The 111134-nt window shown below is 67.6% G+C and carries 111 protein-coding genes and 1 pseudogene (2 of these 112 running past the window's edge); 54 read left to right on the top strand and 58 right to left on the bottom strand.

The window, feature by feature from the left end; translation table 11 throughout:
• From ACFVVC_RS07455 to ACFVVC_RS07425, 7 genes and pseudogenes are all read right to left on the bottom strand, one after another.
• A pseudogene (locus ACFVVC_RS07455) lies at positions 1-257 on the bottom strand (Gfo/Idh/MocA family protein); it reaches 870 nt to the left of the window's first position.
• Positions 254-1066: a ThuA domain-containing protein gene (locus ACFVVC_RS07450; protein ID WP_387450714.1), complete on the bottom strand. Its 813-nt coding sequence runs from the start codon at positions 1064-1066 to the stop codon at positions 254-256. The pseudogene ACFVVC_RS07455 and the gene ACFVVC_RS07450 overlap by 4 nt, the downstream one beginning before the upstream one ends.
• The gene (locus ACFVVC_RS07445) at positions 1063-2163 is read right to left on the bottom strand and encodes a Gfo/Idh/MocA family protein (protein ID WP_387450712.1); all 1101 of its coding nucleotides are present in this window, start codon (positions 2161-2163) and stop codon (positions 1063-1065) included. Before ACFVVC_RS07445 ends, ACFVVC_RS07450 begins: the two co-directional genes overlap by 4 nt.
• Before the next feature lie 61 nt (positions 2164-2224).
• On the bottom strand, positions 2225-3121 hold the full coding sequence (locus tag ACFVVC_RS07440; protein WP_387450710.1) for a carbohydrate ABC transporter permease: 897 nt from the start codon (positions 3119-3121) through the stop codon (positions 2225-2227).
• A complete protein-coding gene (locus tag ACFVVC_RS07435) occupies positions 3118-4056 on the bottom strand; it encodes a carbohydrate ABC transporter permease (RefSeq protein WP_387450709.1) in 939 nt (312 codons plus the stop codon). The genes ACFVVC_RS07440 and ACFVVC_RS07435 overlap by 4 nt, the downstream gene beginning before the upstream one ends.
• Positions 4056-5396 carry an ABC transporter substrate-binding protein gene (locus ACFVVC_RS07430; protein ID WP_387450707.1) on the bottom strand — a complete coding sequence of 447 codons (1341 nt, stop codon included), beginning with the start codon at positions 5394-5396 and terminating at the stop codon, positions 4056-4058. The genes ACFVVC_RS07435 and ACFVVC_RS07430 overlap by 1 nt, the downstream gene beginning before the upstream one ends.
• 189 nt (positions 5397-5585) lie before the next feature.
• A complete protein-coding gene (locus ACFVVC_RS07425; RefSeq protein ID WP_387450705.1) occupies positions 5586-6605 on the bottom strand; it encodes a LacI family DNA-binding transcriptional regulator in 1020 nt (339 codons plus the stop codon).
• 240 nt (positions 6606-6845) lie between these two features.
• Here ACFVVC_RS07425 and ACFVVC_RS07420 point away from each other — a divergent pair, with 240 nt between their 5' ends.
• The gene (locus ACFVVC_RS07420) at positions 6846-8435 is read left to right on the top strand and encodes an ATP-binding protein (RefSeq protein WP_387450703.1); all 1590 of its coding nucleotides are present in this window, start codon (positions 6846-6848) and stop codon (positions 8433-8435) included.
• An 87-nt stretch (positions 8436-8522) separates the two neighbouring features.
• On the opposite strand, the gene ACFVVC_RS07415 is transcribed toward ACFVVC_RS07420, so the two are convergent.
• A complete protein-coding gene (locus ACFVVC_RS07415; protein ID WP_387450701.1) occupies positions 8523-9023 on the bottom strand; it encodes a DUF4188 domain-containing protein in 501 nt (166 codons plus the stop codon).
• A gap of 66 nt (positions 9024-9089) precedes the next feature.
• Between ACFVVC_RS07415 and ACFVVC_RS07410 the strand changes: the two genes are divergently transcribed.
• Together ACFVVC_RS07410 and ACFVVC_RS07405 are read left to right on the top strand one after the other, a co-directional pair.
• Positions 9090-9665 (top strand): TetR-like C-terminal domain-containing protein, encoded by a 576-nt coding sequence (locus ACFVVC_RS07410; RefSeq protein ID WP_387450699.1) that lies wholly within the window; start codon positions 9090-9092, stop codon positions 9663-9665.
• Between the two features lie 349 nt (positions 9666-10014).
• Positions 10015-11055, top strand: coding sequence for a serine hydrolase domain-containing protein (locus tag ACFVVC_RS07405; RefSeq protein WP_387450697.1), 1041 nt, complete (start codon positions 10015-10017; stop codon positions 11053-11055).
• Positions 11056-11429: 374 nt separating this feature from the next.
• Here ACFVVC_RS07405 and ACFVVC_RS07400 read toward each other — a convergent pair whose 3' ends face one another.
• Positions 11430-12311 (bottom strand): helix-turn-helix transcriptional regulator, encoded by an 882-nt coding sequence (locus ACFVVC_RS07400; protein WP_387450695.1) that lies wholly within the window; start codon positions 12309-12311, stop codon positions 11430-11432.
• Between the two features lie 86 nt (positions 12312-12397).
• On the opposite strand from ACFVVC_RS07400, the gene ACFVVC_RS07395 reads away from it, so the two are divergent.
• From ACFVVC_RS07395 to ACFVVC_RS07385, 3 genes are read left to right on the top strand one after another with little or no spacing between them, the layout of a single operon-like run.
• Positions 12398-13279: an aldo/keto reductase gene (locus ACFVVC_RS07395; RefSeq protein WP_387450693.1), complete on the top strand. Its 882-nt coding sequence runs from the start codon at positions 12398-12400 to the stop codon at positions 13277-13279.
• Positions 13280-13339: 60 nt separating this feature from the next.
• Positions 13340-14368: an aldo/keto reductase gene (locus tag ACFVVC_RS07390; RefSeq protein ID WP_387450691.1), complete on the top strand. Its 1029-nt coding sequence runs from the start codon at positions 13340-13342 to the stop codon at positions 14366-14368.
• A 48-nt stretch (positions 14369-14416) separates the two neighbouring features.
• The gene (locus ACFVVC_RS07385; RefSeq protein WP_387450689.1) at positions 14417-15247 is read left to right on the top strand and encodes an oxidoreductase; all 831 of its coding nucleotides are present in this window, start codon (positions 14417-14419) and stop codon (positions 15245-15247) included.
• Between the two features lie 124 nt (positions 15248-15371).
• Here the strand turns inward: ACFVVC_RS07385 and ACFVVC_RS07380 are convergent, their stop codons facing one another.
• The 4 genes from ACFVVC_RS07380 to ACFVVC_RS07365 are packed head-to-tail and all read right to left on the bottom strand — an operon-like array spanning position 15372 to position 18198.
• On the bottom strand, positions 15372-16727 hold the full coding sequence (locus tag ACFVVC_RS07380) for an FAD-dependent oxidoreductase (RefSeq protein WP_387451144.1): 1356 nt from the start codon (positions 16725-16727) through the stop codon (positions 15372-15374).
• A 12-nt stretch (positions 16728-16739) separates the two neighbouring features.
• Positions 16740-17150: an arsenate reductase ArsC gene (locus tag ACFVVC_RS07375; RefSeq protein ID WP_018761657.1), complete on the bottom strand. Its 411-nt coding sequence runs from the start codon at positions 17148-17150 to the stop codon at positions 16740-16742.
• Complete coding sequence (locus tag ACFVVC_RS07370; protein ID WP_387450687.1) at positions 17147-17851, bottom strand: aquaporin; 705 nt, start codon at positions 17849-17851, stop codon at positions 17147-17149. The genes ACFVVC_RS07375 and ACFVVC_RS07370 overlap by 4 nt, the downstream gene beginning before the upstream one ends.
• Positions 17848-18198: a metalloregulator ArsR/SmtB family transcription factor gene (locus ACFVVC_RS07365; RefSeq protein WP_387451142.1), complete on the bottom strand. Its 351-nt coding sequence runs from the start codon at positions 18196-18198 to the stop codon at positions 17848-17850. The genes ACFVVC_RS07370 and ACFVVC_RS07365 overlap by 4 nt, the downstream gene beginning before the upstream one ends.
• A gap of 147 nt (positions 18199-18345) precedes the next feature.
• Between ACFVVC_RS07365 and map the strand changes: the two genes are divergently transcribed.
• A complete protein-coding gene (map, locus tag ACFVVC_RS07360) occupies positions 18346-19119 on the top strand; it encodes a type I methionyl aminopeptidase (protein ID WP_387451139.1) in 774 nt (257 codons plus the stop codon).
• Positions 19120-19181: 62 nt separating this feature from the next.
• Here the strand turns inward: map and ACFVVC_RS07355 are convergent, their stop codons facing one another.
• Together ACFVVC_RS07355 and ACFVVC_RS07350 are read right to left on the bottom strand one after the other, a co-directional pair.
• On the bottom strand, positions 19182-20117 hold the full coding sequence (locus ACFVVC_RS07355; RefSeq protein ID WP_387450685.1) for an SGNH/GDSL hydrolase family protein: 936 nt from the start codon (positions 20115-20117) through the stop codon (positions 19182-19184).
• Positions 20118-20248: 131 nt separating this feature from the next.
• Entirely contained in the window at positions 20249-20767 is a 519-nt protein-coding gene (locus ACFVVC_RS07350; protein ID WP_387450683.1) for a GNAT family N-acetyltransferase, read from the bottom strand.
• A gap of 171 nt (positions 20768-20938) precedes the next feature.
• On the opposite strand from ACFVVC_RS07350, the gene ACFVVC_RS07345 reads away from it, so the two are divergent.
• A complete protein-coding gene (locus tag ACFVVC_RS07345; protein WP_387450681.1) occupies positions 20939-21421 on the top strand; it encodes a hypothetical protein in 483 nt (160 codons plus the stop codon).
• On the opposite strand, the gene ACFVVC_RS07340 is transcribed toward ACFVVC_RS07345, so the two are convergent.
• The 6 genes from ACFVVC_RS07340 to ACFVVC_RS07315 form a co-directional block, all read right to left on the bottom strand.
• Complete coding sequence (locus ACFVVC_RS07340; protein WP_387450679.1) at positions 21390-23366, bottom strand: amino acid transporter; 1977 nt, start codon at positions 23364-23366, stop codon at positions 21390-21392. The genes ACFVVC_RS07345 and ACFVVC_RS07340 overlap by 32 nt on opposite strands.
• A gap of 142 nt (positions 23367-23508) precedes the next feature.
• Positions 23509-24192: a response regulator gene (locus tag ACFVVC_RS07335; protein ID WP_387450677.1), complete on the bottom strand. Its 684-nt coding sequence runs from the start codon at positions 24190-24192 to the stop codon at positions 23509-23511.
• Positions 24189-26759, bottom strand: coding sequence for a DUF4118 domain-containing protein (locus ACFVVC_RS07330; protein WP_387450675.1), 2571 nt, complete (start codon positions 26757-26759; stop codon positions 24189-24191). The genes ACFVVC_RS07335 and ACFVVC_RS07330 overlap by 4 nt, the downstream gene beginning before the upstream one ends.
• Positions 26760-26828: 69 nt before the next feature.
• Positions 26829-27269, bottom strand: a complete 441-nt coding sequence (locus ACFVVC_RS07325) for a hypothetical protein (RefSeq protein ID WP_387450673.1) — start codon at positions 27267-27269, stop codon at positions 26829-26831.
• 74 nt (positions 27270-27343) lie between these two features.
• Positions 27344-28501, bottom strand: coding sequence for an ROK family protein (locus ACFVVC_RS07320; protein WP_387450671.1), 1158 nt, complete (start codon positions 28499-28501; stop codon positions 27344-27346).
• Entirely contained in the window at positions 28498-30408 is a 1911-nt protein-coding gene (locus ACFVVC_RS07315; protein WP_387450669.1) for a hypothetical protein, read from the bottom strand. The genes ACFVVC_RS07320 and ACFVVC_RS07315 overlap by 4 nt, the downstream gene beginning before the upstream one ends.
• A 146-nt stretch (positions 30409-30554) precedes the next feature.
• On the opposite strand from ACFVVC_RS07315, the gene ACFVVC_RS07310 reads away from it, so the two are divergent.
• From ACFVVC_RS07310 to ACFVVC_RS07295, 4 genes are all read left to right on the top strand, one after another.
• Positions 30555-31301, top strand: a complete 747-nt coding sequence (locus tag ACFVVC_RS07310; RefSeq protein WP_387450667.1) for an ABC transporter permease — start codon at positions 30555-30557, stop codon at positions 31299-31301.
• A gap of 112 nt (positions 31302-31413) precedes the next feature.
• Complete coding sequence (locus tag ACFVVC_RS07305; protein ID WP_387450665.1) at positions 31414-32001, top strand: hypothetical protein; 588 nt, start codon at positions 31414-31416, stop codon at positions 31999-32001.
• A gap of 140 nt (positions 32002-32141) precedes the next feature.
• Entirely contained in the window at positions 32142-32885 is a 744-nt protein-coding gene (locus tag ACFVVC_RS07300; protein ID WP_387450663.1) for a YcnI family protein, read from the top strand.
• A 14-nt stretch (positions 32886-32899) separates the two neighbouring features.
• A complete protein-coding gene (locus ACFVVC_RS07295; protein ID WP_387451136.1) occupies positions 32900-33445 on the top strand; it encodes a copper resistance protein CopC in 546 nt (181 codons plus the stop codon).
• A 114-nt stretch (positions 33446-33559) separates the two neighbouring features.
• Here the strand turns inward: ACFVVC_RS07295 and ACFVVC_RS07290 are convergent, their stop codons facing one another.
• On the bottom strand, positions 33560-34105 hold the full coding sequence (locus ACFVVC_RS07290; protein ID WP_387450661.1) for a YceI family protein: 546 nt from the start codon (positions 34103-34105) through the stop codon (positions 33560-33562).
• A 145-nt stretch (positions 34106-34250) separates the two neighbouring features.
• Between ACFVVC_RS07290 and ACFVVC_RS07285 the strand changes: the two genes are divergently transcribed.
• Together ACFVVC_RS07285 and ACFVVC_RS07280 are read left to right on the top strand one after the other, a co-directional pair.
• Positions 34251-34676, top strand: a complete 426-nt coding sequence (locus tag ACFVVC_RS07285) for a hypothetical protein (protein WP_387450659.1) — start codon at positions 34251-34253, stop codon at positions 34674-34676.
• Complete coding sequence (locus tag ACFVVC_RS07280) at positions 34673-35512, top strand: CDP-alcohol phosphatidyltransferase family protein (protein ID WP_387450657.1); 840 nt, start codon at positions 34673-34675, stop codon at positions 35510-35512. The genes ACFVVC_RS07285 and ACFVVC_RS07280 overlap by 4 nt, the downstream gene beginning before the upstream one ends.
• Positions 35513-35521: 9 nt before the next feature.
• On the opposite strand, the gene ACFVVC_RS07275 is transcribed toward ACFVVC_RS07280, so the two are convergent.
• On the bottom strand, positions 35522-35938 hold the full coding sequence (locus tag ACFVVC_RS07275; protein WP_387450655.1) for a DUF302 domain-containing protein: 417 nt from the start codon (positions 35936-35938) through the stop codon (positions 35522-35524).
• A 46-nt stretch (positions 35939-35984) separates the two neighbouring features.
• A complete protein-coding gene (locus tag ACFVVC_RS07270) occupies positions 35985-36242 on the bottom strand; it encodes a metal-sensitive transcriptional regulator (RefSeq protein WP_387450653.1) in 258 nt (85 codons plus the stop codon).
• A gap of 125 nt (positions 36243-36367) precedes the next feature.
• Here ACFVVC_RS07270 and ACFVVC_RS07265 point away from each other — a divergent pair, with 125 nt between their 5' ends.
• The 7 genes from ACFVVC_RS07265 (at position 36368) to ACFVVC_RS07235 (ending at position 41780) form a co-directional block, all read left to right on the top strand.
• Entirely contained in the window at positions 36368-36985 is a 618-nt protein-coding gene (locus tag ACFVVC_RS07265) for a rhodanese-like domain-containing protein (RefSeq protein ID WP_387450651.1), read from the top strand.
• Entirely contained in the window at positions 36982-37740 is a 759-nt protein-coding gene (locus ACFVVC_RS07260) for a sulfite exporter TauE/SafE family protein (RefSeq protein WP_387450649.1), read from the top strand. Before ACFVVC_RS07265 ends, ACFVVC_RS07260 begins: the two co-directional genes overlap by 4 nt.
• 26 nt (positions 37741-37766) lie before the next feature.
• Entirely contained in the window at positions 37767-38108 is a 342-nt protein-coding gene (locus tag ACFVVC_RS07255) for a rhodanese-like domain-containing protein (protein ID WP_387450647.1), read from the top strand.
• A 51-nt stretch (positions 38109-38159) separates the two neighbouring features.
• Positions 38160-38456, top strand: a complete 297-nt coding sequence (locus tag ACFVVC_RS07250) for a rhodanese-like domain-containing protein (RefSeq protein ID WP_387450645.1) — start codon at positions 38160-38162, stop codon at positions 38454-38456.
• A gap of 55 nt (positions 38457-38511) precedes the next feature.
• Positions 38512-38874, top strand: a complete 363-nt coding sequence (gene trxA / locus ACFVVC_RS07245) for a thioredoxin (RefSeq protein ID WP_387450643.1) — start codon at positions 38512-38514, stop codon at positions 38872-38874.
• Positions 38875-38985: 111 nt separating this feature from the next.
• A complete protein-coding gene (locus ACFVVC_RS07240) occupies positions 38986-40386 on the top strand; it encodes a rhodanese-like domain-containing protein (protein ID WP_387450641.1) in 1401 nt (466 codons plus the stop codon).
• Between the two features lie 119 nt (positions 40387-40505).
• Positions 40506-41780 (top strand): MFS transporter, encoded by a 1275-nt coding sequence (locus ACFVVC_RS07235; protein WP_387450639.1) that lies wholly within the window; start codon positions 40506-40508, stop codon positions 41778-41780.
• A gap of 6 nt (positions 41781-41786) precedes the next feature.
• On the opposite strand, the gene ACFVVC_RS07230 is transcribed toward ACFVVC_RS07235, so the two are convergent.
• The 7 genes from ACFVVC_RS07230 to ACFVVC_RS07200 form a co-directional block, all read right to left on the bottom strand.
• Positions 41787-42029 (bottom strand): acyl carrier protein, encoded by a 243-nt coding sequence (locus ACFVVC_RS07230; protein ID WP_387450637.1) that lies wholly within the window; start codon positions 42027-42029, stop codon positions 41787-41789.
• Between the two features lie 28 nt (positions 42030-42057).
• Positions 42058-43521, bottom strand: a complete 1464-nt coding sequence (locus ACFVVC_RS07225; protein ID WP_387450635.1) for a dihydrolipoamide acetyltransferase family protein — start codon at positions 43519-43521, stop codon at positions 42058-42060.
• Entirely contained in the window at positions 43514-44494 is a 981-nt protein-coding gene (locus ACFVVC_RS07220) for an alpha-ketoacid dehydrogenase subunit beta (protein ID WP_387450633.1), read from the bottom strand. The genes ACFVVC_RS07225 and ACFVVC_RS07220 overlap by 8 nt, the downstream gene beginning before the upstream one ends.
• Positions 44491-45540, bottom strand: a complete 1050-nt coding sequence (pdhA, locus tag ACFVVC_RS07215) for a pyruvate dehydrogenase (acetyl-transferring) E1 component subunit alpha (RefSeq protein WP_387450631.1) — start codon at positions 45538-45540, stop codon at positions 44491-44493. The genes ACFVVC_RS07220 and pdhA overlap by 4 nt, the downstream gene beginning before the upstream one ends.
• Entirely contained in the window at positions 45537-47372 is a 1836-nt protein-coding gene (acsA, locus tag ACFVVC_RS07210) for an acetate--CoA ligase (protein ID WP_387450629.1), read from the bottom strand. The genes pdhA and acsA overlap by 4 nt, the downstream gene beginning before the upstream one ends.
• Entirely contained in the window at positions 47369-48709 is a 1341-nt protein-coding gene (locus ACFVVC_RS07205; RefSeq protein ID WP_387450627.1) for a phosphoribosyltransferase family protein, read from the bottom strand. Before ACFVVC_RS07205 ends, acsA begins: the two co-directional genes overlap by 4 nt.
• Before the next feature lie 109 nt (positions 48710-48818).
• On the bottom strand, positions 48819-49175 hold the full coding sequence (locus ACFVVC_RS07200) for an SPW repeat protein (RefSeq protein ID WP_387450625.1): 357 nt from the start codon (positions 49173-49175) through the stop codon (positions 48819-48821).
• Between the two features lie 193 nt (positions 49176-49368).
• Between ACFVVC_RS07200 and ACFVVC_RS07195 the strand changes: the two genes are divergently transcribed.
• The 11 genes from ACFVVC_RS07195 to ACFVVC_RS07145 all read left to right on the top strand — a co-directional run bounded on the left by ACFVVC_RS07195 (position 49369) and on the right by ACFVVC_RS07145 (position 59748).
• Positions 49369-49716 (top strand): PadR family transcriptional regulator, encoded by a 348-nt coding sequence (locus tag ACFVVC_RS07195; RefSeq protein WP_387450623.1) that lies wholly within the window; start codon positions 49369-49371, stop codon positions 49714-49716.
• A 2-nt stretch (positions 49717-49718) separates the two neighbouring features.
• On the top strand, positions 49719-50084 hold the full coding sequence (locus tag ACFVVC_RS07190; protein WP_387450621.1) for a DUF1048 domain-containing protein: 366 nt from the start codon (positions 49719-49721) through the stop codon (positions 50082-50084).
• Between the two features lie 28 nt (positions 50085-50112).
• Complete coding sequence (locus tag ACFVVC_RS07185; RefSeq protein WP_387450619.1) at positions 50113-50925, top strand: ABC transporter ATP-binding protein; 813 nt, start codon at positions 50113-50115, stop codon at positions 50923-50925.
• The gene (locus tag ACFVVC_RS07180) at positions 50925-51689 is read left to right on the top strand and encodes an ABC transporter permease (RefSeq protein WP_387450617.1); all 765 of its coding nucleotides are present in this window, start codon (positions 50925-50927) and stop codon (positions 51687-51689) included. The genes ACFVVC_RS07185 and ACFVVC_RS07180 overlap by 1 nt, the downstream gene beginning before the upstream one ends.
• Before the next feature lie 189 nt (positions 51690-51878).
• Positions 51879-52952: an alkaline phosphatase family protein gene (locus ACFVVC_RS07175; RefSeq protein WP_387450615.1), complete on the top strand. Its 1074-nt coding sequence runs from the start codon at positions 51879-51881 to the stop codon at positions 52950-52952.
• Between the two features lies 1 nt (position 52953).
• Positions 52954-54591, top strand: a complete 1638-nt coding sequence (locus ACFVVC_RS07170; RefSeq protein WP_387450613.1) for an alkaline phosphatase family protein — start codon at positions 52954-52956, stop codon at positions 54589-54591.
• A 75-nt stretch (positions 54592-54666) separates the two neighbouring features.
• A complete protein-coding gene (locus tag ACFVVC_RS07165) occupies positions 54667-55389 on the top strand; it encodes a VIT family protein (RefSeq protein WP_387450611.1) in 723 nt (240 codons plus the stop codon).
• Between the two features lie 203 nt (positions 55390-55592).
• Positions 55593-56642, top strand: coding sequence for an iron ABC transporter substrate-binding protein (locus ACFVVC_RS07160; protein ID WP_387450609.1), 1050 nt, complete (start codon positions 55593-55595; stop codon positions 56640-56642).
• Positions 56643-56646: 4 nt separating this feature from the next.
• The gene (locus ACFVVC_RS07155; protein ID WP_387450607.1) at positions 56647-58236 is read left to right on the top strand and encodes an ABC transporter permease; all 1590 of its coding nucleotides are present in this window, start codon (positions 56647-56649) and stop codon (positions 58234-58236) included.
• Positions 58233-59390 carry an ABC transporter ATP-binding protein gene (locus ACFVVC_RS07150; protein ID WP_285247086.1) on the top strand — a complete coding sequence of 386 codons (1158 nt, stop codon included), beginning with the start codon at positions 58233-58235 and terminating at the stop codon, positions 59388-59390. The genes ACFVVC_RS07155 and ACFVVC_RS07150 overlap by 4 nt, the downstream gene beginning before the upstream one ends.
• A gap of 115 nt (positions 59391-59505) precedes the next feature.
• The gene (locus ACFVVC_RS07145; RefSeq protein WP_387450604.1) at positions 59506-59748 is read left to right on the top strand and encodes a hypothetical protein; all 243 of its coding nucleotides are present in this window, start codon (positions 59506-59508) and stop codon (positions 59746-59748) included.
• Positions 59749-59777: 29 nt separating this feature from the next.
• Here ACFVVC_RS07145 and nhaA read toward each other — a convergent pair whose 3' ends face one another.
• Together nhaA and ACFVVC_RS07135 are read right to left on the bottom strand one after the other, a co-directional pair.
• Positions 59778-61130 carry a Na+/H+ antiporter NhaA gene (gene nhaA / locus ACFVVC_RS07140; protein ID WP_387450602.1) on the bottom strand — a complete coding sequence of 451 codons (1353 nt, stop codon included), beginning with the start codon at positions 61128-61130 and terminating at the stop codon, positions 59778-59780.
• Between the two features lie 90 nt (positions 61131-61220).
• Complete coding sequence (locus ACFVVC_RS07135) at positions 61221-61895, bottom strand: PAS and ANTAR domain-containing protein (RefSeq protein WP_387450601.1); 675 nt, start codon at positions 61893-61895, stop codon at positions 61221-61223.
• 284 nt (positions 61896-62179) lie between these two features.
• Here ACFVVC_RS07135 and ACFVVC_RS07130 point away from each other — a divergent pair, with 284 nt between their 5' ends.
• The 6 genes from ACFVVC_RS07130 to ACFVVC_RS07105 all read left to right on the top strand — a co-directional run bounded on the left by ACFVVC_RS07130 (position 62180) and on the right by ACFVVC_RS07105 (position 70181).
• The gene (locus ACFVVC_RS07130) at positions 62180-62830 is read left to right on the top strand and encodes a low molecular weight phosphatase family protein (RefSeq protein ID WP_387450599.1); all 651 of its coding nucleotides are present in this window, start codon (positions 62180-62182) and stop codon (positions 62828-62830) included.
• Between the two features lie 122 nt (positions 62831-62952).
• The gene (locus ACFVVC_RS07125) at positions 62953-64071 is read left to right on the top strand and encodes an LCP family protein (protein WP_387450597.1); all 1119 of its coding nucleotides are present in this window, start codon (positions 62953-62955) and stop codon (positions 64069-64071) included.
• 117 nt (positions 64072-64188) lie between these two features.
• Complete coding sequence (locus ACFVVC_RS07120; RefSeq protein WP_387450595.1) at positions 64189-65883, top strand: alkaline phosphatase D family protein; 1695 nt, start codon at positions 64189-64191, stop codon at positions 65881-65883.
• A 575-nt stretch (positions 65884-66458) separates the two neighbouring features.
• Positions 66459-68675: a S9 family peptidase gene (locus ACFVVC_RS07115; RefSeq protein WP_387450593.1), complete on the top strand. Its 2217-nt coding sequence runs from the start codon at positions 66459-66461 to the stop codon at positions 68673-68675.
• Between the two features lie 98 nt (positions 68676-68773).
• Complete coding sequence (locus ACFVVC_RS07110) at positions 68774-68980, top strand: DUF2945 domain-containing protein (RefSeq protein WP_387450591.1); 207 nt, start codon at positions 68774-68776, stop codon at positions 68978-68980.
• Positions 68981-68984: 4 nt separating this feature from the next.
• Positions 68985-70181: an NAD(P)/FAD-dependent oxidoreductase gene (locus ACFVVC_RS07105; protein ID WP_387450589.1), complete on the top strand. Its 1197-nt coding sequence runs from the start codon at positions 68985-68987 to the stop codon at positions 70179-70181.
• Here ACFVVC_RS07105 and ACFVVC_RS07100 read toward each other — a convergent pair.
• Together ACFVVC_RS07100 and ACFVVC_RS07095 are read right to left on the bottom strand one after the other, a co-directional pair.
• Positions 70165-70737, bottom strand: a complete 573-nt coding sequence (locus ACFVVC_RS07100; protein WP_387450587.1) for a GNAT family N-acetyltransferase — start codon at positions 70735-70737, stop codon at positions 70165-70167. The two genes, ACFVVC_RS07105 and ACFVVC_RS07100, sit on opposite strands and share 17 nt — an antisense overlap.
• Positions 70738-70742: 5 nt before the next feature.
• Positions 70743-71903, bottom strand: coding sequence for an acetate kinase (locus ACFVVC_RS07095; protein ID WP_387450585.1), 1161 nt, complete (start codon positions 71901-71903; stop codon positions 70743-70745).
• A gap of 139 nt (positions 71904-72042) precedes the next feature.
• Between ACFVVC_RS07095 and ACFVVC_RS07090 the strand changes: the two genes are divergently transcribed.
• Complete coding sequence (locus ACFVVC_RS07090; RefSeq protein WP_387450583.1) at positions 72043-72336, top strand: hypothetical protein; 294 nt, start codon at positions 72043-72045, stop codon at positions 72334-72336.
• Between the two features lie 65 nt (positions 72337-72401).
• Here the strand turns inward: ACFVVC_RS07090 and ACFVVC_RS07085 are convergent, their stop codons facing one another.
• From ACFVVC_RS07085 to ACFVVC_RS07070, 4 genes are all read right to left on the bottom strand, one after another.
• Positions 72402-73598 (bottom strand): fumarylacetoacetate hydrolase family protein, encoded by a 1197-nt coding sequence (locus tag ACFVVC_RS07085; RefSeq protein ID WP_387450581.1) that lies wholly within the window; start codon positions 73596-73598, stop codon positions 72402-72404.
• Positions 73595-75139 carry an aldehyde dehydrogenase (NADP(+)) gene (locus tag ACFVVC_RS07080; RefSeq protein WP_387450579.1) on the bottom strand — a complete coding sequence of 515 codons (1545 nt, stop codon included), beginning with the start codon at positions 75137-75139 and terminating at the stop codon, positions 73595-73597. The genes ACFVVC_RS07085 and ACFVVC_RS07080 overlap by 4 nt, the downstream gene beginning before the upstream one ends.
• Entirely contained in the window at positions 75136-76482 is a 1347-nt protein-coding gene (locus ACFVVC_RS07075) for an enolase C-terminal domain-like protein (RefSeq protein ID WP_387450577.1), read from the bottom strand. The genes ACFVVC_RS07080 and ACFVVC_RS07075 overlap by 4 nt, the downstream gene beginning before the upstream one ends.
• Before the next feature lie 164 nt (positions 76483-76646).
• Entirely contained in the window at positions 76647-77372 is a 726-nt protein-coding gene (locus ACFVVC_RS07070; RefSeq protein WP_387450575.1) for a GntR family transcriptional regulator, read from the bottom strand.
• Positions 77373-77613: 241 nt separating this feature from the next.
• Here ACFVVC_RS07070 and ACFVVC_RS07065 point away from each other — a divergent pair, with 241 nt between their 5' ends.
• Positions 77614-78945 carry an MFS transporter gene (locus ACFVVC_RS07065; RefSeq protein ID WP_387450573.1) on the top strand — a complete coding sequence of 444 codons (1332 nt, stop codon included), beginning with the start codon at positions 77614-77616 and terminating at the stop codon, positions 78943-78945.
• 75 nt (positions 78946-79020) lie between these two features.
• Here ACFVVC_RS07065 and pta read toward each other — a convergent pair whose 3' ends face one another.
• Positions 79021-81141, bottom strand: a complete 2121-nt coding sequence (gene pta, locus ACFVVC_RS07060) for a phosphate acetyltransferase (protein WP_387450571.1) — start codon at positions 81139-81141, stop codon at positions 79021-79023.
• Positions 81142-81297: 156 nt separating this feature from the next.
• On the opposite strand from pta, the gene ACFVVC_RS07055 reads away from it, so the two are divergent.
• The 4 genes from ACFVVC_RS07055 (at position 81298) to ACFVVC_RS07040 (ending at position 84234) form a co-directional block, all read left to right on the top strand.
• Complete coding sequence (locus ACFVVC_RS07055) at positions 81298-81765, top strand: hotdog fold thioesterase (RefSeq protein WP_387450569.1); 468 nt, start codon at positions 81298-81300, stop codon at positions 81763-81765.
• 7 nt (positions 81766-81772) lie between these two features.
• Positions 81773-83125, top strand: coding sequence for a phenylacetate--CoA ligase PaaK (gene paaK / locus ACFVVC_RS07050; protein ID WP_387450567.1), 1353 nt, complete (start codon positions 81773-81775; stop codon positions 83123-83125).
• Positions 83126-83186: 61 nt separating this feature from the next.
• Positions 83187-83825 carry a TetR/AcrR family transcriptional regulator gene (locus ACFVVC_RS07045; RefSeq protein ID WP_387450565.1) on the top strand — a complete coding sequence of 213 codons (639 nt, stop codon included), beginning with the start codon at positions 83187-83189 and terminating at the stop codon, positions 83823-83825.
• A gap of 103 nt (positions 83826-83928) precedes the next feature.
• Positions 83929-84234: a hypothetical protein gene (locus ACFVVC_RS07040; RefSeq protein WP_387450563.1), complete on the top strand. Its 306-nt coding sequence runs from the start codon at positions 83929-83931 to the stop codon at positions 84232-84234.
• A gap of 98 nt (positions 84235-84332) precedes the next feature.
• Here ACFVVC_RS07040 and ACFVVC_RS07035 read toward each other — a convergent pair whose 3' ends face one another.
• The 3 genes from ACFVVC_RS07035 to paaZ all read right to left on the bottom strand — a co-directional run bounded on the left by ACFVVC_RS07035 (position 84333) and on the right by paaZ (position 87456).
• Positions 84333-84617: a hypothetical protein gene (locus ACFVVC_RS07035; RefSeq protein WP_387450561.1), complete on the bottom strand. Its 285-nt coding sequence runs from the start codon at positions 84615-84617 to the stop codon at positions 84333-84335.
• Between the two features lie 118 nt (positions 84618-84735).
• Positions 84736-85131 (bottom strand): VOC family protein, encoded by a 396-nt coding sequence (locus ACFVVC_RS07030; RefSeq protein ID WP_285247064.1) that lies wholly within the window; start codon positions 85129-85131, stop codon positions 84736-84738.
• A gap of 213 nt (positions 85132-85344) precedes the next feature.
• Complete coding sequence (gene paaZ / locus ACFVVC_RS07025) at positions 85345-87456, bottom strand: phenylacetic acid degradation bifunctional protein PaaZ (RefSeq protein ID WP_387450559.1); 2112 nt, start codon at positions 87454-87456, stop codon at positions 85345-85347.
• A gap of 140 nt (positions 87457-87596) precedes the next feature.
• Here paaZ and ACFVVC_RS07020 point away from each other — a divergent pair, with 140 nt between their 5' ends.
• The gene (locus ACFVVC_RS07020) at positions 87597-88037 is read left to right on the top strand and encodes a PaaI family thioesterase (protein ID WP_133830564.1); all 441 of its coding nucleotides are present in this window, start codon (positions 87597-87599) and stop codon (positions 88035-88037) included.
• Positions 88038-88121: 84 nt separating this feature from the next.
• Here the strand turns inward: ACFVVC_RS07020 and ACFVVC_RS07015 are convergent, their stop codons facing one another.
• The 7 genes from ACFVVC_RS07015 to ACFVVC_RS06985 form a co-directional block, all read right to left on the bottom strand.
• Entirely contained in the window at positions 88122-90350 is a 2229-nt protein-coding gene (locus ACFVVC_RS07015; protein ID WP_387450557.1) for a peptidase, read from the bottom strand.
• Between the two features lie 59 nt (positions 90351-90409).
• Entirely contained in the window at positions 90410-91120 is a 711-nt protein-coding gene (locus tag ACFVVC_RS07010) for a tyrosine-protein phosphatase (RefSeq protein ID WP_387450555.1), read from the bottom strand.
• 82 nt (positions 91121-91202) lie between these two features.
• Positions 91203-91820: a GNAT family N-acetyltransferase gene (locus ACFVVC_RS07005; protein ID WP_387450553.1), complete on the bottom strand. Its 618-nt coding sequence runs from the start codon at positions 91818-91820 to the stop codon at positions 91203-91205.
• 67 nt (positions 91821-91887) lie between these two features.
• A complete protein-coding gene (locus tag ACFVVC_RS07000) occupies positions 91888-92760 on the bottom strand; it encodes a 3-hydroxyacyl-CoA dehydrogenase family protein (protein WP_387450551.1) in 873 nt (290 codons plus the stop codon).
• Between the two features lie 3 nt (positions 92761-92763).
• Positions 92764-93567: an enoyl-CoA hydratase/isomerase family protein gene (locus tag ACFVVC_RS06995; protein ID WP_387450549.1), complete on the bottom strand. Its 804-nt coding sequence runs from the start codon at positions 93565-93567 to the stop codon at positions 92764-92766.
• On the bottom strand, positions 93567-94793 hold the full coding sequence (locus ACFVVC_RS06990) for a thiolase family protein (protein WP_387450547.1): 1227 nt from the start codon (positions 94791-94793) through the stop codon (positions 93567-93569). The genes ACFVVC_RS06995 and ACFVVC_RS06990 overlap by 1 nt, the downstream gene beginning before the upstream one ends.
• Before the next feature lie 118 nt (positions 94794-94911).
• Positions 94912-95586 carry a pentapeptide repeat-containing protein gene (locus ACFVVC_RS06985; protein ID WP_387450545.1) on the bottom strand — a complete coding sequence of 225 codons (675 nt, stop codon included), beginning with the start codon at positions 95584-95586 and terminating at the stop codon, positions 94912-94914.
• Positions 95587-95687: 101 nt separating this feature from the next.
• Between ACFVVC_RS06985 and ACFVVC_RS06980 the strand changes: the two genes are divergently transcribed.
• A complete protein-coding gene (locus tag ACFVVC_RS06980) occupies positions 95688-95864 on the top strand; it encodes a CsbD family protein (RefSeq protein ID WP_109045219.1) in 177 nt (58 codons plus the stop codon).
• Positions 95865-95985: 121 nt separating this feature from the next.
• Here the strand turns inward: ACFVVC_RS06980 and ACFVVC_RS06975 are convergent, their stop codons facing one another.
• On the bottom strand, positions 95986-97041 hold the full coding sequence (locus ACFVVC_RS06975) for a DNA polymerase IV (protein ID WP_387451133.1): 1056 nt from the start codon (positions 97039-97041) through the stop codon (positions 95986-95988).
• A gap of 115 nt (positions 97042-97156) precedes the next feature.
• Between ACFVVC_RS06975 and ACFVVC_RS06970 the strand changes: the two genes are divergently transcribed.
• Positions 97157-97891, top strand: coding sequence for a dienelactone hydrolase family protein (locus tag ACFVVC_RS06970; protein ID WP_387450543.1), 735 nt, complete (start codon positions 97157-97159; stop codon positions 97889-97891).
• A gap of 101 nt (positions 97892-97992) precedes the next feature.
• Here ACFVVC_RS06970 and ACFVVC_RS06965 read toward each other — a convergent pair whose 3' ends face one another.
• Entirely contained in the window at positions 97993-99456 is a 1464-nt protein-coding gene (locus ACFVVC_RS06965) for an amino acid permease (RefSeq protein WP_387450541.1), read from the bottom strand.
• 205 nt (positions 99457-99661) lie between these two features.
• On the opposite strand from ACFVVC_RS06965, the gene ACFVVC_RS06960 reads away from it, so the two are divergent.
• Positions 99662-100423 carry a CPBP family intramembrane glutamic endopeptidase gene (locus tag ACFVVC_RS06960; RefSeq protein ID WP_387450539.1) on the top strand — a complete coding sequence of 254 codons (762 nt, stop codon included), beginning with the start codon at positions 99662-99664 and terminating at the stop codon, positions 100421-100423.
• Between the two features lie 8 nt (positions 100424-100431).
• Here ACFVVC_RS06960 and ACFVVC_RS06955 read toward each other — a convergent pair whose 3' ends face one another.
• From ACFVVC_RS06955 to ACFVVC_RS06940, 4 genes are read right to left on the bottom strand one after another with little or no spacing between them, the layout of a single operon-like run.
• Positions 100432-102156: a hypothetical protein gene (locus ACFVVC_RS06955; protein ID WP_387450537.1), complete on the bottom strand. Its 1725-nt coding sequence runs from the start codon at positions 102154-102156 to the stop codon at positions 100432-100434.
• Positions 102157-102196: 40 nt separating this feature from the next.
• Positions 102197-103129 carry a carbohydrate ABC transporter permease gene (locus ACFVVC_RS06950; RefSeq protein ID WP_387450535.1) on the bottom strand — a complete coding sequence of 311 codons (933 nt, stop codon included), beginning with the start codon at positions 103127-103129 and terminating at the stop codon, positions 102197-102199.
• Positions 103130-103132: 3 nt separating this feature from the next.
• Positions 103133-104074 carry a carbohydrate ABC transporter permease gene (locus tag ACFVVC_RS06945; protein WP_387450533.1) on the bottom strand — a complete coding sequence of 314 codons (942 nt, stop codon included), beginning with the start codon at positions 104072-104074 and terminating at the stop codon, positions 103133-103135.
• Between the two features lie 4 nt (positions 104075-104078).
• Positions 104079-105356, bottom strand: coding sequence for an ABC transporter substrate-binding protein (locus ACFVVC_RS06940; RefSeq protein ID WP_387450531.1), 1278 nt, complete (start codon positions 105354-105356; stop codon positions 104079-104081).
• A 163-nt stretch (positions 105357-105519) separates the two neighbouring features.
• Between ACFVVC_RS06940 and ACFVVC_RS06935 the strand changes: the two genes are divergently transcribed.
• The 4 genes from ACFVVC_RS06935 to ACFVVC_RS06920 all read left to right on the top strand — a co-directional run bounded on the left by ACFVVC_RS06935 (position 105520) and on the right by ACFVVC_RS06920 (position 109129).
• Positions 105520-105960 (top strand): VOC family protein, encoded by a 441-nt coding sequence (locus ACFVVC_RS06935; RefSeq protein ID WP_387450529.1) that lies wholly within the window; start codon positions 105520-105522, stop codon positions 105958-105960.
• 22 nt (positions 105961-105982) lie between these two features.
• The gene (locus ACFVVC_RS06930) at positions 105983-106936 is read left to right on the top strand and encodes a 1,4-dihydroxy-2-naphthoyl-CoA synthase (RefSeq protein WP_387450527.1); all 954 of its coding nucleotides are present in this window, start codon (positions 105983-105985) and stop codon (positions 106934-106936) included.
• 12 nt (positions 106937-106948) lie between these two features.
• Complete coding sequence (locus ACFVVC_RS06925; RefSeq protein WP_387450525.1) at positions 106949-108172, top strand: AMP-binding protein; 1224 nt, start codon at positions 106949-106951, stop codon at positions 108170-108172.
• A gap of 75 nt (positions 108173-108247) precedes the next feature.
• The gene (locus ACFVVC_RS06920; RefSeq protein WP_387450523.1) at positions 108248-109129 is read left to right on the top strand and encodes a 1,4-dihydroxy-2-naphthoate polyprenyltransferase; all 882 of its coding nucleotides are present in this window, start codon (positions 108248-108250) and stop codon (positions 109127-109129) included.
• On the opposite strand, the gene ACFVVC_RS06915 is transcribed toward ACFVVC_RS06920, so the two are convergent.
• Positions 109126-109434, bottom strand: coding sequence for a DUF4229 domain-containing protein (locus ACFVVC_RS06915; protein ID WP_387450521.1), 309 nt, complete (start codon positions 109432-109434; stop codon positions 109126-109128). The genes ACFVVC_RS06920 and ACFVVC_RS06915 overlap by 4 nt on opposite strands.
• 61 nt (positions 109435-109495) lie before the next feature.
• Between ACFVVC_RS06915 and ACFVVC_RS06910 the strand changes: the two genes are divergently transcribed.
• A complete protein-coding gene (locus tag ACFVVC_RS06910) occupies positions 109496-109885 on the top strand; it encodes a PLD nuclease N-terminal domain-containing protein (protein WP_387450519.1) in 390 nt (129 codons plus the stop codon).
• Between the two features lie 5 nt (positions 109886-109890).
• Positions 109891-110460, top strand: coding sequence for a hypothetical protein (locus tag ACFVVC_RS06905; RefSeq protein ID WP_387450517.1), 570 nt, complete (start codon positions 109891-109893; stop codon positions 110458-110460).
• On the opposite strand, the gene ACFVVC_RS06900 is transcribed toward ACFVVC_RS06905, so the two are convergent.
• Positions 110452-111134, bottom strand: the end of a protein-coding gene (locus ACFVVC_RS06900) for a dynamin family protein (protein ID WP_387450515.1). Its footprint extends 811 nt past the window's final position; only the last 683 of its 1494 coding nucleotides appear in the window; the start codon falls outside the window, past its right edge — the gene reads right to left on this strand; the stop codon is at positions 110452-110454. The genes ACFVVC_RS06905 and ACFVVC_RS06900 overlap by 9 nt on opposite strands.

Raw genomic sequence — 111134 nt, 5'->3', positions numbered from 1 at the left:
GCGTGCAGCCACCCAGGCGCGCAGATGTCCACGATGTCCACATCGTCACGTTCGATGACCTGGCGCCATTCCGTCGCCGATTCGGCCCAACCGTAGCGTGCCGCCGACTCCGAGACCTGGGCGGTGTCCCTGCCGACCAGAACGCGTTGCTCGATGGCAGGGACGTCGAAGTAGGCTCCAACGTTGCGCCAGGCGTGTGAGTGCGCCTTACCCATGAAGGCATACCCGATGGCAGCGACACCCAGTGGACGGCTCATCGGAGCGCCACCTCGTGCGTCACCGGCGTCGAGGCCCGGAGCTGCTCCGATCCGCTGCGGTCTTCGTACCGTGTCCTGGGCTGGTTACGCACTTCCGGGGCAGCCCGGGTCACGTCCGGCTGGGCGGCCCAGCCGACTGCGTTGGCGATGACGCGCCGGATTTGCGGGTGGTGATAGACGGGGTATTCCTGGTCGCCGGGACTGAAGTAGAAGATTCTGCCCTTGCCCCGGGTGAAAGTCACTCCCGAGCGGAAGACCTCGCCCCCTGCGAACGAGCTGATGAAGATCAGGTCGTCCGGGTCCGGAATATCGAAGAGCTCCCCGTACATTTCCTGCTCCGGGATGACTATGGGGCTCTCCACGCCGTCAGCGATGGGGTGCGATGGTTTCACCGTCCATATGAGTTCCTGCTCGCCCTCATTACGCCATGCGAGAGAGCAGGTGGTGCCCAGGAGGCGGGTGAAGATCTTGGCGAAGTGCCCCGAGTGCAGCACGATCAGTCCCATGCCACCGAGGACGTGCCGCTGGACACGATCCACCACGTGGTCACTGACTTCGGCGTGTGCCTTGTGCCCCCACCACAGCAGCACATCGGTCCCCGCCAGGGCCTCCTCCGAGAGGCCGTAGTCATTATTTGTCTGCAGCGTGGCCGTTGAGATGTCCGCGTCGGGCAGCGCTTCACGGAGACCGGCTGCGATTGCTCCGTGGATGCCATCGGGATAGATGCGTCCGATGTGTGCGGGATCGTTGAGCGCCTCGTGGACTCCCTCGTTCCAGACAAGGACGTTGAGTTTGCCGGCACTGTTCACAGCTGGACCTCCTTGCCTTCGCGGGCTGACCGGTAGCAGGCATCGATGATTTCAGCCCGGTTCAGGGCCAGCGAGCCGTCGTGGTGGCCCCAGACGGTTTCGCCGGCACGGACTGTCGCTATGAATTCCTCGACGACGGTCTGGTGGCCCAGCCCGGGCCGGGCTTCGGGCATGTAGTCGGCGTTCTGCCCGTCTTTGTCGGTAAAGATCCGGAGCTCGCCGACAGGGGCCGATGGCGATCCTTTGGCTTTCAGTTCCGCTCCCCCGTCCGTGCCGTAGACCATGAAGTCGAGCAGGTCATCTTTCTCTCGGTAACTGGCCCACCCTGCCTCAATGAGGAGGGTGGCACCTCCCTCAAGCCTGAGGAACGCCGAGGCGAAGTCTTCGACTTCGAAAGCGTGCTCGTCGTTCATCGGCGAGAAGCGGGCGCTTCCTCCGCGGCCCCGGGGGCCGAGCTCGGCATGGACCGTGGCCGAGACACTGAGGACTTTCGGCTCGCCCAGCAGGTGGAGCGAGTAGTCGAGGACGTGGACGCCGATGTCGGCCATCGGCCCGCCGCCGGAGAGATCGGGGTTGGTGAACCAGCTCCCGAGCCGTGGGATGCCCGTGCGCCGCAACCACGACGCCTTGGCGTAGTAGGGGCGGCCAAGGCCGCCGTGGTCGATGATCGACTTGAGTGTCTGGATGTCGCCGCGTCGACGGTGATTGAACGCGACATCAAGAACCCTGCCCGACTTTCGGGCAGCGGCGACCATGGTGCGTCCCTCTTCTGCGGTCCGGGCGAGCGGCTTCTCGCTCAGGACATGGATCCCGCGTTCAAGGGCCGCCACGGCAATTGGGGCATGCAGGAAGGTCGGAACGGCCACACTGATGGCGTCCAGGTCTTGACGCTCCAGCATGTCTTCCCAGCGGGAGAAGGCTTGAGGGATGGCGTATTCGGCCTGAAGGGAGCGAAGGAGCTCTTCTTCCATCCCGGCGACGGCGACGAGTTCGACGCCGGGAATGCTGCCGTACGCCTTCAGATGCTGATGGCCGGCCCAGCCGATGCCGACGACGCCGACCTTAAGGGTTGGTTCTTGGGACTGCTCGGGGTTCACGAAGTTGTTCCTATCTGGAGGTGATGGAGATTGGGGGTGTGAGGGTTGCGCCTGTAACGGTTCAGCCTTTGACGGCACCGGCGGTCATCCCGGCGACAATCCGCTTTTGGCAGATCAGGACAAGGACGACGAGGGGAATGGTGACGATGACGGAAGCTGCGCTGATTCGGCCAAGCGGTACGTCGAATTCGCTCATGCCGTTGAAGAAGGCGATCGCCACCGGTACGGGCCGGGCAGCCGGCGAACTCGTCAGGGTAACGGCCAGAAGAAACTCGTTCCAGACCGAGATGAAGACAAGGATCGCCGTGGTGGCCAAGCCGGGGACGGCCAGCGGAAGGATGACCCTTCGGAACGCCTGAAACGGTGTCGCCCCGTCAACATAGGCCGATTCTTCAAGTTCCCGGGGAATGTCCCGGAAGAAAGAAGTCAGCGTGTAGATGGCCAGCGGCAGGGCAAAGGTGAGTTTGGGAATGATGAGCCCGATCAGGGTGTCGTAAAGGCCGATCTCGCGCCAGATGGCGAATAACGGCGCAGCGATCGCGATGGCAGGGAACGTTGTGACCGAGAGGATCAAGGTCAGGATGAGGGCCTTCCGGCGCATCCTGAGGCGCGCCAGGGCATAAGCGGCGAATGAGGCGAAAACGAGCGCGATCACGGTCGTAACGACGGCGATAATCACCGAGTTTCGCATCGCCAGCAGGAAGTCACCGTTGCCGAATACAGCCAGGTAGTTATCGAAGGTCGGCTGGCTCGGGAACAGCTCCCCTTTACCCAGGCTTGTGCCCTTCTTCAACGACGTGCTGACCAGCCAGTAGAAGGGCACGAGCGAGAAGCCCATGACGACAACAACGAAAACCCAAACCAGCGGGTGAAGGCGCGTCTTGCTGCGGCGCGGCCTGGCGGTACCGGTAGCCTCGGCACTCCCAGCGGAGGGAGGGGCGGCCGTCAGGGTGCTCATCCGTGGTCCTCCCGTGCGATGTCGCGGATGTTCCCGCCCCCGAAGCGGATGTAAACGGCGGAAACGACCATGACCGTCAGGAACGTAAGGATCGAAAGCGCCGAGCCCTGCCCAACGAGCCGGTTTTCATTCAGCTGGCTGTACGCCAGCATGGACATGGATTGGGTACCGTTCGCCCCGTGCGTGAGTACGAACGGCAGGTCGAAGATCCTCAAGGCATCAAGCGTCCGGAAGATCGCGGCCAGGACAACGGCGGGACGCAGCAGGGGCAGGGTCACGTATGCGAACGTTTTCCAGCGGCCGGCACCATCAAGCTCGGCAGCCTCATACGTTTCCTGGCTTATGGCCTGCAGGCCGGCCAGGATAATCAGTGCCGCGAAGGGCGCGGTCTTCCACACATCTGCCATGACGATCACGGCCATCGCGTAGCCCTGTTCCCCGAGCCAGACCACGCCCGCGCCGGGCAGATGGAGGGCAGCGAGGATCTGGGGCACGAAGCCGGTCGTCGGATCAAACATGGTCTGCCACGTAATGGCGCTCACGACCGTGATGATCGCATAGGGCACCAGGACGACCGTGCGGAGCACCGCGCGGCCGCGGAACGCTAGATTGAGCAGCACCGCCATGCCTGTGCCGACAACGATCTCCAGCGAAACAGAGCAGGCCGCGAACAGGAAGGTCTGGCCGAATGCCTTCCACCAATCCTGGCCGGTGAGCGCCTCCACGTAGTTGCCCAGGCCGACAAACCGGGACAAGCCTGCCTGCAGGAGGCTGTATTGGTTGAGCGAGAGCCAAATTGCGTAGCAGATGGGGACGGCCGCCACGAGGGCCATCAGAATGAGCGCGGGGGCGGTCATCATGGCGGCAAGCCCGCGCTCTGCACGGTCCCGCATTTTGCGGGGCGGGTCGGGGATGAGGGTGCGAATGACAGACATCAGAAGCTGGCCTGGGCGGTCTTGATCTGGTCAGCCATGCTCTTCACGGCGTCCTCGGTGCTCGAAGTGCCCGAGAGGACGGCGTAGACGTTCTTGTTGATGGCCGCCGAGATCTGCGCGTAGACCGGGGAGACGGGCCTGGGCTTGGCTCCCTTGACAGAGACCAGGAGTTCCTTGGCGAACGGCATCTTCGCGAGGACCTCCGGGGCAGAGTAGGCCGCCTCCCCTGCCGGGGCCTGCGAGTAGTCCATGGCGACGTGTTTTTGCCACTCGGGCGAGGACTCGAAGTTCACGAACGCGACGCCGGCTCCCGGGTTTGATGCATAGGCCGACAGCGCCAAGTTCCACCCGCCGAGCACCCCGCTGCCATTGGACTTGCCGTCGAAGGACGGCAGCGGCGCCACCCCGAAAGTGTCCTTCAGCGGCGTGGCGTTCAGCTGACCGTAAACGTTCGGCCAGTTGCGTTCGTATCCGAATTTGCCCGACTCATACGCCAGGCGCGTGGCATTTTCGTCGTATGTCAGCACAGCACGGTCGGCAGAACCGTTCTTGATGCCCTGGGCCATGAAGTCCAGGACCTTGCGGGTCTCCGGCGAATCGACCTTGACGTTTCCCTGGTCATCAATGACATCGCCCCCGGCGCTGTAAAGGAGCTCAAGGAAGTTTACTGTCAGGCCCTCGTATTGCTTGGCCTGATAGACCACGCCATTGCCCGGGGACTTCGCCGCTTCGGTGTAGAGCTGCTGCCAGGTCTCGGGCTTGGACACCTTGTCTTTCGCATAGTAAATCAGGCCTGCATTCGTGTAGAACGGGGTGGCCCACGACTTGCCCTTGTACTGCGTGGTTGCCACCGTCGACGAAATCAGGGTGTCTTTGACGGCGTCGGTGACCTTCGTCATGTCCTGAAGCCAGCCCTGCGACGCGAACTCCGGAGTCCAGGTGACATCTGTCAGGTAAAGGTCGCACTCGCTCGACTTGGCTTGAAGCCGCTGCACAGCCTGGGTGCGGCTCTCATCCGTGGTGGCACCGAGGACCGTGTACTTCGCGGTGATTCCAGGGTTCGCCTTCATGAACGCGTCAATCGTGCCCTTATACAGGCCGACCGAGTCCCGCCCCCCGCAGATAGACAGACTCCCGGCGGCTCCCTTTGCCGATGCCGGATCCACCACGGGGGCGCTGGGGCCGGCCGCTGGTGCCGCCGTGCCGCCGCATCCGCTCAGGCCGAGGGCGAGCGCTCCTGCGGCCGCAATGACGCCGGCGATCTGCTTTCGGCGCAGCCGCCGCCGGCCAACGCGATGCGAACCGTCGGGTGATGAAGGTGAAGAAAGGTCAGTGTCCACAGATTGCTCCTTGGAAAATCAAGTGCCTCGCGGCACGTGGGAATTGCATGCTGAATCGATTCGGCAACATCGCCGAATCGACCCTTTGCAGATAAGAAGGGAATTGGTGCCGGAGCCGGACTTAGGTGTTGCCGGATCGATTCAGCACCGGGTTGATCGTGTCAGGTGACATGGATCACTGTCAAGCATTTACGGCAACGGCGCTTCGTGGCACCCGCACGATTCTCTGACCACGAGTTCCGGCGCAAACACACGCTCCGAGACTCCTGCAGACGGCTCCGCGATCTCTTCGAGGAGGAGTTCGGCCGCTGCGCGCCCCAGCATTTCCGGGTGGGTCGCCACAGATGTGAGGGGAGGCTCCCAGAGCGCGGCGGTCCGGACGTCGTCGTAGCCGATAATCCGCACCTCGGAGGCCCGCCCGGCCATGCGCAGCGCTCGATAGACACCGAACGCAACTCCATCGCTCTGGCAGATGATTGCTTCCGGGAGTTGGCCTCGGCCAAGAAGGTGTTGCCCTGCCTCAAGACCGCCTTCACCGTTGGAAGGGCTCTCCACCTCAATGAGTAGTCCCGGATCCATGCCCGCATCCGCGAGTGCCGTCCGAACGCCGTCGATCCGGTCCCGACGTGAGAGATGGCGGGAAAACCCTCCCACGAACGCGAAAGTCCGGCACCCATGCCCCAAAAGGTGTTCCGCCGCCAGGCGGCCGCCCAGCCTGTCATCAGGTCCGACATAGGGGGCGGAAACGCCTTCCAAGTACTTGGTTACGAAGACGTGCGGTATGCGTGAGGCTTCGAGGCCTTCAAGGAAAGTCGTACCCGACCGGGATGCCGGCATGACGGCAAGCCCCGCCACCTGGTACTCGCGAAGCTCAGCGATGAGTTCGTCCTGCCGCACAGGATCGTCCGAGGATGCGACCACGAGCGAACGGAAACCCGCCTCAGCCAAGGCAGCCTCCAGGCCCACGAGGAGTTCACCAAAAAAGGGGTTCGCGATGTCCGTGACGACGACTCCGACCGTTGTTGTCCGCCGGGTCCGGAGTGACGCCGCACCACGGTTGTAGACGTAGCCGAGTTCGCGCATCGCCTGGTGGACCCGATCCCGGGTCTCAGAAGACACTCGCCCTGTCCCGGTGACTACGTTCGAGGCCGTAGTCCTTGACACACCCGCGTGGGCAGCAACGTTCTTCAGGGTGACAGCTAGGTCCATTCGCACAAGATAGCAGGATCGATACACCAAGGGCACAGAAGGGACCCGCAGCTGGCGTAAATCCCGGTGGACCCTGTGATCGCCAGATTCTTCAGCCGCGTCTTCCGAACCAGCGTTCCTGTTGATTGCGCGTTTTCCGGGGTAGGTTTCTTCCACAGGCGTTCAAGGCAGGTAGGGGAGACCATGCTTTTTGAGCCGTTATATGCGTTTTACCGGACGTTGGGGCCCAAGGGCCGGGCTGTGCTGTTCCAGCTTCCGCTGTCAACGACGATGCTGTTGGTGACGGTCCTGACGATGCTCCTGCACCCGCAACTGGATGTGTCGGGACCATTTCTCTTCAGCCTGGGGGCGCATATTCTGCTCCTGGCCGCTTGCGCCCTCGTGCCGTGGGGCCGGCTGCCCGAACGGGCCGTGCACATCATCCCGGTCCTGGACTGCATAGTCGTTGGGGTCTCGCGCGAAGCCGGCGGCCAGTACCTCACCGTCCTGGGCTTCCTCCTGGTCTTTCCCGTCGTGTGGCTGGCCGCGGACCGGCGTCGCAGCGGTGTGGTGGTCGCCGTCCTTGCCACCATCCTCAGCGCCGTGCTGCCACCGGTCCTCCTCGGTACGGGCCTGGACGGCCCGGACTTCATCCGGATCGTGCTGCTGCCCGTCATCCTCGGAGCAATCGCGCTCACAGCGCACGCCATTGCCAACGCCCTCTCGCTGCAGCGGCAACAGCTGGAGACACAGGGCTGCGAGGTCCGGGACCTCCTGGCTGCCAGCGAGGACCGCGAGCGGTTGCTCAGCAGCGTCATGGATACCGTGAGCGTCGGGGTCTGCGCCGTCGACGCCAACGGTCAGGCAGTTCTTGCCAATCACCAATTCAGCAGCCATTTCGGCGGGACCGTCACCGGGAGGCAGCTGTCCGATGAACCACCGGGCTTTCTTGTCTACGGTCCAGACCGGAAGCACCCACTTCCTCCGGAACGGCGCCCCGGTTTCCGGGCGGCACGGGGAGAGTCCTTCACGGACGAGCTGATCTGGGCCGACAATGGAACCACCCAGAGGGCCTACTCCGCGACGTGCCGGCTGATCCGGGACTCCCGGGGCGAACACCGGGGAGCCGTCCTTGCATTCACCGATGTCACCGCACTGGTCGAAGCGCTCTCAGCAAAGGACCAGTTTGTCTCCAGCGTCTCGCACGAACTGAGAACACCGCTGACCTCGATCATGGGCTACATGGACCTGGCCCTGGACGAAGAAGACCTTGCCCCCGACATCGAGATGTACCTGACCGTCGCAAAACGGAACGCCCAGCGGCTCCTGCATCTGGTCGGTGACCTGCTGACGATCGCCGCGGACGCCGTGACCATCAACCCGCGGCACGCTGACCTCTGCGAGGTTGTCCGTCAGAGTGTTGAGGCCGCCCAACCACGGGCCAACGCCGGCGGCATCACCCTGGACCTGATCCACAACGGAGCCGCCACCGGTCACTTCGACCCTGACCGCCTCGGCCAGGCCGTCGACAACCTCGTCTCCAACGCCATCAAATACACGCCCCGCGGCGGCACGGTTACCGTCAAGGTCGGTGCCACGGGTCACGAGCTCCGCTGCGAGGTCACCGACACCGGAGTCGGCATGACCGGGGAGGAGCTGGACCAGGCTTTCACCCGCTTCTTCCGGGCCGCCAAGGTGCATTCTTCGACTATTCCGGGTGCCGGCCTGGGGCTGGCAATCACCAAGTCCATCATTGAAAACCACCGCGGCGACGTCGTCCTGTACAGCATCCCGGGAGAGGGAACAACGGCGGTGCTGACCCTCCCCTCCGCCGACATGGAGACCCCCTGACCACGGCGGTTTTCTCGTGACCGAACCTGGCCACGAGGCGAACGGCAGGCAGTCCACGGCCCGGCGCCGGGAAGCGCCCCGCCGTGATCAGGAACCGCCGGTTGCGTGGGCGGCGCGGCCCATCCTCTGCTTGGCGGTGTTGGTGCCTGCTCCCACCGGGACATGGTTGGTTGCCTTGGCGAGCCCGAAGAGCGGCATCCCGCTGTAAATGACCTCGATGCCGGCAGCGGGCACCTGGTAGGTCTCATGCCAGACACCGACGTCTCCGGTTCCGGCGATTTCCTTCATTAAACGGCGCCAGGGTTCAAGATGGGGCGCGTTCCTGTCAGCCGCAAACTTCCGCAGGTGCTCCGGACTCTCCCAGTAGCTGAGCATCATGGTGGTACGCCCCGCCCATTGCTGGTAACCGAGCATCCCCGCCGCCGGGTCGTTACCTAAGTGCTGAAGCATCCGCCCCATGGCGGCACCGACCCTCCCCACGGTCCCGATCTTCCACCACCGGTTGGCCCGCATCCCGATCAGGAACACCGTGACGGACTCCCGGCCCGGATCGGCCGTATAGCGGCCCGGAAATACCTTTTGTGACATGGAAACCCCTTTGGCCAGGTGTTGTGTAACGCTGTTACAAAACAAGGTTATGAAACAATGGGATCCATGGCAAGACCTGTTGTGCATAACGACTCTCTGAGGCAGGACCTCCTGGCCGTCACGGCTGACCTGGTGGACCGCACCGGTCCGGCGCGGGTGACGGTGCGGGACGTGGCCGCGGCCGCCCGGACCTCCACCACGGCCGTTTACTCGCTGTTTGGCGGGAAATCAGAGCTGCTCACCGCAGTCGTGGAGGATGGCTTCCGCTCGTTCGGCGAGTCGCAAGCGTCCGCAGCCGCCGGAGGCCTCCAGGGGCTGGGCATGGCGTACCGGGCCTGGGCCCTGGAGCACCAGGCCCTCTACCGGCTGATGTTTGGCGGCGTGCTGGCCGCCTACGTCGATTGCCGGCCAGACCCGGACGTTGCCCTCAATGCCATGCAGCCACTGATGGACGCAGTCGCTTCCGCACAGTCCGCCGGGACCCTCCGGGCGGCGCCGGCGGAACTGGTCGCTGCCGCCATCTGGGGCCAGGTGCACGGCCTGGTGAGCCTCGAACTGGCCCCAGTCGGACCACCGGACGCCAACTGGGCCGCGGTATACGCCGCCGCCCTGGACGCCGTTGCCCGCGGCTGGGCCGCCTGAAGCACGACCAAGGCCCACGCCGCGGGCCCGGCGGCCCACCACCCGGGCCAGGCTTGGTCCTGTATCCGACTAGTCGCCGAACCCTGCTTGATATGGGGTAGCTGCAACCCTTATGAGGCGTTGGGCAGGGGTGTAAATTAGGCCCAGCCGCAGGGACCAGGGAAATGAATCGCAGGCTTACATGTTGGCCCACCACCGCGCCAACGGCTTGAATCGGCGGACGAAGGATCGTTTGTGGAGACGAGCGGGACTCGCCGTTGCCCTCACGCTGACTGGCTGTACTTATTCCCCCGATGAGCCCGCACCGTCATCAAGCCCACCGAGTCTTTTCGCTTCCCTGGAAAGCCAGGTGCAGCTGTTCATGGACCAAGGTGCGGTGGCCGCCGTCGTACAAATCCGCTGGCCCGAGGGGCAATGGTCAAAGGCCTACGGCGTGCGAGACCTTGAGACCAGGGACCCGGCCCAGCCCACGGACCGGGCTGCGGTGGCAAGCGTCACCAAGACAATGACGGCCATCGCGGTGTTGAAGCTCGTCGACGACCACCTGATCGGCCTCGACGATCCCGTCAATGACGTCATCCCCGGGTTCACATCCACGCTCAAGCCTCCCGGTCCCATTACCGTGAGGCAACTGCTCAGCCACACGTCCGGGATGCCCGAGGTCAACGATGCCCTGCCGCGCGATGTCGACTTCCGCGCCGCGCTCTCAAAGACGCTCACCATGGAGGAAGCCCTTCAATTAGCGGGGACGCTCCCCTGGACCGAAGCCAGTGTGGGGTCCTTCAAGTACTCGAACACCAACTACTTCGCGCTCGGCGTCCTTCTCCAGACGTTGCGGCACAAGCCCTACGTGCAGATCATGCAGGAGGAGGTCTTCGACCCCCTCGGTTTGAAGAACACCAGCCTGGCTCGCGTCGATCCGCATGAGCCCGGACTTCTGCACGGCTATGTCACCCTCCGCGGAGAACGGATTGACACCACAGACACCACCCCCGCCGACCCCAACCCAGCCGGCGGCGCGATCTCGACCATGGACGACCTGAACCTCCTGATGGCCGGGCTCTTCCAAGGACGCGCTGTCTCGGCGGCGTCCCTGCGCGAGATGAAGACCAGCCCCGGCTTTAGCCCGTACGGGCTGGGCCTGTGGGAGCACGCTGACGGATGCTCGAGGGAGTCGAGACATGAAGGACGGGGCGGGTTCTGGGAATACCAGACGGTAGCGGTGAGCAGCAGCGATGGCCGCTACCAGGCAGCCATGTCAGTCACGACGCCACCAATGCCCACAGAGCTTGAGGACCCGTCCACGGATAACAAGCGTGTACTGCTGAACGGCCAGATCGAGTCGACCCTCAACGAGACCCTGGACCGGATCTGCAAGCCAGCCAGCTGAGAAAGCGAGGGTGTGCACCCGTCCTATCCGACAGGATGCCCGTGCGAACAGTGATCCTGCCCCGGCAGGATCTCATGGCCTTGGATGCAAGTTCTCTCCGGCGCGAGTGGCCTGTCATGGTAGCTGAGGAAGATGCTGCTGTAGGCACCCTCGACACCCTCGTCCTCCCGCCTCAGCCACTCTCCCAGATGGAGCCTGTGATGATCCCCGGGTTGCTCCGGCTTCGTCGATTCATCTGTCTGATGCTTGAAAGGATTCTTCGTCACGGCAATCGCGACCTTAGTAACGTCTCTGTTCGGTGCAGAGAGGAAACGGTGAAATCATCATAGGAGCCCCAAGTTCCTGCGGCAATTGGCTGCGGAACCAGCGGAGCGTCAGTTGGTTTCCTTGACGGGTGCCGGGGCCGGTTCCTGCTGCGTGGCGGCCCAGCTGGCCAAAACTTTGAGGGCATCCTCCGACGGCGAGCCCGGTTCGGCCGTGTAGATGTTGATCCGGAGCCCGGGATCGGCGGGGAGCTCCAGGGCCTCGTAGGTCAAGTCCAGGTCACCCACCACGGAGTGATGGAGCCGTTTGCGGCCGGTGCGGTGGTACTTCACGTCGTGCCGGGCCCAGCGGACGCGGAACTCCTCGCTGCGCGTCGAGAGCTCCCCGATCAGGTCCGAAAGGTCTTTGTCGTAGGGGTTCTTTCCGGCCGTGGACCGCAGGACAGCAACAATGTCGTCCGCCGCGCGCTCCCAATCGGCGAAAAACTCCCGCGCCTTTGGGCTCAGGAACGTGAACCGCGCACTGTTGGGCGGGGTGCCGCCGTCGGTCATCATTTCCAGGTACAGCGCCCGGCCCAGCTCGTTGGCGGCCAGGACGTCGCCGCGGTCGTTGCGGACCCAGGCGGGCGCAGCGGTAATCGCATCGATGACCCGCTGCACGCTGGGCCGCACCGCCAGGGGGCTCCGCTTGCGGCGCACGCGGGGAGCTGCCGTGGACGCGCGGGCCAGATCGAACAGGTGGGCCGTCTCGGCGTCGTCCAGCTGCAAGGCACGCGCCAGTGCTTCCAAGACGCTGTCCGAGGCACCGGACAGGTTCCCCCGCTCCAGCCGGATGTAGTAGTCGATGCTCATCCCGGCGAGCATGGCCACCTCCTCCCGGCGCAGGCCCTTCACGCGCCGGTTGCCGCCGTACGCCGGCAGCCCGGCCTCCTCCGGCGTGAGCCTGGCGCGGCGGGAAGTCAGGAACTTCCGCACGTCGTCGCTGTTCGTCATGGCACCCACGCTACGCCCCTGCCCTGAGAGGAAGGAGGGACTGTCAAGCCCTCCCACAAACCCACGCGCCCACATACCGTGAAGGCATGGAACTCACACTGAACAACGGGATCACAATGCCCGCGCTGGGCCTCGGCGTCTTCCAAAGTCCCCCGGAAGAGACGACGGCGGCCGTCCAGACAGCGCTCGAGGTGGGCTACCGGCACATCGACACCGCCGCCGCCTACGGCAACGAGCGGGAAGTGGGCGAAGGCATCCGCCGCTCCGGCCTGGACCGTGGCGACGTCTTCATCGAAACGAAAGTCTGGGTCAGCGACTACGGCTACGACCAAGCACTGCACGCGTGGGACAAGGCCGTTGGCAAGCTCGGCGTCGACCAGCTGGACCTGCTCATCCTGCACCAGCCGGCCCCGGACCGGTTCGAGCAAACCATTGCCGCCTATAAGGCCCTGGAAACCCTGCTGGCGGACGGGCGGGTGCGGGCCATCGGCGTCAGCAACTTTATGCCGCACCACCTTGACCGGCTGCTGGCCGAAACGGAGGTGGTCCCCGCCGTGAACCAGGTGGAGTTGCATCCCTACTTCTCCCAGCGGAACGTCCAGGAGGCGGACGCGGAGCATGGCATCCTCACCCAGGCGTGGTCTCCGATCGGCGGTATCACGTTCTACCCCGGCTGGGGCGAGAACCGGAAGAACGTCATGCGCGACCCGGCAATTGCCGCGATCGCGCAGGCCCACGGCAAGACTCCCGCCCAGGTGATGCTGCGCTGGCACCTGCAGCAGGGCCGCTCCGCCATCCCCAAGTCCACCAACCCGGCCCGCATCGCCGAGAACTTCGATGTGTTCGGCTTCGAGCTGTCCGCGGCGGACCTGGCTGCCATTGACGCCCTGGACACCGGCGTCCGCAGCGGCCCGGACCCGGACGTGGCCCGGCCCGAGCGGTTCGCCATGGTCATCCCCGAGGCCTGAGTCCGCCGAAAGCCTGAGTCCCCGGAAAACCTGAGTCCCAGGACAGAGAGAAGGAACCCAATGGAATACCGCCCGCTTGGCCGCACCGGTGTGCAGGTCAGCCCCCTGTGCCTCGGCGCGATGATGTTCGGCCCCTGGGGCAACAACGACACCGACGATGCCACCCGCATCATCCACCGCGCCCTGGACGCCGGCATCAACTTCGTCGACACCGCCGACGTCTACTCCGGCGGCGTGTCCGAAGAAATCGTGGGCAAGGCCCTGGCAGGCCGCCGCGACGACGTCTTCCTGGCCACCAAGTTCTTCATGCCCATGGACGAAAAAGACCCCAACCGGCGCGGCGGCTCCCGCCGCTGGATCATGCGCGCCGTGGAGGACTCCCTCCGCCGCCTGGGAACCGACCACATCGACCTCTACCAGGTGCACCGGCCCAGCCCGGACACCGACGTCGAGGAAACCCTGGGCGCCCTCACCGACCTGGTCCGGCAGGGCAAGGTGCGCTACCTCGGTTCGTCGTCCTACTCCGGTTCGCAGATCGTGGAGGCGCAGTGGGCCTCCCGGGACCGGAACCTGGAACGGTTCGTCACCGAGCAGCCGCCCTACTCCATCCTGACCCGCGGCATCGAGGAGGACGTCCTTCCCACCGTGCAGCGGCATGGGATGGGGACCCTGACCTACAGCCCGCTCGCCGGAGGCTGGCTCTCCGGGCGGTGGCGGAAGGATTCGGCGTCAAGGCCCACTTCCAGTGCCCGCCCCAGCGCCCGGTTCGACATGTCCCAGCCCGCCAACCAGCGGAAGCTGGACATCGTCGAAGAGCTGGCCCAGGTGGCCGAATGGGCGGGCGTCACGCTGATCGAGCTGGCCATCGCGTTCGTCATCAACCACCCCGGCGTCACCTCTGCGATCGTGGGCCCGCGCACCATGGAGCAGCTCGAGTCCTACCTCCCGGCCGCCGACGCGAAGCTGGCGCCGGAAGTACTGGACCGCATCGACCAGCTCGTGACCCCCGGCGTGACCGTCAACCCCGACGACAACAGCTACGGCGCCCACGAACTGACAGCACAGGCACGACGCCGGCACCCGGCTTAACTGCCGCCCCACCCATCGAAAATTTCACACCCTATGAAAGGACAACCCATGGCTATGTGGCTCATCACAGGCTGCTCCACCGGACTTGGCCGGGCACTGGCGGAAGCCGTGCTCGCGTCCGGGCACAACGCCGTCGTCACCGCCCGGAACGTCGAATCCGTGCAGGACATCACCGCCGGCTTCCCGGACACCGCCCTCCCCCTCCCCCTCGACGTCACCGACAAGGCGCAGATCAGCGCCGCGGTCAACCAGGCGGAGGCGACGTTCGGCAGCATCGACGTGCTGGTCAACAACGCCGGCTACGGGTACCGCGCCGCCGTGGAGGAGGCCGACGACGCCGACATCCGCCAACTGTTCGACACCAACTTCTTCGGCGCCGTGGACATGATCAAGGCGGTGCTGCCGGGTATGCGCGCCAACAAGGGCGGGTCCATCCTGAACGTCTCCTCCATCGGTGCCCGCATCACGCCGGCCGGCTCCGGCTATTACGCGGCCACCAAGGCGGCACTGGAGGGCATGTCCGGCTCGCTCCGCAACGAACTGAAGCCGCTGGGCATCAACGTCACCGCTATCGAACCCGGCGGCTTCCGCACCGATTTCGCGGGCCGCTCGCTCACCCAGTCGGCGACCCCGATCGGGGACTACGCGGACACCGCCGGCAAGCGCCGCAAGGAAAGCGATACGAGCCACGGCAACCAGCCCGGGGATCCGGACAAGGCCGCCCGGGCGATCATCGCCGTCGTCGAATCCCCCACCCCGCCGGGCCTGCTGGTCCTGGGCACGGACGCCTTCGGCGCGTTCGGCATGGTGGCGGACGCCCAGAGGGCCGAACTGGATCAATGGCAGGAGCTGAGCACCAGCACCGACGTCACCGCCTGAGCCAACCAGCTCGCAGTTGTTGTCGTTCTGGAGCGTCAAAACGACAACAACTGCGAGCCAGTTGGGGGTTGAGGGTGCGGTCACCAGCGAACGGCCGTGTCGCCACGTGGCAATCCGGGCCCGTTTACACGCGCGCGGAGTCGCCGCTGCGGCCGTGCTCGACGCCGGTGGCGAAGCCGATCGTCACCGGCACCGGGCTGCCACAGCACGCGTCCCCGGCGGCAGCGTCGGCCGGGAGGCTGGTGGAGCAAACCCCGGTTTCCGGGAGCTCGAGTTCCACGGCGTCCGCAGCCGCGGTATCCCCTGCCAGCTCCGCCGCAAGGGACCGGACCTGCTCATAGCCGGTGGCCATGAGGAACGTGGGCGCCCGGCCGTACGATTTCATCCCGGCAAGGTAGAAGTCCTTTTCCGGCTGGGCGAGGATCCTGGCGCCGTGGGCGGGGACGGTACCGCAGCTGTGGAAGTCCGGATCGATCAGCGGGCCCAAAGCCTTGGGTGCCTCCACCGCCGGGTCCAGGTCCAGCCGGAGTTCCGACAGGATGGACAGGTCAGGGCGGAACCCGGTGGCGGGAATCACCCGGTCCACGGTCACGCTCCGGCCGTCCGCGGCGTGCACGGTAACCGTATCGCCGCGGGTTTCGAGGGATGCCGTGTGGAAGTCCGTAAGGAGCTGGACGGCTCCGGTGTCGACGGCGGTGCGTAGCCGGGTGCCCAGCTGGCCGCGGGCAGGCAGTTCGTCGGCGTTTCCGCCGCCGTAGGCGCGGGCCGGAGAGGCTCCGCGGATGGCCCACAGGACCTCGGTTCCGGGGTTGGCGCGGGCCACGCGGGCGAGGTCAAGCACCATGTTCGTGGCGGAATGTCCGGAGCCGACCACCAGGGTGCGGCGCCCGGCGAACCCGCCGGCGGTGACGTCGGGCAGCGGCCCGGTGACCAGCCCGGCGGCACGGGCCTCCGGCTCTCCCAGGGCCGGCAACCCGGAGGATCCCAGCGGCGCGGGCGTGGTCCAGGTCCCGGACGCGTCGATGACGGCGCGCGCCAGGAGTTCGGTGACCTCTCCGCCGTCGTGCCCTATCCGCAGCAGGAACGGCGCCTCGTCCCGGCCCAGGCTGCGGCCCTTGTCCATGCCCTGCCGGGTCACGGCCAGAACGCGGGCGCCGGTCCTGATCCGTCCCTTCAGTTCCGGTGTGGCGGCCAGGGGTTCCAGGTAGTCGGAGACGATCTGGGAGCCGTAGGGCAGCGCGGTGGGCCGGGGCGCGTCCCATCCGCTGCGTTCGAGCAGCCGCACCGAGGCCGGGTCCAGGTTGTATTTCCAGGTGGAGAACAACCGGATGTGGCCCCACTTCCGGATGGCCGAGCCCACTGTGGGGCCGGCTCCCAGGACAAGGGGTTCCAGCCCGCGTTCGAGCAGGTGGGCGGCCGCGGCGAGGCCCACGGGCCCGGCGCCGATCACGGCCACGGGCAGCGATTCAACGGATGCCAGGCTGCCCACCGGTCAGCCCTGCGCCGGGGTCAGGGAAGCGATCAGGGCTTCCACGCGGGTCTTGATCTCGTCGCGGATGGGCCGGACCGAGTCCACGCCCTTGCCCGCCGGATCCTCCAGGACCCAGTCCTCGTAGCGCTTGCCCGGGAAGTAGGGGCATTCGTCGCCGCAGCCCATGGTGATCACCACGTCCGAGTCCTGCACCGCTTCCGTGGTGAGGACCTTGGGGATCTCGGCGGACATGTCGATGCCAACCTCGGCCATGGCCTGGACGGCGGCCGGATTGACCTTCTCCGCAGGCTGCGACCCGGCGGAGCGGACCTCGATGGCGCCCTGGGAGAGGGTGGTCAGGTACGCGGCGGCCATCTGGGAGCGGCCGGCGTTGTGGACGCAGACGAACAGGACGGAGGGTTTGTGGCTCATGAGAGCACCTTTCGGTCGGCCGCCGGAGCGGTGGAAGCGGCGGTGAGGGAGGGGTAGAGGAAGCGGACCAGGACGAATCCGGCGGCGCCGCCGAGGATCTGCGCCAGGATGAAGGCAGGGGCCGACGACGGTGCGATGCCGGCAAAGGTGTCCGTGACCGTGCGGGCGATGGTCACCGCTGGGTTGGCGAAACTGGTGGAGCTGGTGAACCAGTACGCGGCGGTGATGTACCCGCCCACGGCGAACGCCACCCGGTCTGCCCGGCCGGACCGGACCGTTCCGAAGATGACCAGCAGCAGGCCCACCGTGGCGATGACCTCGCCCAGCCAGAGCGGGGCGCCGGTGCGCTGGTGCGTGGACCAGGTGACGGCGTCCAGCCCGAACATGAGGTTTGCGGCCACCGTGCCGGCCAGGCCGCCGAGCACCTGCCCCGCAACCAGGCCTGCCGCGGTGGGGGTGTCCACCATCCCCAGCGCCCGTTCCACCAGGGTCACCACGGGATTGAACGACGCCGACACGGGCTGCAGTGCCACGATCAGCGCCACCAGCGCGGCACCCGTGGCGAGGCTGTTCTGCAAAAGCTGCAGGCCGACGTCGTCCGGGGACAGCCTGGAGGCCATCACGCCCGAGCCCACCACCGCCATGACCAGGAACGCCGTACCGATGAACTCCGCCGCCGCCCGGCGGACCAGGACAGTCACGCGGCCTTCCCGCCGATCAGGGCTGCCAGGTTCCGCAGGGCCTCGGTGCGGGCCCGGTAGTAGACCCAGACTCCGCGCTTTTCGCGGTCCAGCAGGCCTGCCTCGTGCAGGATCTTCAGGTGGTGGCTGATGGTGGGTTGGGAGAGGTCGAAGGCATCGTTGAGGTCGCAGACGCAGGCCTCGCCGCCCTGATGCGAGGCCACCATGGACATCAGCCGGAGCCGGACGGGATCCGCCAATGCCTTCAGCAGCGGCGCGATCCCTTCGGCGTCCGACTCGGACAGCGGCTGGCGCGCCAGCGGGGCGCAGCAGGCTGCGGCCTGGACCGGGGTCAGCTCCAAGGACATAGACATACATGAATATTTACACTCATCAATGTCTTTCGCAATCGCCGCAATAATCCCGCAGGTCCGGGCCGCCCCCTTGCAGCCCGCAGCGGCAGGACAAATAGGATGGCCCCTACAGCTACCCGGCCGCAGATGAAGGGCGCCCCCATGATCGAGATCCTCAACCCCGCCGAAGTGGCCCGCGCACGCGTCACCGGCGCCCTGGTGGCTGACATCCTGCAGGCCATGAAGAGCCGCGCCACGGTGGGCACCAACCTGCTGGACATCGACCAGTGGACCAAGGAAATGATCACCGCGGCCGGGGCCGAGTCCTGCTACGTGGACTACGCGCCGTCCTTCGGGCGCGGCCCGTTCGGGCACTACATCTGCACCGGGGTCAACGATGCCGTGCTGCACGGACTCCCCCACGACTACGCCTTGGCCGACGGCGACCTGCTGACCCTTGACCTCGCCGTCGTCAAGGACGGGGTGGCAGCGGACGCCGCCATCAGCTTCGTGGTGGGCGAATCGCGGCCGGCGGAGAGCGTGGCGATGATCGAGGCCACCGAGCGGGCTCTCGCCGCCGGGATTGCCGCGGCCGGGCCGAGCGCCAAGATCGGCGACATCGCCTACGCAATCGGCCGCGTCCTCACCGATGCCGGGTACCCGATCAACACCCAGTTCGGCGGCCACGGCATCGGCTCCACCATGCACCAGGACCCGCACGTGCCCAACATGGGCCGTCCCGGCCGCGGCTTCAAGCTGCGGCCCGGACTGCTGCTGGCGCTGGAGCCGTGGATCATGGCGGACACGGCGGAACTGGTCACGGACGACGACGGCTGGACCCTCCGCAGCGCCACCGGCTGCCGGACGGCCCACACCGAGCACACCATCGCCATCACGGACGACGGCGCCGAGATCCTGACCCTGCCCTCGCGGTAGGAGCTATTGGTTCCCGGACGCGGTGCTGCTCCGTTCCAGGTCGTCCCCGCCCATGGGGCCGGTCAGCTCTTCACGAGCTGGGAAGGTTTGATCGAGCTGACCATGGCGGGGTAGTAGCCCTGTGAATATCCGGCGGCGGTGGGGTGGAAGTTGAACTGCGTGTACGGGCCGAGGTTGAACCAGGAGGCGGATGAACCGATTTCGTGGCCGTTGAATTTGGGGGCGACGTCCACGAACTGCGCGCCGGCGCTCCGTGCTTTACCGGCAAGGACCGCGTTAAGCTGATCCGTGCCTTGGTCGAACACCGCTGCGGCCGCTGCGGTCATGACACCGCCGCCTGCGATGACGGTGGTGGATTCCCCGGCCGTCGCAAAGAGCCGGGGGTAGCCGAGCCAGGCGATCTTGGCATTTGCCGCGAAGCCACGGATTGTTCCGACCGTTCCGGCGACATCGACATTGTTCGCGAGGGCAACTCCATAGGCTGTGGCCGCCTGGCACCCGGTGGCCTCGGCCGACGTGTCTGCCGCACACGCTCCGATGATCTGGCCGAAGTTGACGTCGTTGCCGCCGGCGGTGAGGGTCACCAGTCCCGTGGTGCTGTTGAGCGCACCATCAAGGGACGCCTTGGCCGCCTGCTGGGCGATGGTGGGAATACCCCCGGGTGGAACTCCGGCGGTGGATTTTGGATCTCCCACAAGTGCGCCCGCACACGCATAGTCGCCGGTGAGGGCCACCGATTGCAGCTGGTCGAACAGCGCCACGTCGTCAGGGCCGCCTTGCCAGCAGGCGGGGCCGCCGTACTCTGGGCTGAGGTACCCCGGATTGAGGACTGCAGTTGGCGCCAACGCCCCCCAGCCGCTTGAGAAGGAGTCCCCCAGATTGACGTAGTTGACGGGGACCTGGGCGGCGAATGCCGGCGTGGATGCCCCCGCGAGGATAAGCCCTGTAACGGCGGCGAAAGCGGCCGCACTGCGGCGGAAGGCTGCGGGGAACTGCATAATGTGCTCCGTACTGTCCTCGGGTAGGCGTGTCCAATGACGCTAGGCCTGGGCCGCACGCGCAAACAGGGTCCTTGGACCCTGTCAAAACGTGGACCGGGCGGGATCCGGATCCTGCCCCGCGGCAGGTCCTATTCGGTCCCGGCCACGGTGCTGCGGCGTTCCAGGAGCAGCGTGTCCTGCCAGTGCCCTGCCTTGGGTCCGTTGCTGATCCGGGCTATCCGCTCCCGGGTCCCCACCACCCGGAACCCAAGCCGCTGGTGCAACACCAGGCTGGCCGTGTTTTCAGGGAAGATGCTGGACTGGATGGTCCAGATGCCCGCGGCCTCGGTGGAATCGATCAGCGCCCCGAGCAGGCGCCGGCCCACGCCCCGGCCGTGCGTCTGCGGTGCCACGTAAATGGAGTGCTCCACGAGGCCCCGGTACACCTCCCGGGACGAGACACGGGACACGGCGGCCCAGCCCAGGACCCGGCCCGCGTCTTCGGCGATGAGCCGGTGCTCAGGCAACCGGCCGGCGTCGAACGCTTCCCAGGTGGGCGGTTCGCTCTCGAAGGTCGCTTCCCCCGTGGCGATGCCCGCGGCATAAATCGCGTGCACCGCGCCCCAGTCAGCGGGGCGCATGGGGCGGATGGTTACGGGATTGTGCATGGGTTCCATTATGGTGCCGCTGCCGGGCCCATCCCGGCCCCGGGCGGGTGCCGGGACGGGCCCGGGCGGGGCGTAAATAATCCGTCAATAAATGGCTCCCGCCACCCCGCCCGCGCCCGTGCAGCCCTTTGATGGAGGCATAGGCAGTACGTGGGGAGGCAGGGAGCGCAGATGCGGTGGGATGAGGCGCCGGAGGACCGCGGCAGGGTCAAGTTCGCCGCGGCGGCCGAGGCCGTGGAGGGCTACGGCGGCCGGCCCCTGAACGGCCGTGCCCTGCAGCCTGCCAGCGGCTACCTCTTCCCCGACCAGGACGGCGAGGAATGGTGGGTCATCTTCCAGCCCTGGCCGCCGTCGGGCATGCACGCCCACAAAGTCCCCGGCGACATCCTGGCCTGCAACGATTCCTACGGCGACATGGTGCACGTGATGGTGCTGGCAGCGGGCGTGTGGGAGGACGACGCCGAGGCCGCCTTCCGCGCGCACGTCCCGCTGACGCTGGCGGACGCCGCCCGGGTTGCGGCCACGGTGGCGCACGTGGCGGCACCGGGGCATCCCGGTCCCGCACCGGAGCATCCCGGTCCCGCGCCGAAGCGCAAGGACGGGACGCCGGCGGACCCTCCGGTCAGCCCACGTGGACCCACGGGCGCTGGGTGACATCCGGAACGGCCTCGCGCAGGACCTCACGGGTCACCGGCGCGATCTCGCCCTCGCCCAGGAACAGGAACCGCACCAGGTTGGTGATGGGGTTCCCCTCGGTCCAGCGGAAGTAGATGTGCGGCATCAGCCCGGTCACGTCCCTGATGTGCAGGAGCACGGAGGCGATGGTGTTGGGAACCACCGGCCCGTGGACTTCCAGGATGTGGAAGCCATGGCGGTTCACGCCGCGGACGTGGAGTTCCGTTTCGAAGTCCGAGGAGTCGTCCACGATGACTTCGAGGAACAGGGCGTCCCCCGCCAGCGGCAGGTGGCTGACCTCGATGGCCGACTCCAGCTTGTCCCGGTAGGCCTCCGCGGACAGCCGGAGCGGCTCGTGGGCGATGATCGCGATGGGCCCGTCCAGGGTGCTGGACATGAACTCCAGGGCCTGCTGGTCCAGGTGCACCCGGGTTGCGTGGAGTTCGAAGGAACGCCGGACCCTGGACAGCAGGGAGATCACGATGATGCCCAGGATGAAGATCGCCGCGATCCGGATGCCTTCGGGACGTTCGAAGATGTTGGCCACCGTGGTGTACGCGAACACCACGGAGATGGCACCGAAGCCGACGGTAAGGTTCCGCTGCCCGCGGCGGCGCACCGACAACGTCACGGCCACGGCGGCGGAGGTCATCAGCACCAGGACGCCGGTGGCGTACGCACCGCCCTGGGCATCGACGTCGGCGTTGAAGATGAAGGTGATCACAAAGCCGATCAGGGTGAAGACGAGCACCAGGGGGCGGACCGCCTTGGCCCATCCGGGAGCCATGCCGTAGCGCGGCAGGTACCGGGGAACCAGGTTCAGCAGGCCGGCCATGGCCGAGGCGCCGGCGAACCACAGGATGCCGATGGTGCTGATGTCATAGACGCTGCCGAACCCCACGCCCAGGTATTCGTGCGCCAGGAAGGCCAGGGCGCGCCCGTTCGCCTGGCCGCCGGGCTGGAATTCCTGTTCCGGGATCAGGACCACGGTGATGAAGCTGGTGGTCAGCAGGAACACGCTCATGATCACGGCGGCGGTGGTGAGCATGCGCCGGGCACCGCGGATACGGCCGGCCGGGTTTTCTTCGGTATCGTCCGCCGCGCCCCGGACCTGCGGCATCACGGCAACGCCGGTTTCGAAGCCGGACAGGCCCAGCGCCAGCTTGGGGAACACCAGGAGCGCGATGGCCACCGCCATCAGGGGATTGCCGTGGGACACCCACAGGTTGGTCCACCAGTCCCCCATGGCCGCAGGATGGGCGATCACCTGCATCAGGGTGACAACCACCACCACGGCGTTCAGGCCCAGGTAGAGGACCACCAGGACCACCGCGACGCCGATCGCCTCCTTGAATCCCCGCAGGAACACGGCCGCCAGCAGCGCGAGCAGGAAGAGCGTGACGGGGACGTTCTGGTTTTGGAGCCAGCCGGGGGCCACAGGGTTGCCGACCAGGTGCGCGGTGGCGTCGGCTGCCGAGAGGGTCATGGTGATCATGAAGTCGGTGGCGGCGAACCCGAGCAGGACCAGCACCAGGAGCTTGCCGCCCCAGCGTGGCAGCAGCCGCTCAAGCATGGCGATGGAGCCTTCACCGCGCGGGCTCTCACCGGCAACCCTGCGGTAGACCGGCAGCGCCCCCAGCAGGGTCACCGCCACCAGTACCAGGGTGGCCAGCGGGGAGATGACCCCGGCAGCCAGGGCGGCGATGGCCGGCTGGTACCCCAGGGTGGAGAAGTAGTCCACGCCCGTCAGGCACATGACCTGCCACCAGGTGTGCTTCCGCTCATGCTGCGTCGGAACGCCGCCGGGGCCCTGGTGGGTGCCCTTGCTGTCCTGCAGGCCAAACAGCAGCCAGTCCTTGAGCGCCTTCCTGCCGTGCGGGTGGAGCGCGGAAGGATCCGCCGGGGGCCTGCTTAACGTGGTCATGACTGCCTTTCCGCGCTGCCCTGTGCACCGCGATTACTGCGAAGCTAGCACCGGCAAAATTGGCTGGCGTGGGAATAGGGGTTTTCTTAATGATTCCTTTACGCGTGATGTACGACGCCGGCGGGGGCCTTTGCGGGGCGCGTCACGGTTCGAAGCGGTAGCCCATGCCGGCCTCGGTGAGCAGGTGCCGGGGACGGGCGGGGTCGGCCTCCAGTTTGCGGCGCAGCTGGCCCATGTAGACGCGGAGGTAGTGGGTTTCGTTCTCGTAGCCGGGGCCCCAGACTTTCCGGAGCATCTGCTGCTGCGTGATCAACCGTCCGGGGTTCCGGGCCAGGAGTTCCAGGATGGCCCACTCGCGGGGGGTGAGCCGGACCGGGTCTCCCGCACGGGTGACCCTCCGGTTGGCCAGGTCCACCTCGAAATCCCCCACGTCGATGGCCGGCCCGCTCTCCACCGCTTCCGGGGTTCCGCTCCGGCGGCTGGCAACCCGCAGCCGCGCCAGGAGTTCGTCCAGGCCGAACGGCTTGGTCACATAATCGTCCGCGCCGGCGTCCAGGGCCCGGACCTTGTCCACGGACCCGTGCCGGGCGGACAGCACGATGATGGGCATGCTGCTGGTCCGGCGCACCCTGGTGATGACGTCCACGCCGTTGATGTCCGGCAGCCCGAGATCCAGCACCATCACATCCGGATGGCCGCCCTCCGCGTGGTGCAGGGCGGACGTACCGTCCAGGGCCGTCAGCACCCGGTAGCCTTCCGCTTCCAGGTTGACCTGGAGGGCGCGCAGGAGCTGGGGTTCGTCATCGACGATCAGGATGGTCCTCATGGCGTGCTCCCGGCCGGGCGGCGGCGGTCCGGGGTGGCGGCCCCGGCGGAGAGCGGAAGCCTGATGATCATGGTCAGTCCGCCGCCGGGGGTCGGTTCGGCCACCAGCCGGCCGCCCATGGCTTCGGTGAAGCCCTTGGCTACGGCCAGGCCGAGCCCGATGCCGAGCCCTTCCGGGGCGTCGTCAAGCCGCTGGAACGGCTGGAACATCGCGGCGGCCGCGGCAGCGGGCACACCCTGCCCGTGATCGACGATGCGCAGCTCGCCGAAGCCGCCGCCGTCGTCGCCCGCCCTCAGGGTCCCGGCCGAAACGCCCACGATCACCACGTCCGAATCCGGCGCGTACTTGAGCGCGTTCTCCACGATGTTGGCGATCACCCGTTCCAGCATGCCCAGGTCGGCGTCCACAGCTTGCATGGAGGGGGCGAGGTCAACCCGGATCCGGCCTGCCGGGAGTCCGCGGAGTGCGTCCTCGATCGCATCGCGCCAGGAGACCGGCGCTGTCAGCGGGGCCGCCGAGCCGCTGGAAATGCGGGACATGTCCAGGAGGTTCGAGATCAGGGCGTCCAGTCGCTCGGTATAGGACTCGATCGTGGCGAGCATCTCGGCCTGCACCTCCTCCGGCAGCCTGCGGCTTTGGCGGCGCAGGGCGGTGACGGCGAGCTTGATCCCGGCCAGCGGGGTGCGCAGGTCGTGGCTGACGGCCCGCAGGATGGACGTGCGCACGCTGTTGCCCTCCGCCAGTTTGGTGGTGCTTTGCAGCCTGCGCTGCAGGGCCTGGCGCTGGCGCAGCAGCAGGAGGTGGGCGCCGTGGGCGGCGAGGAGGAGCCGGTCGCCGGCGGTCAAGGTCCGCCCGGAGAGGACCAGCGCCGTCCGGTCGTCAGCCAGTTCCACGCTGTCCGTCAAGGCCGCGGCGTCCGGAGCGGGCGGCGGCGCGGCACCCGAGAAGGCCTGGAGTTCCCACCCCCCGCTGCCGTCACCGGCAGCGGTGAACAGCCCGGCCTGCCGGACCTGGAAGGTTTCCCGGACCTTGTCCATGAACGCGGCCACGGTGTCATCGGCAAGCAAGGCGTCGCGGGCCAGGTCCGCCAGGGTGGCTGCCTCGGCGCGGGCCCGGGCGGCCTCCCGGGCCCGCCGGGCAGAGAGGCCAACCACCAGGGAGACCGCCACGGCCGCCGCCAGGAACACCACCAGTGCGAACACGTTTTGCGGGTCCCTGATGGTGAACGTTCCCACCGGGTCTGTTTCGAAGAAGTTCAGCAGCAGCGAATCCAGGACCGCCGCGAGCACCGCCGGCCACAGCCCGCCAATGAAGGCCACCGCCATCACCCCGGTCAGGTGCACCAGTGCGTGGGTGGCGAGGTTCAGGTCCGGGCTGGCGGCCAGGGCAGCGGTCAGCACGACCGGAAGGATGACGGCGAGGACAAACCCCACGGTGGTCCGCGTCCGGCCCAGTGCTGCGGTCGCGGGCCTGGGCAGGCCGGCGCCGCCCTGCGGCCGGGACACGATGTGTACGTCGATATCGCCGGAGCCCCGCACCACTTTGGCGCCGGCTCCGGCGCCAAGCAGCCGGCTCCACAGCCCGCCGGTCGAGGCGCCGATGACGATCTGCGTGGCATTGACGCTGCGGGCGAACTCCAGGAGCGATTCGGCCGCGTCCTCCCCCGAGACCGTGTGCCAGGTTCCGCCGAGGTCCGTGACCAGGCGCTGCTGGGCGTCCAGTGCGTGGCCGGACTCGGCGGTGCTGCCGTCCCCCCGCCGCACGTGCACGGCCAGCAGGTCGCCGCCGTGGACCCTGGACAGGATCCGGGACGCACGCCGGATGAGCAGTTCCCCGTCCGGGCCGCCGTCCAGGCCCACCACCACCCGTTCGCGTGCGGGCCAGGTAGCCGTGATGCCCTGGCTCTTCCGGTAGGTCGCCAACCCTTCGTCCACGCGGTCGGCCAGCCAGATCAGGGCGATTTCGCGCAATGCGATCAGGTTGCCCAGGCGGAATTCGTTGGCCAGGGCCGCATCGATGGCGTCCTTGGGGAACACCTTTCCGTCGGCGACTCGCTGGCGCAGCAGCTCCGGCGGAATGTCCACCAGCTCGATGTGCTCTGCCCGCCGCACCACGGCGTCCGGCACCGTTTCACCGCCGGGCTGGTCCATGATGGCGGCGACGGCGTCCCGCAGCGACGCCACGTGCTGGACGGTCAGGGTGGTCAGCACGTCCGTCCCGGCCGCCAGGAGTTCCTCGATGTCCTGCCAGCGGCGCCCGTTCCGGCTTCCCGGGGCGTTGACGTGCGCATAGTCGTCGACGACGGCCACCTCCGGGTGCCGGGCCAGCACTGCCGCCACGTCCAACTCTGCTGCCACTGTTCCGTCGGGGCCGGGCACCGGGCGCGGGGCAACGGCGTCGAGCCCGTCAAGGAGCAGCGCGGTATCGGTCCTGCCGTGGTCCGCGGCGATGCCGACGGCCACCTCCCGGCCGCACGCCGCCAGGCGGTGCGCCTCGCGCAGCATGGAGTATGTTGTGCCGGCTCCCGCTGCCGCGCCCAGGAAGATGCGAAGCGTTCCCCGTGCCATATCCACAGTCTTATCCCCTCCGGCCACCCGGACCAACTCCCCGGGCAGCCGGCCGCCCTCAGGTACAGGCTATTCCACCCAGCGGAGCAGCCACACGGTCGTGGCGGGCGGCAGGTATCCATCCTGGAGGGTGCCGCTGCTGATCACGATGATCCCCTCGGGCACCGGCACGGGCCACCGCCCGAAGTTGGCAACGCAGTGCCACCCGTACGGCCGGCTGAAATGCAGCAGCGCGTCGTCCCGGGAGTCCTCCCAGTAGACGTAGTCGAAGGACTCCAGTTCGGTCCGCCACGCAGAGGCCGCGCGCAGGAAGTCCCTCCGGCCGCCGTCGGCACCGGGACCTGCAAGGCACGTGTCTACGGGATCCGCGTGGTCCTGGTCCGCGGCGTCCGCGTCCTCAGGGCAGGGCAGCGCCAGGTTGAGGAGCAGGACGGCCCGGATCCATTGTTCCGCCTGGCTGCGGTCCCGGGGAGGCTGCCGGAGGGCGGCCCGCACGTTCAGTGACGGCAATCTTTGCTCGATTCTGTAGGAAAACCGCGCGCCACAGTATTGCCGGAGCACGCCAGGGGGAGTCTTGCGGTGGTTCAGCGCAGCGACCGCTGGATGGCCAGGCAGGCTGCGCCCTTGCCCCAGAGGTCGGCGTCGGCGGCCGCCACCTTGAGCCGGGGCAGGAAGTCGCCCCCCTCGAGCGCATACTCCCGCAAGGACGCCGCCAACCGTTCAGCCAGCAGGTCGTAGGCGGCGGAACCTTCCCCGGTGATGACCACCAGTTCGGGGGCGGCAAGGTTGCACACCACCGCCAGGCCCCGCCCGATCCAGCCGCCCGCGGCGTCGAAGGCCGCCCGGGCGGCGGCCGCCCGCCCGCCCTTGCCGTCCCGGGCCAGCTGCATCGCTGTGCCTACATCGGCGGTGCCGGCGGCGCTGGCAATCGCTGCGTCCCCGGCGAGCGCTTCCAGGCAGCCCCGCCGGCCGCAGCTGCACAGCGGGCCGTCCGGAACCAGCGGGATGTGGCCCAGTTCCCCGGCGGCTCCCTGGGCTCCGCCATACACCTTTCCGTCGAACACGAGCCCCAGGCCGATGCCGGGCCCCAGGGTGACCACCGCGAAGTTGCGGGCGTTCCTGCCGTCGCCGAACAGGTGCTCGGCGACAGCCAGGGCGTTGACGTCGTTGTGGACGGTGACGGGCAGCGCGATCTGTTCCGCCAGGGGTGTTGCAACGTCCACCCCGCGCCAGGCAAGGAGCGGGGAAAAGCGGCACATCCCGGCGTCGGGATCCACGTGTCCGCTGACCGCCACCCCCACGCCCAGGGCTTTTTCCCTGGCACCGGGCACGGAGTCGAGCAGCCGGTCCACCAGTGCGGCCACTGCCCGGAAGGTGTCCGCCGGCGCCAAGGGAACGTCCGCTTCCTCGCCCCGGGCCAGCACGTTCGCGCCGAGGTCCGTGACAACGCCGGAGATGACCTTGGGACCGATCTTGATGCCCACGGCGGTGTGCTTGGTGGCCACGACCTCGATCAGGCGCTCGGGCCGGCCGCGGCCGTTGGGAGTGGTGGGGGCCTCCACGACGTACCCCTGGTCCACCAGCGGCCGGAGTGTCCGGGCGATGGTGGACGGGTCCAGGGATGTCTGCCTGGCAAGCTCAACCCGGGAGATCGGCGCGTGCCGCAGCACCAGGGAAAACAGTCCTGCCCGGTGCGGATCCCTGAGGGCGGGAACCCCGAAGGCCTGCGTCGGTGTGCTCACATGTCCAACTCTATCCAGTTCAGGTTGATGGCTCCCTTGTCTGTGGCGCCCCTGCCGATGGTGACCAGGTTCAGGCCGGCGTCGAGCGTGACGGTGCCCTCGGCCACGCCCCAGGTGTCCCAGGTGGCCAGGCCCGGGAAGCTGACGTGGACGGGACCGTCCACGGTGGAACGGTCCGCCTTTTCGGCGGTGACGGTCATGGTGCTGGCATCGCCGGTGGCGTTGGCATACCGGTAGCGGATGGCATAGCTGCCGCGGTGCGGCACCTGGACCGCGAACGTGACCAGCGGGTCCGCGCTCCCGGAGCCGGCCTGGAGTCCGTCCACGAAGCCGTTGCCGTCGTACCCCGGGTGGTTGTTGTTGAAGCCGGCACCGCCTCCCCAGGTTGCGAAGGCTGCGGGGTACCGGGTGGTGCCGTGCATCTTCGGCGGGGTGACGCGGAAGATGGCTGAGGCATGCGGGGCCAGCGCGGCCGTGGCCCGGGAGTCCATGCCCAGGTTCCTGTGCTGCCAGAGGTCCCGGACGTTGGCCCCGGTTGCCAGGCCGAGGTCCTTGGCGAAGTCGATGGTCTTGGTGACGGTTTCGGTGTCGCTGCGGTTGAACAGGGCAACGCCCCACGAACCGTCCGGGAGCTGCCCGGCCCAGCGTTCGGTGTCGCGGGAGCCCGGGTCCTTGGAGAACGGGGTGGCGGACCGGTAGAGGGGCTTGCCTACCAGGCCGTCGGCATTGAGCTGGAGCACTTCCTTGTTGGTGTACACCCAGGCGTTGTTGCCGATCTGCTGGTACGTGTCAGCGATGGCCAGGGGCGATCCGGCCGCGACCATCAGGTTCATCATGGTCTTGCGTTCCTCGTCGCTGGCAAAGGTACTGGCCCGCATGAAGTCGCCGTCCAGGATCAGCTGGCCCCTGCCGCTGCGGTGGGACCAGCCGGTGAACCCGCAGAACGGGTTGGCCCAGTTGGGCCACGCGTCCTGCCAGTTCTGGCGCATCCCGCTCAACCGGTCCCAGCCGCCCTTGTCGGCGTCGGCATTGATCCGCACCAGGTCGCCGTTGGCCAGTTCCGCGGAACCGTCCTGGAACATGTGCGGCATGACGAGCGAAACTTCCATGTCGTCGCCGGCGGCCTCGTTGATCCAGGACAGGGCGAGTTCGTAGTTGGCCCGTCCGTGCGGGGCGTTGACCTGCCCGATGTTCGCGTCCCTTCCGTCCTCGTACCAGGAGAGGAAATCGATCCGCAGGTAGGGAACGCCGAGGTCCTTGAAGTACCGCACGTAGCCCTGGACGTATTCCTTGGCGCCGGTTTTGGTGGCGTCCAGCCAGTACAGCTGGTTCCCGCCGATGTCCCGGGCGAAGAAGTCCCCGGGTGCCACCAGGTCCGCGATCCTGACGTCGGGCCGGCCCAGGACGGTCTTGGAGGTGTCTTCGACGGCGGCCCGGTGCACCCAGAGCGGGTTGTAGTAGACACCCAGCTTCATCTTCCGCGCGGCCAGGTACTTGGCCCAGTACGCCCAGTCGTGCTGCCAGGAGTCGTTGTAGCTGGTGATGTAGCCGTTGCCGGTGGTGCGGCTGGAGCCTTCGATCCAGCCGTCGGTGCAGGCGATGTCGTAACCGAACTCGGCGAAGTTCCCGGCCAGCCAGTCGATGTTGGCCTTCCACTCGTTTTCCGGGATGGGGGCGTTGTGCGGGAACGAGTAGCCGTAGATGTTCCAGTACCGGGGGCCGGCACCGCTCCGGGTGAAGACGCTGTTCCGGCTTGCCAGGCGCAGGGGCGGCGCAGCCGTGACGGGGACGCCCGGGCGGGCGGTGACGGCGGTGGAGGCCTGGGCGGAGCTTGCCATGCCCAGGGCGTAGGCGAGGGTGGCGGCGCTGCCGGTGGTGAGCAGTGTGCGGCGGGACAGGTTCATCATCGATCAGTCCTTTGGGAGGGAGGTCGGGGCACACAAAAGTATTCACGGGCTATATTCGTGCGTCAAGCATTTAATTAATGGCGACGCCGGGACGGCACTTCGGGCGGGCATGCAACAGGAGCCCAAGAGGTCAGTAAGCTGGGCAGATGCCCGACCTTGCCGCACTGGCCCCCACCCTCGCGGCCATCGCCATCCTGGCGGCGCTCACGGTGGGCATCCTCTGGGGCTCGCGGACGCCGTCGTACCTCTCCCCCGCCCTGGCCATCCTCCGCGGCGTGCTGCAACTGGCGGCCATCAGCCTTGTCCTGGGCAGCGTTATCACCAGCCCGGTGTGGGTGGGCCTGGCCCTGCTGGTCATGTTCTCCGTGGCGTCCGTGACGGCTACGCGGCGGCTCACCTGGTCCTGGCCGCGGTTTGCGGTGGTGGCCGCAACCATGGCGGCCGGCATCCTGGTGACGGTGGCAATCGTCTTCGGCACGGGTGCCATCGAATTTTCGCCGCGCTATGCGCTGGCCGTGGGCGGGATCGTGATCGGCAACTCCATGACCATCGCCACGCTGGCCGGCCGCCGCTTCGTCGAGGCCGTCCTGGAGCAGTGGGACCAGGTTGAGGGCTGGCTGGCGCTGGGCGCGACGCCCCGCCAAGCCACCCTCATTCAGGCCCGGCAGGCAGTGCATTCGGCACTGATCCCCTCCACCGACCAAACCAAGACCACCGGCCTGGTCACGCTTCCCGGGGCTTTCGTGGGCGCCATCTTTGGCGGCGCCTCGCCCCTGGAAGCCGGGCGGTTCCAGGTAGTGGTGCTGGCGTCCATCATGGCGGCCGGGTCCATTACCGCCGTCGCGTTGATCCGTTCGCTGGGCAACGTCACAGAGCGGCCCCACCCTCTGTAGGGCCGGAGCGCAGTCACGGGCTCCGGCGGCGTGGGGCGCGGATTACGCGCCAGGGTGCGGCTTTCCCTAAAGTGGTACCGGGTCAACAGCGGAAGAAGGGATGGCGATTGGCATGAGCGCGCCGTTCCGCTTTCCCCGCGCCTTCGCATTCACGGTGGCACTGTTCGCCCTCGCTGCCGGAGCCCACGTGCTGGCCCGTGGCGTGATGCCCCAGCCGGGCATCGTCGCCGGCCTCTTTGCCCTGGTCCTGCTGCCGGTCATGGTGCTCGCCAGGATCCGGGTCAACCCGCCCGTGATGGCCGGTTTGCTCATCGGCGGCCAACTGCTCCTCCACGAGGCCTTCAGCACCTTGTCGGCGTCATCCGGCTTCACCCCGGCTCCGGGACCCCACGTCCACCCGGGTGAACCGCTTGCCGCCGCGGCATTGGCAGCGGCCCCGGAACACCTCCACGCCGCGGACCCGCTGATGCTGGTCCTGCACGCCGTGGCCACGGTGGCCACGGCCCTGGTGCTGGCCCGCGGCGAAGCGGCCGCCTGGGCCCTCGCGGCATGGCTGCGGCCGCTGATCCGCATCCTGACGGCGGTACTCCTCCCCGACTGGCCGCAGCTTCCGGCACCGCGCCGCCCTGTTGTGGTGCTGCGCGCCGCTTTCCTCCGGCTTCCCGCACTCCGCGGTCCGCCGCGCGCTGCCGCCTCCTGAGCGGCGCCTGACCACACCCAGCTGACCCGGGCCCAGGGCGTAGCCCTTGGACCGCCGCCTTTGCGCGCGCCCCCGTCAGCAATGCCCCCGCGCCCGGCCGCAGCCGCCCCGGCGCACCCGTACTTTGTGAAAGCGACATCATGAACACCTCAATCCGCCATACCGCCAAAGCCTTCGCCGCCATCACCGCAGCAGCCGGAATGCTCGCCTCAGGCGCCGCCGCCGCGTCCGCCCATGTGTCCGTGGACCCGGACGACACCGGCGCCAACGGCTACTCGCACCTGACCTTCAACGTCCCCAATGAGTCCCCCACCGCCAAGACGAACAAGCTCGAGGTCAAGCTGCCCACCGATACGCCCTTCACCTCCGTCTCGGTCAAACCGGTGGAGGGCTGGACCGCGCAGGTCATCACCGGAGAGCTGCCCCAGCCGGTTACGGTGGCCGGGGCCACGATCACCAAGGCGCCCACCTCGGTGGTCTGGACGGCGGACGAGGCCCACCAGCTGGGGCAGAACCAATACCAGGTGTTTTCGCTCTCTGTAGGCCGCCTCCCGGCCGCGGGGACCACGGTGGTGCTGGAGGCCGCCCAGGGTTACAGCGACGGGACGGTGGTGAACTGGAGCGAGCGCAGTGCTGACGGGCAGCCCGAGCCCAAGCACCCGGCCCCCTCCTTCACCACCACGGCCGGGGACGGCACCGCGGCGCACACCAGCACGGCCTCGGCTGCCGCCTCTCCCGCTCCAGCCGCCTCCGAGGGCATCGAACGCACCTCCGATACGACGTCAATCTGGGGCGTGGTCCTCGGCGCGGCAGGGTTTGTCCTGGGCGCCGCCGCCCTGGCGGTGGTGCTGGCCGGCCGCCGGTCCCGCTCCGCAGCCAAGTAGCAGGCGTCCCAGTGATGTTTGCGAGCCTGCGCAGCCGGTTCCGCCGCTGCCTGCTGGTCCTGGCCGTGGCGGCGTGTTCGGTTGTCCTGGCCGCGCCCGCGCAGGCGCACGATGTGCTCGAGTCCAGTGATCCTGCGAATGGATCAACCATGCCGGCGGTTCCCAGCCAGATTGGGCTGACCTTCGACCGCACGCCCATGGGCATCGGCTCGGTGGTCCACGTGCAGGACGGGAACGGCACGGACCAGGCCGACGGCCCCGTCACCATTGTGGACAATAACGTCACCCAGGCCGTGAAAGCCGGTGCACCCGGCGGGACGTACACCGTGGTTTGGCGGGTCGTTTCCTCCGACGGTCACCCGATCGAGGGGACCTTCACGTTCACGGCCGGGGGAAGCGCCACTGCAGCGCCGCCCGCACCTGTTGCTGCCGCGGGCTCCGGAGGCCCCCAGGCAGGCGTGATGATTGCCGGCGGGGCTGCCGCCGTCCTGGTGACCGGCCTGGCCGTTGGTGCTGCCTTGGTGCGGCGGCGGCTCCGGAGCACGGAGTCCGACGCCTGAGGATGCCGCCGGCCCTGCCAATCCGCCGGCCTGGGCAGGCACCACGACCGGCCGGGGCGGGCGCTGCGCCACACGCGCAGAGCCGCCCCGGCCGCCGTCGGGTGGATCCCCGGGTCAGGCCTGCTTCACGAGCGCGGCTTCGAGGTTGATCTTGACCTTGTCGCTGACCAGCAGGCCGCCGGCTTCCAGGGCGGCGTTCCAGGTCAGTCCGAATTGTTTGCGGCTGATCTCGGTTTCGGCCGAGAAACCCGCACGCGTGGCGCCGAACGGATCCACGGCAACACCGGTGAACTCAACCTCGAGCTCCACGGGCCTGGTGACGCCCTTGATGGTCAGGTCACCGGTCAGGGTGTAGTCCTCCCCGTCGCCTTGAATGGCAGTGCCGCGGAATGTCATTTCAGGAAACTTCTCGACGTCGAAGAAGTCCTCACCACGCACGTGCGCATCACGGTTGGCATCTCCGGAGTCGAAGCTGGCCGTGGCCACGGTGGCGTGCAGCGTGGAGTCCGCCAGGGATTCGCCCACCCGGGCCTCAGCCTGGGCATTGGTGAAACGGCCACGGACTTTGCTGATTCCGGCATGCCGGACGCTGAAGCCAATCTCGCTGTGCGACATGTCCAGGGTCCAGGTTCCAGGGGTGAGTTGCTGGGGAAGGGTCATGGTCATTCTCCTTGCTCGTAGGGCCGCAGGCTTCGGCGCCCGCTATGGGCGCAAGCTTGCGGATGTTCCTAAATATTCCGCATTGAACCCGCATTTATAAGGGGGCCGGGTGAACCGGGAGGGAACTTCGGGCGTATACATAAGCGTGGCACTAAGACTATTGACCGCCCTCGCGTTGTTCATTGATGCCGGCGTACACCTGTTCCTGGCCCCGGGCTACCAAAATGCCCAGCCGGGCACCATCAGCCAGGGCACCCTCTTCCTGCTGGAGGCCGCCGTGGCGCTTGTGGCCGGGATCTTTGTCCTGCTCCGGGGCAGCCGGGCAGCCTATGCCGTGGCCCTCCTGGTGGCCCTGAGTGCCTTCGCTGCCGTGATGCTGTACCGGTACGTTGACATCCCGGCCATCGGACCGATCCCCGCCATGTACGATCCCGTCTGGTTCTTCTCGAAGACCCTCAGCGCCGTCGCCGAGGGAGCCGGGGCCCTCCTGGCCGCCGCGGGACTGGCGCGGGCGTCCGGGAAGCGGCGGTCCGCCGTCGTGAAGCGCCCGACGACGCGTCCCGGCACGTGATTCCCCGTCCGGATTCCGCGGTACCCCGGTGGCCCGGGTCCGCCGCCGCCGTCAGCGTGCGGGCGGAGGCTGCCATGGCCCGCGGCGCGGCCGGGCGTGCCGTCCCTGACGCACTGGCCGCCGTGGCCGCCTACGGTTTGTCGGCGCTGTGGCTGTCATCTTTGTCCGCCCCGGGGGTTCCCCTGCAACTGGCAGGACTGGGCGCCGGCGCACTGGTCGCGGGCGCCGCGGCCGCTTCCGTGCTGCGGCGGGTGCCCAGGTTCTCCACTCCGGCCGACCGCGTGACGCTGCTGCGCGCCGTCCTCGCCGCCCTCTGCGCCGCACTGGCGGTCCCCCAGCTGTTCACTGGGCAACGGGCGGACCTTCTGGTTCCAGCCCTGGGCGGGCTGGCCTTCCTCCTCGACGGGGTGGACGGAGCCGTGGCGCGGCGGACCGGACTGTCCTCCGCTGCCGGGGCGCGCTTCGATGCGGCCACCGACGCCGGGCTGGTCCTGGCGTTGTCCGTCGCGGCCGCTGCCCGGGTGGGGACGTGGGTGTTGGCGATCGGGGGCATGTACTACGTTTTCGTGGCCGCCGGGCGTTTCCGGCCACAGCTCCGGGCGGCGCTGCCGCCACGCCAGTCCCGGAAGGCAATTGGGGCGTTGCAGCCGTTCGCGCTGCTCATGGCGCTGATTCCAGGCCTCCCGGCGGCCGCCGCGGTGTCCGTTCCGGCGGCAGCCCTGGCGCTACTGGCGTATTCCTTCGGGCGCGACGTGGTCCAGCTGGAGACCGGCCACCGTGCAGTGCTCCTGGAATCCGGCGCAGCCACGGCCGGCGCCGGACCGATCACACCCTGAGCTGCGCGGCTATCCTGCTGCCCCGCCAAGGGTGGCGAGGGCTTTCCGGAGGCGCGTCCCGGCGTCGTCCGCCACGTCCTTCACGGCAGGGGCGTCGCTGAGCTGGACCATGGCCTGCGGGTCGATCGCCTCAACGGTGGTCTCCTGGGCATCGGCTGCGCGGCGCACCACAACGTTGCACGGCAGGAGGGCGCCCATTTGCGGTTCGGCGGCAAGGGCCCGGCTGGCAAGGGACGGATTGCAGGCACCCAGGATGACGTAATCCCCGACGGCGTCCGCAGCGCCGGCGCCGAGCTTGGCTTCGAAGGTGGAGCGGATGTTGATTTCCGTCAGGATCCCGAAGCCCTGCGCGGCAAGGGCCTCACGGGTGCGTTCCAGCGCCTCGGCCCAGGGAAGGGCGACGGTGGTGGCCAGCGTGTACGTCATGGTGCTCCTCGAAGTTTGCGGACGGTCAGTGGCCAGGCGGCCAGGTTCAGGCGAGGGACAGGAAGAGCTTTTCCAGGTCCTTTTTATCCATGGTTTCGTCCTTCTGGACGATGCACTGCTCCAGGCCGGTGGCGATGATGGCGAAGCCGGCGCGGTCGAGGGCCTTGGACACGGCCGCCAGCTGGGTAACCACGTCCTTGCAGTCGCGGCCTTCCTCGAGCATCCGGGTGACGGCGGCGAGCTGGCCCTGGGCGCGCTTGAGGCGGTTGATCACAGGCGTGAGTTCGGTTGGGTTCAGTTCCATAAGGGGGTTCTCCATCGGTGGGGTGCTGACCTCAAGCATATACCCCCATGGGTGTTTTGACTACCCCTGGGGGTATCTGTAATACTCGGTGGGGTATCCACCAGCCCCCTTCCGAGAGGCCACTCATGACTTCCCTTTCCAAGGCAACCGCCGTCACCGCGCTCGCCCCCACCACCCTCCAGTCCTGGATCAAGGAACACCAGGACCTCGTCGTAATCGACGTGCGCTCCGCCGCTGAATTCGAGTCCATGCACATCCGCGGCTCCTACAACGTGCCGCTTCCGCTGCTCTCCGAGCACACCGACGAGCTCGCCGGCCGGCTGGGCTCCCGGGTGGTCCTGGTCTGCCAGTCCGGCGTCCGCGCCGAGCAGGCCCGCCAGCGCATGGCCACCGTCGGCCTTGACACCGCCTTCGTGCTCACCGGCGGCGTTCCCGGTTTCGCCGCCGCCGGCGGCGACGTGGTCAAGGGCAAGGACCGCTGGGACCTCGAACGCCAAGTCCGCCTCGCCGCGGGTTCACTGGTGATGCTGGGCCTGGTGGGCGGCAAGTTCGTCTCCCCCAAGGTCCGCATGCTCGCCGGAGCCATCGGCACCGGCCTGACCTTCTCGGCCGCCACCAACACCTGCGCCATGGGCAAGGCCCTCTCGGCCATGCCGTGGAACAAGGCAGCCGTGGAGCCCACCCGCGAAAGCGCCATCCTGCAGCTGCCCGTCAAGGCGGCTGAAGAGGACGCCGCGGCATGATCCCGGCCCTGGGTTTGGGGCTCGTCGTCGGCGTCGTATTGGGCGTTGTAGGCGGCGGCGGGTCCATCATCGCCGTTCCGGCCCTGGTATACGGCGTGGGCATGAGCCCCGCCCAGGCCATCCCGACGTCGCTGCTGGTGGTGGGCATCTCCTCACTGGCAGCCTTGCTCCCCCGGATCCGGGAGGGCTTGAACTGGCCCGTCATCGCACTGGTCGGGGGCGCCGGCATCCCGGCGGCCTGGGCCGGCGCCGCCGTCGGGAAACTCCTGGACCCGAACATCCTGATGCTGGCGTTTGCCGTCATCATGGTGGCGGCGGGCATCCGGATGCTCAGCAAGCCCCGCGAAACTGAAGGCTCCTGCAGCACCGGACCCAACCGGGCCTTCCGGTCCTGTGCCCCGAAGGCCGTGGGCGTTGGACTGCTCGTCGGGTTCCTCACCGGGCTGCTTGGCGTGGGGGGCGGCTTCCTCATCACCCCTGCACTGACCATCTTCCTGGGCCTGCGCATGAAGCAGGCCGTCGGAACCTCGCTGGCGATCATCGTGGTCAACTCCGCCGCCGGATTCAGCGCCCACGCTGCCGGTTACACGATCGACTGGGCCACCACCCTGGCGTTCGCGGGCCCGGCCATCGCCGGATCCATCGTCGCGGCACGGCTTGCCCGCCACCTCCACGACAAGCACATCCGCATCTCGTTCGCGGTCCTCATCTTCGCCGTCGCGGCGTGGGTCACCGCCAGTACCGTCACCGCCTGACCCCCTATGCCCAGAAGGAGCACACCATGGGACTGATCGATTCCCTCAAGAAGGCCTTCAGCAAGCCCTACAAGACAATCTCCGTGGCGGAGGCCAAGGAACTCCTGGGTTCCGGAGCCACGCTCATCGACGTCAGGTCAGCCCAGGAATGGCGGACCGGCCGTGCCCCGCAGGCCAAGCACGTCCCGCTGGACAGGCTGCAGGGCAGTACGGCGGGAATCCAGAAGTCCCGTCCGGTGATCGCCGTCTGCGCCTCCGGCGTGCGGTCCGCCTCCGCCGCCCGCCTCCTGGCCGCGAAGGGCTACGCCGCCTACTCGGTGCGAGGCGGCATGGCCGCCTGGCGCCAAGCCGGCGAACCCATCCGCTAAGCATTCAAAACCTCACCCACCAGCCGAAACCCATTTCGAAGGAGAACCACCATGGCTGAAATCACCATTACCGAAGCCGAGCAGCGCCGCTCCACCGCCCGGATCCTGGACGTCCGTGAGGACTTCGAAGTCGCCGAGGGCATGATCCCGGGTGCCCTGCACATCCCCATGGGCCAGCTTCAGGCCCGCCTGGGCGAGCTGGACCCGGCAGTGCCCGTCATCGCCGTCTGCCGCAGCGGCAACCGCAGCGCCGCCGTCGCCGATGCCCTTAACGGCGCCGGCTACAAGGCGGACACCATGGCCGGAGGCATGACCGCCTGGACCCGGGCCGGACTCCCCACCGCCTAGGCCCCCAAACACACGCCGCACCAACCAGAACCCGCCCGAAAGGACACGACAGATCATGGCAACCCTCGACATCACCGATCAATCCTTCGCCCAGACCCTGGAGGACAACAACATCGTCTTCGTTGACTTCTGGGCAGCCTGGTGCGGCCCCTGCCGCATGTTCGCGCCCACGTACGGGGCCGCCGCCGAACGCCACCCGGACATCACCTTCGCCAAGGTGGACACCGAGGCCGAACAGGCCCTCGCCGCCGCAGCGAACATCACCTCCATCCCCACCCTGATGGCCTTCAAGGACAAGACCCTGGTCTTCTCCCAGCCCGGAGCCCTGAACGCCACCGGCCTGGAGGAAGTCATCCAGGCCGTCAAGAACCTGGACATGGACAAGCTCCGCGCCGAGGGAGGCCACCAGCACGCCTGACCGGCTACGGTCCGTATCCACCGCATATTTCTCATTGCAAGATACCCCCAGGGGTATCTATAATTATTGCAGAACAACCTTCCCATCCCCTTTCGACCGAAGGAGCACCCGATGCTACTCGAGCGCATTTACGACGAAGACCTGGCCCAGGCGAGCTACCTCATCGGCTGCCAGGCCAAGGGCGAGGCAATCGTGGTGGACGGCCGCCGCGACATCGCCGTCTACCAGGACCTTGCCGCAAAGAACGGCATGAAGATCGTGGCCGTCACCGAGACCCACATCCACGCCGACTACCTCTCCGGCACCCGCGAACTGGCTGCCGCCACGGGCGCGAAGATCTACGTCTCCGGCGAGGGCGGACCTGACTGGCAGTACCAGTTCGAGGGGGAGCGGCTCTACGACGGCGACACCATCACCCTGGGCAACATCACCATCAAGGCGGTCCACACGCCCGGGCACACCCCCGAGCACCTGTCCTTCCTGGTCACCGACGGCGCGTTCAGCGACAAACCCGGCTACCTGCTCTCCGGAGACTTCGTCTTCTCCGGCGACCTGGGCCGGCCGGACCTGCTGGACGAGGCAGCCGGAGGCGTGGACACCCGTTTCGAAGGCGCCAAGCAGCTCTTCGCCAGCCTCCGCGACAAGTTCCTCACCCTGCCGGACTACGTCCAGGTCCACCCGGGCCACGGCGCCGGCAGCGCCTGCGGCAAGGCCCTGGGCGCCATCCCTTCCTCCACCGTGGGCTACGAACGCCTGTACGCCTGGTGGGGCCCCTACCTCGCCGCCAACGACGAACAGGGCTTCATCAACGAACTGCTCGATGGCCAGCCCGACGCCCACGCCTACTTCGACCGCATGAAGCGCGAAAACCGGGAAGGCCCCGCCGTCATGGGCGAACGCGCCCCGCTGCAGGAACTGGACCCGGACGCCGTCGCCAAAGGCCTGGCCGAGGATACCCTGACCTTCATCGACACCCGCTCCAACGGCGAAGTCCACCAGGGCACGGTGGTCCGGTCCCTGAACGTCCCGGCCGGCAAGTCCGTGGCCAGCTACAGCGCCTGGGTGGTCAACCCGGAGACCGATATGAACCCGCTGGTGCTCCTGGCCGAAGACCAGGAACACGCCCAGGACCTGTGGGACCACCTGGTCCGGGTGGGCATCGACAACGTTGCCGGCTACCTCACAGGCATCGACGGGCTGCCCTCCTTCACGCCAAAGCTGATCCAGCCCGAAGAACTCGAAGGTTTCGAGGCCGCCATGGTCCTGGACGTCCGCAACAAGACCGAGCACCGGGCCGGGCACGTCCCCGGCTCCCACCAGCTCAGCGGCGGCCGCGTCATGTGGCACCTGGACGAGCTCCCGGCGGAGGGCGCCATCGTGTCCTACTGCCAGTCCGGCGTGCGCAACTCCGTAGCCGCCAGCGCCCTGCGCCGGGCCGGGTACGACGTCGTCGAACTCGACGGCAGCTACGCCGCCTGGAACGCCTGGCGGAACACCGTCCCCGCAGCCTGAGCAGGCAATTCCCCCCAGACCGCCCGGGCAGGACCCCCCTCCTGCCCGGGCCCGGCCCGGACGCGTCCCCCGCGTGTCCGGGCCACTCTTTTGTCCCCACCACGAACGGAGCGCCGCGAATGCCCGGCAGCACATCCCCCCGCCACAGCGGATCCAACCCGGCGGTGCTGGGCTTGCGGCAGAACCTGGCCCAGTTCATGCTGCTGGTGGCCGTGAACGCCCTGGTGGGCGGCACCCTGGGCCAGGAGCGCACGGTCCTTCCGCTGCTCGCCTCCCAGGAATTCCACCTCGACCTGTACACGGGCGCACTGACCTACATCCTCGCCTTCGGCCTGTCCAAAGCCGCCATGAACTACTTCGCCGGCACGCTCTCGGACCGGTACGGCCGGAAACCGGTCCTTATCGCCGGCTGGCTGGCCGCGGTGCCCGTCCCCCTGATGCTCATCTATGGCCCGTCCTGGGGCTGGATCGTGGCGGCCAATGTGCTGCTCGGCGTCAGCCAGGGCCTCACCTGGTCCACCGCCGTGATCATGAAAATGGACCTCGTGGGACCCAAACAGCGCGGCCTGGCCATGGGCTTCAACGAGGCCGCGGGCTACCTCGGGGTGGCCGTGACGGCCCTGGCCACCGGCTACCTCGCCACCGCCCACGGCCTCCGCCCGGCCCCGTTCCTCCTGGGTGCCGCCTACATCGCGCTGGGACTCGGACTGACCGTCCTGGCCGTCCGCGAAACCCACCACCATGCCAGGACCGAGGCTGCACAGCATGCCACGGGACGGGACACCGCCCACGCCGGCCTCACCACCGGCCAGGTGTTCACCCTCACCAGCTTCACGGACCGCTCCCTTTCCGCGGCAAGCCAGGCCGGCCTGGTGAACAACCTCAACGACGGCCTGGCGTGGGGCCTCTTCCCCGTCCTGTTCGCCGGTGCCGGCCTGGGCCTTGGCCAGATCGGCATCCTGGCCGCCGCCTACCCGGCGGCCTGGGGAGCGGCCCAGCTGGTGACCGGCGCCGCCTCCGACCGCTGGGGTCGCAAGTGGTTCATCGCGGCCGGCATGCTGGTGCAGGCCGCCGCCCTGGCGATCATTGCCGCAGCGCACGGCTTCGCACCCTGGCTCGCCGGCGCCGTCGTGCTGGGCCTCGGTACCGCCATGGTCTACCCCACCCTGCTGGCAGCCATCGGCGACGTCGCCCATCCAGCCTGGCGCGCCCGCTCGGTGGGCGTGTACCGGCTGTGGCGCGACGGCGGATTCGCAGTGGGTGCCCTGCTGTCCGGAGTGCTCGCGGACCTCTACGGCATCCCCGCGGCCATCGCCGCCGTCGCAGTGCTCACCGCGGTTTCGGGCCTGGTGGTGGCCGTGCGGATGCGCGGGAATGACCACGCGGCGGGATAGGCCCTTCTATCCGCGCCCCGCAATGTAGGTGACCAGCCCGCCCACGGTAGCCACCGCCGGGTAGTCTGCCTCCGGGATATCCACGCCCGTGGACTCGGCGATGACCTCCACCAGGTGGAGGAAATCCAGCGAGTCCAGTTCCAGGTCCTGGCGCAGCCTGGCGGCGCCGTCCAGGTCCCCGGGCTCGACGTCGGGCGCTACTTTGCCGATCGCCGCCTCCACGGCCCGGCGCGCGTCCTGTTGGTTCACGGCTCCTCCTCGTTCACACGGGTCCAGCTCACAGGTCCTCCGGCGTTTGCAGGAGTTCGTCGATCCGGGCCAGGAAGCGTCCGCCGCGCAGCCCGTCGCTGACCCGGTGGTCCGCGGACAGGGTGGCGATGGCCGCATGCCGGATCCCGAGCATCCCGTTGTGCGCCCACGGCTGTTCGAGGACCTTGCCGAAGCCCACCATGGCCACCTGCGGCGGATAGATCACTCCGTAGACACTTTCGACGCCCAGGTCGCCCAGGTTGGTGACGGTGAGGGTGGGGTCGGCCATCTCGGCGCGCTGGAGCCTGCCCGCCCTGGCCCGGCTGACCAGGCCGCGCAGCTGCTCCATCAGCTCGTCCAGGCTGAGGGTGTCTGCGTCGTGCAGCGCCGGTGCCACCAGCCCGCCGTGGCGCAAGGCCACCGCGACGCCCAGGTGCACTGCGCCGGCGGGCTGGAACGCGCCCCTGGTGAAGAAGCCGTTCATGTCCGGCACCTCCTTTGCCGCGAGCGCGGTTGCCTTGAGCAGCAGGGCGGACGGGACCAGGCGGGCGGTGACGGGCCGCTGCTGGTTCGCCGCCTGCATCCACGCCATCGCTGCTGCCAGGTCCAGGGTGGTGGCGAGGTAGTAGTGCGGGATCTCCTTCTTGGACCGCGACATCAACGCACCGATGGCCTGCCGCAGGCTCTCCGTCCTGCTGCCGGCCGCAGCCGGTTCCTGCCGGGGTGCGGCGGGCAGCACGGGTTCCGTTGCCTGCGCCGGTGCCGCGGGGCGGGCTTCCGACGGCGGTGCTTGCGCTGGCTTGTCCGCGCCGGGTTCCCTGGCCGGCCGCCCCCGGGGCGGGACGGCGGCGAGCACGTCCTCCTCCGTCACGGCACCGCCCGGGCCCGTGCCCGGGACGGCTGGCAGGTCCACCCCGAGTTCTGCCGCCAGCCGGCGGGCAAGCGGCGAGGACCGCACGCGGTGCGCTTCGGGTGCTGTTGCCGGCTCCGGCGCCCGGGTGCCGGACGCCGCAGCGGCGCGTTCGACGTCGGCCCGGGTCACCTCGCCGCCGGCACCGCTGCCGGCGAGGCGTCCGACGTCGACCCCCAGCGTGTGCGCCAGGTGCCTGACCGGCGGCGGGACTTTTGCGCCCGGCTCCGGATGCCCGCCCGCGGCACCAGGATGAGCTGGCGTTGCCTCATTTGCTGTCAAAGGTGAGCGGGCGTCGGGGGAAATGCTGCCGGAAGTGAGCGGGGGTGGCGGCGGGAGTTCGGCGGGGGTGGCCGTGATCCGGGCGATGGGCGTCCCCACCTGCACGGTGTCGCCGATGTCCACCAGGAACTCGGCGACGACGCCCTCCTCGAAGGATTCGATGTCCATCACGGTCTTGTCGGTGTCCACGGCCGCCACGAGGTCGCCCTTATGGACATAATCTCCCGGCTTGACCAGCCACTCCACCACCTTGCCGTGCTCCATGTCCGCGCCCAGGGACGGCATCCGGAACTCAGCCATTGGTCCCCACGGCCCTCCGCGCGGCGGCCATGACCCGCTCCACCGACGGCAGGGCCGCCTGTTCCAGGTGCTTGGCGTACGGGACCGGCACCTCCAAGCTGCACACCCGCTCCACCGGGGCGTCCAGGTCGAAGAAGGCCTGCTCGCAGATCCTGGCGGCAATCTCCGCCGAGATGCTGCCACTGCGCCAGCCTTCGTCCACCACGACGGCCCGGTGGGTCCTGGCCACGCTGTCCAGGATGGTGGGCGCATCCAGCGGGCGGAGGGTCCGGAGGTCGATCACGTCGGCCTCGATGCCTTCGGCGGCCAGCAGGTCCGCGGCCTCCAGCACCATGGGCAGCGTGCCGCCGTAAGTGACGAGCGTCAGGCCGTCCCCGTGGCGCACCACCGCTGCCTTGTCGATGTCCACGGCGCCGGCGTCGTCGTCGAGCTCCCCGGCCACGTTGTACAGCGAGCCGTGCTCGAAGATCAGCACCGGGTCCGGGTCCTGCAGCGCGGTCCAGAGCATGCCCCGGGCGTCGGCCAGGGTGGCGGGGGCGAGGATGCGGAGCCCCGGGATGTGCGCGTACCAGCCTTCCAGGCTGTGCGAGTGCTGGGCGCCGAGCTGGCGGCCGGCACCGGTGGTCATCCGGATGACGATGGGCACGTTGAACTGGCCGCCGGACATGTGCAGCAAGGTGGCGGCGTTGTTGATGATCTGGTCCAGCGCCAGCAGGCTGAAGTTGACGGTCATGATCTCCACCACCGGCCGCATTCCGCCCAGCGCCGCGCCGATCCCCGCACCGACGAACCCGGACTCGGACAGCGGCGTATCGCGGATCCGTTCCGGCCCGAACTCCTCCAGCAGCCCCAGGCTCACGGCGAAGCTGCCGCCGTACCTGCCCACGTCCTCGCCCATGAGGAACACCCGCTCGTCGCGCTGCATCGCGTCGCGGAGGGCCGCCCGCATCGCTTCCCGGTATGTGGTTTTCATCCTGCCGTCCCCTCTTTCCCGGCCCCGTCGCCGGCGGTCGCAACGCTGCTGCCGCCCTCCGGCCGGTCGCTGTAGACAAACCGCATGAGTTCGGACACCGGTTCCGGCGTGCCGTTCTCGGCGAACCCGACCGCGGTGCTGATCTCCGCATCCACGTCCGCCGTCAGCGCCGCCCAGGTGTCCTCCGGCAGCTGTCCCGCGGCCTGCATGGTTCCCTGCAGCAGGCTGATGGGGTCACGTTCCATCCAGCGGGCCACCTCCGTTTTCTCCCGGTACAGCTCGGGATCGAACATGGAGTGGGCGCGGAAACGGTAGGTGCGCAGCTCCAGGAAGTGCGGCCCGCCGCCGGACCGGACGGCGTCCACCGCCCGCCGGGCAGCTTCCTCGACGGCGAGCACGTCCATCCCGTCTACGGCCCACGCGGAGATTTCGTACCCGGCGGCCTTGAGCGCGATGTCCGTCTGGGATTCGGAACGGCCCAGCGCGGTTCCCATCGCGTAAAGGTTGTTCTCGCAGCAGAAGAGCACCGGAAGCTGCCACAGGGCGGCCAGGTTCATGCTTTCGTGGAACTCGCCCTCCGCCACGGCGCCCTCGCCGAAGAAGCAGACAGTGACGCGCTCGCGCCCGGCCATCCGGTCCGCGAGCGCCAGGCCGACGGCGATGGGCAGCCCGCCGGCCACGATCGCGTTTCCGCCGTAGAAGCGGGCTTCCGCGTCGAAGAGGTGCATGGAGCCGCCGCGGCCCCGGCAGCAGCCCTCGGCGTGGCCGTACATTTCGGCGAGGATGGCACCGGCGGAGACGCCGCGGAGCAGCGCGTGGCCATGCTCGCGGTAGGTGGCCACCACCGCGTCCTCCGGTGCCAGGGTTTCCATCACCCCGGCGGCCACGGCTTCCTCGCCGATGTACACGTGCAGGAACCCGCGGATCTTCGCGGCGCTGTACAGCTCAATGCATTTTTCTTCGAGCCGGCGCACCCGCAGCATCTGCCGCAACAGGTGCAGGGCGTGTTCCTGGTCGCGGATGGCCTGGTTCCGCAGGGTAATCATGGCTGGTCCTTGCCGAGTCCCAGCGCCGGTCCGGCCGGGGCCTCCAGGGTTGAGGTGTCGCCTTCGGGCAGCCCCAGCTCACGGGATTTCAGGAGCCGGCGCAGGATCTTTCCACTGCGGGTCTTGGGCAGCGTGCTGGTGAAGTCCAGCAGCCGGGGCGCGACGGCGGCGCCCAGCCTTTTCCTTGCGAAGCCGATGATCTCCAGTTGCAGCTCCTCGCTGGGCTGGTTGCCCGGCTTGAGTTCCACGAAGGCCTTGACCACCTCGCCGGCCACCGGGTCGGGCACTCCGATCACTCCTGCTTCGGCCACCGCCGGATGCTCCATCAGGCAGCTTTCCACCTCGAACGGGCCGATCAGGTGGCCCGAGGACTTGATGACGTCGTCGCCGCGGCCGACGAACCAGAAGTAGCCGTCGGCGTCGCGCTTTGCCAGGTCGCCGGTAAGGTACCAGCCGCCGGCGAAGCACCGCCGGTAGCGCTCCTCTTCGTTGAGGTAGCCGCGGAACATGGACGGCCACCCGGGGCGCAGCGCCAGCTCCCCCATGGTGTCCGGTTCCGTGACCAGGACCGCCTGGCCATCCCGGAGGACGGGCTTGCCGTCGGCGTCCCGGGCCACCAGTGCCGCCTCGATCCCGGGAAGCGGCCGCCCCATGGACCCGGGGCGGATGTCCATGGCAGGGAAATTGGCGATCATGATCCCGCCCGTCTCGGTCTGCCACCAGTTGTCATGCACCGGCAGGCCCAGGACCTCCTGGCCCCACACCACCGCCTCCGGGTTCAGCGGCTCCCCCACGCTGGCGATGAAGCGCAGCGCGGAGAGGTCATGCCCGGCTGCCCGTTCGGTGCCGGCCTTCATCAGCATCCGCAGTGCCGTGGGGGCGGTGTACCAGACGGTGACGTGCTGGTCCGCAAGGATCCGGTACCAGCGGTCGGCGTCCAGTTCTTCCTCGTCCACGATGGCGGTCACACCGTGCACCAGCGGCGCAATGATGCCGTAGGACGTGCCCGTCACCCAGCCGGGATCGGCGGTGCACCAGTAGACGTCCTCCGGGTGCAGGTCCAGGGCGAAGCGGCCGGTGGCGTAGTGGGCGGCCACCGCGTCGTGGACATGGATGGCTCCCTTGGGCGTGCCGGTGGTTCCACTGGTGAAGTGCAGCAGCGCCATGTCCTCCGGCGCGGTGTCGGCGATGTCCCCGCCGGGGACACCCGGCACCGGCTGGGGGGACTGCGCCAGGAGGCCGGCCAAGTCCAGGGTTCCCGGTTCGGGGTTGCCGTCCGCGTCCACCAGCAGGATGCAGCGGAGCTCGGGAAGGCTGTCCCGGACCGGCGCCACCTTCTTGCGGTACAGGGCCCTGGTGGTGACCAGGGCGCGGCCCGCGCCGAGGTGCAGCCGCTGCCGGACCGGTTCGGGACCAAAGGCGGAAAAGAGCGGACAGAAGACGCTGCCGTTCTTGAAGGTGCCGAGCACGGCGACATACAGCTCCGGGCTGCGGCCCAGGAGGGAGAAGACCCGCTCACCGCGCCCCACCCCCAGTGTCCGGAGCACTGCCGCGAACCTGCCGGACTGCTCGGCAAGGTCACCGTAGTCCAGGGACCGGGTGCCGCCGTCGGCCCTGATAAAGCGCAGGGCTTCCTTGCCGCCGCGGCCTTCTGCCACGTGCCGGTCCACGGCCTCGTACGCGATGTTCAGCCCGCGGCCGCCGGGCAACCCGGCCAGTGCCTGCCGGGCCTGGTCCCAGCTGAAGTCGCGCCTGGCGGCCTCATAGTCCGGCATGTTGGGCCGGACCGGGAAGGCGGGCACGTCCTTGATGATGGCGGCCCAGCGTTTCACTCCCTCGCCTCCGGCATGGACCGCCCCACCGGTGACGGCAGGAGGTAGTGACGGAACCAGTCGGCGGCCAGGTTCGCGGCCAGTGCCAGGGTTCCGGGCTCCTCGAAGAGGTGGGTGGCCCCAGGGACGATCTCGAGCCGGGTGGGCGCCTGCATGCGTGCCATCGCCTGGCGGTTGAGTGCCAGGACCTGGGTGTCGGCACTGCCGACGATCAGGAGGGTGGGGGCCCTGACGGCGCCGAGCCGCGGACCGGCAAGGTCCGCCCGCCCGCCCCGGGACACCACGGCGGCAACCTCGGCGCCGGGCTCGGCGGCGGCCCAGAGCGCCGCGGCCGCGCCGGTGCTCGCTCCGAAGTAGCCGATCCGGCCGGCGGAGCCGTCACGGCGCGCCTCCAGCCAATGGGTTGCGGCGGAAAGGCGCCGGGCAAGCAGGGCGATGTCGAAGACGTTGGCGCGGTTGACTTCCTCTTCGGGCGTGAGCAGGTCAAGGAGCAAGGTGCCCAGCCCTGCCCCGTGCAGGACCGAGGCCACGTAACGGTTGCGGGGGCTGTGGCGGCTGCTGCCGCTGCCGTGGGCGAAGAGGACCGTGCCGTCGCACCTTCCCGGCAGGTGGAGGCTGCCGCGCAAGACGGCCCGGCCGTCCGGGATTTCGACGTCGTCGTCCAGGGTGCCGTCTTCCCTTTCGTCGCCGCGGTGGCGGGGCGGGGATGCCGCCGCGTCGAGCAGCTGCACCACCTCGCCATCCTCGGTGGGCGAGAAGTCATGGTAGTAGTACCCCACCGCCTGGAAGTCCTGGGGCGAGAGGAGGCAGACGACGTCGTCCGGTTCCTTCAGCTCCACGATGGCGCGGGCGGGGGCAACGGGAACGGCAAGGATGATTGTTGCTGCGCCGAGTTGCCGGGCCACCTGGCAGGCCGCTTTGGCGGTGGAGCCGGTGGCGATGCCGTCGTCCACGATGACCGCAGTTCGTCCGGTGAGGTCGAGCCGCGGGCGGCCTTGGCGGAACCGCGCCACCCTGCTGTCCAGCAGCACCCGCTCCCGCCGTTCCACCTGCTGCAGGTCTTCCTGGGAGACATGGGCCATGGACAGGGTGCGCCGGTCCAGGACCCGGACGTTGCCTTCCCCGATGGCTCCCATGGCCACCTCAGGCTGGAAGGGAACCCCCAATTTCCGCACCACGATCACATCCAGCGGCGCCTCGAGGGCCTTGGCCACCTCGAACGCCACGGGCACGCCGCCGCGGGGCAGGCCCAGTACCACCACGTCCCGTCCGCGCAGGCCGGCGAGCCGTTTGCCCAGCCGCCGCCCGGCGTCGGCCCTGTTCAGGAATGCAACCATCACCCTCACCCGCCGTATGGATACAGCTCCGCCATGGCCTCCGGTGCGGCATGGGCAGGAGGGGATCCCGCCTCATACCGCATCACGTCAGTCATGGCGGATGCTGCCGCTAATGCGAAATGCGCAGATTGTGATGGGCGTCAGTGCTGGGCTTTATGGCCACCGCGGTGACCACCAGCGCCACTGCCCCTGCAATCCACGACGTCCATGCTGCGCCGGTCGCGCCCGTGTAGGACCCCAGCCACGGCGAGAGGATCAATACTGCGGCAACGACAGCCTGGGCGTATTCCATGACCGGAGTTCCGGGCATTGCCAGGTTGACGATTCCGCTGACCACCAGGAGCCCGCCGAAGACGAGCATGAGGGTGGTGGACATGTTTTGCTGCCGCGTGAACAGGACCGCCACTGCGGTAAAGAGTCCGGCGGCAGCTGCTGCGTAGTCCTGCCACCGATACCACTTTTTCACTGTTTTTCCTTTCTGGTGTGGGCGGAACGCCAGTACGTTTCCGCCCGATGGGCCTCTGCTGCCCATGGTTCAAGTCAACGCCTGCCGGGGTCCGCCCAGTAGGGCAGAAAGACCTGCCCGGGGGCTTGCACCGCGGCTACTCAGTGTTACTATCTACTAGTAGTCAGTAACACTAAGTACCTAAAGGAATTCCATGGGCAAGCAGATGACCGAGATGCTCAAGGGCACGCTGGAGGGCATTGTCCTGGCAACCCTCGCCGCCCGGCCGGCGTACGGCTACGAAATCACCGCAAGGCTTCGCGACCAGGGGTTTTCGGACATCGTCGAGGGCACGGTGTACGCACTGCTGGTCCGCATCGAACAACGCGGCCTGGTGGATGTGGCCAAAGTCCCGTCCGAAAAGGGACCGCCCCGCAAGGTGTATTCGCTGAACGCTTCCGGCAGCGGATACCTGGACGAGTTCTGGACCTCCTGGAGCTTCCTCGCCGAACGGATCGAGCAGCTCCACCACACCAACAACCCGCAGGAAAAAGGAGAATGACCATGACACAGGGATGGCTCGAGAAAGTCACCGGCTCCTTCGACGACAAGAAGCGCTGGCGCCAATACAAGGCCCGCAAAGAACAGCTGCCCGGCAGCTACCGGACCACCATCGACGCCTTGGAACGCTACTTCACCTACGCCGGCGCCATCGTCAAGGGCGATGTCCTCGTGCAGATGCTGGAGGACCTGGCGGATCTGGTGGAGGGGGCCGCGGCGGACGAAACCCCGATCCGCGACATCGTTGGCGAGGACCCGGTGGAGTTCGCCGAAACCTTCATCAGCAATTACTCGGACGGCCAGTGGATCAACAAGGAGCGCAAGCGCCTGACCGACTCCATCAACCAGGCCGCTGCCGGCGACGCCTGAGAAGCCCCGCACCGGAAAAGGACCGGCCATGGCCACAGACCAGGCCCTGCAACCCGCCATCCGGGTCCAGGGCATCGAAAAGTCGTTCAAGGAACTGCACGTGCTGCGGGGCGTCGACTTTGACGTGATGCCGGGAAGCATCTTCGCGCTCCTCGGCTCCAACGGCGCCGGCAAGACCACGCTGATAAAGATCCTCTCCACCCTGCTGAAACCGGACACCGGCACGGCCTCGGTGAACGGTTTCGACGTCCGCACCCGGGCCGGGGACGTGCGGGCCGCCATCAGCCTGACCGGCCAGTTCACCGCCGTCGACGACGTCCTCACCGGGAGGGAGAACCTGGTGCTGGTGGCCCGGCTGCGGCACCTGCCCAACCCGGGAGTGGTCGCCGGCGCCCTGCTGGACCGCTTCGACCTGGCCGAAGCCGCCAACCGCAGGGCAGGCACCTACTCCGGCGGCATGCGGCGGCGCCTGGACATTGCCATGAGCCTGGTCGGAAACCCCAGCGTCCTCTTCCTCGACGAACCCACCACCGGCCTCGATCCGCAGGCACGCAACGAAGTGTGGCGGACCATCCGGCAGCTCGCAGGCCACGGCACCACCGTACTGCTCACCACCCAGTACCTCGACGAGGCAGAACAACTCGCAGACCGCATCGCCATCCTGCACCAAGGCACCATCATCCAAAACGGGACGCTGGCCGAACTCAAGCAACTCCTCCCCGCCGCCACCGTGGAATACGTGGAGAAACAGCCTTCGCTCGAGGACGTTTTCCTGGCCCTGGTGGGTTCAGCCCCGGAAAACCGTCCCAGCGGCGCCTCCGCGCCAGGAAAGGACCACTGATGAGCACCCACGCCTTGCGGGATACCGCCGTCCTGACCGGCCGCTCGCTGCGGCACATCCTCCGCAGCCCGGACACCATCATCACCACCGCAGTGACACCCGTGGCCATGATGCTGCTGTTCGTCTACGTGTTCGGTGGCGCCATCACCACCGGTTCAGGCGGCTCCTACGTCAACTACCTCCTGCCCGGCATCCTCCTGATCACCGTCGCCTCCGGCGTGGCCTACACCGCCTACCGGTTGTTCCTTGACGTCAAGGGCGGGATCGTCGAACGGCTCGGATCCATGCCGATCGCCAGGCCCAGCATCCTGTGGGCCCACGTGCTCACTTCACTGGCCGCCAACCTCGCGGCGATCGCCATCGTGACCGGCGTCGCCGTGCTCATGGGGTTCCGCAGCGGCGCCTCCGTGGCAGCATGGCTCGCCGTCGCCGGAATCCTGGTCCTGTTCACCCTGGCCCTGACCTGGCTGGCGGTAGTTGCCGGCCTGACCGCCAAGACCGTGGATGGCGCCAGCGGCATGAGCTACCCGCTGATCTTCCTGCCGTTCATCAGTTCGGCGTTCGTTCCCACGGCCACCATGCCCGGGCCGGTTGCCTGGTTTGCCGAGAACCAGCCGGTGACCCCGATCGTGGACACACTTCGGGCGCTGCTCGCGCAGGAACCCGTGGGCACCGGAATCTGGACAGCGCTCGCCTGGCTGGCCGGTCTCCTCGCCGTGGCCTACGCGGCTGCGGCCACCATCTACCGCCGGAAAGTGGGCTGAGCCCGGAACCTGATCGGATTCACTGCGAACTCACAGGGTTTGCCCGTGCAAATCCGGGCCGCGGTATGCGAGAGTGGCCGGAACGCTGGGGCGTAGAGAGAGTCCAGACCGCGGAGGCCGACCGTGAACCGTTTATCAATCCGATCCCGCAGTGTTGTGCGAGCTCATTCGCCAGCAATAGTGCCGGTTTTGGCACTGCTCCTGTTCGCCCTCGTGGCTTGCCAGGCTCCCGCACCGACCTCCGAGCCTGACACTGCAGCACCGCTGCAGGACATTCCTTCGAAGGCAGGCACGCCCCAGCATGTATTTGTCATCAACCTGGAAAACAAAAGCTACGACTCCGTGTGGGGCAGCAACTCCTCCGCACCCTACCTGTCCGGAACGCTCCGCAGCCGCGGCGTCCTGCTGAAGAATTACTACGGCATCGCCCACAACTCACTGCCCAACTACCTGGCCCAGATTTCCGGCCAGCAGCCCAATATCGATACGGAACAGGACTGCCGCACCTATACGGCGTTCAACGCCACCGGCACCGGCCCGGAAGGCACGTTGCAGGGCAACGGCTGCTTATACCCGCAGGAAACCCAGACCCTGGCCGGGCAACTGACAGCCCAGGGCAAAACGTGGAAGGGCTACATGGAGGACATGCAACAGCCCTGCGAGCACCCGGTCCTAGGCGAACCCGACAACCACGGGCACGCCACACCGAACGACATGTACTCCACGCACCACGATCCCTTCGTCTACTTCCGCTCGATTACTTCCTCCCCGGATTGCGCTAAGAACGTGGTCAACTTCTCCACGCTCGCAGACGACCTGAAATCTGTGGACACCACCCCGAACCTTGCCTACATCACGCCCAACCTCTGCCACGACGGGCACGATGCGACCTGCGCTGACGGCAGTCGGGGCGGACTGGGGGCAGTGGACTCGTGGCTCAAGGCCCAGGTACCAGCCATTTTGTCGTCGCCGGCATTCCTGCAGGACGGCATGCTGGTCATCACCTTCGACGAGACCGACGGCGGCACGGTGGGTCCCTCCAAGGGAGACCAGGGAAGCCCCGCAGGCGGTGCGGCCGGGGGGCGGGTGGGGGCGCTGGTAATCTCGCCGTTCAGCACCGCGGCCGCCTCGTCAGACCAGCCTTACAACCACTACAGCACGCTGGCCACCATCGAGGACCTGTTCCACCTCCCGCGGCTTGGGTTGGCGGCCGACCCCGGGGTGAAGACCTTCGGCAGCGACGTCTACCGGTCAGGGACCTGACATGCGGCTGCTCCGGAACGGACGACGACTTACTGCCCTCGTCCTGGCCGCCGCAACAGTGGTAGCCCTGGCAGTCCTCGCCGTCATGGTGCCAGCCGGGCTGCGCGCCGGCGTATTTCCCGCCGGGGATACCGGGATCTCCAAGATCAAACACGTGGTGATCATCACCCAGGAAAACAGATCCTTCGACAGTTACTTCGGCACCTACCCCGGCGCGGACGGAATTCCCATGCAGGACGGCCAGCCCGCTGTCTGCATCCAGGACCCCGCCCATGGTGGTTGCGCACGGCCGTTCCATGACACCAAAGACAGCAACGCCGGCGGCCCGCACAGCCCGGCAGATGCGACGGCTGACATCAGCCATGGCGCCATGGATGGGTTCGTGGCACAGGCCGAAAAGGGCCTGGCCCACTGCGCGGCGACGGCTGTTGACTGCAAGTACGGCCAGAAGGCAACGGACGTTTTGGGATACCACGACCGGACCGAACTGCCCACGTACTGGACTTACGCCGACAACTTCGTGCTGCAGGACCATATGTTCACTTCCTCGGCCGCCGGCAGCCTTGCCGCCCACCTGTACCTGGTGTCCGAATGGGCCGCCAAGTGCACCAAGTCCGGGGACCCGTCGTCGTGCACCAATGAACTGCTGAACGTGGACCCGGAACCCGAAAAGCAAGCCCTTGAGCAAAGCCTGATCGGCAAATGCCAGGCCGGGGTTGACCTGGGGCCCTGCCGGGACGCCCTCCAGGCAGTGGGAATCACCCCCGATCTGGCCACCCAGATCGGGCAGCTTGTCAGCGCCAACTGCAAGCCCACGGATTCCTACTCCGCCTGCCGCACCGCTGTGGACTCCGCGGACGTCCCGGCAGACCTGAAAGTGAAACTGACCCAGGCGGCCAAAAACCTCAAACTGCCCAACTATTCGTGGACAGACCTGACGTACCTGCTGCACAAAAACTCAGTGCCCTGGGCGTACTACGTGTTCCAGGGGACGGAACCGGACTGCCGCAACGATGCCGCCACGTGCACCCCGGTAGAGCAGGACGCCCAAACGCCGGGCCGGTGGAACCCCCTTCCGTACTTCGACACCGTCAAGCAGGACGGCGAGCTGGGTAACATCAAGCCGCTGAACGGCTTTTACGACGACGCCCGCAACGGCAGGCTCCCGGCGGTCACCTGGATCGCACCCACGGATGTGGTCAGTGAACATCCGCCGGCAAAAATCAGCACCGGGCAGGCATATGTGGCCGGGCTGATCAACGCGATCATGAGCGGCCCGGACTGGGACAGCACGGCCATCTTCCTGACCTGGGATGACTGGGGCGGCTTCTACGACCATGTTGCCCCGCCCGTAGCGGACGGCAACGGCTACGGGGTGCGCGTCCCGGGACTGGTGATCAGCCCGTACGCGAAGAAGGGGTACATCGACCACCAGGTCCTCAGCCATGACGCGTACTTCAAATTCATCGAAGATGACTTCCTGGGCGGGGAGCGCATTGACCCGGCCACCGACGGCCGGCCGGACAACCGTCCCGGCGTCCGCGAGGACAACCCGATACTGGGAAACCTGGCCGCGGCGTTCGATTTCAACCAGGTACCAAGGCCGCCGCTGATCCTGCCCAACGCCACCACGTACTGAAGCCCCGGATTCCGCGGGTGTTAGGGGATGCAAACCTTTGTGGTATTAGGTGCCGGGCGGTGGTTAACTGCCAGCATGTCTGAAACCCTCAAGCTGAGCCACAACGAACCCCACGACAGCAGCATGGCGGCCCGCCTGAACTGGTTGCGCGCCGGAGTTCTCGGTGCGAATGACGGCATCGTCTCAGTAGCGGCAACCGTGGTGGGCGTCGCGGGCGTGACCAACGACATCGCCCCGATCCTGGTGGCCGGAACGGCGGCCGTGGTGGGTGGAGCCGTGTCCATGGCTCTGGGCGAGTACGTTTCCGTCAGCAGCCAAAGCGACAGCCAGCGGGCGTTGATCGAAAAGGAACGCCAGGAGCTCCGGGACGATCCCGACGGCGAACTGGCCGAGCTCGCGGAAATCTACCAGGCCAAGGGGCTCAGCGAAGCGACAGCAAGGACCGTCGCCGAAGAATTGACGGCAAAGGATGCGCTGAAAGCACACCTGTCCGCCGAACTGAACATCGATGAAGAAGAGGTTGCCAGCCCATGGCACGCGGCTATCGCTTCCGCCATCGCCTTCACTATCGGCGCTGTGCTGCCGATGCTGGCCATCATTTTTCCGCCTGAAGCCGCCCGCATCCCGGTTACGTTCGTTGCAGTCATCCTGGCGCTCGCACTGACTGGCACGGTCAGCGCCAAGATCGGGGGGAGCTCCAAGCGCAAGGCAACCATCCGGCTCGTGGTGGGCGGGGTGCTGGCCATGGCCTTCACCTTCGGGGTAGGCAGCCTGCTGGGCACCACCGGCATCGCTTAGGACCGCCGGTGGCACCTTCTGGCCGCTCGGGGCTAATTACGTCACGCCATGTTTGCGTAATTGATGTGAACCTCGTCACTTAAAGCGCTTTCCGGCTTGGAGCTTAGGTTTGCCTACCCTACAGTTTTTGAACATAGGCACCGCCTCCCGGTGCCTGTAAAGACTTAGGTTCCCGCAGACTTTTCCCCACGAAAGCAGCCTCAATGAAGATCCGCAACAGCGCGCTGGCAGGCATCGCACTCGCCGCCACCGCAGCTCTCGGCCTGACCGCCTGCGGCGGCGGCACCCCTGCCGGTGACAGCTCCGCTTCCAACGGCGCCCCATCGGGCGAAATCACTGTTTACAACGCCCAGCACGAGAGCCTCACCCAGGAATGGGTGGATGCCTTCACAGCGGAAACCGGCATCAAGGTGACCCTCCGCCAGGGTGACGACACCGAGATGTCCAACCAGATCATCCAGGAAGGCCAGGCGTCCCCCGCGGACGTGTTCCTTACCGAGAACTCCCCCGCCATGACGCAGGTGGAGAACGCCGGCCTGTTCGCCGACGTCAACAAGGACACCTTGGCCCAGGTTCCCGCCGAGTTCGCGCCTTCCACCGGCAAGTGGACGGGCATCGCCGCCCGTTCCACCGTCCTGGTGTACAACAAGACCAAGCTCACCGAGGACCAGCTGCCCAAGTCCATGCTGGACCTGGCCAAGCCGGAGTGGAAGGGCCGCTGGGCCGCCTCGCCCACCGGCGCCGACTTCCAGGCCATCGTCTCGGCCCTGCTGGAGCTCAAGGGTGAGGCCGCCACCGAAGACTGGCTCAAGGCCATGAAGGACAACTCCAAGGCGTACAAGGGCAACAGCACGGCCATGAAGGCGGTCAACGCCGGTGAAGTGGATGCCGCGCTGATCTACCACTACTACTACTATGGCGACCAGGCCAAGACCGGCGAGAACTCCAACAACGTCACGCCGTACTACTTCAAGAACCAGGATCCGGGTGCGTTCCTGTCCGTCTCAGGCGGCGGCGTGCTCAAGTCCTCCAAGAATGCTGCGGCTGCGCAGGCGTTCCTGAAGTTCATCACCGGCAAGAAGGGGCAGGAAGTCCTGAAGAACGGAACGTCCTTCGAGTACGCCATTGGCTCCGATGTGCCCGCGAACGACAAACTGGTTCCCATCAAGGACCTGCAGGCACCCAAGGTTGACGCTGCGAAGCTCAACTCCCAGAAGGTCAGCGATCTGATGACCCAGGCCGGACTCCTCTAATTCCGTGACCACCGATCTATCGGCTCCCGCCAGGCGGGGCACGACGACGGCGGGCCGGGGCAACAGCCCCCGCCCGCCTTTCGGCGTTTCCGCGGTGTCCGTCCTGGCGGTGCTGATCGCCCTCTTCTCCCTCGTCCCGCTGGGGTACGTGGTGTACATGACCGTGGCAACCGGGTGGGACACCGCCGTCGGCCTCATCCTGCGCCCCCGGGTGGGCGAACTGCTGGTCAACACCCTGCTCCTGATGGCCGCCACCGTCCCGCTGTGCCTGCTGCTTGGCGTGGCCGGGGCATGGCTGGTGGAACGGACCAACCTCCGCGGCCGGCGGATCTGGGCTGTCCTGCTGGCCGCGCCGCTGGCCATCCCGGCGTTCGTGAACAGCTACGCCTGGGTTTCGGCCATCCCGTCGCTCGGCGGCCTGGGCTCGGGAATCCTGATCTCCACCCTGTCCTACTTCCCGCTGGTGTACATTCCAGCGGCCGCCACCCTGAGCCGGCTGGACCCTGCCATCGAGCAGTCCGCCGCCGCCCTGGGACTGGGCGCCTGGCGGGCCTTCTTCCGGGTGGTGCTCCCCCAGCTGCGGATTGCCCTCACGGGCGGCGGACTCCTCGTCGGGCTGCACCTGCTCGCCGAATACGGCGCATTCGCCATGATCCGGTTCGATACATTCACCACCGCCATCATGACCCAGTACCGTTCCACCTTCAACGGGGCCGCCGGCAACATGCTGGCCAGCGTGCTGGTGTTCTTCTGCCTGCTGCTGCTGATGGCCGAGGTCCGCAGCCGCGGCACCGCCCGGTACGCGAGGATCGGCTCGGGGGCGCAGGCACGGGCACTCCGCCTCCCGCTGCACGCCTACCAGATCCCGGGCCAGGTCTTCCTGCTGGCGCTGACGGCCCTGGCGTTCGGCCTCCCGCTCTACTACGTGCTGAAGTGGATCGCCGCCGGCGGCGCCGACGTGTGGACCGCCGCCGAATTCCTCCCGGCCCTCCTGGCCACGTTCGGGTACGGCCTGGCCGGGGCTGCGGCCACGATCGTGGTCGCGTTCCCCATGGCGTACCTCGCGGTCCGGAAGCCCGGCTGGTTCAGCAAGTCGCTGGAACTGTCCAACTATGTCACCAGCTCGATGCCCGGCATCGTGGTGGCCCTGGCCTTCGTCACCGTCAGCATCCGCGTGGTGCCGGGCGTCTACCAGACGGCAGGCGTGCTGGTGGCGGCGTACGTCCTGCTGTTCCTGCCCCGGGCCCTGGTGAACATCCGGGCCGGGCTGGCACAGGCTCCCAAGGAGCTTGACGAGGCCGCGCAGGCGCTGGGCAAGCCGCCGCTGCTGGCCTTCATCCGCGTCACGCTGCGGCTCACCGCCCCGGCCGCTGCCGGCGGTGCGGCCCTGGTGTTCCTGGCCATCGCCAACGAACTCACCGCCACGTTGCTGCTGTCCCCCAACGGCACCAAGACCCTTGCCACCGAGTTCTGGAGCAAGAGCAGCGAAATCGACTACGCCGGAGCGGCGCCCTATGCCCTGCTGATGATCCTGCTTTCCGCCCCCATGACCTATCTCCTCTTCCAACAGTCCAAGAAAGTAGCCGGACAGTGACAGCACCATCCACCCGTCGGCTGCCTGAACCACGGGTCTCCCCCTCCGTGGCGGCAACCACCAACAGCCACCTCCAGATCACGGACGTCACCAAGAACTTCGGATCCCAGGCGGTCCTGAGGGGCGTCAACCTGTCCGTGGCCAAGGGCGGGACCACCGCCATCGTGGGCCCGTCCGGCTCCGGCAAGACCACGCTGCTGCGCCTCATCGCCGGGTTTGAGCATCCGGACACCGGCACCATCTCGCTCAATGGCACCACCGTGGCCGGCGACGGCGCATGGCTCCCCGCGCACAAGCGCCAGATCGGCTACGTGGCCCAAGACGGCGCGCTGTTCCCGCACCTGACGGTGGGCCAGAACGTTGCCTTTGGCCTGGATCCGGCCAAGCTGGAGGGCGGCCGGCGGGCTGTGGCGGCCCGGGTGGCGGAGCTCCTGGAAATGGTGTCCCTGGATCCGGCCATGGCCAAGCGCCGGCCGCACCAGCTCTCCGGCGGCCAGCAGCAGCGCGTCGCCTTGGCCCGTGCCCTGGCCCGGGAGCCGGAACTGATGCTCCTGGACGAGCCCTTCTCCGCCCTGGACGCCGGCCTCCGCGTGGCCACCCGCCGCGCCGTGGCCAAGGTCCTGGCCGAGGCCGGGGTCACCACCATCCTGGTCACCCACGACCAGGCCGAGGCGTTGTCCTTCGCCGACCAGGTGGCGGTGATGCGAGGCGGCAAACTGGCCCAGATCGGCAACCCCTTCGTCGTCTACACCCGTCCCGCGGACCGGGCCACCGCCGAGTTCCTGGGCGACGCCGTTATCCTGGACGCCTGGCTGGAAGGCTCGCTGGCCACCTGCTCGCTGGGCGGCATCCCGGTGCGCCGGCCGCCGGCACAGGGGAAGGTCCAGCTCATGCTGCGGCCCGAGCAGATCCGGATCGCCGAGGACGGCCCCATCCGCGGCGTGGTGGTGGACACCGATTACTTCGGCCCCGAAACCACGGTCCGGCTCAAGCTCAACGTGCCCCAGGAAGTGGCCGAGCACGCAGACCACCGCTACCCCGGCGGCGGCGAAGTGATCACCATCCGGCACTGGAACGCCTCGATCGCCCGTCCCGGCATGGAACTGTGCCTCCGGGTGGTGGGCGAAGCCGTCGCGTTCCCGATGGAGGACTAGGCTCCGGCGCCCAGCCGCCCCTCCCGACACAGAAAAAACACCGGGCCGAAACACTCCGGCAACCTCTTCACGGCAAGCTGTGCTTACGGGGACACAACAGCAGGAGGCAGCCCTCATGGAGGCACAAGGAATACGCACCGCCCAGCTCCGCATCGGGGACCAGATCGAAGCCTGGCACCGGGGCAAGCTGTTCCACAGCGGCCGGGTGACCGACGTCGTCCCGGCCCTTGAACTCTTCTGGATCCTGGATTCCCGGACCGGTACGCGGAAGCTGCTGGACCCGGAGGCCCTGGAGATCCGGCACCTGGAGGCCCCGGCCGTGCCGCAGGCCGAGGCGAAGCCACTCGCGACGGCCTGAGCCTGCCGGAAGCCGGCCGGGCCAGCGGCTTAGGTGCGTTCCTGGTAGACGTCAGGGACGCCGTCGTGGTCCGAATCCACCTTCTCGAGCACTTCGGCGCGCCGGTACTGGCGGTTCCGGGTACGCAGCACCAGCGTAGCCAGCAGCGCGGCGATCAATGAGGCGGCCAGGACGCCCACCTTGGCATGGTCGTCATGCAGGCTGCCGTTGCCGAAGCTGAGCTCCGCCACGAGCAGGGACACGGTGAAACCGATCCCCGCCAGCAGGGCCACACCGAACACGTCGATCCAGGTGAAGGAACTGTCCAGGCTGGCCCGGGTGGCTTTGGTCAGCACCCAGGTGGTGGCCAGGATTCCCACCGGCTTGCCAAGGACCAGGCCCAGGATGATGCCCAGGGCCACGGGATCCGACAGGGCCGAACCCAGGCCTTCCCATCCGCCCACCATCACGCCAGCGGAGAAGAACGCGAAGATGGGCACCGCCACGCCGGCGGAAATGGGCCGGAACCGGTGTTCGAAGATCTCCGCCAGCCCCGGGCCCGCGTCCGGACCGCCGGAGGCCTGCGACCTGATCACCGGCACGGCAAAGCCCAACAGCACGCCGGCCACGGTGGCATGGATGCCGGAGGCATGCACCAGCGCCCAGGTGACCACACCCAGCGGCAGCAGGATCAGCCACGCCGCGGGGGCATGGCGGCCAAAGAACCTGCGGTACTTTTGCGCCAGGAACGCGTAGGCCGCCAGCGGAACGAGCGCCAGGAGCAGCGGCAGGACCTGGATGTCGCTGGAGTAGAAGAACGCGATGATGGTGATGGCAATCAGGTCATCCATCACGGCCAGCGTCAGCAGGAAGATCCGCAGCGCGCTGGGCAGGTGGGATCCGATGATGGCCAGGACGGCCACGGCGAACGCGATGTCGGTTGCCGTGGGGATGGCCCAGCCGCGCAGGGTTTCCGGGCTGGAGAGGTTGACGACGGCGTAGATCACCGCCGGGACGGCCACACCGCCCACGGCGGCGGCCACCGGAACCACCGACTTGCTGATCTGCCGCAGGTCGCCGGCTACGAATTCCCGCTTGAGTTCCAGCCCCACGAGGAAGAAGAAAATGGCCAGCAGGCCGTCAGCCGCCCAGGCACCCAGGCTTAGTTCCAGGTGCCACGGCGCGTAGCCCACCTTGAGGTCCCGGAGGGCAAAGTAGCTGTCCGACGCCGGCGAGTTGGCCCAGAGGAGGGCGATGACCGCCGCGATGACCAGGAGGGCTCCGCCCACGGTTTCCTTGCGGAGAATTTCGCCGATCCGGAGGGCCTCGGCGTAGCTGCCGCGGGAGAAGACGGTGGAGCCCTGCGGTGTGGACCGGTTGGGCACAGGCGGGGTGGAGGTCATGGAGGCATCCTTGTTTCCGGGTTCGACAAAGCCATGCCGACCAGACTTCCCGGCGCACCTGGGTCCATTCTACCGGGGCAGGACGGACGGTCAGCCGGCGCGGCGTCCGCCGGTTTCCCTGGTCCGTCCGTGCAACTGGATGGCCCGCACGGCGCGGTCCAGGTAGGTCCGCCCGTCCACGGAATTGGCCAGCTGCACCAGTTCCGCGGCCACCACCACGAGTTTGACGTTCCGGTGGCTGCTGGTGGCCACCAGCAACTGGAAGGCCTCGTCCGAGCCGAGCTTCAGCAGGCCCATGATGATGCCGCGTGCCTGGTCGATCACCGTGCGGGTGGAGGTGGCTCCGGCAACGGCGTCGCGCGCCGTCTGTTCGGTTTCGCGCTGCAGGGTCCGGGTGAGGTCCACCATCACGCCTTCGAGGGCCACCACTGATCCGTCGTCGCCGAGGATCGCCTCACCGGAGGTCATGACCCGGCGCGTGTGGCCCCTGGCGTCGTAAATGCGGTGGTACATGCAGAAGAAGCCGCCGGTTTCGGCCACCCTGGCGGTGATTTCCTCGCATTGTTCGCGGTCGTCAGGGTGTTTGTGCGCAAAAACGAGTTCAAGGGTGGGCACTACCTCCCCGCGCTGGTAGCCGTGCAGCCGGTACATCCCATCGGACCAGTGGAAGGTCGGCCCGGCCAGGTCCACGCGGAAGACCCCGGCATCGCACTGGTTGTCGCCGAGGGCACTGGAGTACGTGTACAAGTCGCTCAGCTCGGTCACGAGGCCCACTTCCCTGGTATTTGGCCGGCCCCCAGCGGGCCGGCACCGTACTCGCTCCTCCAGTATGGGCGAACGGAGCAGTGGAAAGTAGTGCCGGAGGTCCTTTGGAACTCTCGGGGTAATGGCCTAGGGACGTGGAAATTGATACCCCCATGGGGTATAAATGGCGTGGTGACAGTGACGGGGTATGTCCCGGCACTGGGGCCGTCGCCGCGCCGTTGCGTGTTAAGTTGAAAGGCACGGGCCCACCGGTCCTGCCACCAGCTGGGAAAGAGAACATCTCCTTGGACACTTCCGCGCCAGTCAAGATCCTGACCGTCTGCACCGGGAACATCTGCCGCTCGCCGGTGGCCGAACGGCTGCTGCAGGCAGGGCTGGACCAAGCCGTGCCGGGAGGGTTCCAGGTGGCGAGCGCCGGTACCCGGGCCATGGTGGGCGAACCCATGCAACCCATCTCGGCGGACATCGTGCGCACCTTCGGCGGGGATCCGGAAGGCTTTGCGGCACGGCAGCTCACCCCCACCCTCCTGCGCGGCGTGGACTTGGTGCTCACCATGACGTCCGGACACCGCGGCGAGGTCTTGCAGCTCGATGCCTCCCTCCTCAAGCGCACCTTCACCATCCGCGAGTTCGCCCGCATGCTCGATGTCCTGGACCAGCGGGACACGTCCGAGTCCGGGGACAACACGGCCGACGACGACGGCTGGCTGGCTGCCCACACAGCCCGTTGGCGGGGGTTGCCGGCGCGGGCCGCCGGCGTGCGGCACCTCTCGCTCCCCGCCGATCCCGCCGAGAACGACATCGTGGACCCTTACCGCCGCCCGCCAGAGGTGTACCGGCAGATGGAGGACCAGCTGGCCCCGGCCATCGTGTCCATCCTGCGGCACGCCCGGCTCAACTCCCCGGTGCGCGGGGACGCAACCGGCACGCCCTAGCGAAACCGGGCCGGCGGCCCGGCGACACGCCGCAGGTGACAGTTTGGACAAGCTTGTAGCCAACAGGGGCACCACTGGCGGACACTGATCCCACCCGCAACACAATGAGGTGGAGGCACCGCATGAGCACGCCTGATCCAACAGGACCCACCGGTCCCCCCACCAGCCCGTCCGCGTCCCGCCAGCCCGCCTGGATTGCAATGCTGGGCCGCCGCCGCTGGATCGCCGCCCTGCTGGCACTGGTGCTGGTGGCCGCCGCGGGGATCGCGGTGTTCAGCCTCAACCGCGCGGACAAGGAATCCGCACCGGCAGCCACCCAAACCCAGTCGCCAAATGAGACACCCACGCCAACACCCACGCCGTCCGGGACACCCCCGCCGGCTCCCGCTCCGCCTCCTCCGCCGCAGCCGATTCCGGACCTCCCGGCGACCGAGATGAATGTGCTGGTCATCGGCAGCGACAGCCGCGGGATCGCCCGCAACGAGGCAGCCCATACCGCGGAGACCGGCGAGCCCTCGGACCAGCGCTCGGACTCGTTGATGCTGGTCCATGTGCCCGCGGACCGCCACACGCTATATGTCATCTCGATCATGCGGGATCTGTGGGTGGACGTCCCGGGCCTGGGCGGCTCCAAGATCAATGCGGCCCTGCAATACGGCGGCATCGACCTGACGACCCAGACCGTGCAGCAATTGCTGGGCGTCACCATCGACCACACACTGATGCTCGATTTCAACGGCTTCCGGGCACTCACGGACGGTCTGGGGGGCATTGACGTCAACGTCCCCTTTGCCTTCCAGTCCACTATCGAAACCCAGCATGTGTTCAGCCAGGGCATTAACCACCTTGACGGGCAGGCGGCCCTGGAGTTCAGCCGCGAGCGCTACGCCTTCACGGATGGAGACTTCCAGCGGGTGCAGAACCAGCGGACCATGCTGCGCGCCATCCTGGCCCGGCTCACCGGCGGCGCTGCCCTGAACGACGTGAACGCGGTCCGGTCGCTCGTGGACTTCGCGGGCTGCTGCCTTACCGTGGACAAGGGATTCGACCCCGTCCAGGCCGCCATCCTCGCCTACAGCCTGCGGAACCTGGACGTGAACGCCATCGGCACCATGACCCTGCCCACGGCCGGGACAGGCATGGCGGCCGGCCAATCGGTGGTGTTCCCCGATTATGGCGGCATCGACGCCGTCGGTGCCGCGCTGCGGGAGGGCAGGATCGCCGACTTCGCGGTCCCGTAGCCTGCCGTGCCAACGTGGCGACCCCCATCCGGGCGCCACCGCCTGTTCAGGACCGCCTCACCGCGGGTTTACCGGCAGGACAAAGTCCGTGCGTCCGCCCGCGGCAACCTTCAAGGTATGACTGAGAACTCCCGCGCCACCGTTTCCCGCCGCACCATCGTCAAAGGCTCGGTCCTGGCCGCCGCGCTCGCATCCGTCCCCGCCGCCGCCCAGGCAGCCGTACCCGGCCAGTCTCCCACCGGCGTCGCGCTGGTCCGGAACCGCCTCACCCTCCCCAGCGGCATCGCCACCGGTGATGTCACCTCGGATTCCGCCGTGCTGTGGTCCCGCGCCTCCGGCGCCGGCCGGATGACGGCCGTCCTGCGGGCAGTGGACGACGCCGGCCAGGTCCTGAGCGGGCGCGGCGCCTTCGAGCGGGTACTCCGCGGCCCCCGCGCCACCCAGGCCTCAGATTTCACGGCCAAGATCCATGCCGGCAACCTGCCGTCCAACACCCGCTTCGCCCTGGAGATCAGCTTCGAGGACGACGGCGGCGCGGCCGGCGAGACGGTGGGCGGCAGTTTCCGCACGGCCCCCGACACCGGAACGGTCAACGGCAAGGGCCGCACCGGTGGGACGGGCAACGGCGGCGACGCCCCGGCGTCGTCCGCGCAGAGCTTCGTGTGGACCGGCGACACTGCCGGCCAGGGGTGGGGCATCAACGAGGAGATCGGCGGCATGCGCGGCTACCGGGCCATGCACCAGACCCGGCCGGATTTCTTCATCCACTCCGGCGACACCATCTATGCCGACGGCCCCATTGCGGAGACCGTTACCGAAAAGGACGGCCAGGTGTGGAAGAACCTGGTGACCGAGGAGGTGTCCAAGGTGGCCGAGACGCTGACGGAGTTCCGCGGCAGGCACCGTTACAACTCCATGGACGCCAACATGCGCGCCTTGTTCGCTGACGTCCCGGTCATCGCCCAGTGGGACGACCACGAGACCCACAACAACTGGTACCCGGGCCAGATCCTGGATGATTCCCGCTACACGGTGCGGGACGTCAACACCCTCGCCGCCCGCGGCCGTCAGGCCTGGCAGGAAAACATGCCCATCGCGGACAGCTCTGCCCTGTGGCGGCCCGGCACGTTCGACGACGCCGGCACGTACCAGCCTGCCCGCATCTACCGGAAGATCTCCCGCGGGCCGCAGCTGGACATTTTCTGCCTGGACATGCGCACGTACAAGTCCCCCAATACGGACGGCAAGGAGCCTTACGCCACGTCCATCCTGGGCCAGGAGCAGGTGGACTGGCTCATCAGCGAGGTGTCCAAGTCCAAGGCAACGTGGAAGGTGATCGCCAACGACCTGCCCTTGGGCGTCGTGGTCCCGGACGGTCCCGTGAACGAGGAAAGCGTCTCCAACCGCGATCCCGGCGCGCCCTTGGGCCGCGAGCTTGAGCTGGCCGGGGTGCTCAGCGCCTTCAAGCGCAACGGTGTGAAGAACACAGTGTGGCTGACCGCCGACGTGCACTACTGCGCCGCCCACCACTACTCCCCCGAGCGGGCGGCCTTCACCGACTTCGAGCCCTTCTGGGAGTTCGTGGCCGGCCCTATCGCGGCAGGCTCGTTCGGTCCGAACGCCATGGACGGCACGTTCGGGCCGGAGGTGGTCTTTTCCAAGTCCGGCCGCTTCGCCGGGGAGTCCCCGCGGGACGGCGAAAACCAGTTCTTCGGGCACGTGCAGCTGGGCGAGGATAACAGCTTCACCGTGAGCCTCCGGAACGCCAACGGCGCCACCGTGTTCTCCAAGGTGCTCACGCCCCAGCGGTAGGTTCGCCCCCCGGACACGCGGATGGCCCCCGGCCGAAGCCGGGGGCCATCGTGTCGGGAAGTACAGGCCTCAGCTGCCGATGCGCTGTCTGGCGCTGTGGCGTGCACAGAATGGCGATCCGCCCCATAAGGCAGTCAACAGGTTTGCCCGCCTCCCGAGCCTTTGTTGTCTGATACTGATTTTCTAGCACTCGGGGCGCGGGCCTTCAAGAGCCCGTGCGGTCAATCCCTGGTGGGATCCGGCCGGAGCGGTGCCGGGCCGGGATCCGGGACGGGCAGCGGTCCCGGCGCCGGCGGCATGGGGAACGGATTCGGAGACGGCGGCCCCGGCGGGCGGGGCTGGGTGGGATCCGGGGAGCTGGGCTCCGGGCCAGGTTCCGGCGGAAACGGCTCAGGTTCGTGCACTGGCGGGATGGTCATGGAACTTCCCCTCTCAGGCTGGGCGGATGTGCCTTGAACTGATCAGGATACGCCGGACATGCCCCGGCGCAACTACCCCGGGGACGCTCCCTCCCCCGGCTCCCCCGGTAGCGAACGGCCTGCGGACTTGCGGTGACTGGTCTATATATTGAATCCATGACCTCCACCCCGCTGCAGGATTCCACCGGCACCTCCGTCCCGGCGCCCCCGGTTGCCAAGAAGATCCCCACAGAACGCACCCACCACGGGGAGACCTTCGTGGACAACTACGAGTGGCTCAGGGACAAGGAATCGCCGGAGGTGGTAGCGCACCTGCGGGCCGAAAACGAGTACCAGGAAGCGGTCACCGCCGGCCAGGAGCCGCTCCGCGAGGCCATCTTCCAGGAGATCAAGGGCCGCACGCAGGAGACCGACCTTTCCGTCCCGCACCGGAAGGACGGCTGGTGGTATTTCAGCCGCTCGGCCGAGGGCAAGGAATACGGCATCCACTGCCGGGTGAAGGCGCAAGACACCGGAAACAAGGTGGCCGACTGGACTCCGCCGGCCGTAGAGGCCGGTGTGGGCATCCCGGGCGAAGAAGTCCTGCTGGACGGCAACGTGGAGGCGGAGGGCAAGCCGTTCTTCTCGGTGGGCGGCACCGCAGTCACCATCGATGGCCACCTCTACGCCTATGCGGTGGACAACTCCGGCGATGAGCGCTTCACCCTCCGGATCAAGGACCTTCGCACCGGCGCGCTGCTGCCGGACGTCATCGAGAACATCTTCTACGGCGTCTCTTTCTCCCCCGACGGCACCCGCCTCTTCTACACGGTGGTGGATGAGTCCTGGCGCCCCTACCAGGTGAAGTCCCACGTCCTGGGCACGCCCGTGGCCGACGACACCGTGGTGTACCAGGAGGACGACTCCGCCATGTGGCTGGGCTTCGAGCTCTCCGCAGACCGGCGCCACCTGGTGCTCGGCATTGGCTGCTCGGAGTACAGCGAGACCCGGCTGCTCCGTTTCGACGACCCCTCCGCAAAGGTCAGCACCGTCATTTCGCGGGACGAACGCATCCTCTACGAGGCAGAACCCTTCCTGCTGGACGGCGAAGAAAGGATCCTGCTCACCCACAACCGCGGCGCCATCAACTCCATGGTCTCCCTGGCGGACCCGGCCGGGCTGCACAAGCCGCTGGACGCACAGACCTGGCAGACCGTCGTCGAGCATTCCGACGACGTCCGCGTCAACGGCGCGGGCGTCACCTCCACGCACCTCATCGTCTCCATCCGGAAAGACACCATCGAGCGGGTCCAGGTGATGGGGCTGGCCGGGCTGGGCACGTCCGCGCAACAGGCCCCGGTGGAGCCGGCCTTCGATGAGGAGCTGTACACGGCCGGGGTAGGCGGCTCGGACTACGACGCCCCCGTGATCCGGCTGGGCTACACGTCCTACTTCACGCCGTCGCGCATTTACGACTTCGTCCTCCCCACCCCCGATCTGCCCGCCGGGAATTTGCTGCTGCGCAAGGAAAGCCCGGTCCTGGGCGGCTACGACGGCAGCGACTACGTCGCCACCCGGGAATGGGCCACCGCCGGCGACGGCACGCGCATCCCGCTTTCCGTCCTGCGGCACAAGGGCGTCAAGCAGGATGCGACGGCGGCTGGCCTGGTCTACGGGTACGGCTCCTACGAGATGAGCATGGACCCCGGATTCGGCATCGCCCGGCTGTCCCTGCTGGACCGCGGCGTGGTGTTCGTGATCGCCCACATCCGTGGCGGCGGCGAGCTGGGCCGGCACTGGTACGAGGACGGCAAGAAGCTGACCAAGAAGAACACCTTCACCGATTTCGTCGACGCCACTGACTGGCTGGCCGCCTCCGGCTGGGTGGACCCGGCGCGGATCGCGGCCCTGGGCGGTTCCGCCGGCGGCCTCCTGATGGGCGCCGTAGCCAACATGGCACCGGAGAAGTACACGGCGATCGTGGCGCAGGTGCCGTTCGTGGATCCGCTCACCAGCATCCTGGACCCGGACCTGCCGTTGTCCGCCCTGGAGTGGGAGGAATGGGGCAACCCCATCACGGACCCCCAGGCCTACGCGTACATGAAGTCCTACTCGCCGTACGAGAATGTGCGGGCGGTGGCCTACCCCAAGATCGCGGCGGTGACGTCCTTCAACGACACCCGGGTCCTGTACGTCGAGCCCGCCAAGTGGGTCCAGGAACTGCGGAACAAGACCACCGGTTCCGAGCCCATCGTCATGAAGATCGAGATGGATGGCGGCCACGGCGGGGCCTCCGGACGCTATGTGCAATGGCGTGAGCGTGCGTGGGACTACGCCTTCATCGCCGACGCCCTCGGCGCCACCGGGCTGCTTCCAGGCGCCGGGCTGAAGTAGTCATCGGCGGTTCCTACCGGCCCATATCCGAAAATGCTCACCATGCTTACCATTGTGGGGCACGTGTTTTCCGATCCGGGCTACCAAAAGGGGCAGGCATGTCATTGAGCAAGGGAACGCACGTGGAGTGGAACACTTCACAGGGCAAGACCCACGGCAAGATCGTGGAAAAGAAGACCAGCGATTTCGAACTCGACGGAAACACGCACCGCGCCAGCGAGGATGAGCCGCAGTACGTGGTGGAATCGGCCAAGACCGGCGCCCGCGCGGCGCACAAGGCTTCCGCCCTGACCGAAAAGAGGTAGCCCCGTGGCCGCCCGCCACGAGGTGGTGATTATTGGTGGCGGCAACGCCGGCATCTCGCTGGCGGCCAGGTTGCAGCGCTACGGCGTCCAGGACGTGGCAGTGGTCGAGCCCAAGGACCACCACCTCTACCAGCCGCTGTTCTCGCACATCGCAGGCGGCCGGGCGCAGGCCCGGGAAGCCGTCCGGACCCAGGAGTCGGTAACTCCGGCGGGCGTCACCTGGATCCGGGATGCCGCGGTGGACGTGGACGCCACCGCCAACACGGTCACCCTGGCGTCCGGGGCCTCCGTTGGCTACGGGCAGCTGGTGGTGTGCCCGGGGCTGCAGTACGACTGGGACGCCATTCCGGGCCTTGCCGACGCCGTGCACTCGCCAAGTGGCGCCTCCCATTACGAGTTCGACCTCGCCCCCAAGGCCTGGACCCTGCTCAGCGGCCTGGCCTCCGGCACCGCCGTGTTCACCATGCCCGCCGGGCCCGTCAAGTGCGCCGGAGCCAGCCAGAAGCCCATGTACCTCGCCTGCGACTACTGGCGGGAGCAGGGCGTCCTGGACAAGATCCGCGTGGTGATGGTGCAGCCGTACCCCACCGTCTTCGGGGTACCGGAGGTGGACCGGGAACTGGACCGGAAGATCGCCGAGTACGGGATCGAGCTGCGGACCAACAGCGAACTGGTTGCGGTCAACCCCGGCGAGCGCAGGGCAACCATCCGCGACCACGCCGCACACACTACGGAGGAGCTCACCTATGACGTCCTCAATGCCGTCCCGCCCCAGTCCGCTCCGGACTGGCTGAAGGGCACCGACCTGCCTCCGGCCGGCAGCTCGGGCGGCTTCGTGGAGGTGGACCGCCAGACGCTGCGGCACCTGCGGTATGAGAATGTGTGGTCCCTGGGCGACGCCGCCGGTACCACCAACTCCAAATCAGGCGGCGCCTTGCGAAAGCAGGCCAAGGTCGTGGCGAAGAACCTGGTGGCCGCCCGCAAGGGCAAGCCGCTGCGCGCAAAGTATGACGGCTACTCGGTGTGCCCGTTCACGGTATCGCGGGACACCGTGGTGTTCGCCGAATTCGACGACCGGTACCGGGTCCAGCCCACCATCCCGCACGTCCCCACCTGGAATGAAAGCAGGCTGTCCTGGGTGGTGGACAGGGACCTGTTCCCAAAGATCTACTGGAACCTGATCCTCAAGGGCCGGGCGTAGAGTTCCTTTCCCGGCTCCATTCGTCGGCCAGGACGGCGTAGACCAGTTCGGTGGCCCACTGGTCTTTGTAGAACCACTTGTCCACATGCCGCGCCTCCAGCCGCATCCCCAGCCGCTGGCAGAGCGCCGCGGAGGCGGTATTGAGCTCGTCCAGCCTGGCCTCGATCCGGCGCAGGCCGAGCTCCCCGAAGCCGAGGTCCAGGACCGCCGCTGCCGCCTCGGTGGCGTACCCCCTGCCGCGCGCCTGCGGTGCCATGGACCAGCCCACCTCCGCCTGCCCGCGGCCCGGGAGCCACTTGAGCACCACCTCGCCCAGGAGGCCCGGCCCGTCCTTGGCCTCGATGGCCAGGGACAGCCAGTCGCCCTCCTTTTCGTACACGAAGTTGGCGTACTTGCCCACGTACTCCATGGACTTGGTGTAGCTTTTGGCCGGCCCCGGCAGGAACCGGGCGGTCTCCGCGAGTGAATGGTAGGCGTGGAAGGCGTCCAGGTCGCGGCCTTCGAAGCGCCGCAGGACCAGCCGGCCGGTGCGGATTGGCAGCAGGATGTCCGGCATGCCGGTTACCTGCCTGAACCGACGACGGCGGCCGTCGCCTCGGCGATCGCACGTTCCTCGTCGGTGGGAACCACCAGGACGGGAATCGCGGAGGACGGCGCGGAAATCACGCGCGGCTCCTTTGACCGTTGGGCGTTCAGGCCGGCGTCGAGCTCTATGCCGAGGGCACCCAGCCGGTCCGCCACGAGCGCCCGGAACTGGGAGGAATTCTCGCCAATCCCCGCGGTGAATACCAGTGCCTTGGCCCCGCCGACTGCCACATGGTAGCCACCGATGTACTTGGCCAGCCGGTAGGACGCCACCGCGAGCGCCATGGAGGCTTTGGCGTCGCCGGATTCGGCGGCCTCCACCACGGTGCGCATGTCATTGTTGCCGGCCAGGCCCTTCAGCCCGGATTCCCGGTTCAGCATGGAGTCGATGTCCTCCGGCGTCCACCCTGCGCGGCCCAGGAACACCAGGATGGAGGGGTCAAGGTCGCCCGAGCGGGTGCCCATCACCAGGCCTTCGAGGGGGGTGAAACCCATCGAGGTGTCCACGGAGTGTCCGCCGCGGATGGCGGTGACGGAGGCGCCGTTGCCCAGGTGGGCGATGACGCCGTCGAACTCCTCCGTGGGAAGGTCCAGCAGCGCGGCCGACCGGCGGGCAACGTACTCGTGCGAGGTGCCGTGGAAGCCGTACCGGCGGATCCCGTGGTTGGTGTACAGCTCATCGGGGACGGCATAGCGCCAGGCGTGCTCGGGCAGGGTGCGGTGGAAGGCGGTGTCGAACACGGCCACCTGCGGCATGTCCGGCCATTTCCTGGTGATGGCGCGGATGCCCAGGACGTTGGCGGGGTTGTGCAGCGGCGCCAGCGGGTTGAGGCGTTCGATGGCGCGGGTGATCTCGTTATCGATCAGCACGGGTTCGGCGAACCGCTCGCCGCCGTGGACCACCCGGTGCCCCACCGCCCCCAGCTCCAGGCCACCCAGTTCCTGGTGGATGGCGGCATCGACCTGCTCCAGGGCCTCCGCATGGTCCCGCGGGCCCTCGATCTCGCCGTCCCCTCCGCCGCCGTTGCCCATCCCGATCTTCTCGATCAGCCCCTCGGTGAGGACCGTCCCGGCGGCCACGTCGCGGACCTGGTACTTCAGCGACGATGAGCCGGAGTTGATGACGAGCACGAGCATGCGGGGCCTCCTCAGCCTGGCGTCAGCAGTTCAAACCCCACTATAGGTGGCGCCGGGCCGGGCGGCTTTCCTTGCGCAGGCACCCCGGCTGCGCCTATGGTCGGCGGACAAGGCTGGACCACGGCGAGAGGACATTTCCATGACGAACGAGCCCACTTCGATCGACGAGAACGACCCCACCAACACGGGATCCAGCAGCACCGCCCCGCTCCCTGCAGGCTCCGGCTCCGGCTCCGGGAAGAAGGACCCCACCGTTGTGGAGGGGGCCAACCCGGCCCTGGACGATACGGGCAACCTCAAGGCCGCCGAAACCGGCGAGGCCCCGGAGGCACCGGAGCACCCGGAAGACCTCGACCTGACCCCGCAGGGCCTCTCCGACGAGCCTGCCAAGGAGGAGGACCAGGAAAGCCTGGCCAAGCCGGACAACAGCTAGGCTCCCCGATAAAGGGCGACGCCGGCACTACCAAAGTGCCGGCGTCGCCCTTTATCTGTAAGGGACTAGGCCCAGACGCCCTGTCCCTGCCTCGCCAGGTACTCGAACAGCCGGCGGAGGCCGAAGGTCCATTCCGGCAGTTCCTCGCACGGACCCACTGTGTTGACCAGGGCGCCCAGGTGGCGGCTGCGGATGGTGACGACATCGCCGTGCTTGTGCGTGAAGCCCTGTCCCGGCTCGTCCCGGTCCTGCGTGGGCGCAAAGAGGGTCCCCGTGAACAGCGCGAAACCGTCCGGGTACTGGTGGTGCTTCCCGTGGGTGGCGGCCACGAGTTCCTCAAAGGGCCTGCTGATCCGGGCAACGCTGTTCCGGCCCTCCATCCGGTACCCGTCCGGGCCGTCCACGCAGAGCAGGATCTCCTCGTCGCGCAGCGTCTCCAGCGTGAAGGTCCCGTCGAACAACCTGATGAGCGGCCCCAGCGCGCTGGAGGCGTTGTTGTCCTTGGCCTTGCCCAGCAGCAGGGCGCTCCTGCCCTCCACGTCCCGCAGATTGACGTCGTTGCCCAGCGTCGCCCCCACCACGCGCCCGCTGGAAGTGGCAATCAGCACCAGTTCCGGTTCCGGGTTGTTCCAGGACGAGAAGGCCGGGATGCCGATTCGATCGCCGAGCCCGACCGATGACAGGACGGGCGCCTTGGTGAAGACCTCGGGGTCCGGGCCGATCCCCACTTCCAGGTACTGCGACCAGAGCCCTTCGGCGATCAGGACCCGTTTGGCCTCGGCGGCTTCCGCCGAGCCGGGCCGGAGCTCGGCCAGGCTTCCGCCCAGCGCGCGGCCCACTAACTCCCGCACCTCGGCAGCCCGGGCGGCGTCGCCCGCGCAGCGTTCCTCGATGACCCGCTCGACCATGCTGTCCACGAACGTTACGCCGCAGGCTTTGATGACCTGGAGGTCGATGGGTGCCAGCAGCCTGGCGTTGGCGGGGTCCCCGGACAGGGAGGCGTTGACGACGTCGGCGGTCGCCCAGCGCGGCTCGGCGACGGAGGGGTCCAGCAGGGCAGAGCGGACGGCAGCGGCAGGGTCCGGCAGTTCCAGCAGCCCGGCAACCGTGGGGGCAAGGCGGTGCAGGTCGAAGACGGTGGTGCCGCTGACGGCCACCACGCGCGGACCCGCCGTTTCGCCATCCCAGATCCGGCCGATGAGCAGTGCGTCGTCGTAGTCCTCGGGAAGGACGGAACGTGCCGCCTCGGACAGTGGGGTCACTTCTGCCCCTCCTTTCCGGCTGCGCCAGCGGAGGCGCGTCCGGCCGGATGCTGCCACACGCCGTCGACCCTTTGCGGGACCCGCCAGGGGTTGCTGTCCTGCAGGGGTTCGGGCAGCCGCGTGGCAGGGAAGGACTGGTAGGCAACCGGGCGGAGGAAGCGGCGGATGGCGGCCGTGCCCACGGACGTGGTGTTGGAGGTGGTGGCCGGGTACGGGCCGCCGTGGTGCTGGGCGTAACTTACCGTGACGCCGGTGGGCCAGCCGTTCCACAGGACGCGCCCGCTGATGTCTGCCAGCCGGGCAGCGAGTTCGGAGACGTCGTCGTCCTCATCGGCCTGGAGGGTGGTGGTCAGCTGGCCTTCCAGCAGGTCCGCCAGCCCGGGCAGTTCGGCCTGGTCCTGGTACTCCACCACCAGGCTGGCGGGGCCGAACATCTCCTGCCGGAGCAGGTGCGGGTTCTTCCGGACTTCCTCCGCAGTGGTGTGCAGGACCGTGGGGGCCGGTTCCTCCGCAAAGTCGCCCGCCACCAGGACCTCCACGCCGGCGCTGTCCCGGAGCATGGCCACGGCATCGGCGTAACCGGCGTGCAGGCGGTCGCTCAGGAGCCGGGCGGGAGCGAAGCCTGCCAGTGCCTTCCCCAGCCGGTCCCGGATCTCCGCCGCGTCCCCGCCGGGGACGAAGAGGAGTCCCGGCTTGGTGCAGAACTGCCCCATGCCCAGGGTGAAGGAGCCGGCGTAGCCCGTGATGATCTCCGCGCGGCGGGCCGCCCACGCATTGGGTGCCACGAAGACGGCGTTGATGCCACCGAGTTCACCGAAGAACGGGATGGGCTCGGGACGGGCGGCAATCCTGTCGAGCAGGGCACGGCCGCCCGCGGTGGAACCGGTGAAGCTGATGGCCTTGGCCAGGGGATGATCCACCAGCCCTTCGCCCGCCTGCCGGCCGGTCACCATGGAGAACAGGCCCGACGGCGCCCCGGCAGTATCCAGGGCATCGGTCACCACGCGTGCTGTGCGGGCGGCAAGGTCGCGGTGCGCGTCGTGTGCCTTGTGCACCACTGCGCAGCCGGCGGCAAGGGCGGAGGCGCTGTCCCCTCCCATCACGCTGAACGCGAAGGGGAAGTTGGACGCGCCGAAAACGCCCACGACGCCGAGGGGCACGTTGTACCGCCGGAGGTCCGGCCGCGGACCCATGCCCCAGGCCGGGTCCTCGTGGTCGATGGTGGCGTCGAAGTGGCCGCCCTGGCGGATTTCGGCAGCGAACAGCCGCAGCTGGAAAACGGTCCGCTTCAGTTCCCCCTCCAGCCGGGCGGTACCAAGGTGGGTTTCACGGACGGCCGTTTCCACCAGTCCGCCGGCGTCCTGCTCCAGGCCGGCGGCGATCGCTTCGAGCCAGCCGGCACGGGTATCCGGATCCACGCGGCGGCCCTGGTCATAGGCAGCTGCCGCGGCTTCCACGGCGGCGTCCAGGGCGCCAGGCGTGGTGGGCCCGGCGGCACGATCCGTGGCGAGGCCGACGCCGGCACCTGCTCCGGCGGTCATCGGCCGGCTCCGGCAGGGGCCGGGGCCGCGCCCGTCACGGCGGCGCGGTTGCCTACTTCCTGCCAGCCGGCGCCGTTGGGAAATTCCCAGCGGGCCCGGGAGGCGCTGGACATCTCGGCGCCCGTGCCCGGGAGTTCAGGCGCAGCGTAGCGGCCGTTGATGATCCGGACGGGTTCGGCGAAGTGCTCGTGCAGGTGGTCCACGAATTCGACCATGCGGTTTTCCTGGCTCCGGCCCACCACGGCGTAGTCGAAGAAGGAGAAGTGCTGGACCAGTTCACACAGGCCCACGCCGCCGGCGTGCGGGCAGACGGGCACCCCGAATTTGGCGGCCAGCAGCAGGATGGCGATGTTCTCGTTGACGCCGGCCACCCGGGTGGAGTCGAGCTGAAGTACGTCGATGGCGCCTGCCTGGAGCATCTGCTTGAACACGATGCGGCTTGCCACGGCTTCACCGGTGGCCACCCGGACCGGCGCCACACCCCTGCGGATTTCTGCGTGGCCCAGGATGTCGTCGGTACTGGTGGGTTCCTCGATCCAGTAGGGGTTGAATTCCGAGAGCTGGTTGACCCATTCAACCGCCTCGGAAACCTCCCACCGCTGGTTGGCGTCGATGGCGATGGGCAGCCCGCCCACGGCGTCGCGGGCCAGCGCCATGCGCCGGCGGTCGTCGTCGATGTCCCCGCCCACTTTGAGCTTGATCATGGAGAAGCCGTTGGCCGCGGCCTCCTTGCTCAGCCGGACCAGCTTCTCGTCGCTGTAGCCCAGCCAGCCCGGGGAGGTGGTGTAGGCGGGGAAGCCATCGGCCTTGAGTTCGGCGATGCGCTGGTCCCTGCCTTCCTGGCCTGAACGGAGGATCTCGAGGGCTTCTTCGGGGCTCAGGGCGTCGCGGATGTGGGTGAAGTCCACCACGCTTACCAGTTCCTCGGGTGTCATTTCGGCGAGGAGGAGCCAGAGCGGCTTGTTTTCCCGGCGGGCACGGATGTCCCACAAGGCGCTGACCAGGGCGCCGCAGGCCATCTGGGTGACGCCCTTCTCGGGTCCCAGCCAGCGCAGCTGGGAGTCATGGACCAGGAGCCTGGAGGCCGCGCCGAGGTCGCCGATGAGCTCATCGATGTCGCGGCCAACCAGCAGGCGGGCGTAGGCGTCAATCGCGGACGTCAGGATGTCATTGCCGCGGCCGCAGCTGAAGACGAAGCCGTGGCCCTCGTCGCCCGCGTCGGTGCGGATGACCACGTAGGCGGCGGAGTAATCGGGGTCTACGTTGACCGCGTCTGAGCCGTCGAGCTCAAGGGACGTGGGGAAGCGGACGTCCTGGGTGTTGATGGACGTAATGGAAGGCATGGATCTCAACTTTCGGAGCGGTACTGGTGAGGGAAAGATTCGATTCCTATACGAATTTCTAAAATCATATAGGACATGTGATGCAGGTCAACCCCTTCCGCCGCCGCCCGGCCCCGGAAACGCAACAACCCCGGCCTTTGCGGACCGGGGCCGTTCGACAATTCCTAGGATGTGATGATGCGCCTGCGCGGCGGCCCGCTGTCCTCCAGCGGCGGCAGTTCACCCTCGAATGCCTGGGCGAAGCGGTCAAAGGAGTTTCGGATATGGGTGGTCATGGCCGCCTCGGCCCGCTCCGGGTCGCACGCCTCAATGGCTTCCCGCACGGCCGTATGTTCAGCCACGGTGATGGCGCCGTCCACGTCGGCCGGGTACAGCCGGAAGGTGTGCAGGTGGCAGTGGGTCTGCGCAAAGGCATGCCGGACCACTGGATTGCCGGAGGCGGCGAGGATGGTGTCGTGGAAGCGCGTGTCATGGGCCACCAGATCCTGCCGCAGGTCCCCGGTCCGCTTCATGACTGCCTGGAAACTGCCCAGCTCCTTCTCCAGCGAGCCGGCCGGATTGGCAAGGCGGTCCACGGCCGCGGCCCGGGCTGCCCACGGTTCCACGAGGAGCCTGAACTCAAAGAGCGAGCGCAGCTCCGGAAGGTCAAGCAGGGGGGTGGTGCTGTAGCCGCGGCCGGGGTTGTAGACCACCAGGTTGTCGCCTTCAAGCCGCTGCAGCACCTCACGGACGGGCGTCTGGGACACACCCAGGCCGCGGGCTACGGCGTCGATATTGATCCGGGTGCCGGGCGCAATCTCCCCCTCCAGGATGGAGGCACGCATCGCCGAATAGACATCGGGCACAGCTGCCTTGCCGCGGGAAGTTTCGGACGATTGACGTGGGGGCACGCGGTTACCTCTTGCACTGGGTTGCTGGAACTGAAGGGCGGGAAGTCGCTTGGGGGAATCATAAGCCACCGGGCACCACTGCCTTCATCGAAGCATTTTTTCGGCGGGGCACTTGATCCCGGTCACTCTTTCTATATGATTAAGCCAATTCCTATACGATTTTGGCGCAGATATCTTCCGCGTCTACCCCTCCCGCCGTGCGCACCGCACCCGAAGCCATGTATATGTCGAAGGAGACCGCATGACTACGCTCGGAAGTAAGACCTCCATCACCACCCCATCCCGGCAACCCCGCCTCATGACCCGCAAACGCTGGGTGATCATCTGGCTTGCCTTCATCGGCCTGAGCATCAACTACCTTGACCGCTCCAGCCTCAGCGTCGCCCTGCCGTTCATGGGCAAGGACTTTGAACTCAGCGCCACCCAGCAGGGCTTGATCTTTGCAGCGTTCTTCTGGGCCTACGACTTCTTCCAGCTCGCCGCCGGCTGGTATGTGGACAAGGTGGGCCCGCGCCGCTCATTTTCCCTGGCCGCCCTTTGGTGGTCCGTCTTCACCATGGTCACGGCCGCGGCCTCCAGCTTCTGGTCGCTCTTTGCGGCCCGTTTCCTCCTGGGCGTCGGCGAAAGCCCGGCCCCCAGCACCGCGGCCAAGGTGGTGGCCACCTGGTTCCCGGTGCGTGAACGCGCCTTCGCCACCAGCATCTGGGACTCCGGTTCGCGGGTGGGAGCAGTGATCGCCCTGCCGATCGTCACCCTGATCGTCGCCTTCACGTCCTGGCACGCGGTGTTCATCATCATCGGCGTCCTTGGAATCATCTGGGCCGCCGTGTGGTGGAAGTACTACCGCAACCCGGAGGAGCACGCCGGCGCCAATGCGGCCGAAATCAGCTACATCCGGGAGGGCGGCGCCCGCGGAGCGGCAAGCGACGACGAAGACGCCGCCAAACTCCCCTGGCGTTCCCTCTTCAAGTACCGGACCATCCTGAGCATGATGTTCGGCTTCTTCTGCCTGAACAGCGCCATCTACTTCTTCATTACCTTCTTCCCCAGCTACCTGGTCAAGGAACGCGGTTTCGATCTCCTCAAGCTCGGCTTCTTCGGCGCCATCCCCGGCATCTGCGCCGTCCTGTTCGGCTGGCTCGGCGGCTACCTGGCGGACCGCGCGGTGCGGGCAGGATCCCCGGTCAGCAAGGTCCGCAAGACGGCCATCGCCGGTGGCCTGGCCGGCGGCTCCGTCATCATGTTTGCCGCCATGGTTCCGGAGGCCTGGATGGCACTTGCCCTGCTGTCCATCGCCTACTCCAGCCTCACGGTGGCCGCCACGGGCATCTGGTCGCTGCCGGCGGATGTCGCCCCGAGTTCACGCCACGTCGGTTCCATTGGCGGGCTGCAGAACTTCGCCTCCAACCTGGCGGGCATCTTCACGCCCATCCTGATCGGAGTTTTGGTGGACCAGACCGGATCTTTCGTGGCGCCGCTGGCCGTGATTGGCGCAATCTCCCTCATCGGGGCCGCCAACTACCTGTTCGTCATCGGCAAGATCCAGCCGCTGACGGTCAAGGCAGCCGCCTAGGACTTCCCCACCCCAAGCAAAATCACGACGCCGGCACTTACCAAAGTGCCGGCGTCGTCCTTTGTGCGTGGCGCCTTAGGACGCAGGCGCCCCTGCAGGGACCTGCGTCGGTTCCTGCCCGGCGTTGTGGGCCTGCGCCTGGATGGCGGTGATGGCCACGGTGTTGACGATGTCTTCCACGGTGCAACCGCGGGAGAGGTCGTTGACCGGTTTCCGCAGCCCCTGCAGGACCGGTCCCACGGCGACGGCGCCGGAGCTTTGCTGGACCGCCTTGTACGTGTTGTTGCCGGTGTTCAGGTCCGGGAAGATGAACACCGTTGCCTGGCCGGCCACGGAGGAACCGGGCATCTTGGACGCGGCAATGGAGGCGTCGACGGCGGCGTCGTACTGGATAGGGCCCTCCACGGCCAGGTCGGGCCGGCGGGCCCGGACCAGCTCGGTGGCCTGCCGCACCTCGTCCACGGCCTCACCGGAACCCGAGCCGCCGGTCGAGTAGGAGAGCATGGCCACCCGAGGCTCCACCCCGAACTGGGCGGCGGTCTCGGCCGAGGCCAGGGCAATGTCCGCCAGCTGCTCGACGTTCGGATCCGGGTTCACGGCGCAGTCCCCGTACACCAGCACCCGGTCCGGCATGAGCATCAGGAACACCGAGGACACGATCTTCACGCCCTCGCGGGTCTTCACGAACTCCAGCGCCGGCCGGATGGTGTGCGCGGTGGTGTGCGCGGCGCCGGACACCATGCCGTCCACCACCCCCAGCTGGACCATCATGGTGCCGAAGTAGCTGACGTCCTGCATGATCTCCAGGGCCTTGGCCAGGTCCACGCCCTTGTGGGCGCGGAGTTCGGCGTACTTCTCCGCGAACCCCTGCCGCAGCTCCGAGGTGGCGGGATCGATGACGTTGATTCCTGACAGGTCGATGCCGTTGGCTGCGGCCAGTTCGCGGACGTCGGATTCTGGCCCGAGGAGGGTGAGGTCGCAGACGTCCCGCCGGTGCAGGATCTCAGCCGCGCGCAGGATCCGGACATCGGTGCCTTCGGGCAGGACCACGTGGCGGCGCTGGGCCCGGGCGCGTTCGATGAGGTCATGCAGGAACCGCAGCGGCGTCATCCGTTCCGCGCGCGGCAGGTGCAGCCGCTCCACCAGTTCGGTTTCGTCCACCCGGCGGGACCAGAGGCCCAGTGCCGACGCTACCTTCCGGCGGTGCCCGGACCAGATCTCGCTGCGGACCTCGGAGACCCGGCGCGCCGTCTGGTAGGTGTCCTCGTCCGCCGCGAACACCGGGAACGGCGCCTGTGCCAGGAGCGGGTAGATGTTGGCATCCGGTGCCAGGCCGCCGGTGAGGATCAGCGCGGAGGCCACGGGAAACTCGGGCGAGAAAGAGGATGCCAGGCAGGCCACCATCACGTCCGCGCGGTCCCCCGGCACGATCACCAGGGCGCCCTCGTCCAGGACGTTGAGGAAGTTGCCCACGTTCATGGCGGCCACCTTGATGTCCTTGACGTCGCGTTCCATGTCCGGGATTCCCGCGATCTGCCTGACACGCAGGGCCGCTGCCACCTCGCCTGTAGTGGGCCGGGCGATCTCCTCCAGCTCGGGCAGGATATACACGGGCCGCCCGGAGGCCCCCGGCTTCAACGCCGCCGCGATGGCATCCAGGTCCGCGGCGTGCGCCCTGTTGACCATGAGGGCCAGCAGCGAGCACCGTTCGGCGGCGAGTTCCTTGCGGGCAACTTCCACGGCGGCAGCCGTTTCGGCGACAGTCCGCCCCTTGGCCCCCACCACGGCCACCACGGGCGTGGCGAGGTTGTTGGCCAGCCGGGCGTTGAGGTCGAATTCGACGGCGGAGTCCTGGCCCACCAGGTCCGTCCCCTCCACGATCACCACGTCGCAGTGGCGGGCGATGTCGGCGTAGATTTCGACGCACAGCGCGTCGATCTCCGCGCGGTTGCCTGCCGCAAGGAGGTCACGGACCTCCGCATAGGTCAGGCCGCCGCGGCACCGTTCGTCCTCCAGCGCGAACCGGGCCTTCATCAGCGCCACCATGGGGTCATCTGCGGCGGAGGTGCCGTGGACCACGGGCTTGAAGAAGCCGATCCTGTCCGCGTGGCGGTGCAGGGTGTCCGCCAGGCCCAGGGCCACCAGGGACTTGCCTGACCCCGGGGTGGTTGCGCTGACGTAGATGCCTTTGGCCATGGTCCGCCCTTTGCTGTGCTTGCTGGTGCCGGTCCTTCCATCCTTGCACTTCGGGCGGCCCGGAGGCACGCGTGCGCGGCGCCCACCCTTGACACCGACCCCCCTCATGGGATTACCTAATGAACATTCGGTAAATAAAGCTGGAGGCAATGACGCATGGCTGAAGCAACACTTTCCGGGGCCACCCACCCCATCCTGGAAAACGACTACGCCTCCGAATGGATGGGTATCGACGTCCTCGCCCTCAGCGACGGCCACGCCACCATCCGGATGACGCTCCGGCAGGAAATGCTCAACGGCTTCGGCATGGCCCACGGCGGAATGATCTTCGCCTTCGGCGACACCGCCTTCGCCCTCGCGTGCAACCCCATCCAGCCTGCACCGGGCGAGGAAAACACCATCACCGTCGCGTCCGGCGTCGACATCAATTTCCTCAAGCCGGCATTCCGCGGCCAGGTACTCACCGCCGTCGCGGACCGCCGCTCCAGCGCCGGGCGCAGTGGCCTGTACGACATCCAGATCTTCGCCGCCGACGCCGCCTCCGCCTCCGAAACCCACCCCAGTTCCCCGGGCGAGCTCATCGCCGAGTTCCGTGGACGCAGCCGCACCATCCCCAAGAAGTAGGAAAATCATGACCCTGCATGCCCCCGAAACCCCCGCCGCTGCCGGCGTCGACCCAGGCCTGGACCGCGAGGAGACCATCTCCCGCGACGAGCTCGAAGCCATTCAGCTCAGCCGGCTGCAGCACACCGTGGCCTATGCCTACGAGCGGGTTCCCCTGTACAAGCGCAAGTTCGACGACGCCGGTATCCACCCCAGCGACCTTCGCGAACTTGAGGACCTGGGCAACTTCCCCTTCACCACCAAGGACGACCTCCGCGCCGAGTACCCTTTCGGCATGTTCGCCGTGCCGCAAAGCGAAGTAGCCCGGATCCATGCCAGCTCGGGCACCACCGGCCGGCCAACCGTCGTCGGCTACACCAAGCAGGACCTGGCCGACTGGGCCAAACTGGTGGCCCGCAGCTTCCGGGCCTCCGGCATCCGCCCCGGCATGAAGGTCCACAACGCCTACGGCTACGGCCTGTTTACCGGCGGCCTGGGCGCCCACGCGGGCGCCGAAGCTCTGGGCTGCACCGTGATCCCCATGTCCGGCGGCCAGACCGAACGCCAGATCCAGCTGATCCAGGACTTCAAGCCGGACGCCATCCTGGCCACCCCCACCTACCTGCTGACCATCGCCGACGCCATGGCGCACATGGGCATCGACCCCGCCTCCACGTCCCTGAAGTTCGCCGTCCTGGGCGCCGAGCCGTGGACCCAGGAGATGCGGCACGAACTTGAAGTGATGATGGACATCAAGGCCTGCGACATCTACGGCCTGTCCGAGGTCATGGGCCCGGGCGTCGCCGGCGAAGCCGTGGAAACTCAGGACGGCAGCCACATCTGGGAGGACCACTTCCGCCCCGAGATCATCGACGCCTTCAACCCGGTGGCCGGCAAGGAGAACGTCCTGCGCGACGGCGAACACGGCGAGCTGGTGTTCACCTCCCTCACCAAGGAAGCGCTGCCGATCATCCGGTACCGCACCAAGGACCTCACCCGCCTGCTCCCGGGCAGCGCCCGCCCCGCACACCGCCGGATGGGCCGCATCACCGGCCGCAGCGACGACATGATCATCCTGCGCGGCGTGAACCTCTTCCCGTCCCAGATCGAGGAAATTGCCCTCCGCATCCCCGAGCTCAGCCCGCACTTCCAGCTCGAGCTCACCCGGCCCGAGGGCCAGCGGATGGACCAGCTGACCGTCCGGATCGAGCGTCGGGAAACGGTCACCGTTGAGCAGAGCACGACGGCGGCCCGTACCTTGAAAGAGCAGATCAAGATCCACGTGGGTTCTTCCTGCACGGTGGACGTGGTGGAGCCGGGGGCCCTCGAGCGGTCCAACGGCAAGCTGCGCCGCATCTACGACCTTCGCCCGAAGGCTTAATCGTTTCGGTGGTGCTGCGCCGTCCCCGGACTTACCGACCGTTCGTGAGAAACTAGCCACTATGCCCAGCGCCAGCAGAACTGCCAGCACCACCGATACCCCAGCCGCCAACGGCACCAAACGCGGCCGCCCCGGCTACGACCAGCAGTCAGTGCTGCGCATCGCCGTCGACGTTTTCAACCGGCACGGCTACGACGCAACCTCGATGGGCATCCTGGCCGAGAACCTGGGCATTTCCAAGTCCGCCATCTACCACCACGTGCCGTCCAAGGGCGACCTGCTCAAGCTCGCCCTGGACCACGCCCTGGGCGGACTTGAGGCCATCCTGGAGCAACCGGAGGCCACTTCCGGGGCGGCCGACGCCCGGCTCGAGTTCGTGCTCCGGCAAACTGTGGCAGTACTCGTGGAGCGGCTCCCGTTCGTCACGCTGCTGCTCCGGCTGCGCGGCAACACCGAGATCGAACGGGACGCCCTGGAACGGCGCCGGACTTTCGACCACAAGGTGGCCGGCCTGATTTCGGCTGCCCGCGACGAGGGATCGCTGCGCGCGGACATTGATCCCCGCACCGTCTCGCGCCTGCTGTTCGGCATGATCAACTCCATCGTCGAGTGGTACAAGCCGGGCGGTTCCCTCTCCCCGCAAAAGCTCGCCGACGACGTCATCACCGTCGCGTTCGACGGCCTGCACAGCGAAGCATAGGAGGCTGCCCGGGCGCGCACTCCACTGATAATAAGTGTGCTTGGTAATTCTCTGGCTCCCCGCTACGGTGGTAGGAAGCCACCATCCGCTGGAAGGAATTGAAATGAGCCATCCCAAGGAAGAGCCCGACGCCGGATACATCATTCCGGATCCCTCAAAGCTCCGCGAGGACATTGCCGGTGATTCGGGCGATGAAGCCAACGCCATCCGCTTCAGCGAGGAACAGGCCCTGATCGAGGAACAGTCGCACGGCATCCGCCCGGACACCTACAGCGTCCCGCCGGGAGGCCCCACCATGGAGGAGGCCCGCGGCAACATGGACCTCTCCGACCGCAGCGAAGAAGGCCACGGTACCGGCCGCGAGGATGACAGCAGCGACGACGGCCTGCACGGCGGCGCCGAGAACTGACCGCCAGGCTCCACAACGTTCCACCACAGGCAGCAGGGGTGCTCCGATCCGACCGGGGCGCCCCTGCTGTTGTTTTGTCCCTGGCACCTGGATCCTGCCTAGGTGCCAGGCACCCCGAACATCGAGGCGTACCAGCCCATGTAGGCGAGCACCGCGCACAGCAGGAAAGCGGCCAGCAGCAGCGCAATCGAGCGGTCCCGTGCGATGAGCAGGGCCACCAGGTTGGTGACAAGGCCGACAGCCACCACGACAACCTGGAAAATGCTGTTCGCAGCAATGGCGCGCGGCGATTCGAACATGCCGCCCGCACCGATCACGAAGGTGATGAGGTACCAGGACGGCAGGACCCAGACCGGAACCGCGGCCAGGACAACGTCCAGCACCAGCGCAGCTTTGCCGGCCCTGGTTCCCGGAAGCCAGCTGAAACTTCGCCCGGAAGGGACAGGGACCATGGGCTGTTGCGCCCCGGAGGTGCCGGACACCCGCACTGGCCCGGCGCGCCTAGACCTGGTATTCCGGATTGGCGGCGAGGTTCTGGTGGACGCAGAGGATGTTGTGCTCGGTATCCATGAACCACGCACATTTTTCGGATTCTGTGGTGCAGATGTGGTTTTCCGTCCTCAGGGTGGGAAGGTCGTAGTCCTGGAACATCACACCCCTGGCCTCCATGTCGCGGACCGTTCCCTCAATGTCGGCAACCTCGAAGCTCAGCGCTGTGTGCTCGGAGTGCTTGCCGTCGGAGACCGGCATCAGCTGCAGCATGGGGCCGCCGTCGGTGCCGAGTAATTCGCTTCCATCGTCTGTCATTCCGCGGTGCGGGAGTCCGAGCTTTTCGGTGTAGAAGCTGCGGGCGCGGGCTGCGTTATCGACTGGCAGGATGGTTGTGGCTGTGCTCATTCTAAGGTTCATGTGGCCACCTCCTACGGGCAGAATCTTACGCCCGGGCTGCCGGAAAAGCCCCTCCCCCCCAAACGCCCGCTCACCTTTGACCCCCAAACCCCAAACGCCCGCTCACCTTTGACCCCCAAACCCCAAACGCCCGCTCACTTTCCCGACAGAAGTGAGCGGGCGTTCAGATGGAAGCTGCCAAAAGTGAGCGGGCGTGGGAGGTTACTTTTCGATGAGGGTGAGGACGTCGTAGGTGGCCACGATGTCGTCGTTCTGGTTGGTCAGGACGGCGTCCCAGGCCACCTCGCCGTATTCGTCGGTCTCGCGCGGGGTGATCTTCTTGGCGGTGAGGGTGACCCGGATGGAGTCGCCGGCCGCCACCGGGGTGATGAAGCGCAGGTTCTCGAGGCCGTAGTTCGCCAGCACCGGGCCCGGCGCCGGTTCCACGAACAATCCAGCTCCCCAGGCCAGGAGCAGGTAGCCGTGGGCCACGATGCCGGGGAAGAACGGGTTGGCCTCCGCCGCCTCCTGGTTGGTGTGGGCGTAGAAGGTGTCGCCGGTGGAGCTCGCGAACTTGGTGATCTCCTCCAGCGAGACCTCACGAAGCTCCGAACGGATGGCGTCGCCGATGTGCAGCGTGGCCAGGGACTTCCGGAACGGGTGCTGGCCCTCGGTCTCGAGCGTGAAGTTGCGGTCCGCGCCGGTGTGCCAGACACCGGTGACGGCGGTCAGCATATTGGGCGAGCCCTGGATGGCGGTGCGCTGCATGTGGTGCAGCACGGACCGGATACCGCCGAGTTCCTCGCCGCCGCCGGCGCGCCCCGGGCCACCGTGGACGAGGTGCGGCACCGGTGATCCGTGGCCGGTGGACGAACGGGCGTCCTCCCGGTTCAGCATCAGGACGCGGCCGTGGTGCGCGGCGATTCCGGTGACCAGCTCCCGTGCCACCGCGGGGTCGTTCGTGCAGACCGAGGCCACCAGGGAGCCGCCACCGCGGGCGGCGAGGCGGACTGCGTCGGCAAGGTCGCGGTAGCCGATCACGGAGGATACCGGTCCGAATGCTTCGAGTGAGTGGATCGCGTCCGCCTCGGGGTTGTCCCAGTTCAGGACTACAGGGGCCATGAATGCCCCGCCGTCCACCACGCCGGTGGTTCCGTCCGCTGAGGTGACCGACGGCGAATCGAGGGTTCCGTACGCAAGCTCACCGCCGGCGTCGAGCATGGACTGCACGGCCGCCCGGACGTCCTTCAACTGTTCCACGGACGCCAGGGCACCCATGGTGACGCCCTCGCCGCGGGGATCCCCCAGGACGATGCGTTCCGAAATGCGCTTGCCGATGGCGGCAGTGACGGCGGGAACCAGTTCCTGCGGAACGATGGCGCGGCGGACGGCGGTGCACTTCTGGCCGGCCTTAACGGTCATTTCGGTGACGACGGACTTGACGAACGCATCGAATTCCGGGGTGCCCTCCACCGCATCCGGGCCAAGGATGGCAGCATTCAGGGAGTCCGTCTCGGACGTGAACCGTACCCCGCCCTCCACCACGTTCCGGTGCGCCTTAAGGGACTTTGCGGTGGAAGCCGAGCCGGTGAAGGCGACGAGGTCGCGGTAGTCCAGGACGTCCAGCAGCCCGCGGACGGATCCGGAAATGAGCTGCAGCGAGCCCACCGGCAGGATGTTGGATTCAACGATGGCCTTGACCACGGCCGCGGCAACGTACCCGGTGGGGGTGGCAGGCTTGACGATGGTGGGGACGCCGGCGAGGAAGGCGGGGGCAAACTTCTCCAGCATGCCCCAGACCGGGAAGTTGAAGGCGTTGATCTGGACGGCAACTCCGGGAATGCGGGTGTAGATGTGCTCGCCGGCGAAGGAGCCGTCCTTGGACAGCACCTCCATGGGTCCGTCCACCACCACTTGGGAGTTGGGCAGTTCGCGCCGGCCTTTGGAACCGAAGGTGAACAGGACGCCGATGCCGCCGTCGATGTCCACCATGGAGTCGATCTTGGTGGCGCCGGTCTGGAACGAGAAGCCGTAGAAGTGTTCGCGGCGGGCGTTCAGGTACTGCGCCAGTTCCTTGAGCTTGAGGGCGCGCTGGTGGAAGGTCAGCTTGCCCAGTTCCGCCTGGCCGGTGGTGCGGCCATATTCGACGACGGCGGCCAGGTCCAGGCCCTCCGTGCTGACCTTGGCCAGGATCTCCCCTGTGCTCGCATCCCGGACAGGGACCGCGGAAGCCGACGAGCCGGCGTCGGGCGTCCACCAGGCATCCTTGACGAAGCTGGGCACTGTCTCCACGGTGTCGACCGTGGCCTGGGGAGCTGTGGCTGTGGTGGTCATCGTTGACGGGTCCTTCCAACGCTGGGGCAGGCAAACAGCGGCCATTACTGACCGTCCGTTCGGTAATATATTCACCATACATGAAGTGCCGTGCCGCACACTAGAAGGCCGGGACTGAATTGGCCACCAAAGGAGAACGAATGAGCGCCCCACACGAGGATTCCGGCGACAACCAGCCGTCGCAGCATGAACTCTGGAAAATCACGCTGGGCGAGCTGGACGAAAAGATGGGCGTGAAGATCCTGGAGGAGTCCGTGGAGCGGGTGGTGGCCACCATGCCGGTGGAGGGAAACCGGCAATCCTTCGGCCTGCTGCACGGCGGCGCCTCGCTGGCCGTCGGCGAGGCCGTGGGCTCCTGGGCCGCCGTGATCCATGCGAGCACCATGGGCAAGACCGCAGTGGGGGTGGACGTCTCCGCCACCCACCACCGGTCCGCACGGGAGGGCCAGGTAACCATCACGGCCACGCCCATCCACCTGGGCGGCACGCTGACTACACACGAGGTGCTGATCACCAACGAGGCGGGCCAGCGGCTCTGCACCCTGCGCATCACCAACTTGCTGATGCGCCGCCACAAGTAACGGTGGTTAAGTCGGCCGCCGCCGGTGGTTGAGCCTGAGGCCCGGTGGTTGGGCCTGCGGCCCGGTGGTTGAGCCTCGCGAAACCTAGGCCGATCCCCGTTTCCGGCGCCTGACCAGCACCGTCAGCCCGATCCCGACGGCGAGGGCGGCCGCGGCAGCAACGGCTGCGGGCACCAGCGCGGACGCGCCGGTGTACGCCAGGCCGCCCGTACCCGCGGGACGGTTGCCGCCCGTGGTGGCCAGGCCCGCAGGCGGGACGCTTGGCGGTGCAGTTGGCGAGGCAGTGGGCGAGGCAGTGGGCGAGGCACTGGGCGCCGGGGTACTGGCCGGCGGCGTGACGACGGCGGCCGGGCTCGTCTGGGCGGGCGACGGGGCCGCGCTGGTCTGGGCGGGCGACGGGGCCGCGGTAGCGATGCTGGCGGGAGGACTTGCTGGAGCCGGCGGGGCAGGGCTCGACGGCGGGGCAGGGTTCGACGGAGTGCCTGTGGGAGCCGGCGGGGTGGCCGCGAACTCGAAGGTGTTGGCTCCTGACCGGCTGTACCCGTTGACGGTCTCTGCCGTGAAGCGGAGCGGGTCCTTGCCTTGCGGTGCGGTGAAGCTCCAGTTGCCGGCGGCGTCCACGGGGACCTCGAACGGGCTGTGGCCCTGGAGGGTGATCCGGACCTTGGACCCGGCGGCGATGGCTGACGCCGGAGCCGCGGCAACGGTGCCACTGATGGTTTGGCCGGATTCATAGGTGCCGCCGGGCGCCGGAGCGGTGACGGCGGCCCTGTTGAGGAACAGCTCCAGCTGGTAGCCGGGAAGGACGGCAAGACTGTTCCGCAGGGTGGCGCCGACGGCGAAGTTCTGGATCACGTTGCCGTTTTGGTCCGGGGTGTCCCCTGCCGAGTGGGTACCCACGGCGTAGTTGCCGCTGACGTAGGGTCCGCCGGAGTCTCCCCCGCTGGACTGCACTCCGTAGGACAGGAACCCGTTGAACGCACGGAGGTCTGTCGGATCTGTCTTGTGGGCAGGGCCCGGCACGATGAAGATGCCGACGGCGTCCACCATTCCGCAGGACCAGGCGGAGGTCCGTCCCGAGCGGCAAATGGGCATTCCAACAACGGGATCTTCGGATCCGATGATCTTGACGTCGGGCCCGGGCTGGGACGGGTTGCCCCACGTGCTGGCTGCGGGCAGGGGATCGATGTCCTGCCGCAGCGACTGGATGACCGAGATGTCAGTCCCCACGTTCCCGGGGTTGGTAACGGCCGTCTGGTCCGGACCGATGGTAGTGGTTGGGTCGAGCACGCGGGTGTTCCCCGGGCCGCCGAACTGGCTGAAGCCGAATTTCCCCAGCAGCCCGGCCGGCACTCCTTGGAACTCCAGGGTGGCCGTCTTGGCAGCGCCATCCGAAGCACAGTGCCCTGCGGTCAGGACAGTGGGGAGACCGGTGGGGTCGAAGGCGGAGAAACCCGTGGAGCAGACATAGCCGATATTGGTCTGGTAGCCGACGCCGCCGGGAACGTCAGCCTCCGTTTTGAGCGGCGTACCGCCGTCGAGCTCGACGTTGGCAAAGCGGGAGACGAACTGGGCCGGCGAGATCTTTCCGGCACCCGCCGTCGGTGACGATGACGACGACGGGGACGGGGACGGGGACGATGACGGGGAGGATGACGGTGTCGGTATTGGCGACGGCGCTGCCGGCAGCGCCTCCGGCGCGTTGATCCCGCCGGTCCTGATCACGAACTTTCCGCCGGCGTACATTACCGCCTGCAGGTCCTGCGGCCCGACGTCGCGGAGATAGGCCTGGAAGAGCTGCTCCGTGCTCACCGCCAGCTCGGACCGGGTGCCGGCGGCGGGCGCCTCGAGTGACAAACCGGAAATGGTGCCCGCGAGTGCGGCCACGGCGGCCTGCAGCTTCTGTCCGGAGCCGCTGACAATAATGGATCCATGTTCGATCCGGATTCCCACGTAGCCCGGGACCGGGCGCAGTTGGACAGCCGCCCGCGCTGCCTGGGCGCCCAGTTGCCCGGCAGCCTCGAACTGCTGGGGGGTGAGCTTGAGGTCCCGCTGCACGGCGTCGTCGAGGGCGGCCTGCGAAAGGGTGGTTGGCGCCGGGGACGCTGGGGCAGTGCTTCCCGAAGTCGGGCTGGGGAACGCCGGGGTGGGGGATGATTCACCGGCGCCAAAAGCTGGAACGGCTGCGTATGCGGAGGATGCCAGCATGCCGGTTGCGGCGCCCAGGGCGAGCACCCGGCGCAGCGTGCCAGCACTGAACCCCAGGTCATGCTCCGTTGAAGTCTTTTTCCTTGGCGCTGCTGTTCCGCTCATGTCCGTCTCTCTGCCGATCAACGTGACCGAGGTAACAACAGTATCTCAGGTCACATGCGTCACACTGGTCCCATTGTAGCTACGCTCTCATGGCAACAAGCCAGGACGGCCTCAAGTTCGGCTGAGGTGAGGCCGTTGGCCAAGAGGTAGCGGCGGGTATCCAGGTCCCGGACATACCTGACCACGGTGAGCCCCCGTTGTTCCAGTAAAGGCTCCAGTTCAGCGGCGTCCAGATAGCGTTCGCGGCTGTGCGGCGGCCCGTGCGTGCGGTACCTCTCGTTGATGCCGCGCGCCGCCCGCCGGTAGCCTTCTGCGATGGCTTCGTCGGTATCGCCTGCCAGGTCTTGGACCATGGCGGCCACCATTCCGCTGCGGTCCCGGCCGGCGGCGCAGTGCAGCAGGACATTCCCCTTGGGTGCGGCATGGGAGATGGCCCGGAAGACGCCCACCAGCTTTTCCGGGAAAAGGCGGGCGTTCTCGGCATAATGCGTGGGGTCGTTCAGGTACGGCCCGGTGACTGCGGTGAAGCCTGGATCGCCGGGCTCTTCCGTGGGGGCCCGGACCACGTCGATGTCCGGCATGGACGCGTCCGGGACCACTGGGTCGGTGTCCCGGCGCCGGCCTTCCGCTGCGTTGCGGAGATCGACGACGGTGCGGACGCCGTCGTCGAACACCTGCCGCCACCCGGACGCCGTCAGCCACTCACGCCGCCCCATCCGGTAGATGCCGCCCGAAACGTGCCAGGCGTTGACAGCTCCATCCCACTTCATGGGCCTGCCCCGTTTGCTCATCCGCACAGCCAATCACACGGTGCTGGGAGCCGCATGCCGCAGGGGAAGAGTTTTGGCGTCATCAACGAGCCGGGCCGCGCCGGTCCAGCCGGTACTCGAGCCCGGCGCGGACGGCAGGCCATTCGTGGTCCAGGATGGAGAACACCACGGTGTCCCGGAGATTCCCGTCGCTGGTCCGTGAGTGGCTGCGCAGCACGCCGTCCTGCTTGGCGCCGAGCCGGGCGATGGCGTCCCGCGACTGGTGGTTGAGCCAGTGGGTGCGGAATTCCACCGCGGGGCAGCCCACGGCCTCGAAGGCGTGCCCGAGCAGCAGGAGCTTGGAGTCCGGGTTGGTCCCGGTCCCCTGCACGGAGGCCGCGTTCCAGGTGGAACCGATCTCCACGCGGGGCGTGGCGGCATCGATGTTCATGTAGGTGGTCATGCCGATGATGCGGCCCGGGCCGCCGGTTTCCGCGTCGATCAAGCGCGTGGTGAACGGCAGCATGGATCCTTGGTCCTGCAGTGCGAGCCGCCGCCTGATATCTGCGGCCATCGCCCCAGGGGCCGGCACCGAGGTGTACCAGAGCTTCCAAAGCTCACCGTCCCTGGCGGCCTCCACCAGGCCGTCGTGGTGATCCTCCGTGAGCGGCTCAAGGATAACGTGCCGGCCGGTCAGGGTAAGGGGTTCAAGGAAAGTCACTGCACCAGCCTAGGCCCACCCGTTCGGCGCCGGCAGCCTGGCCTTCTTCGACGCAGGCAACCAGCCGCTAGCTGGGCCAGTCGAAGAAGCCCTTGCCGGTCTTGCGGCCCAGTTCCCCGCGAGCCACCTTGTCGCGCAGGATTTGCGGCGGCGCAAACCGGTCGCCCAGGGTGGAGTGCAGGTATTCGGCGATGCCCAGGCGGACGTCAAGCCCCACGATGTCAGTGGTTTTCAGCGGCCCGGTGGGGTGCTTGTAGCCCAGCACCATGGCGTTGTCGATGTCTTCGGCCGAGGCGACGCCTTCTTCCACCATCCGCATCGCCTCCAGCGCGATGGCGACGCCCAGCCGGGACGATGCGAACCCGGGAGCGTCATTGACGACGACGGCGGTCTTCCCGAGTGCTTCCACCCACCTCCTCGCCTCCGCAGCGAGTCCGGGCGAGGTGTGCTCGCCCAGCACCACCTCGATGAGCGTGGAAGCGGGCACCGGGTTGAAGAAATGCAGTCCCAGGAAATTGCCCGGCCGCTTCAGCTCTTTCGCGAGCCCGTTCACGGACAGCGAGGACGTGTTGGAGGCCAGGCAGGCGTCTTCCGCCAGCCGCTCCTCGATGCCCCGCAACGCGGTGACTTTCAGGTCCCAGTCTTCCGGGACGGCCTCCACCACCAGGCGGCGGTCCTTGAAGGCGTCATAGTCCACGCCGACGGTCAGGCGGGAGACCAGTTCGTCCAGGTTTGCGTCCGTTGCCCCGCGCTCGATGCTCTTTGCCGCCGCAGATTCCACCCGTTCCCGGGCAGCCTCCGCAGACTGTTCGTCGCGTTCCACCACCAGCACGTCGGAACCCTTGACCAGGAAGGCGTGGGCGATCCCGGCGCCCATCCGGCCGCCGCCCAGGACGCCCACCCGGGCCGGGAGGGCTGGGGTCAGTTGCGATTCGCTCATGGTCTACTTTCCGTCTGCAGGGTTGGCGGGGTTGGCCTTTTTCCGGGCACTGCGGTCGAGGAACGCCTGCATGCGGTCGAACTTGGCCTGGGATTCGAAGAGGATGCCCTGGGCCAGCTGGTCGATCAGCGGGTGGGCTTCCGCGGGGGCGTGGAACACGGACTTGGTGATGCGGACGGCCAGCGGATCCTGGCGCCCGATCCTGTCAGCAAGGCTGTGGGCCGCGGCCAGCAGGTCTGCCGGGTCGTGGATTTCGGTGATGAGGTTGGCCGCCCGTGCCTCGTCGGCGCCGAGGACGAGGCCGGCCAGGAGGATCTGCTTGGCCAGCGGTTCGCCCACGAGTTCCCTGAGCCGCCAGCTGGCGCCCGCCGCGGCCAGGATCCCCAGCCCCGTTTCGGGGTTGCCGATCCGCACGGTGGGGGTGCCGATCCGGAAGTCCGCCGCGTAGGCCAGTTCCGCCCCGCCACCGAGGCAGTAGCCGTCCAGCGCGGCGATGACCGGCATGGGCAGCTTCGCAATCCGGACGAAGATGGTGGAGTTGATCCCTTGCAGGGCGTCGTCCCGCCGCCGTTCGCGCAATTGGGCGATGTCCGCCCCGGAGGCGAACACCCCGTCCACTCCGGCAATGATCAGGACTTTGGGGTTCTGTTCCAGCGCTGCGCACACGGTGTGGAGTTCGTCCACCATCTGCTGGTCGATGGCGTTCTTCACCTCGGGCCGGTTGAGCAGCACCACCACACGGTCGTCCCGTTCCTCTACCTTGAGGGCGGAAAATACTTCGGCGCCAAGGTCCACTGCGGCGGCCATCAGATTCTCTCCAGCAGCATGGCAGTCCCTTGGCCAACACCGACGCACATGGTGGCGAGGCCGATTTTGGCGTCCTCGCGTTCCATCCGCCCCAGCAGGGTGATGGCGATCCGGGACCCGCTGGAACCAAGCGGGTGGCCCAGGGCGATGGCTCCGCCGTCGCGGTTCACGATGGCCGGATCCAGGCCCAGGCGCCGGATGGAGGCCAGTGACTGGGTGGCAAAGGCTTCATTAAGTTCGACGGCGGACAGGTCACCGACGCCCAGGCCGCTTCGCTTGAGCACTTTCTGCGTGGCGGGGACAGGACCAATGCCCATGATCTCGGGTTCGCAGCCGGCAGAGGCGCCGTCGATGATGCGTGCCCGCGGTGTCAGGCCCAGCCGCTCAATCGCGGCTTCGGACGCGACGATGATGGCCGAGGCGCCGTCGTTGAGGGAGGACGAGTTTCCGGCGGTGACCACGGAGCCGCCGTGCGTCACCGGCCGGAGGGCAGCGAGAACGTCGAGGCTGGTGCCGGGGCGGGGTCCTTCGTCCGTGTTCACCACGGTTTCGGACTTGCGTGTCTTCACCGTGACGGGGACGATCTCGTCCTTGAAGCGGCCGGCGGCGATGGCATCGAGCGCACGTTGGTGCGAGCGGACGGCAAACGCGTCGGCATCCTCGCGGGAGATGCCGTCCACGCGGGCCACTTCCTCCGCCGTTTCCGGCATGGAGTAGGTCATCTTCCCGTCGCGGGAGAGGCCGCCCTGTTGGAACTGCGGGTTGGTGAAGCGCCATCCGATGGAGGTGTCGAAGATCTGGCCGGGCTTGGCAAACGCGGCGGTGGGCTTTTCCTGCACCCAGGGCGCCCGGCTCATGGACTCCACTCCGCCGGCGATGACGATGTCCGCGGCGCCGGCCTTGATCATGTGGCTCGCCTGGATAATGGCGCTCAGTCCGGAGGCGCACAGCCGGTTGACCGTAATGCCGGGGATGTGGAGCGGAAGGCCTGCCAACAGGGTGGCCATGCGGGCCACGTTTCGGTTCTCCTCCCCTGCGCCGTTGGCGTTGCCCAGGATCACCTCGTCGATGCCTTCCGGATCCAGGCCGGCGCGTTGAACGGCTTCGCGGACCACCAGGGCGGCCAGGTCGTCCGGCCGGACGGCGGACAAGGCACCCCCGTACCGGCCAACCGGCGTTCGGACCCCGCCTACGAGGAAAGCCTGCGGACCTGCGGTTGCAGCCATGGATACACCCTTCACGCGATAAACAGCACTGTCATCGGCGGCCGGCGCAGCGGAGGACACCACTTACCGACCGTTCGTTCTGTAAATGGTACACGGCAAGGTTCCGCTCCGCACCCGGCTAGAGGACTGTGACACCGAGGTGCGCGGCGATCAGCGGAGCCAGGAGGCCCAACTGGTACTCGTCAATGACCAGCCCGGAGAGGCTGCCCAGCCCGCTGATCTTGCGGAACCCGGTCCCGCGGATGTCAAAGTCCTTCAGCTTGGCTCCGGCAAGGTCCAGGGATCCGATGGTGCAGTCCTCGAGCCTCACCCGGACGGCTCCCGCGGCCCCAAGGTCCAGCTCATTGATGATGCATCCGCTGATCAGCACGTCCGTGAGCTTGGCACCGCGCAGGTTCAGGAAGTCCACCTTGCCGCCGTCGATCCGCACGGACTGCCAGCCGGTTTCGTAAAGCTCCGCGGAGCCCAGCCGGGGGTTCCGGAGTTCCACGTCCTGCCAGGTGCTGCGGGCACCGCGGAAAACGGGCGCGTACACCTCCGCCAGGATGCAATCGCGGAAAGATGCTCCCTGGAGCTGCGCGTCGTTAAAGGACGCGGCATCGAACCGGCACTCGGAAAAGACGGACCCGCCCAGGTCGAGACCTTCCGCGTCTGCGCGGGTAAACCGGACCCCTTCATGCCGGTCGCCCCGCCGGAAGGCGGCGTCCGGTAGGTCTTCGAGACCAATGAGCTCCACCGGTGAAACCCGGGGTGCGTGCACCCCGGCCGGCCCCCTCCCGCGCTTTTTCTCCATGCCCCGAGCCTAGCCTCCCGGCACATCCCTTGAATTAGTAAGCAAGCTTCGTTTAGGCTGAAAAATGTAACGGTCGACGGAAACGAAAGGAGGCCAGCACCATGGGCCTCGGAGACAAGATCAGCAACGAAGCCGAAGAACTTGGCGGCAAGGCCAAGGAAGCCGCGGGCAACGTCACCCACAATGACCGGCTGAAGGCTGAAGGCCAGGCGGACCAGGTCAAGGCGGATGCCAAGAAGGTCGGCGAAAGCGTCAAGGACGAGTTCAAGCGCGACTAACACCCACCCTGCTGCAGCCGCAGCGAACGGCGTGCTGCAGCAGCCCAACGGCGGCGGATCGGATCGATCCGCCGCCGTTCCGCTGTCCACACCCAAGGATCGGTGGACGGGAATCGATAAATCACCAGCCGCTGCGGGTGGGGGTGTGGCCCTGGCGGGAATCATCCGGCATGGTCATTTCCGCCCGCAGCCCGAGCAACCGGATGGGGCGGCCTGGCTCGATCTTCGCCGCAAGTTCGAGGGCCTGCGCGAGCACTTCCGCAGCGGCGGACGTTTCGGGGAACTTCCGCCCGAACGTTGTGGTGGTGAACGGCGCGTAGCGCACCTTCAGGGTGAGGCCGACCACCGGCCGCCCCTCCGCGGCAACATCGTCCAGGACGTGCGCCGCCAATTCCCTTACGGCCCCGTCAATGTCCGCGGCCTCCGTCAGGTCGCGCTGGAAGGTGGTTTCCCGGCTGTGTCCCCGGGCCGCCCAGGGCGTGTCATCAACCACCCGCGACCCCTCGCCCCGTCCCAGCTGGGCGTACCACGGGCCCATCTTCGGACCGAACTCGGGCACCAGGTCCGCCGGATTGGCGGCTGCGAGTCCGGCAACCGTCGTGATGCCCAGGGTGGCGAGCCGCCGCGATACCTTGGTCCCGACGCCCCACAGGTCGATCGTGGGCCGGTCCCCCATCACCTGGAGCCAGTTGCCTTCCGTCAGCCGGAAGATGCCGGCGGGCTTGCCAAACCCCGTGGCCACCTTGGCCCGGACCAGGGTGTCCCCGATTCCGATGCTGCAGTGCAGCCTGGTTTCCGCCAGGACGGCGTCCTGCAGCTGCCGGGCGATATCTTCGGGGACGTCGCTCTCGACGCCCACGAACGCTTCGTCCCAGCCCAGCACTTGGACAGTGGCGCCAGGCTGCGAGCGCAGCACCGCCATGACCTTTTCGGACGCTTCAAGATATGCCTCATGATCCACGGGCAGGATGACCGCGTCCGGGACTTTCCGCGCGGCGATGCGCAGCGGCATTCCGGAGCCCACCCCGTAGGCCCTGGCTTCATAGGACGCCGTGGACACCACAGCCCGTTCGGTGGGATCGCCGCGGCCGCCCACGATCACCGGCTTGCCCGCCAATTCAGGCCGGCGGAGGACTTCCACAGCCGCGATGAACTGGTCCAGGTCCACATGCAGCACCCATGGTTCGCTCACATGCCCCAGTCTGCCCCGGGCCAGGCGCCGTGCACCAGCTTCCTGAGGTCCGCGGTTGAACTCCACACAGTTAACCTGCACTTCCCGGTTAGCCTTAGCCATGACCTACGTTGACCTCAGCGCCGAGAGCGCTGCCGCCGGCGGCTCGCCTTCCTTGGGCGGCTACCTTGCCACGCCGGAGGGCCAGGGCCCTTTCCCCGGCGTCGTGATGATCCACGAGGCCTTCGGGCTGACCGACCAGACGCGCAGGCACGCCGACAGGCTGGCCCGGGCCGGCTACCTGACGTTGGCCGTGGATCTGTTCAGCGAGGGCGGGGCCCGCCGCTGCCTGGTCAGCACCATGCGCAGCATGGCTGCCGGCACCGGCAGGGCATTCACGGACATCGCTACGGCGCGGAAGTGGCTTGCTGCCTCCCCGCAGTCAACCGGAAAAACCGGGGTAATCGGCTTTTGCATGGGTGGCGGCTTCGCACTGCTGGTGGCCAAGGACGGTTTCGACGCAGCCTCGGTCAACTACGGTCGTCTACCCGGAAACCTGGAAGAGGCCCTCCGCGGCGCCTGCCCCATCGTGGCCAACTACGGCGGCGCGGACAAGCCCCTGAAGGGAGCCGCTGACCGGCTTGAATCAGCACTGGACGGGCTGGGAATCGAACACAGCGTCAAGGAATTCCCCGGCGCCGGCCACGCCTTCCTGAACGATACCGACGAAGGTCCTGCGGTCCTTCGCCCGCTCATGCGCGTAATGGGCATCGGGCCGGACCCGGACTCCGCCCCGGAGGCCTGGCAGCGGATCGAGGACTACTTTGCCCGCTATCTGAAGGACTCCGCTGCCTGACGCACCGGGCCCGCGCGGACATCAAGGAGGAAACGCCGACGGCGGACCACCCCACCAAAGGGGCGGCCCGCCGTCGAACGTTGTTTTAGGAAGATCCGGTGTTAGCTGTAGAGCTCGCTCTTGGGCTGGTTGTCCTTGACCTTCTGCCAGCCCAGCCACAGGACCAGCGCGAAGAACGGGATGGTAGCCAGGGTCCAGAGGCCCAGGTAGAACACCTCGCCGGTGGCCTTGTCCGTCATGGTGTCGAAGCCGATGAGCACGGTGATGGCAAGCAGGCCCAGCATGCCGGCCCAGCTGGTCCACGGCGAACCCGGCATGGGCAGGGTGGAGGTGATGCCCTTGCGGCGGCGCAGCACGATTTGGCTCGCGAAGATGGAGCCCCAGCAGAAGATCACGCCGATCGATGCGGTGTTCAGGGCGAGGTCGAACGCGTGCGAGCCGCCCAGCCAGATGTTCAGCAGGATACCCACCAGGTAGAACGCGGCGATGGCCAGGATGGCGGCATACGGGACGTGCCGCTTGGACATCCTGGTCAGCCACTGCGGGGCGTGGCCGTTGTTGGCCATGGTGCGGAAGACGCGGCCGATCGAGTAGAGCCCGGAGTTGCAGGAGGAAAGGGCGGCGGTGATGACGATCATGTTCATTACGTCACCCACCCAGCCCAGCCCCATCTGGCCAAAGACGGTAACGAACGGGGATGTGCCGGCCTTGTACTGGTCCGAGGGCAGCAGCATGGCCAGCAGCAGGACAGAGCCTACGTAGAACACCACAATTCGCAGTACGACGGCGCGGATCGCCTTGGGCACTTCGCGTTCGGGCTTTTGCATCTCGCCGGCAGTGACGCCGACCAGCTCGATGCCGTTGTAGGCAAAGATGACGGCGTTCAGGACCAGGACCATGACCAGTGCGCCCTTCGGGAACATGCCGCCCTCGGCCGCAAAGAGGTTGTTGACGGAGGCGTGCCCGTCACCCACCTGGGCGTTGGTGACCACCATGAACGTGCCCACCACCAGGAAGATCAGGATGGCGCCCACCTTGAGGCAGGAAGCCCAGAATTCGAACTCGCCGAACGCCTTGACGCTGAGCAGGTTCACTGCCACGAGGAGCGCCAAGGCGGCAATTGCCGAGGCTTCCACGGGGACGTTGGGGAAGAAGAACTGGAAGTACAGGCCGATCGCGATGAGCTCGGCGATACCGGTCATGCCCCAGTTGATGAAGTACATCCAGCCGGACATGTACGCGCCTTTTTTGCCGAACATCTCGCCGGCATAGCTCACCAGGGAGCCGGAGGTTTGCCGGTACATGATGAGTTCGCCCAGGGCCCGCATGAGCAGGTAGGCGATGACGCCGGCGATGGCGTACGAGAAGATCAGTGCCGGGCCGGTGGAGGCGAGGCGGCCGCCTGCTCCCATGAAGAGGCCCACGCCGATGGCGCCGCCCATGGCGATCATGGTGACGTGGCGTCGGCCCAGGGTCTTGCTGTAGCCCTCGGCGCTGAGGGAGGAATCGACGGCGGTGGTGGCCGCGGCGGGGTTCTGAAGGTCTGTGGGGGTACTTTGAGGCACAACTGTTCCTTGTGGGTTGGGGGTTGGCCGCATCCGGAATTCGTATGATCAGGCTCACAAAATTCGGCCTTGCGGCCTTGGAACCAGCGATTGTGAGCGTAAATCATCGAGCAGCCGAAGCTTCACGCGGCCTGTCCATCCTACAAGACCGGGCGGGCGGTACGTGACGCGCACTACACGGCACCCCCGGCGATAGGCTGAAGGCATGGCCACAGCCCACCGCGCACCCCCCGCTCCGCAGCCGCAGCTGTACCGTTTTTCGCGCCTGGACCTGGCGGCACTCTGCCTCTACGTGGCTATCGCGGGATTCTTCGCGGCGGCCGGCGCCCTGGTGGCCCCGTTCCTGCGGCAGATTGCGCCATCCCCGGCCACCGCCTCCTACGCGGTGAACCTTCTGTTCTATGCCTCGGTGGGAATCGTGGCACTGCTGGCCGCCCGGAAAGTGGTGGTCCGCGACCTTAGGGTCCTGGCGACCCGGCCCTGGTTCACCCTGCTGATGGTTCCCGCCGCCGTCATCGCGATGCTGGTCCTCACCGCGATCCTGGTGGCGCTGAACGGGCAGGTGCAAACGTCCGCCAACCAGGCCGGCCTGCAGGCCCTCATGCAGCAGGTGCCGCCCTGGCTCATGGTGCCGCTGCTGGTGGTGGTGGGACCATTCGTGGAGGAATACATCTTCCGCCACCTGCTGATCGGCAAGCTGGGCAGGCGGGTGAACATCTGGATCTGCTGCGTCCTGTCGGCCGTGCTGTTCGCGGCGATGCACATCGTGGGGCAGGAGGCCATTACCCTCACGGCACTGCTCCCCTACGTTGCCATGGGCGCCACCCTGGTGTTCGTCTACGTGTGGACCGGAAAGAACGTTATGTTCTCCTACTTCGTCCACGCCGCCAAGAACCTGCTGGCCGTGGTCCTGGTTTACGCCATCCCGCCGGAACTGTTCGAGCAGATGCAGCACGTCCAGGCGTAGGCGGATGCTCAGTCCGGCAGCGTGTACCCGCGCAGCGTGAAACGGTGCAGGCCACTGGTCCGCCCCGTGATGTAGACCTTGGTGCCCCCGGCCGCGTTCGTGCCGCCCAGGTAGCGGTAGCTTTCGCCCGGGTTGTAAGCGGCAGGGCTGTCCGGATCTGCGGGCAGCCCTGGGCCAAACTCAATCACGTCCGCGCCCACGCGGTACGTGCCGGTGCCGGACACCAGCTGGAAGGTTCCGGGCGCACCTGCCGGCTCGACGCCGTCGAGCACCCCGCCCGGCCGGAAGGTCAGTTCCAGCGCGAAAGCCGTGGGCGTCCCCTCAAAACCAATGTCCAAGCCCACCTGCCCGTCTGCGGCCTCGATCCTGATCTCCGTGGCGAGCCGGTGGACGTCGGCGGCGCGCGAACTGAACTCCATGCCGGCGCTGAACCGGCCTTCATGCTCCAGGGCGTATATGCCGTCCGGGCGCTGCTTGCCCGTCGGCAGGGGCTGGTAGAAGCCGGCTTCCAGCTGTTCGGCGAGCACCAGCGCGCCGCCCTGCCGGACCGTGTGCCCGCTGCGGAACGGGCCAAGGTCGAAGAAACTCCTGGACAACCGCAGATCGGACAGCACGGCCGCGCCGTGCCCGAAGCGGAGGAAGGTGGGGTTGGTGGCAAGCCCGGAGCCCACACCGGGGACCAGGGGGTCGCAGCCGCCGAACACGGTGGCCACGGACCCTGCTGCGCGGAACCGGTAGGCGCCGCAACTCCCAAGGGCCGCCCCGGCCGGAGCGAGCGGTGCCGGCAACGCGGTGGCGTCCGACGGCGGTTCGGCCGGCAGGGCCGCTGAAAGCCAGGGGTCCAGCCGGGTGAGGGCAAGCAGTTTCGCGGGTTCGTGCAGGGGCAGCTTGGCCAACCAGTGGGCTGCGGCGGCGAAATCGTTCCGGCCGTCCTGGGCCGCCAGCCGGCGGTAGAGGTGGAGGAACGGGGCCGCACCGAATTGCATCCACTGGTCCTGCCGGCGGGAGAATACGGATTCCACGGTGCCGTCGGCGTTGAACCATGGCAGGAAGGCGGTGAGGTTCCGCCGGACGTGGTCCAGGAGCCCGGCCCGGCCCGTGGCGTCCGCAATGGTCAGCAGCGAGGGATTGGTCACGGCAGTGGCATACAAGGGGCTGCGCTCGGAGTACATGCCGTCCGGGAGCTGGTCGATGCCCTCGGCCAGCCATTGTTCGATCCGGGCGCCGATGTCCCGCCGCGGGTGCAACGCGTTGATCTGCGCCAAGGCAGCGGAAAGCTCCCAGCGGTGGTTTGGGGTGTGGACGCCGCCGGCCACCATGGCGTCAACGCTCTTGGCGATGATGGCCTCAAGCCGCTTTTCCACCTCCGCCAAGAGGGCATCCGGGGTTTCCGCGCCGCGGACCAGCCGCACCGCCAGGCACACGTCGTTCAGGGTGAACGCGGAGTCCGGCGGCGAGGACAGGTTGGTGCCGTCGAACAGGCCGGTGGGCCCTTGGAGGGCCTCCAACCGGTCCAGGCACCGACGCATCGCCGCAGCAAGGGTTTCCTGCCGGTAGTAGCCGGAGCCGGGCTCGGTGAAGACCACGGCCAGGGCCAGCAGCCTGGCCATGGCCGGGCGGTGCGCCAAGGCCCGCACGTCGTCGTCGTGGGTTGCCAGGAACGCGGCGACGTCCCGGTCCGCTTCCGCCGCCACCCGTGCCAGGAAGGCGGTGTCTGTTGTTGCTGTCTGCACTGTTGCTGCCTTTCACCGGCCCGTCCGTGACGGGACCGTCCTAATCCTTCAGCCCGGCGCTGACGTCCGCGTTGAGCACGTATTTCTGGAAGACGAAGAACACCAGGACCAGCGGCAGGAGCGAGATCACCGAGGCCCCGAGGAGCACCGGCCAGTCGATGTTTTCAGCTCCCACGATGCTCCGCAGCGCCACCTGCAGGGTGTACCACTTGGGGTCGTTGAGCACGATCAGGGGCCAGATGTAGTCGTTCCACCGCCACTGGAAGGAGAAGATGGCCAGCGTGAACAGGATGGGCTTGGACAACGGGAGCATGATCCGGAAGAAGATGGCCAGCTCGCCCGCGCCGTCGATCCTGGCGGAGTGCAGCAGGTCATCCGGAACCGTGAGGAAGAACTGCCGGAACATGAAAACCCCGGTGGCCGTGAGCACCGACGGCACGATGATGCCCGCCAGCGAGTTGTAGAGGCCCAGGTCCCGGATCACCGAGAACGTGGGGTTCAGGATTACCTCGGTGGGCAGCATGGTGGTGGCAAGGATGCACACGAAGAACAGCCTGGTGCCCTTGTTGTTGTACTTGGCCAGCGCATAACCGGTGCAGGCGCTGAAGAAGACCGTCAGCACCGTGGTGGTAATGGACACCGTGGCGGTGTTCAGGAAGTACTGGGCGAAGTCCACCCGCTCCCACGCATCCACGAAGCCCTGGAAGGTCCATTCCCGGGGAATCATGGACAGGGGGTAGCTGAACAGTTCGCTGCCGGGCTTGAACGAGCTGAGCAGGAACCAGAGCAGGGGCAGCGCGTAAACGGCGGCGATCACCCACATCAGCAGGGTCAGGGGGATGGAGGCCTTGGCCCGGACCTCCCGGTTGCCCGGCTGGTTGCGGCCGTCCCTGCGGCGTGGTGCGGGCGCCTTCCGGGTTTGCGGCGCGTGCTCCTCCGCCACCGCGGGAGGCAGGTTGGCAGCTGTTGCCATGGGTCAGCCCTTCTTCCTGTTGAACCGCAGCTGGATGAGGGCGATGGCCAGCAGGACCACCATCAGCACCATGGAGGCGGCGCTGGCGTAGCCCACCTTTGACTGCTCAAAACCGGTTTTGTAGATGTACTGCACGATCAGGGTGTTCTGCGTTCCGGGGCCGCCGCCGGTCAGCGCCTGGATCATGGCGAATTCCTTCATGGCGTGGATGGTGGAGAGCAGGATCACCATGAACGACGTTGGCGCGATGCCCGGCAGGGTGACGTGCCGGAAGCGCTGCCAGGCGTTGGCGCCGTCCAGCTCCGCCGCCTCCAGCAGGGATTCCGGAATGTTCTTCAGCGCGGCGATGAACAGCAGCATGTTGAAGGCGGTGCCGCCCCACGCCGAGGCGAAGATGACCACGGCGAGGGCCAGGTTGCCGTCGCTGGACCATGGCAGCGGATGGCCGCCGAGGCCGGATATCAGGAAGTTGATGAACCCGAAGTCCTGGCCGAACAGCCACTTCCAGATGACGCCCACCACGATGGGCGAAATGAGCCACGGCAGGAAGATGACGGTCTTCGCCGCGGTGCGGCCGCGGACGGCCTTGCTGACCAGCAGGGCGGCCACGCCCAGGGAGCAGACGTACACCAGCGGCACCGACAGGACCGTGTATACGAAGGTCCGGCCCAAGGCGGCGTAGAACGAGCCGTCCGCGAAGAGTTTCTGGAAGTTGGCCAAGCCGATGAAGTGCAGCTTGCCGATCCCGCGGTAGTCCGTGAAGGAGTAGAGCATCCCCAGCGCTCCCGGCCAGACGAAGAACACCAGGAAGAGGACCACGTTGACGCCGATGAGGACCAGCGGGGCAACGACGTAGCGGTTGCGGCGCTTCAGCGCCGACTTGCTGCGGACCGGCCCTGGCTGCGGTGCCGGGGGCGCCGTCGGGGTGATGGTTGGTTGTGCCACGGGATCAGGCGCCGTTGTAGAGCTTCACGATGTTGTCCACCGTGGTCTTGGCGTCCTGGCTGCCGGAGAGCATCTTGACGGTCTCCTCCCGGAGCGGATCGCCGGAGAACGGCGTTTCGGCGTACGCCTCGATGACCACGCGCTTGATGGCGTTGTCCCCCTTGGCCTGGTTGCCGGCGATCTGCTTCTGGTAGAGCTCAAACGATGCCTGCTGGAACGGGTAGTCCACTTTCAGGTCCTTCACCGGCAGGTAGCCGCCCGTCTTGGCGAACTCGGTGTAGTTGGCGTCGTTGTAGAACCAGTCAATGAACTTCTTGGCTTCCTCATCTGCGCCGGTGTCCTTGAAGGCGACCATGAAGCCGCCGCCGAGGTTGGTGGCGTTGACGGCCTTCTTGGGCAGCGGCACGGACAACCACTCGAAGTCCTTGATGTTCTTGTTGAAGTCCGCCACCTGCCAGCTGCCGGAGTAGTAGGCGGCCACCTGGCCGCTCTTGAACATGGCGTTGCCGTCCTCGCCGCTAAGCCAGACGGACTTGGGCATGGTCTGGTCGTCGTTGATCTTCTTGAAGTAGTCCAGCGTTTCCACGGCTTTGCTGTCCCCGGCGTACTTGCCGTTTTCCTTGGCAAAGGCGGTGCTGCCGAATTCGTACATCATGGCCCGCAGCCGGTGGCCGGAACGGTCCATCACCACGCCGTACTTGGCGCCGGCTTTAGCGCGGACCTGGTTCACGGCTGCGATGAACTCATCCCAGGTCCAGGTGGTGTCGATCGACGTGGGGAAGGCGACGCCCGCCTTGGTGAACAGGCTCTTGTTGATGAAGAGGCCCACGGCGGTGAGGTCGGACGGGATGGCGGGAAGGATGCCGTCCGGCGATTTTTGCAGGAAGTTCGGATCGATGGCGTGCGACGTGGCGATGTCCGAGAGGTCCTGGAGCTGGTTGGCCCACAACGGGTCGATGGCGGTGACGCGGGCCAGGGCCGGGAGGTCGTTCGCGGTGGCGGCGTTCTTCAGCTTGGTGGTGATGTCCGCGGTGGGGACGTCGACAACCTCGATGGTGATCCCGGTGGCTTCCTTGTACTTCTTGGCGGCGGCAGCGAACGCGCCGCCCTGGTTGGTATCGCCGGACAGGATCAGCTGCAGGGTCTTGGCGCCGCCGCCCGAGGAGCTTCCGCCCCCTCCTCCGCTGCAGGCGGTGAGGCCGGCGGCCAGCGCCGACAGTCCGAAGGCCGTCAGCCCAAACTGGCGGCGGGTGATGCTGGAGGTTCTTGTCGTCTCTGACAATGCTCTGTCCTGTCTCTCGCGGTAGCGGGGAAAACCCTTTCCGCTAGAAACTGTGACGTATGTCATGACATATTGTCAAGAATACTTTACAACGTTGTAGGTTGAGGATGCCCATCGACGGCGCCCCCTTCCCCAACTCCGCAGCCGCCCTTACCGTGGACTGATGGGACTGAATATCCAAATCGTGATCGACTCGTCAAACCCGCATGAGCTCGCCGACTGGTGGGCCGAAACCCTGCAATGGTCCGTGGAACCGCAGGATGCCGGCTTCATCCGCTCCATGATCGATCAGGGCTATGCCACCGGGGACCAGACCATGACGCACCGAGGAAACCTGGTGTGGAAGGACGGCGCAGCCATCCGGCCGCCCGAGGAAATCGACGCCAAAGCCCCCGCCCGGCGCATGCTCTTCCAGACCGCCCCCGAGCAGAAAACCGTGAAGAACCGCGTGCACTGGGACGTCAGGCTGGACGGCCGGGACAAGGACGAGGTGCGGCGCGAACTCGAGGCCCGCGGCGCGTCCTTCCTCTGGACGGCGGGGCAGGGGCCGCATTCCTGGCACACCATGGCGGACCCCGAAGGCAACGAGTTCTGCATCAGCTGAAGCCGATTACTAGACTTGGACGGTGAGCAACCAGATCCCCGCCCCGGTGTCCGACGTCTTCGATCCCACGCGCTGGCGGGTGGTTTCCGGCTTCGATGACTTCCAGGACATGACCTACCACCGGCAGGTGGAGCGGGATTCCGACGGCGGCTGGGTGCGCGACCTGCCCACGGTCCGCATCGCGTTCAACCGGCCGGAGGTCCGCAACGCGTTCCGTCCAGGCACCGTGGATGAGCTGTACCGCGCCATGGACCACGCCCGGATGACCCCGGACGTTGCCACCGTGCTGTTGACCGGCAACGGCCCCTCCCCCAAGGACGGCGGCCACTCCTTTTGCTCGGGCGGTGACCAGCGGATCCGGGGCAGGGACGGTTACCGGTATGCCGACGGCGAGACGCAGGAGACCATCGACCCAGCCCGCGCCGGACGGTTGCACATCCTGGAAGTCCAGCGGCTCATGCGCACCATGCCCAAGGTGGTCATCGCCGTCGTCAACGGCTGGGCGGCCGGCGGCGGCCACTCGCTGCACGTGGTCAGCGACCTCACCATCGCATCCCGGCAGCACGGCAAGTTCAAGCAGACCGACGCCACGGTGGGAAGTTTCGACGCCGGCTACGGCTCCGCGCTGCTGGCGCGGCAGGTGGGCCAAAAGACCGCCCGGGAAATCTTCTTCCTGGCCCGCGAATATTCCGCTGAGGACATGGTTCGGATGGGCGCCGTGAACGAGGCAGTGGACCACGCGCGCCTCGAAGAAGTGGCGCTGGAATACGCGGCGGACATCGCCCGGCAATCGCCGCAGGCCATCCGCATGCTGAAGTTCGCCTTCAACCTGGCCGACGACGGCCTGGCAGGCCAACAGGTGTTTGCCGGCGAGGCCACCCGGCTCGCATACATGACCGACGAAGCTGTGGAAGGAAAGGAAGCCTTCCTGCAAAAACGCGACCCCGACTGGTCACGCTTCCCGCACTACTTCTAAGAAGGGACGGCAATGAACAGCGAAGAAACACCAGCCCCCGGCACCGGCGGGCCGCTCAACATCGAACCCGCCCTGAAAGCCCTGGCGGCAGCCCTCCACGGCGAGGGCCCCGCCGTCGAACTCTCCGTGGGGGCAGATGGCGGCCTGGTGGTGGGGCACGTGGAAACCCCCGGCTGCGACGACGCCGTGGCCGTGGTGCGCACCTCAGGATCCACCGGCACCCCCAAGGCAACGCTGCTGACGGTGGAATCCCTGGCGGCCTCCTCCATGGCCACCGCGCTGCGGCTCAAGGGCGAGGGGCAATGGCTGCTGGCCCTCCCCGTGCAGTTCGTTGCCGGGATCCAGGTGCTGGTGCGGTCCCTGTTCGCCGGGACCCGGCCCTGGGTCATGGACATGTCCGGCGGCTTCACGCCGGAGGCCTTTACCGCCGCAGCGCTGGAACTGACCGACAAAATCCGCTTCACCTCCCTGGTTCCCACCCAGCTCCAACGGCTCCTGGATGATCCCTCGCCGGAAACCCTGGCGGCACTCCGCCGGTTTAACGCCATCCTGCTGGGCGGCGCCCCGGCGCCGCAGTCCCTGCTGGCAGCTGCCCGGGACGCCGGCGTGCGCGTGATCACCACCTACGGTTCCGCCGAAACCTCCGGCGGCTGCATCTACGATGGCTACCCCCTGGAGGGCGTCTCGGTCCGGGTGGCCGCGGACGGCCGGATCCTCCTGGGCGGGGACACGGTGGCTGCCGGCTACATTGAGGCACCCGATGAAGAAACAGGGACCTTCTTCGAGGAGGACGGCGTGCGCTGGTACCGCACCAGCGACCTCGGCACCATTGACGACGACGGCCGCCTCACCGTGCTGGGCCGGGCCGACGACGTCATCATCACCGGAGGAATCAAGGTTTCCGCCGCCCACGTGCAGGAGCAGCTGGAACAGTCCGACGCCGTCTCCTCGGCTTTCGTGGCCGGCGTCCCCTCCGCGGAATGGGGCCAGGCCGTGGCCGCCTACGTCGCCCTGGCCGGGGATGGAACCGACGCCCACGGCGGCAAGGCGAAGGCCGGCGCGGGGCAGGAAGCCGGGGACCCCGCCGTCGAACTCCAACAGCAGTGGCAGCGGGAATTGGGGGTCCTGGCACCCAAGACCATCCTCACCGCGCCGGAGCTGCGGATGCTGCCCAACGGCAAACCTGACCGGCTCGCCATGACCGCGGAACTCAGCGCCCTGCACGGGGGAAAGTAGAGTGGACCTGCACCACCGCGGCGGGTGCGCCCGTTCCATCCTGCCGTCTTATCGAAACAACACGAGGTACTAACCGTGGCCACAGCCGCCCAATGGATCCAAGGCGCCCGACTCCGGACACTCCCGGCAGCGATCGCGCCGGTGCTGATCGGCACCGCCGCCGCCTACGAAATGGACTCGTTCCTGCTGCCCAATGCCATCCTCGCGGCGCTGGTGGCGCTCCTGCTGCAAGTGGGTGTCAACTTCGCAAACGACTACTCGGACGGCATCCGCGGTACGGACGACGACCGCGTGGGGCCGTTGCGGCTGGTGGGCTCGGGCGCGGCCAAGCCTGAGCACGTGAAGTGGGCCGCGTTCGGCATGTTTGCCCTGGCCATGGTGTTCGGCCTGGTCCTGGTGGTCCTGACCCAGGCATGGTGGCTGATCCTGGTGGGGCTGGGCTGCGTCATGGCTGCCTGGGGCTATACGGGCGGCAAGAACCCCTACGGCTATATGGGCCTCGGCGACCTCTTCGTGTTCGTGTTCTTCGGCCTCGTGGCCACCCTGGGAACCGCCTACACCCAGGCCGGGCACATCAGCCTGCCGGCAGTGATCGGCGCGATCGGCACCGGGCTGATCGCCACGGCGCTGCTGATGGCCAACAACGTCAGGGACATCCCCACTGACATGCAGGCCGGCAAGAAGACCCTCGCCGTGCGGCTCGGAGACAAGCATGCGCGCGAAAGCTACGTCCTGATGCTGGCCGTCGCCATCCTGCTGGTGGTGATCCTGGCCCCCGGCCGGCCATGGATCCTGATCGTGCTGCTGCTCATCCCGGCATGCCTGATGCCGGCCTGGCTCATGATCAACGGGCGCAAGCGCAAGAGCCTGATCCCGGTCCTCAAGCAGACCGGGCTGATCAACCTCGGCTACAGCGTTTTGTTCTCACTGGGCCTGATCCTCAGCCACGGGTTCTAGGCGTTCTTACTGCCCTTGGCGTTGTTGATGGTGATCTCAGGGTTGGCATCGAGGAGGGCGTCCTCGGCGTTCGCGTCCTGGATTTCCCCGGCCGAGCGCAGTGGCTTCGCTTTTCCGGAAAAGCGGTGCTGCAGGGCTGCGGTGGCAGCGTCCCGCTGCTTCTGGAAGAACAGGTAGCTAATGGCGAAGGCGATGAGCCCGGCGCAGACCACTGACATCAGCACCCCGACCTGCAGGAACGCGAAGAGGATGAACAGGGGCAGGAAGATCGCGAGCCGGATCAGGGAATATTTCAAAAAGGCCACTATCCAAGTTTAGCCGCCTCCGCCCGCGGCCCCTGCGCGTCCTGACGATAGACTTGATGGCATGCTCTTCCGTGTGGCTTTGGCCGTCGCAGTCCTCGTCATCTTTGTGTATGGCCTGGTGGACGTGATCCGTACCGAGGGCCGCCTGACCAGGGGCATTTCCAAACCGGCGTGGATTATCGTCCAGATCATCCTGCCCGTCCTGGGCGCCATCCTGTGGCTGCTGATCGGCAGGCCGCGCGGCACCGCAGAGCCCCGGCCGAGCTACCCCCACTCCACCGCCCCGGACGACGATCCCGACTTCCTCCGCAACCTGGAGTCCCGGCGCCGCAACCAGGCCGAGGCCGAGCGGCTCAAGAAGCTCAAGGATGAGCTGGATGCCAAGGCCAAGGACGGCGACCGGAAGCCCCGGCGCGGCACCGACGAACACGATACCGACGGATTGAAATAGGGGCCATGACGTCCCCGCCGGGAGGAGACGAGCGGCGCCTGTCCGCTCCTCCGCCGCGGCCCGGGATGTCCTGGTCCGCACCGCCGCCCATCCCGGCCACCCCTTCCCTGCCCCGCACCGTAAGGACTGCCCGCACCCTCTGGGTCCTGAGCTTCCTCGCCGGGCTTACCGTGCTGGCCGGCTCCTTTGCGGCCCGGGATTCGAACCTGCAACGCCTCCGCGCGCTGGTGGCGGACACGGCCGCGCGCAACGGGATGGCGCCGGTGGGCACCGCCGCGGACATCGTCTTTTGGGGCAGCATGGCAGCCCTCCTGCTGGTCACGCTGCTGGAGGCGGTTGCCCTGGCTGCGGTGCTTGCCCGCAGGGCCTGGGCACGCTGGGTCCTTCTTCCGCTGCTGGCCAGCCACCTGCCGGTGCTGCTGTTGGCGTCCGCCTTCCTGGTCCCCGGCGGTGCGGCGGGCAGCTATGTGGTGATGCTGTGGGTGGCCGGGCTGGCCTTGGGGTTCGGCGGCCTGGTGCTCCTGTTCCTGCCGCCGGCCGGTGCGTGGTTGCGGCAGGGACGTTCACTAGGCTGACCGCGGCTGGCGGTTGCGGTCGCCGAACGCGGCCACCACGCCCTCGCAGCTGCGGATCACTACCCGGCATGCCTCCGCGGCCGGCCTTCCGGTCAGGGGGCTCTCGGCCACCGCACGCCAGCGCGCCAGGCAGCGCCGGGCCTCTGCCTCCAACGTCCCGGGGGCGGAGGCGGCATCCAGGCCCAGCCGCACCCAGGAGGCCGCGCCGTTGCCGCCGAGGAGCCGTTCAGCTTCCGCAGCCAGATCCGGTGGCAGGTCCACGCCCGTGGTCCGCAACACCGCGAGCAGCTGGAGCTCCCGGAACTCGTGGGCGTTGGCCTGGAGCCGTTCCAGGGCGGCCTCCACGCGCTCCGTCCCCTCGCGGGGGCGGCCGGCCAGGAGGTTCTCCACCGCCGCCAGCGCAGTCCTGGCCTTCAATGCCTCGGACCTCGCCTGGAATTGGCGGTCCAGCACGTCCAGCAGCGGGTCCAGTCCGCTGCGCCGGGCAAGCTCATGGGCCAGGGGCGTGGCGTCCGTGAACCCGTTCCGGATCAGGACCGAGGCCAGCCGGATGCCAAAAAGCCCGTAACGCTCCAGGAGTGCCGTCCGCGCCTCCTCCGTCAGTCCCCCGGGTTCGGTGGACCGGCGGAACCTGTCGGCGGAGAGCAGCATCCGTTCACGGGCGGTCCGGTCAA

It is taken from the genome of Pseudarthrobacter sp. NPDC058196 (assembly GCF_042882685.1).
Taxonomy (GTDB): Bacteria; Actinomycetota; Actinomycetes; order Actinomycetales; family Micrococcaceae; genus Arthrobacter.
This window is presented reverse-complemented; position numbering and strand designations above follow the sequence as displayed.

What these genes read in the sequence shown, in the direction of transcription:
- ACFVVC_RS07440 (WP_387450710.1), bottom strand. Translation starts at nt 3,121, where the DNA reads ATGAGCACCCTGACGGCCGCCCCTCCCTCCGCTGGGAGTGCCGAGGCT.
- ACFVVC_RS07435 (WP_387450709.1), bottom strand. Translation starts at nt 4,056, where the DNA reads ATGTCTGTCATTCGCACCCTCATCCCCGACCCGCCCCGCAAAATGCGG.
- ACFVVC_RS07425 (WP_387450705.1), bottom strand. Translation starts at nt 6,605, where the DNA reads ATGGACCTAGCTGTCACCCTGAAGAACGTTGCTGCCCACGCGGGTGTG.
- ACFVVC_RS07415 (WP_387450701.1), bottom strand. Translation starts at nt 9,023, where the DNA reads ATGTCACAAAAGGTATTTCCGGGCCGCTATACGGCCGATCCGGGCCGG.
- ACFVVC_RS07410 (WP_387450699.1), top strand. Translation starts at nt 9,090, where the DNA reads ATGGCAAGACCTGTTGTGCATAACGACTCTCTGAGGCAGGACCTCCTG.
- ACFVVC_RS07400 (WP_387450695.1), bottom strand. Translation starts at nt 12,311, where the DNA reads ATGACGAACAGCGACGACGTGCGGAAGTTCCTGACTTCCCGCCGCGCC.
- ACFVVC_RS07395 (WP_387450693.1), top strand. Translation starts at nt 12,398, where the DNA reads ATGGAACTCACACTGAACAACGGGATCACAATGCCCGCGCTGGGCCTC.
- ACFVVC_RS07390 (WP_387450691.1), top strand. Translation starts at nt 13,340, where the DNA reads ATGGAATACCGCCCGCTTGGCCGCACCGGTGTGCAGGTCAGCCCCCTG.
- ACFVVC_RS07385 (WP_387450689.1), top strand. Translation starts at nt 14,417, where the DNA reads ATGGCTATGTGGCTCATCACAGGCTGCTCCACCGGACTTGGCCGGGCA.
- ACFVVC_RS07375 (WP_018761657.1), bottom strand. Translation starts at nt 17,150, where the DNA reads ATGAGCCACAAACCCTCCGTCCTGTTCGTCTGCGTCCACAACGCCGGC.
- ACFVVC_RS07365 (WP_387451142.1), bottom strand. Translation starts at nt 18,198, where the DNA reads ATGTCCTTGGAGCTGACCCCGGTCCAGGCCGCAGCCTGCTGCGCCCCG.
- map (WP_387451139.1), top strand. Translation starts at nt 18,346, where the DNA reads ATGATCGAGATCCTCAACCCCGCCGAAGTGGCCCGCGCACGCGTCACC.
- ACFVVC_RS07355 (WP_387450685.1), bottom strand. Translation starts at nt 20,117, where the DNA reads ATGCAGTTCCCCGCAGCCTTCCGCCGCAGTGCGGCCGCTTTCGCCGCC.
- ACFVVC_RS07350 (WP_387450683.1), bottom strand. Translation starts at nt 20,767, where the DNA reads ATGCACAATCCCGTAACCATCCGCCCCATGCGCCCCGCTGACTGGGGC.
- ACFVVC_RS07345 (WP_387450681.1), top strand. Translation starts at nt 20,939, where the DNA reads ATGCGGTGGGATGAGGCGCCGGAGGACCGCGGCAGGGTCAAGTTCGCC.
- ACFVVC_RS07340 (WP_387450679.1), bottom strand. Translation starts at nt 23,366, where the DNA reads ATGACCACGTTAAGCAGGCCCCCGGCGGATCCTTCCGCGCTCCACCCG.
- ACFVVC_RS07335 (WP_387450677.1), bottom strand. Translation starts at nt 24,192, where the DNA reads ATGAGGACCATCCTGATCGTCGATGACGAACCCCAGCTCCTGCGCGCC.
- ACFVVC_RS07330 (WP_387450675.1), bottom strand. Translation starts at nt 26,759, where the DNA reads ATGGCACGGGGAACGCTTCGCATCTTCCTGGGCGCGGCAGCGGGAGCC.
- ACFVVC_RS07315 (WP_387450669.1), bottom strand. Translation starts at nt 30,408, where the DNA reads ATGATGAACCTGTCCCGCCGCACACTGCTCACCACCGGCAGCGCCGCC.
- ACFVVC_RS07310 (WP_387450667.1), top strand. Translation starts at nt 30,555, where the DNA reads ATGCCCGACCTTGCCGCACTGGCCCCCACCCTCGCGGCCATCGCCATC.
- ACFVVC_RS07305 (WP_387450665.1), top strand. Translation starts at nt 31,414, where the DNA reads ATGAGCGCGCCGTTCCGCTTTCCCCGCGCCTTCGCATTCACGGTGGCA.
- ACFVVC_RS07300 (WP_387450663.1), top strand. Translation starts at nt 32,142, where the DNA reads ATGAACACCTCAATCCGCCATACCGCCAAAGCCTTCGCCGCCATCACC.
- ACFVVC_RS07295 (WP_387451136.1), top strand. Translation starts at nt 32,900, where the DNA reads ATGTTTGCGAGCCTGCGCAGCCGGTTCCGCCGCTGCCTGCTGGTCCTG.
- ACFVVC_RS07290 (WP_387450661.1), bottom strand. Translation starts at nt 34,105, where the DNA reads ATGACCCTTCCCCAGCAACTCACCCCTGGAACCTGGACCCTGGACATG.
- ACFVVC_RS07275 (WP_387450655.1), bottom strand. Translation starts at nt 35,938, where the DNA reads ATGACGTACACGCTGGCCACCACCGTCGCCCTTCCCTGGGCCGAGGCG.
- ACFVVC_RS07270 (WP_387450653.1), bottom strand. Translation starts at nt 36,242, where the DNA reads ATGGAACTGAACCCAACCGAACTCACGCCTGTGATCAACCGCCTCAAG.
- ACFVVC_RS07265 (WP_387450651.1), top strand. Translation starts at nt 36,368, where the DNA reads ATGACTTCCCTTTCCAAGGCAACCGCCGTCACCGCGCTCGCCCCCACC.
- ACFVVC_RS07260 (WP_387450649.1), top strand. Translation starts at nt 36,982, where the DNA reads ATGATCCCGGCCCTGGGTTTGGGGCTCGTCGTCGGCGTCGTATTGGGC.
- ACFVVC_RS07255 (WP_387450647.1), top strand. Translation starts at nt 37,767, where the DNA reads ATGGGACTGATCGATTCCCTCAAGAAGGCCTTCAGCAAGCCCTACAAG.
- ACFVVC_RS07250 (WP_387450645.1), top strand. Translation starts at nt 38,160, where the DNA reads ATGGCTGAAATCACCATTACCGAAGCCGAGCAGCGCCGCTCCACCGCC.
- trxA (WP_387450643.1), top strand. Translation starts at nt 38,512, where the DNA reads ATGGCAACCCTCGACATCACCGATCAATCCTTCGCCCAGACCCTGGAG.
- ACFVVC_RS07240 (WP_387450641.1), top strand. Translation starts at nt 38,986, where the DNA reads ATGCTACTCGAGCGCATTTACGACGAAGACCTGGCCCAGGCGAGCTAC.
- ACFVVC_RS07235 (WP_387450639.1), top strand. Translation starts at nt 40,506, where the DNA reads ATGCCCGGCAGCACATCCCCCCGCCACAGCGGATCCAACCCGGCGGTG.
- ACFVVC_RS07225 (WP_387450635.1), bottom strand. Translation starts at nt 43,521, where the DNA reads ATGGCTGAGTTCCGGATGCCGTCCCTGGGCGCGGACATGGAGCACGGC.
- ACFVVC_RS07220 (WP_387450633.1), bottom strand. Translation starts at nt 44,494, where the DNA reads ATGAAAACCACATACCGGGAAGCGATGCGGGCGGCCCTCCGCGACGCG.
- pdhA (WP_387450631.1), bottom strand. Translation starts at nt 45,540, where the DNA reads ATGATTACCCTGCGGAACCAGGCCATCCGCGACCAGGAACACGCCCTG.
- ACFVVC_RS07205 (WP_387450627.1), bottom strand. Translation starts at nt 48,709, where the DNA reads ATGGTTGCATTCCTGAACAGGGCCGACGCCGGGCGGCGGCTGGGCAAA.
- ACFVVC_RS07195 (WP_387450623.1), top strand. Translation starts at nt 49,369, where the DNA reads ATGGGCAAGCAGATGACCGAGATGCTCAAGGGCACGCTGGAGGGCATT.
- ACFVVC_RS07190 (WP_387450621.1), top strand. Translation starts at nt 49,719, where the DNA reads ATGACACAGGGATGGCTCGAGAAAGTCACCGGCTCCTTCGACGACAAG.
- ACFVVC_RS07185 (WP_387450619.1), top strand. Translation starts at nt 50,113, where the DNA reads ATGGCCACAGACCAGGCCCTGCAACCCGCCATCCGGGTCCAGGGCATC.
- ACFVVC_RS07180 (WP_387450617.1), top strand. Translation starts at nt 50,925, where the DNA reads ATGAGCACCCACGCCTTGCGGGATACCGCCGTCCTGACCGGCCGCTCG.
- ACFVVC_RS07170 (WP_387450613.1), top strand. Translation starts at nt 52,954, where the DNA reads ATGCGGCTGCTCCGGAACGGACGACGACTTACTGCCCTCGTCCTGGCC.
- ACFVVC_RS07165 (WP_387450611.1), top strand. Translation starts at nt 54,667, where the DNA reads ATGTCTGAAACCCTCAAGCTGAGCCACAACGAACCCCACGACAGCAGC.
- ACFVVC_RS07160 (WP_387450609.1), top strand. Translation starts at nt 55,593, where the DNA reads ATGAAGATCCGCAACAGCGCGCTGGCAGGCATCGCACTCGCCGCCACC.
- ACFVVC_RS07145 (WP_387450604.1), top strand. Translation starts at nt 59,506, where the DNA reads ATGGAGGCACAAGGAATACGCACCGCCCAGCTCCGCATCGGGGACCAG.
- nhaA (WP_387450602.1), bottom strand. Translation starts at nt 61,130, where the DNA reads ATGACCTCCACCCCGCCTGTGCCCAACCGGTCCACACCGCAGGGCTCC.
- ACFVVC_RS07125 (WP_387450597.1), top strand. Translation starts at nt 62,953, where the DNA reads ATGAGCACGCCTGATCCAACAGGACCCACCGGTCCCCCCACCAGCCCG.
- ACFVVC_RS07120 (WP_387450595.1), top strand. Translation starts at nt 64,189, where the DNA reads ATGACTGAGAACTCCCGCGCCACCGTTTCCCGCCGCACCATCGTCAAA.
- ACFVVC_RS07115 (WP_387450593.1), top strand. Translation starts at nt 66,459, where the DNA reads ATGACCTCCACCCCGCTGCAGGATTCCACCGGCACCTCCGTCCCGGCG.
- ACFVVC_RS07110 (WP_387450591.1), top strand. Translation starts at nt 68,774, where the DNA reads ATGTCATTGAGCAAGGGAACGCACGTGGAGTGGAACACTTCACAGGGC.
- ACFVVC_RS07100 (WP_387450587.1), bottom strand. Translation starts at nt 70,737, where the DNA reads ATGCCGGACATCCTGCTGCCAATCCGCACCGGCCGGCTGGTCCTGCGG.
- ACFVVC_RS07095 (WP_387450585.1), bottom strand. Translation starts at nt 71,903, where the DNA reads ATGCTCGTGCTCGTCATCAACTCCGGCTCATCGTCGCTGAAGTACCAG.
- ACFVVC_RS07090 (WP_387450583.1), top strand. Translation starts at nt 72,043, where the DNA reads ATGACGAACGAGCCCACTTCGATCGACGAGAACGACCCCACCAACACG.
- ACFVVC_RS07080 (WP_387450579.1), bottom strand. Translation starts at nt 75,139, where the DNA reads ATGACCGCCGGAGCAGGTGCCGGCGTCGGCCTCGCCACGGATCGTGCC.
- ACFVVC_RS07075 (WP_387450577.1), bottom strand. Translation starts at nt 76,482, where the DNA reads ATGCCTTCCATTACGTCCATCAACACCCAGGACGTCCGCTTCCCCACG.
- ACFVVC_RS07065 (WP_387450573.1), top strand. Translation starts at nt 77,614, where the DNA reads ATGACTACGCTCGGAAGTAAGACCTCCATCACCACCCCATCCCGGCAA.
- pta (WP_387450571.1), bottom strand. Translation starts at nt 81,141, where the DNA reads ATGGCCAAAGGCATCTACGTCAGCGCAACCACCCCGGGGTCAGGCAAG.
- ACFVVC_RS07055 (WP_387450569.1), top strand. Translation starts at nt 81,298, where the DNA reads ATGGCTGAAGCAACACTTTCCGGGGCCACCCACCCCATCCTGGAAAAC.
- paaK (WP_387450567.1), top strand. Translation starts at nt 81,773, where the DNA reads ATGACCCTGCATGCCCCCGAAACCCCCGCCGCTGCCGGCGTCGACCCA.
- ACFVVC_RS07045 (WP_387450565.1), top strand. Translation starts at nt 83,187, where the DNA reads ATGCCCAGCGCCAGCAGAACTGCCAGCACCACCGATACCCCAGCCGCC.
- ACFVVC_RS07040 (WP_387450563.1), top strand. Translation starts at nt 83,929, where the DNA reads ATGAGCCATCCCAAGGAAGAGCCCGACGCCGGATACATCATTCCGGAT.
- ACFVVC_RS07030 (WP_285247064.1), bottom strand. Translation starts at nt 85,131, where the DNA reads ATGAGCACAGCCACAACCATCCTGCCAGTCGATAACGCAGCCCGCGCC.
- paaZ (WP_387450559.1), bottom strand. Translation starts at nt 87,456, where the DNA reads ATGACCACCACAGCCACAGCTCCCCAGGCCACGGTCGACACCGTGGAG.
- ACFVVC_RS07020 (WP_133830564.1), top strand. Translation starts at nt 87,597, where the DNA reads ATGAGCGCCCCACACGAGGATTCCGGCGACAACCAGCCGTCGCAGCAT.
- ACFVVC_RS07015 (WP_387450557.1), bottom strand. Translation starts at nt 90,350, where the DNA reads ATGAGCGGAACAGCAGCGCCAAGGAAAAAGACTTCAACGGAGCATGAC.
- ACFVVC_RS07010 (WP_387450555.1), bottom strand. Translation starts at nt 91,120, where the DNA reads ATGAAGTGGGATGGAGCTGTCAACGCCTGGCACGTTTCGGGCGGCATC.
- ACFVVC_RS07000 (WP_387450551.1), bottom strand. Translation starts at nt 92,760, where the DNA reads ATGAGCGAATCGCAACTGACCCCAGCCCTCCCGGCCCGGGTGGGCGTC.
- ACFVVC_RS06995 (WP_387450549.1), bottom strand. Translation starts at nt 93,567, where the DNA reads ATGGCCGCCGCAGTGGACCTTGGCGCCGAAGTATTTTCCGCCCTCAAG.
- ACFVVC_RS06990 (WP_387450547.1), bottom strand. Translation starts at nt 94,793, where the DNA reads ATGGCTGCAACCGCAGGTCCGCAGGCTTTCCTCGTAGGCGGGGTCCGA.
- ACFVVC_RS06985 (WP_387450545.1), bottom strand. Translation starts at nt 95,586, where the DNA reads ATGGAGAAAAAGCGCGGGAGGGGGCCGGCCGGGGTGCACGCACCCCGG.
- ACFVVC_RS06980 (WP_109045219.1), top strand. Translation starts at nt 95,688, where the DNA reads ATGGGCCTCGGAGACAAGATCAGCAACGAAGCCGAAGAACTTGGCGGC.
- ACFVVC_RS06970 (WP_387450543.1), top strand. Translation starts at nt 97,157, where the DNA reads ATGACCTACGTTGACCTCAGCGCCGAGAGCGCTGCCGCCGGCGGCTCG.
- ACFVVC_RS06960 (WP_387450539.1), top strand. Translation starts at nt 99,662, where the DNA reads ATGGCCACAGCCCACCGCGCACCCCCCGCTCCGCAGCCGCAGCTGTAC.
- ACFVVC_RS06950 (WP_387450535.1), bottom strand. Translation starts at nt 103,129, where the DNA reads ATGGCAACAGCTGCCAACCTGCCTCCCGCGGTGGCGGAGGAGCACGCG.
- ACFVVC_RS06935 (WP_387450529.1), top strand. Translation starts at nt 105,520, where the DNA reads ATGGGACTGAATATCCAAATCGTGATCGACTCGTCAAACCCGCATGAG.
- ACFVVC_RS06925 (WP_387450525.1), top strand. Translation starts at nt 106,949, where the DNA reads ATGAACAGCGAAGAAACACCAGCCCCCGGCACCGGCGGGCCGCTCAAC.
- ACFVVC_RS06910 (WP_387450519.1), top strand. Translation starts at nt 109,496, where the DNA reads ATGCTCTTCCGTGTGGCTTTGGCCGTCGCAGTCCTCGTCATCTTTGTG.
- ACFVVC_RS06905 (WP_387450517.1), top strand. Translation starts at nt 109,891, where the DNA reads ATGACGTCCCCGCCGGGAGGAGACGAGCGGCGCCTGTCCGCTCCTCCG.